Origin of the sequence: Haloterrigena salina JCM 13891 (genome assembly GCF_000337495.1) — an archaeon.
GTDB lineage: Archaea > Halobacteriota > Halobacteria > Halobacteriales > Natrialbaceae > Haloterrigena > Haloterrigena salina.
Map to the genome: position 1 here is coordinate 115344 of NZ_AOIS01000057.1, position 115343 is coordinate 230686.

At 62.3% G+C, this 115343-nt stretch carries 71 protein-coding genes and 12 pseudogenes; 38 read left to right on the top strand and 45 right to left on the bottom strand.

The features are described 5' to 3' along the window. Window positions 1–616 precede the first annotated feature (616 nt). The 7 genes from C477_RS16875 to C477_RS16905 all read right to left on the bottom strand — a co-directional run bounded on the left by C477_RS16875 (window position 617) and on the right by C477_RS16905 (window position 9056). On the bottom strand, window positions 617–1762 hold the full coding sequence (locus tag C477_RS16875) for an ABC transporter ATP-binding protein (RefSeq protein WP_008895741.1): 1146 nt from the start codon (window positions 1760–1762) through the stop codon (window positions 617–619). Window position 1763: 1 nt separating this feature from the next. Continuing rightward, complete coding sequence (locus tag C477_RS16880; RefSeq protein ID WP_008895742.1) at window positions 1764–2909, bottom strand: ABC transporter ATP-binding protein; 1146 nt, start codon at window positions 2907–2909, stop codon at window positions 1764–1766. A 3-nt stretch (window positions 2910–2912) separates the two neighbouring features. Then, window positions 2913–3845: a carbohydrate ABC transporter permease gene (locus C477_RS16885; RefSeq protein WP_008895743.1), complete on the bottom strand. Its 933-nt coding sequence runs from the start codon at window positions 3843–3845 to the stop codon at window positions 2913–2915. A 2-nt stretch (window positions 3846–3847) separates the two neighbouring features. Further along, window positions 3848–4810 (bottom strand): carbohydrate ABC transporter permease, encoded by a 963-nt coding sequence (locus tag C477_RS16890; RefSeq protein WP_049914626.1) that lies wholly within the window; start codon window positions 4808–4810, stop codon window positions 3848–3850. A gap of 68 nt (window positions 4811–4878) precedes the next feature. Next, the gene (locus C477_RS16895) at window positions 4879–6162 is read right to left on the bottom strand and encodes an ABC transporter substrate-binding protein (protein ID WP_008895745.1); all 1284 of its coding nucleotides are present in this window, start codon (window positions 6160–6162) and stop codon (window positions 4879–4881) included. 204 nt (window positions 6163–6366) lie between these two features. After that, window positions 6367–7239, bottom strand: a complete 873-nt coding sequence (locus C477_RS16900; protein WP_008895746.1) for a fumarylacetoacetate hydrolase family protein — start codon at window positions 7237–7239, stop codon at window positions 6367–6369. Between the two features lie 284 nt (window positions 7240–7523). Then, on the bottom strand, window positions 7524–9056 hold the full coding sequence (locus tag C477_RS16905) for a family 43 glycosylhydrolase (RefSeq protein WP_083870313.1): 1533 nt from the start codon (window positions 9054–9056) through the stop codon (window positions 7524–7526). A gap of 2374 nt (window positions 9057–11430) precedes the next feature. On the opposite strand from C477_RS16905, the gene aroE reads away from it, so the two are divergent. Continuing rightward, window positions 11431–12231: a shikimate dehydrogenase gene (aroE, locus tag C477_RS16915; RefSeq protein ID WP_008895748.1), complete on the top strand. Its 801-nt coding sequence runs from the start codon at window positions 11431–11433 to the stop codon at window positions 12229–12231. A 178-nt stretch (window positions 12232–12409) separates the two neighbouring features. Here the strand turns inward: aroE and C477_RS16920 are convergent, their stop codons facing one another. Next, window positions 12410–13459, bottom strand: coding sequence for a glycoside hydrolase family 88/105 protein (locus tag C477_RS16920; RefSeq protein WP_049914628.1), 1050 nt, complete (start codon window positions 13457–13459; stop codon window positions 12410–12412). Between the two features lie 1341 nt (window positions 13460–14800). On the opposite strand from C477_RS16920, the gene C477_RS16925 reads away from it, so the two are divergent. After that, entirely contained in the window at window positions 14801–15193 is a 393-nt protein-coding gene (locus C477_RS16925) for a terminal quinol oxidase (protein WP_008895750.1), read from the top strand. 87 nt (window positions 15194–15280) lie between these two features. On the opposite strand, the pseudogene C477_RS16930 reads toward C477_RS16925, so the two are convergent. From C477_RS16930 to C477_RS16940, 3 genes and pseudogenes are all read right to left on the bottom strand, one after another. Continuing rightward, a pseudogene (locus tag C477_RS16930) lies at window positions 15281–15578 on the bottom strand (hypothetical protein); the annotation flags it as partial. 62 nt (window positions 15579–15640) lie between these two features. Further along, window positions 15641–16873, bottom strand: a complete 1233-nt coding sequence (locus tag C477_RS16935) for a tyrosine-type recombinase/integrase (protein WP_008895752.1) — start codon at window positions 16871–16873, stop codon at window positions 15641–15643. Window positions 16874–17638: 765 nt separating this feature from the next. Beyond that, window positions 17639–18403 carry an IclR family transcriptional regulator gene (locus C477_RS16940; protein ID WP_008895753.1) on the bottom strand — a complete coding sequence of 255 codons (765 nt, stop codon included), beginning with the start codon at window positions 18401–18403 and terminating at the stop codon, window positions 17639–17641. Between the two features lie 127 nt (window positions 18404–18530). On the opposite strand from C477_RS16940, the gene C477_RS16945 reads away from it, so the two are divergent. Further along, window positions 18531–19337 carry an SDR family NAD(P)-dependent oxidoreductase gene (locus tag C477_RS16945; RefSeq protein WP_008895754.1) on the top strand — a complete coding sequence of 269 codons (807 nt, stop codon included), beginning with the start codon at window positions 18531–18533 and terminating at the stop codon, window positions 19335–19337. Window positions 19338–19500: 163 nt separating this feature from the next. Here the strand turns inward: C477_RS16945 and C477_RS16950 are convergent, their stop codons facing one another. The 3 genes from C477_RS16950 to C477_RS16960 are packed head-to-tail and all read right to left on the bottom strand — an operon-like array spanning window position 19501 to window position 22419. Continuing rightward, a complete protein-coding gene (locus tag C477_RS16950; RefSeq protein WP_008895755.1) occupies window positions 19501–20295 on the bottom strand; it encodes an ATP-binding cassette domain-containing protein in 795 nt (264 codons plus the stop codon). Further along, on the bottom strand, window positions 20292–21296 hold the full coding sequence (locus C477_RS16955; RefSeq protein WP_008895756.1) for an ABC transporter permease: 1005 nt from the start codon (window positions 21294–21296) through the stop codon (window positions 20292–20294). The genes C477_RS16950 and C477_RS16955 overlap by 4 nt, the downstream gene beginning before the upstream one ends. A gap of 13 nt (window positions 21297–21309) precedes the next feature. Then, window positions 21310–22419 (bottom strand): sugar ABC transporter substrate-binding protein, encoded by a 1110-nt coding sequence (locus C477_RS16960; RefSeq protein ID WP_083870315.1) that lies wholly within the window; start codon window positions 22417–22419, stop codon window positions 21310–21312. A 172-nt stretch (window positions 22420–22591) separates the two neighbouring features. Between C477_RS16960 and C477_RS16965 the strand changes: the two genes are divergently transcribed. Beyond that, on the top strand, window positions 22592–24427 hold the full coding sequence (locus tag C477_RS16965; RefSeq protein WP_008895758.1) for an alpha-L-fucosidase: 1836 nt from the start codon (window positions 22592–22594) through the stop codon (window positions 24425–24427). Window positions 24428–24439: 12 nt separating this feature from the next. Then, on the top strand, window positions 24440–25309 hold the full coding sequence (locus C477_RS16970) for an amidohydrolase family protein (protein WP_008895759.1): 870 nt from the start codon (window positions 24440–24442) through the stop codon (window positions 25307–25309). Window positions 25310–25316: 7 nt separating this feature from the next. Here the strand turns inward: C477_RS16970 and C477_RS16975 are convergent, their stop codons facing one another. From C477_RS16975 to C477_RS17010, 8 genes and pseudogenes are all read right to left on the bottom strand, one after another. Continuing rightward, the gene (locus tag C477_RS16975; protein ID WP_008895760.1) at window positions 25317–25655 is read right to left on the bottom strand and encodes an L-rhamnose mutarotase; all 339 of its coding nucleotides are present in this window, start codon (window positions 25653–25655) and stop codon (window positions 25317–25319) included. 116 nt (window positions 25656–25771) lie between these two features. Beyond that, complete coding sequence (locus C477_RS16980) at window positions 25772–26869, bottom strand: Gfo/Idh/MocA family protein (protein ID WP_008895761.1); 1098 nt, start codon at window positions 26867–26869, stop codon at window positions 25772–25774. 78 nt (window positions 26870–26947) lie between these two features. Then, window positions 26948–27304: pseudogene (locus C477_RS16985) on the bottom strand (mandelate racemase); the annotation flags it as partial. 667 nt (window positions 27305–27971) lie between these two features. Next, entirely contained in the window at window positions 27972–28940 is a 969-nt protein-coding gene (locus C477_RS16990; RefSeq protein ID WP_008895763.1) for a sugar phosphate isomerase/epimerase family protein, read from the bottom strand. Window positions 28941–29004: 64 nt separating this feature from the next. Beyond that, window positions 29005–29922 carry a carbohydrate ABC transporter permease gene (locus C477_RS16995; RefSeq protein WP_008895764.1) on the bottom strand — a complete coding sequence of 306 codons (918 nt, stop codon included), beginning with the start codon at window positions 29920–29922 and terminating at the stop codon, window positions 29005–29007. 1 nt (window position 29923) lies between these two features. After that, entirely contained in the window at window positions 29924–30910 is a 987-nt protein-coding gene (locus C477_RS17000) for a carbohydrate ABC transporter permease (protein ID WP_008895765.1), read from the bottom strand. Continuing rightward, window positions 30907–32346, bottom strand: coding sequence for an extracellular solute-binding protein (locus tag C477_RS17005; RefSeq protein WP_083870316.1), 1440 nt, complete (start codon window positions 32344–32346; stop codon window positions 30907–30909). Before C477_RS17005 ends, C477_RS17000 begins: the two co-directional genes overlap by 4 nt. A 232-nt stretch (window positions 32347–32578) precedes the next feature. Next, window positions 32579–33718 (bottom strand): ABC transporter ATP-binding protein, encoded by a 1140-nt coding sequence (locus C477_RS17010; RefSeq protein ID WP_008895767.1) that lies wholly within the window; start codon window positions 33716–33718, stop codon window positions 32579–32581. A 232-nt stretch (window positions 33719–33950) separates the two neighbouring features. Here C477_RS17010 and C477_RS17015 point away from each other — a divergent pair, with 232 nt between their 5' ends. Continuing rightward, complete coding sequence (locus C477_RS17015; RefSeq protein WP_049914629.1) at window positions 33951–36902, top strand: glycoside hydrolase family 3 protein; 2952 nt, start codon at window positions 33951–33953, stop codon at window positions 36900–36902. Between the two features lie 108 nt (window positions 36903–37010). Beyond that, window positions 37011–38123 (top strand): Gfo/Idh/MocA family protein, encoded by a 1113-nt coding sequence (locus C477_RS17020; protein ID WP_049914630.1) that lies wholly within the window; start codon window positions 37011–37013, stop codon window positions 38121–38123. Window positions 38124–38197: 74 nt separating this feature from the next. Here the strand turns inward: C477_RS17020 and C477_RS17025 are convergent, their stop codons facing one another. Together C477_RS17025 and C477_RS17030 are read right to left on the bottom strand one after the other, a co-directional pair. Then, window positions 38198–39838, bottom strand: coding sequence for a beta-galactosidase small subunit-related protein (locus C477_RS17025; protein WP_008895770.1), 1641 nt, complete (start codon window positions 39836–39838; stop codon window positions 38198–38200). 118 nt (window positions 39839–39956) lie between these two features. Further along, on the bottom strand, window positions 39957–43016 hold the full coding sequence (locus C477_RS17030) for a glycoside hydrolase family 2 TIM barrel-domain containing protein (protein ID WP_152423346.1): 3060 nt from the start codon (window positions 43014–43016) through the stop codon (window positions 39957–39959). Between the two features lie 226 nt (window positions 43017–43242). Between C477_RS17030 and C477_RS17035 the strand changes: the two genes are divergently transcribed. The 3 genes and pseudogenes from C477_RS17035 to C477_RS24600 form a co-directional block, all read left to right on the top strand. After that, a complete protein-coding gene (locus tag C477_RS17035; protein ID WP_008895772.1) occupies window positions 43243–45723 on the top strand; it encodes a glycoside hydrolase family 31 protein in 2481 nt (826 codons plus the stop codon). 440 nt (window positions 45724–46163) lie between these two features. Continuing rightward, window positions 46164–46732: pseudogene (locus C477_RS25050) on the top strand (IclR family transcriptional regulator). Window positions 46733–47082: 350 nt separating this feature from the next. After that, window positions 47083–47298 (top strand): annotated as a pseudogene (locus C477_RS24600) (aldehyde dehydrogenase family protein); the annotation flags it as partial. A gap of 829 nt (window positions 47299–48127) precedes the next feature. Here C477_RS24600 and C477_RS17050 read toward each other — a convergent pair. Then, entirely contained in the window at window positions 48128–48343 is a 216-nt protein-coding gene (locus C477_RS17050) for a hypothetical protein (RefSeq protein ID WP_008895775.1), read from the bottom strand. 730 nt (window positions 48344–49073) lie between these two features. Between C477_RS17050 and C477_RS17055 the strand changes: the two genes are divergently transcribed. Then, the gene (locus C477_RS17055) at window positions 49074–49793 is read left to right on the top strand and encodes a fumarylacetoacetate hydrolase family protein (RefSeq protein WP_008895776.1); all 720 of its coding nucleotides are present in this window, start codon (window positions 49074–49076) and stop codon (window positions 49791–49793) included. A 162-nt stretch (window positions 49794–49955) separates the two neighbouring features. On the opposite strand, the gene C477_RS17060 is transcribed toward C477_RS17055, so the two are convergent. After that, window positions 49956–51692 carry an L-lactate permease gene (locus C477_RS17060; RefSeq protein ID WP_008895777.1) on the bottom strand — a complete coding sequence of 579 codons (1737 nt, stop codon included), beginning with the start codon at window positions 51690–51692 and terminating at the stop codon, window positions 49956–49958. Between the two features lie 427 nt (window positions 51693–52119). On the opposite strand from C477_RS17060, the gene C477_RS17065 reads away from it, so the two are divergent. Further along, a complete protein-coding gene (locus tag C477_RS17065; RefSeq protein ID WP_008895778.1) occupies window positions 52120–52644 on the top strand; it encodes a LutC/YkgG family protein in 525 nt (174 codons plus the stop codon). Continuing rightward, on the top strand, window positions 52637–54862 hold the full coding sequence (locus C477_RS17070; RefSeq protein ID WP_008895779.1) for an LUD domain-containing protein: 2226 nt from the start codon (window positions 52637–52639) through the stop codon (window positions 54860–54862). The genes C477_RS17065 and C477_RS17070 overlap by 8 nt, the downstream gene beginning before the upstream one ends. Before the next feature lie 152 nt (window positions 54863–55014). On the opposite strand, the gene C477_RS17075 is transcribed toward C477_RS17070, so the two are convergent. Continuing rightward, complete coding sequence (locus C477_RS17075; RefSeq protein ID WP_008895780.1) at window positions 55015–58005, bottom strand: FAD-binding and (Fe-S)-binding domain-containing protein; 2991 nt, start codon at window positions 58003–58005, stop codon at window positions 55015–55017. A 157-nt stretch (window positions 58006–58162) separates the two neighbouring features. On the opposite strand from C477_RS17075, the gene C477_RS17080 reads away from it, so the two are divergent. The 3 genes from C477_RS17080 (at window position 58163) to aceB (ending at window position 61460) form a co-directional block, all read left to right on the top strand. Next, entirely contained in the window at window positions 58163–58531 is a 369-nt protein-coding gene (locus C477_RS17080) for a VOC family protein (RefSeq protein WP_008895781.1), read from the top strand. A gap of 645 nt (window positions 58532–59176) precedes the next feature. Next, window positions 59177–59944 carry an IclR family transcriptional regulator gene (locus C477_RS17085; protein ID WP_008895782.1) on the top strand — a complete coding sequence of 256 codons (768 nt, stop codon included), beginning with the start codon at window positions 59177–59179 and terminating at the stop codon, window positions 59942–59944. A gap of 205 nt (window positions 59945–60149) precedes the next feature. Next, on the top strand, window positions 60150–61460 hold the full coding sequence (gene aceB / locus C477_RS17090) for a malate synthase AceB (protein ID WP_008895783.1): 1311 nt from the start codon (window positions 60150–60152) through the stop codon (window positions 61458–61460). A 446-nt stretch (window positions 61461–61906) separates the two neighbouring features. Here aceB and C477_RS24955 read toward each other — a convergent pair. Next, window positions 61907–62313: pseudogene (locus tag C477_RS24955) on the bottom strand (type B DNA-directed DNA polymerase); the annotation flags it as partial. A 109-nt stretch (window positions 62314–62422) separates the two neighbouring features. Between C477_RS24955 and C477_RS23120 the strand changes: the two are divergent. Further along, a pseudogene (locus tag C477_RS23120) lies at window positions 62423–63025 on the top strand (IS6 family transposase). A gap of 426 nt (window positions 63026–63451) precedes the next feature. On the opposite strand, the gene C477_RS24960 reads toward C477_RS23120, so the two are convergent. After that, window positions 63452–63595: a hypothetical protein gene (locus tag C477_RS24960; protein ID WP_160168025.1), complete on the bottom strand. Its 144-nt coding sequence runs from the start codon at window positions 63593–63595 to the stop codon at window positions 63452–63454. A 50-nt stretch (window positions 63596–63645) separates the two neighbouring features. Between C477_RS24960 and C477_RS17095 the strand changes: the two genes are divergently transcribed. The 4 genes from C477_RS17095 to gdhB all read left to right on the top strand — a co-directional run bounded on the left by C477_RS17095 (window position 63646) and on the right by gdhB (window position 69066). Continuing rightward, window positions 63646–64410, top strand: coding sequence for an IclR family transcriptional regulator domain-containing protein (locus C477_RS17095; protein ID WP_049914632.1), 765 nt, complete (start codon window positions 63646–63648; stop codon window positions 64408–64410). A gap of 196 nt (window positions 64411–64606) precedes the next feature. Then, window positions 64607–66376: a Na+/H+ antiporter NhaC family protein gene (locus tag C477_RS17100; protein ID WP_008895785.1), complete on the top strand. Its 1770-nt coding sequence runs from the start codon at window positions 64607–64609 to the stop codon at window positions 66374–66376. A gap of 161 nt (window positions 66377–66537) precedes the next feature. After that, on the top strand, window positions 66538–67524 hold the full coding sequence (locus C477_RS17105) for an asparaginase (protein WP_008895786.1): 987 nt from the start codon (window positions 66538–66540) through the stop codon (window positions 67522–67524). 255 nt (window positions 67525–67779) lie between these two features. Further along, window positions 67780–69066: a glutamate dehydrogenase GdhB gene (gdhB, locus tag C477_RS17110; protein WP_008895787.1), complete on the top strand. Its 1287-nt coding sequence runs from the start codon at window positions 67780–67782 to the stop codon at window positions 69064–69066. 381 nt (window positions 69067–69447) lie between these two features. Here the strand turns inward: gdhB and C477_RS23125 are convergent, their stop codons facing one another. The 4 genes from C477_RS23125 to C477_RS17120 all read right to left on the bottom strand — a co-directional run bounded on the left by C477_RS23125 (window position 69448) and on the right by C477_RS17120 (window position 75289). Then, the gene (locus C477_RS23125) at window positions 69448–69666 is read right to left on the bottom strand and encodes a HalOD1 output domain-containing protein (RefSeq protein WP_083870318.1); all 219 of its coding nucleotides are present in this window, start codon (window positions 69664–69666) and stop codon (window positions 69448–69450) included. A gap of 195 nt (window positions 69667–69861) precedes the next feature. Further along, entirely contained in the window at window positions 69862–71097 is a 1236-nt protein-coding gene (locus C477_RS17115) for a methylaspartate ammonia-lyase (RefSeq protein ID WP_008895788.1), read from the bottom strand. 930 nt (window positions 71098–72027) lie between these two features. Beyond that, window positions 72028–73230 (bottom strand): FAD-dependent oxidoreductase, encoded by a 1203-nt coding sequence (locus C477_RS23130; RefSeq protein WP_083870319.1) that lies wholly within the window; start codon window positions 73228–73230, stop codon window positions 72028–72030. Window positions 73231–73966: 736 nt separating this feature from the next. Continuing rightward, a complete protein-coding gene (locus tag C477_RS17120; RefSeq protein WP_083870324.1) occupies window positions 73967–75289 on the bottom strand; it encodes a dicarboxylate/amino acid:cation symporter in 1323 nt (440 codons plus the stop codon). 347 nt (window positions 75290–75636) lie between these two features. On the opposite strand from C477_RS17120, the pseudogene C477_RS23135 reads away from it, so the two are divergent. Further along, window positions 75637–76315: pseudogene (locus C477_RS23135) on the top strand (IS6 family transposase). A gap of 30 nt (window positions 76316–76345) precedes the next feature. On the opposite strand, the pseudogene C477_RS23140 reads toward C477_RS23135, so the two are convergent. The 5 genes and pseudogenes from C477_RS23140 to C477_RS17140 all read right to left on the bottom strand — a co-directional run. Continuing rightward, window positions 76346–76540, bottom strand: a pseudogene (locus C477_RS23140) (DDE-type integrase/transposase/recombinase); the annotation flags it as partial. A 424-nt stretch (window positions 76541–76964) separates the two neighbouring features. Then, window positions 76965–77072 carry a hypothetical protein gene (locus tag C477_RS25055; RefSeq protein WP_008895790.1) on the bottom strand — a complete coding sequence of 36 codons (108 nt, stop codon included), beginning with the start codon at window positions 77070–77072 and terminating at the stop codon, window positions 76965–76967. Window positions 77073–77163: 91 nt separating this feature from the next. Beyond that, a pseudogene (locus C477_RS25060) lies at window positions 77164–77409 on the bottom strand (hypothetical protein); the annotation flags it as partial. 58 nt (window positions 77410–77467) lie between these two features. Beyond that, on the bottom strand, window positions 77468–78850 hold the full coding sequence (locus C477_RS17130; protein ID WP_049914633.1) for an aromatic ring-hydroxylating oxygenase subunit alpha: 1383 nt from the start codon (window positions 78848–78850) through the stop codon (window positions 77468–77470). 596 nt (window positions 78851–79446) lie between these two features. Continuing rightward, window positions 79447–80646, bottom strand: coding sequence for a hypothetical protein (locus tag C477_RS17140; RefSeq protein WP_008895793.1), 1200 nt, complete (start codon window positions 80644–80646; stop codon window positions 79447–79449). Between the two features lie 233 nt (window positions 80647–80879). On the opposite strand from C477_RS17140, the gene pabB reads away from it, so the two are divergent. Then, entirely contained in the window at window positions 80880–82397 is a 1518-nt protein-coding gene (pabB, locus tag C477_RS17145; RefSeq protein WP_008895794.1) for an aminodeoxychorismate synthase, component I, read from the top strand. Continuing rightward, window positions 82394–83014 carry an anthranilate synthase component II gene (locus C477_RS17150; protein ID WP_008895795.1) on the top strand — a complete coding sequence of 207 codons (621 nt, stop codon included), beginning with the start codon at window positions 82394–82396 and terminating at the stop codon, window positions 83012–83014. Before pabB ends, C477_RS17150 begins: the two co-directional genes overlap by 4 nt. Before the next feature lie 20 nt (window positions 83015–83034). Here C477_RS17150 and C477_RS17155 read toward each other — a convergent pair whose 3' ends face one another. Beyond that, a complete protein-coding gene (locus C477_RS17155) occupies window positions 83035–84057 on the bottom strand; it encodes a succinylglutamate desuccinylase/aspartoacylase family protein (protein WP_008895796.1) in 1023 nt (340 codons plus the stop codon). A 90-nt stretch (window positions 84058–84147) separates the two neighbouring features. Between C477_RS17155 and C477_RS17160 the strand changes: the two genes are divergently transcribed. The 5 genes from C477_RS17160 (at window position 84148) to C477_RS17180 (ending at window position 92714) form a co-directional block, all read left to right on the top strand. After that, complete coding sequence (locus C477_RS17160) at window positions 84148–84885, top strand: creatininase family protein (protein ID WP_008895797.1); 738 nt, start codon at window positions 84148–84150, stop codon at window positions 84883–84885. A 959-nt stretch (window positions 84886–85844) separates the two neighbouring features. Then, window positions 85845–86783 (top strand): bifunctional 5,10-methylene-tetrahydrofolate dehydrogenase/5,10-methylene-tetrahydrofolate cyclohydrolase, encoded by a 939-nt coding sequence (locus C477_RS17165; RefSeq protein WP_008895798.1) that lies wholly within the window; start codon window positions 85845–85847, stop codon window positions 86781–86783. 179 nt (window positions 86784–86962) lie between these two features. Beyond that, complete coding sequence (locus C477_RS17170) at window positions 86963–89521, top strand: GcvT family protein (protein WP_049914634.1); 2559 nt, start codon at window positions 86963–86965, stop codon at window positions 89519–89521. 31 nt (window positions 89522–89552) lie between these two features. Next, window positions 89553–90797 carry a threonine ammonia-lyase gene (gene ilvA / locus C477_RS17175; protein ID WP_008895800.1) on the top strand — a complete coding sequence of 415 codons (1245 nt, stop codon included), beginning with the start codon at window positions 89553–89555 and terminating at the stop codon, window positions 90795–90797. Window positions 90798–91073: 276 nt separating this feature from the next. After that, complete coding sequence (locus C477_RS17180; protein ID WP_008895801.1) at window positions 91074–92714, top strand: BCCT family transporter; 1641 nt, start codon at window positions 91074–91076, stop codon at window positions 92712–92714. A gap of 261 nt (window positions 92715–92975) precedes the next feature. On the opposite strand, the gene C477_RS17185 is transcribed toward C477_RS17180, so the two are convergent. Continuing rightward, the gene (locus C477_RS17185; RefSeq protein ID WP_008895802.1) at window positions 92976–94226 is read right to left on the bottom strand and encodes a serine hydroxymethyltransferase; all 1251 of its coding nucleotides are present in this window, start codon (window positions 94224–94226) and stop codon (window positions 92976–92978) included. A 125-nt stretch (window positions 94227–94351) separates the two neighbouring features. Here C477_RS17185 and C477_RS17190 point away from each other — a divergent pair, with 125 nt between their 5' ends. Continuing rightward, window positions 94352–94732, top strand: a complete 381-nt coding sequence (locus C477_RS17190; protein ID WP_049914635.1) for a Rid family detoxifying hydrolase — start codon at window positions 94352–94354, stop codon at window positions 94730–94732. Window positions 94733–95147: 415 nt separating this feature from the next. Here C477_RS17190 and C477_RS17195 read toward each other — a convergent pair whose 3' ends face one another. Together C477_RS17195 and C477_RS17200 are read right to left on the bottom strand one after the other, a co-directional pair. After that, window positions 95148–96125 carry a formyltetrahydrofolate deformylase gene (locus C477_RS17195; RefSeq protein ID WP_008895804.1) on the bottom strand — a complete coding sequence of 326 codons (978 nt, stop codon included), beginning with the start codon at window positions 96123–96125 and terminating at the stop codon, window positions 95148–95150. A 288-nt stretch (window positions 96126–96413) separates the two neighbouring features. Beyond that, window positions 96414–97625, bottom strand: a complete 1212-nt coding sequence (locus tag C477_RS17200) for a serine-tRNA(Ala) deacylase AlaX (RefSeq protein ID WP_049914636.1) — start codon at window positions 97623–97625, stop codon at window positions 96414–96416. An 89-nt stretch (window positions 97626–97714) separates the two neighbouring features. On the opposite strand from C477_RS17200, the gene folP reads away from it, so the two are divergent. Then, on the top strand, window positions 97715–100138 hold the full coding sequence (gene folP / locus C477_RS17205; RefSeq protein ID WP_008895806.1) for a dihydropteroate synthase: 2424 nt from the start codon (window positions 97715–97717) through the stop codon (window positions 100136–100138). A gap of 47 nt (window positions 100139–100185) precedes the next feature. Here folP and C477_RS17210 read toward each other — a convergent pair whose 3' ends face one another. Next, window positions 100186–102123 carry an archaea-specific SMC-related protein gene (locus C477_RS17210; protein ID WP_049914637.1) on the bottom strand — a complete coding sequence of 646 codons (1938 nt, stop codon included), beginning with the start codon at window positions 102121–102123 and terminating at the stop codon, window positions 100186–100188. A 201-nt stretch (window positions 102124–102324) separates the two neighbouring features. Beyond that, window positions 102325–102954, bottom strand: coding sequence for a rod-determining factor RdfA (gene rdfA, locus C477_RS17215; protein WP_008895808.1), 630 nt, complete (start codon window positions 102952–102954; stop codon window positions 102325–102327). A gap of 209 nt (window positions 102955–103163) precedes the next feature. On the opposite strand from rdfA, the gene C477_RS17220 reads away from it, so the two are divergent. The 5 genes and pseudogenes from C477_RS17220 to C477_RS17235 all read left to right on the top strand — a co-directional run bounded on the left by C477_RS17220 (window position 103164) and on the right by C477_RS17235 (window position 107577). After that, complete coding sequence (locus C477_RS17220) at window positions 103164–103820, top strand: helix-turn-helix domain-containing protein (protein WP_008895809.1); 657 nt, start codon at window positions 103164–103166, stop codon at window positions 103818–103820. 358 nt (window positions 103821–104178) lie between these two features. Next, window positions 104179–104469 carry a HalOD1 output domain-containing protein gene (locus C477_RS17225; protein ID WP_008895810.1) on the top strand — a complete coding sequence of 97 codons (291 nt, stop codon included), beginning with the start codon at window positions 104179–104181 and terminating at the stop codon, window positions 104467–104469. Window positions 104470–104489: 20 nt separating this feature from the next. Beyond that, window positions 104490–106433, top strand: coding sequence for an aldehyde ferredoxin oxidoreductase family protein (locus C477_RS17230; protein ID WP_008895811.1), 1944 nt, complete (start codon window positions 104490–104492; stop codon window positions 106431–106433). 93 nt (window positions 106434–106526) lie between these two features. Further along, window positions 106527–107029 (top strand): annotated as a pseudogene (locus C477_RS23145) (DDE-type integrase/transposase/recombinase); the annotation flags it as partial. 239 nt (window positions 107030–107268) lie between these two features. Continuing rightward, window positions 107269–107577, top strand: coding sequence for a hypothetical protein (locus C477_RS17235; RefSeq protein ID WP_008895812.1), 309 nt, complete (start codon window positions 107269–107271; stop codon window positions 107575–107577). Between the two features lie 312 nt (window positions 107578–107889). Here C477_RS17235 and ppsA read toward each other — a convergent pair. Further along, window positions 107890–110414 (bottom strand): annotated as a pseudogene (gene ppsA / locus C477_RS17240) (phosphoenolpyruvate synthase). Window positions 110415–111115: 701 nt separating this feature from the next. On the opposite strand from ppsA, the pseudogene ppc reads away from it, so the two are divergent. Beyond that, a pseudogene (gene ppc, locus C477_RS17245) lies at window positions 111116–113873 on the top strand (phosphoenolpyruvate carboxylase). Between the two features lie 135 nt (window positions 113874–114008). After that, entirely contained in the window at window positions 114009–115166 is a 1158-nt protein-coding gene (locus tag C477_RS17250) for a glutathione-independent formaldehyde dehydrogenase (RefSeq protein WP_008895814.1), read from the top strand. Window positions 115167–115343: the final 177 nt, after the last annotated feature.

The following is a 115343-nucleotide window of genomic DNA, read 5'->3' on the forward strand; positions in this document are numbered from 1 at the left end:
ACGCCGATCAGCGCCGGCGGTCCCCGCGCAGCGTCTGGAACCGAACGCACAATCGAAACGGCGTGTAGGACTCCAGTAGTTCTATCATATAGAACAGTGTTCTGCTAGCATGGGTGGTGGTTCTCTTTCGAAAATCGTGGGGGTAGTGGCGCTCTCAGGGCGGAACGATCGCAGTACGAAGACAACTGCCAGTATATACAGCAGTACTACTGTAAATAAATGCCCTCAGTAGACGGTTGGACCGACACTACCGGAACCGTCTACTAGATGGTACCAAGAGCCACAGACCAGTTATAGAGAACGGAATCTGAAAGTAGCTGACTACAGTTCTGTTACCCACTCATCGATCATTACAAATCGTTCCGTCTGGGTTTCTACAGAAGCCATGGCTGAACCGACAACGGTGATCTCTGAGATAACTGACCAATTGCTGTAGCCCCCGCTATCAGAACCCGGTGACGAAATTCCGCTCGACTGCCCCATTCCTCCTGGCAACTCGAGCGGTCGCGCCGCTCGAGTTCGGTCATCGAGGTGAACTGCGGAAGAATAGCTACCTATTGTGCGTGCACGCTAACCGGCGAGGGGCTCGCCAAACGAGCGTCTCGAGGATCCAGCGCTACGGCAGCACCGCGTCCGGGGTCCCGGTAAACGAGAGGTCCCGGTTCTTGATCGCGTCGCCGCCGGCGCCGTCGAAGAGGTGGATCGCCGGTTCGGGAAACTCGACGCCGACGCGGTCGCCGGCGCTCACGTTCGGAACGCCCTCGGTCGTCACGACGAACTCGTCGTCGACTGCCATGCCGTCGAACTGCAGGTGGATGATGTTCTCGTTCCCCATCGGTTCGACGACGAGGACCTCGGCCTCGAACCGCCGGTCGCTCTGCTGGGCGTCGCCGATTCGGGCGTCCTCCGGCCGGATGCCGAGGACGAGATCGCCTCCCGACTCGAGGTCGCGGCGCGACTCCTGGGATAACGGATACTCGAAGTAGTCGGTGACGAGCGCGTCGTTCTCGAGCGTTCCGTCGAAGAAGTTCATCGACGGCTCACCGATGAAGCTCGCGACGAACAGGTTGTTCGGCTCGTGGTAACACTCGAGCGGGGTACCGACCTGCTGGAGTTCGCCCTCGTCGAGGACGGCGATCCGGTCGCCCATCGTCATCGCCTCCGTCTGATCGTGGGTCACGTAGACCGTCGTCACGTCCAGCTGTTCCTGCAGGTGCTGGAGCTCCGTTCGCATCTCGGCGCGCAGCTTCGCGTCGAGATTGGAGAGGGGCTCGTCCATGAGGAAGACGTCCGGGTCCCGAACGATGGCCCGGCCGAGTGCGACCCGCTGTTGCTGGCCGCCCGAGAGCTCGCCCGGTTTGCGGTCGAGCAAGTCCTCGATCCCCATCATCGCTGCCGTCTCTTCGACCGTCTCGGCGATCGCGGAATCGGAGAGCTCCGTCGATTCCTCGAGCCCGAAGGACATGTTCGACCGGACGGTTTTGTGGGGGTACAGCGCGTATGACTGGAAGACCATCGCGATGTCCCGCTCCTGTGCCGAGACGTCGTTTATCGTTCGGCCGCCGAGTCTGATCTCCCCCTCGGTGATCTCCTCGAGGCCGGCGATCATCCGCAGCGTCGTCGACTTCCCGCAGCCGGAGGGGCCGACGAGGACGAGGAAGTCCCCGTCGGGAACCTCGACGGCGATGTCCTGAACGGCAACGACGCTCGACTCTCCGCTCCGGTACTCCTTGGTTACGTCGTCGATTTCTAAGCGTGCCATGTTAGATCGTGAGTTCGCGCGCGGTTTCGAGCCGCCGGTTGCAAAGCGCTTCGCCGGTTTCGCCGTCGAAGACGTGAACGGCGTCCGGTTCGACGGTGACGATGACCGACTCGCCGGCGTTGACGATGTGCATCCCGTCAGTGACGGCGCGGATGGTGTCGTGGCTGGCCTCGTCCTCGGCGTGCGTGAGGGTCACGACGTTCTGGTCGCCGTGGGTTTCGGTGACGGTGACGGTCATCCGGAACTCGTGCGGGCCGAGGCTCTGTGACGCCGATTCGCCGGCGTGGCGAACGTCGATCGCTTCGGGTCGAATCCCGAGGACGAGATCGGCGGCATCGCCGACGGCCCGCTCGAGTCGTTCGTCGAACGGATACTCGATGTATTCGCCGACGAACCCCTCCTCGGAACGATCCCCGTGGAGGAAGTTCATCATGGGCTCGCCGATGAAGCCGGCCACGAACTGGTTTTCGGGCGCGTGATAGAGCTCGAGCGGCTCGCCCACCTGCTGGAGCCGACCGTCGTTCAACACGGCGATCCGATCGCCCATCGTCATCGCTTCCGTCTGGTTGTGGGTCACGTAGACCGTCGTCACGTCCAGTTCCTCCTGCAGGCGCTGGAGTTCCGTCCGCATCTGGGTCCGGAGTTTGGCGTCGAGATTCGCGAGCGGCTCGTCCATCAGGAAAACCTCGGGATCGCGCACGATCGCTCGCCCGAGCGCGACCCGCTGTTGCTGGCCGCCCGAAAGCTCGCCCGGCTTGCGATCCAGCAGGTCGTCGATGCCAAGTGTCTCGGCGACGTCCTCGACTCGCTCGTCCCGCTCGGCCTCGGTGTACCCCGGTTCCTCTTCCAGACCGAACCGGATGTTCTCGCGGATAGTCATGTGCGGATAGAGGGCGTAATCCTGGAACACCATCGCGATATCGCGGTTCTGCGGAACGCGATAGTTCATGTGCTCGTCGGCGATGTAGAGGTCCCCGGACGTCGGCGTCTCGAGCCCTGCTAACATCCGCAGCGTCGTCGACTTCCCGCAGCCGGAGGGGCCGACCAACACGAGGAATTCGCTGTCTTCGATGTCGAACGTCAGGTCTTCGACGGCGACCGTCTCGCCGAACTGCTTCGTCAGGTGGTCGAATTGGATTCGTCCCATGGATTATGCACTCTCCGTTTCCAGTCCTTTCGCGAACTGCTCGGCGAACGCGACGTACAGGATGATCGTCGGCAGCGCCGCGAGGAACGCCGCCGCCATCCGAATCCCGAAGTCGATGCCGGACGTCGACGTCCCGATCGTCGGAATGATCAGCGTGATCGGCGCCTCCGACGAGTTCGCACTCGTGACCAGGGTAAACGAGAACAGGAACTCGTTGTAAATCTGCGTGAACTGGTAGATGAAGACGACGCCGAACATCGGTTTCGAGATCGGCAGGATAATGCGTCGGTAGATCTTCGTGATGCTCGCACCGTCGATTTTGGCCGCCTCGACCAGCGAGTTCGGGAGGCTCTGGTAATACGACCGGAACAGGAGCATACAGATCGGGATCCCGTAGGCGACGTGCGTGATGATCAGCGGCACGAGAGCCGAGTGGTAGCCCTGAATCAGCGGCACGACGGAAAACACCGGCTCCAGCATGTCCGCGATCGGGAAGATGTTGTTCCAGAACCGCGCCAGCGGCACCAGCACGGCCTGATACGGGACGAAGATCCCGATCAGGAACAGGACCAGAATTCCCATCTGGCCGCGCCATCGGACCATCGTGAGTCCGAACGCCGCCATGCTCGCGAGCAAGACGTTGATGATCGTCGCCGGGATCGCCATCAGCAGCGAGTTGACGAACGCATACGAGAGGCGGTTGAACGCGTACTCGAGGTTCGCCAGCGTGAAGCCATCGCCCAGCGGCGGCATGAACGGGAGCGTATTGGCGACGGCGGTGCTCGTTTTCAACGCCGTCATGATCCCCGTTATCAGCGGGAGGAGGAAGAACCCGAGGAAGAGGATGACTATCGTGTAGTGGCCGATCCGTCTGAGATTGACGTCTTCGACGACCGATGCGACGTCGATGTTCGTGTCGGATGTTGATTGTGACATTGTCAGAGCGACCCCTGTCGGTGCTGGAAGATGAGATACGGCGCGATGACGGCGAGCGACAGTAAGAGCAGCATCGTCGCGATAGCTGCCCCGTAGGCCCACTGTCCGTACTGGAACGCCTCGCGAACCATCAGCGTCGCCAGGATGTCAGTCCCGTTCGGCGGTCGGTAGTTGCCGGTGATCGCGTACAGGAAGTCGAACGCCTTGAGGGCGAACAGCATCAGGACGACGGCGGCGCCGACGGACGCCTGCTTGAGTTGGGGAACGATGATCCGAACGTACGTCTTGGTCGTGCTCGCGCCGTCGACTTTCGCCGCCTCGAACTGGTCGTCGGGAAGCGACTGGAGTCCGGCCAGGAAGACGACCATCGCGTACCCGCTGAACTGCCAGACCAGCGCGAAGATCACGGCTGCGAGCGCGATCCGCGGGTCTCCCAACCAGTCGATCGAGTCGAATCCGAGCGCCGTGACGAAGATGTTCAACACACCGTTCCCGGGGCTGTACATCCACAACCAGAGCTGTGCCGTCACGACGAACGAGAGCGCCATCGGGAGGAGATAGATCGTCTGGATCGTCTCCTTGTACCGAATCCCGTAATCGAGGAGGACCGCGAGGAACAGTCCAAGCCCCAGTGAAATCGACGTGAAACCGACGAGCAGGACGAAGTTTTGGAACGCTGCGGCCCGGAACGATTCGTCCGCAAGCGCTCTCCGGTACATCTCCAGATCGAGGCTGGAAAACGACGGTCGGGCGATTCCTGCGTAGTCCGTAAAGGAAATCGCGAGGTTGTAGCCGATCCCGCCGTACACGGCAATCCCCATGATAATAAACGGGATCCCCCAGTACGGCGACGACCGAACGAAGTCGCTGTTGAGGAAATACCGGAGTTTCGTCTGCCAGTCGATCCCCTCCTCAGACGGATCCACTGCCGATTCCGTCGTTTCAGTTGTATCGTGTGTTGTCATCTGTCGTTCTCCTTCGGTTTATTAATACGGTTGTTGTGGCGTGTCGGTCTCATAGCGGACGAATTCCGTTATTTGGAGACGGCATCAAGCAGGGCGTCCGCCGCTGCGTCGGCGTCGTACGGATCCATGAAGTGGTCGCCGATCGCCCCCTCGCAGTCGTTTTGCTGTTTAGGCTCGACAGCGAGACCGTGTGCGAGCGTCGGCGGATACTCCTCGGAGTCGAGAAGGTCCTCGTAGGTCATCGCCAGGAAGTCCGTCAACTCGTCCGGTTCGATGTCCGTCCGAAGCGGCACCGATCCCTTGAGGTTGTTGAACTCGACTTGCGCCTCCGCCGTGCCGATGAATTTCTGCCACTCGATCGTCTCCTCCGAGCTCGGATTGTCGTCGGGGACGACGAAGGAGTCGAGGTGGTAGAAGTACGTTCCCTCGGTTCCGGGGAAGGGGATCCAGTCCCAGTCCTCGCCGAACTCGAAGTCGTAGTCGTCGGACCGGTACATCCCGTACTGCCAGTTCCCGCCGTGAATACACGCGGCCTCGCCGGCGATCAGTTTCTGGGCGGCCTGCGTGTAGCCGATCGACGACGCGTCGTCGGAGATGTAGTTCTGCTGAATCTCCCGGAGCGTTTCCAGCGCGTCGATCACGGCGTCTCTGTCGCCGTCGCCCTCGATGAAGTCCGTGTAGGCGTCGACTCCAGACTGGCTCGAGAGGATCTGAACCCACGTCTGCAAGCCGAGGAACGCCGACCGCATCCCGTGAGCGAACGGGATGTAATCGGTGTCCTGATCGATCGTCTCGAGGGCGTCCATGAGGTCGGACATGCTCTCGAGGCTCTCCGCATCGATCCCCGCCTCGTCGAAGGCGGCCGTGTTGTAGAACAGGTTGTTCATCCGGTGGGAGCCGATCGGCACCGCCGGCATCTTGTCGTTGTACGTACAGAGTTCGACGGCGCGCTCCTGCATGTCCTCCTTCAGTCCCTCCGCCTCCCAGACGTCCTCCTCGAGATCCATGAGGACGCCCTCGTACCGCTTGAGGTTGTTGCCCGGCCAGTTGGCGAAGGAACTCATCGGGTTCTCGTTCGTCAACCGCTGCAGGACGGCCGTGTTCAGTTCGACGTTCCCGTCGCCGCCGACGGGTTCGAAGGTCCCGTCGATATCGGAGTGTTCCTCCTCGAAGGCCTCGATTAGCGTCTCGATTGCAGCCGCTCCGTCGCCGCCGGTCCAGCCGTGGAGCACCTCGAGTCCGTCGTCTTCGCTATCCGTACAGCCCGCTAATCCGGCCACAGCACCCGCCGCAATCCCACCGAGATACGTTCGTCTATCGAGTCCGTTAGTCAGTTTGTCATTCTCGACCATGCTAATCGACATGTTCTCACATACATTAATAAAATTATCGGGCCAAGAGTATTCTACTCAGTCAAAGTCGCAAATAAGAGCACCTCATCGGCGGCGTTTCGCGGATTTCAGATTGAAACGCGCAAGGGCACGACCGATCTCACGACGGTGCACTCCGCCGATTCGATCGGCTGGGCAACTCATTCGACGTTCGACGTCATTCGTTCAGACCTCGACGACGGTGTTCGAGAGCGTGCCGATCTCCTCGAGACCGATACTAACCTCGTCGCCTTCCTGGAGCGTGAACTCCTCGTCGGGAACCAGCGACGTCCCGGTGAGTAAGACCGAAACGTCGGGGACGGCGTCGTGTGCGACGTGACAGTCCACCAGTTCCTCGACGGAGCGCTCCATCTCGTTCGTCCGCGTCGACTCGTCGTACAGCACCTCGCCGTCGCGGCTGATCGTCATCCACATCTCGAGATCGTGCGGATCGTCGATCGATTCGGCCGAACGGACACAGGGCCCGATCGAACAGCACTTGTCGTACACCTTCGCCTGCGGGAGGTAGAGCGGGTTCTCGCCCTCGATCGATCGACTGCTCACGTCGTTGCCGACCGTGTAGCCGACGATCTCGCCCTCGAAGAGGACGACCCCCAGCTCCGGTTCGGGGACGTCCCACTCGGAGTCGCCGCGGATGCCGATCGACTCGTCGGGGCCGACGGTTCGACTCGGCGTCGCCTTGAAGAACACCTCCGGCCGGTCGCTCTCGTAGACGTCGAGATACATCTCCGGCATGCCGCTTTCGGCTTTGCGCGCCTCCTCGCTGATACGGTACGTGACGCCCGCCGCCCACACCTCGCCCGACGAAACGGGCGCTGACGGAGCGGTTTCGTCCAAGACGTCCGACGAGAGAACGGTTGCATCCCCGCGCAGTCGGTCGGCGATCGCGTCGATCGATTCCTTCGCGATCGCCGCTGCCCGAAGGAGATCCTCGAACGTCCGTAGCTGGTCCGTTGCGGCGGTGAGATCGTACAGCGACCCCTCCGTTTTCGCGACGAGACGAGGGGCGCTCCCCTCGCGGAGCTGGTAGTAACGCATGTCGCTACGTCCTTTCTACCCGACGGTATTAGCTCTGGTGCCGGGATCCTCGAGTTGAGACTATCCGCGTACGACACGGGTACGTGGAAAACGACCCTCTCCCGCCATCGTGCCTCAGCTTCCCCATTCGACGGCGTCCGCCTCGAGTCGCCGTGTGAGACGTACGGAGTGGTTCTGCGGGCCGCTGACCGTCCGAAGCCGCACTACTCTTCCAGATCACGGCGTTCCGGATCGCACGGAAGACCGATGGGGTGGGAACAGTTGAGCCGAGAGCCGCCGATCGGTCAGATCGGATCGAACATCCACCGCTGATTATCGCCGCCCAGCCGACTCCACTGAATGACGTCGGCGCCGTTCTCGGTCGATGCCTCCAGCACGTCCGCGACGTATCCGCTGGCGTCGTTCTCGAGTCGATACGAGCCGTCGCCCTCGATAAGACGCCAGCGCTGATCGGCGGCGTCCCCCCAGGCCCGCTGGACCAGATTGGCCCCCTCGCTCGTCGAACCGTCCGCGACCGACAGCACGTGTCCGGAGTGGACGTTCTCCAGTCGGTAGGTCCCGTCGCCGTGCTCGATGAGCTCCCACTCCTGGCACGGATGACCGGTATCCGACCACTGGTTGACGGTCGCTCCCTCGGAGGTGTCTGCGTCCCCCACCTCCAACAGTAGACCGCTATTGACGTTCGAGATCCGGTACGTTCCCGCGGGAAGCGTTCCGTCACCACCGTTATCGCCGCAGTGTGTGCCGCTACCCGGTACCGGAGAGACCTCGCTCGGCGTCCCGTCGCAGCCGATCACCGGCCAGCCATTCTCCCAGTCGATCCGATCCATCATGAGTACGCGCCGCGGGACGCCGTCGATAAACTCCGGGTCGTCCGCGTCGTACGCGTGATAGAGCAGCCATTCCGAGCCGTCGTCGTACGTCGTAATGTCCCCGTGGGCTGCGCCCGGGAACCGATCGGTACCGGTGAGGACCGGTGTCCCCTGGTTGTGCTCGTTGTACTCCATCAGGTCGACGCCGTTCTGGTCGACGTACGGACCGAAGAACGACTCGGAGCGACCGACTTCGTACTCGTACGTGCTGCTGTGGCCTTCACAGCAGGTCCCCGTCGAAACGAACAGGTAATGATAGCCGTTGCGCTCGTGGTGAATCGTCCCCTCGTAGGCCTCGCCGGCAACCTGCGTGACCGTCGTCATATCGACGTCCCGCAGGTCGGGCGTAAGCTCCGCGACGTAGATTCCCTGAAAGCTCCCCCAGAAGAGGTACGGTGTCCCCTGGTACTCGACGAAGTAGGCGTCGATGGTTCCGCCGCCCGTATCACTGTCCCCGATGACCTGTCCGTGATCGGTAAACGGCCCCCTCGGCGTCTCGGACGTCGCGAGGCCGATACCGAACTCGCCGCTCTCCCACGGCCGCGGCTCGAGCGAGTAGAACAGGATCCACTCGTCGTTGTAGTAGTGGATGTTTGGTGCCCAGATCGAGCCGTCCGTCCAACCGGGTCGCGCGTCGAATGCCTCGCCCACGTAGGTCCAGTTTACCAGATCCGTCGAGGAGAGGATCGGAACGAGCAACTCGTCGTCGGTGTTCTCTCGATTCATGTTCGTTCCGTACGCCCACCACGTCCCGTCGGCGGCGCGGTGGACTTCCGGATCCGGAAAGTGTGGCTCGTGCAGCGGGTTGTAGTAGTGGTCTCCGCCATGATCGGCACTCCCTAATCCACTCGATCCGAGGATGCCCGCGGTGCCGATCGCTCCGGCGCCGAGTGTTCGTAGCACACTGCGTCGATTCGGTTCACTGCAACCGTTATTCTCCACCATGCGAACAAACATCATATGCCTGGATACTTATAGATTTTATAATAATATAATAATTTATTTAGTGTAGATATCATCTGAAAAGCTAGAGTAGATATTTTAAGATATTCGACCTATTCGGAAAGATAGTCCTTTCGAACGAGAGCCAAGAGATTCTCTATCAGAGTGAAGTATTCTTCTACAAAGAACAGAAGCGAGTACTATGCCACGGTGAGTGTTACCTGTCGACAATCAATTTGAGTACACGGTCATCAACTACGCGGTCGGTCAAGCGCTTCACAGTCCGCTGGGGGTGGAGGCGGCCCGAACTCGGCGAAGTCCGATTGCGATATTCAGTGAAAGCCGGCGCTCATCGCGATACGTACTTCTTTACAACTGTATTGATGTAATGATCTGATACCGATTGGCCGTTGTCTCACTGTGAGAGGGGGGGTGTCCGTGTTAACATTTTTATGCGCCCATATGAGATGCGTTGTGGTATTCCGAACAATAGCTTCGGAATATAGAACGCTATTCACAATATAACCTGTATCGATACGATGAACGGAGAGGCAACCGGAAGAGGAGTATGAGCGAGAATACCCAGGATAGACGAACTAACCCAACGAAATCGTCGCGCATACTCGATCACGTCGCATCGATCGATCCCGACCGACTGTTCTCGGACGACTAGCTCGAGTCGGCCCATCGCCATCGAAACGAGATGCACCGAGAATCGTCATGTTCATAGGTATTCGCTGATCCCCTACAGTAGGGTCGTCGAAGATCGGTGCACATCTCATCGTACTCGCGAACAACACGCAGTCGTAGCTCATCGAACCGATGTTCTGACGACCCAATTCGCTGACCGGGCTCATCGATCGCTACCGAACGCGTCGAATCCAGTCCGGACAGATACCATCACGACGTCGCAACTCGCTCGCGGTGCACTACCGACGCGCACTATTTGTCGGTTCGGACACGGATATTCACGCTGCGCTCAGTCGCTACGCTGCGTCACTATCGGTTCGTTCCGAGAGGTGCTATCGACGGGCGGAAATCGGGTCCGAACACTGGTCAATCGACCTGAATACGACGATTGTCGTAGCAATACTTTAGTGATTGCCGATGTTTCTGCCGATATGGAGTACAAGTGCTCCCGATGTTCCCAACCGATCGTGCTCCGACAGCACCCCTTGAGTTGCCCGCACTGCGGACATCCGCCACGACGCGGTGCCGACTAGTGTTCGTCCATCTCGACATCGCGTATCTGACGACGAAGCGTCAAGAACAGTACGGCGAGATCACCGAAGACAGTAGTGTTCCCGTTGCGTTCGTTCCAGACCGGTCGAACTGATCGATAACGGCCGATTTTCGGATCCGCTGCGATGGCTACCGTTCGAGCCGCCATTTCGACAACGACCGAAGCGATATCCGTCTGATCCACGGATCGGAGAAAACGCTCGAGCGGGTCGAAGCAGCCGTATTCAAGCGCGGATAGCGACGAGGCTCCGCTGTCGCAGTCGTCTCGAGACATCCTGTCATGTGTCTTGTGAGTGGCGCCGTCCACTTTCGATTCGGTTAGAGTTTGTAGCGCATGGGTGACACCGTGCGAGTTGAGGCAATTGGGTATTCATGAAACTACCATATCCGAATACTAGATACATGTTCGACATGTCGGTGTCGAACGAGCACGGTCGATAGATCATAACTGCTGCGGAAAGCTAATTCGTAGCCGACGGGTGGTAGACGGCAGGCTCACGTAGCGCCCGATAAAACCGTGATTCGACACACCGATCGGTTCTACTGGCAGTATACCCTCTTGATCTAAACTAAATGATTTCCACTATATTTATCTCTAATCGATTCAATCGACAGTATATCCCGCAACAGTTCCCAGTGCTTCACGAGAAACACGACACCAGTGACGCAGCGTTCTCGTCAACTCAACTCCGCGGTTCAACGCTGTACTTCACGATCGCGACCGTCAATTTCGATACGAAAACGTGGGAATCAGAACGCTGTCGAATGTTGTTCGAGAGCGGTATAATAATACATATAACAGATTTGGAATAGTTTCCGGAATGTCGATCCATCAACTGCCGAGATGTGATCGCAAAGCTACGTGTACTGTTGGAATCGGTCGACCTAACTAATACAGCACAAGACTCACCGATGTCTCGAGGGATGATTTTAACTGAGTGCTTAGGATCTCATATGTGTGTTTTCCAATATATCTACAAAGATGTCCTTCTATGCTACCTCAGGTGTTGGATGATTATGGGAACTACCCATCAGAAAAGGATCAGCTTTGATGGTTCAAGGAATGGCCGTCGTCGTTTCGCTTTCTATCAAGGCAAATCGTCATGATTATTTTTCTCGCCATAGCAGGGGTCGTATGGACGTCTACGGTATCATCGGGAATCCCGTTGAGCACTCACTGTCGCCGCCGATGCACGAAGCCGCCTTTCGCGAGCGCGGAATCGACGCCACGTACGTCACCTTCGAGGCCGATCCGGATCGGATCAAAGAGGCGTTCCGCGGCGCGGAAGCGCTCGGTGTCGACGGTCTGACCGTCACGCTGCCGTTCAAACACGACGCCTTCGAATTCGCCGAACCGGACGAACAGATCCGCCGAGTCGGGGCGGTCAACACGATCGATTTCACCGAGAGCGGCCCCGTCGGGTACAACACCGACATGACCGGGACGCTCCGCGCCTTCGAGCATCACGACGTGGCCCTCGAGGGCACTCGTGCGGTCGTCGTCGGTGCCGGCGGCGCCGCCCGGGCGCTGGCCTTCGGATTCGAAGAAGCGGGCGCCGACGTACAGATCGCCAACCGGACGGCGTCGAAGGCTCGCGACCTCGCCGACGAGGTTCCGGGGGCGACCGGTCACGGACTCGAGGCCCTTCCCGACCTGATGGCCGACGCCGACGTCGTCGCCAACGCGACCAGCGTCGGGCTGGAGTCCGACGAGTCGGTCGCGCCGGCCGACGCCTGGCACGGGGATCTCGTGGCCTTCGACGCGGTGTACAAGCCACTCGAGACGCGGTTCCTGAAGGATGCGGCGGCCGCCGACGCTCGGACGATCGACGGCGCCTGGATGCTGCTGTTCCAGGGCGTCGACGCCTTCGAGACGTGGACGGGCGAGGACGCGCCGGTCGAGACGATGAACGAGGCGCTTCGCAGTCACCTGTAATTCGCGCTCGGCCGACGACTGCGAACTGCGAACTGACCGTTCGAGCCCCTAATTTCGCTTTTTGCGCTGGTCGCCGGAAAACGTGACTCGTCGACGGACGGCAACTCGAGACCGTTGTTCGGACGCGTCAGCGATCGTCGCGACGGTGATAGCGAGCAGACGCGAGCTTCTGACTTGCTCAGACGTCAGCGTTCGACTCGAGGATCCGCTTGCCGGCGATCAGGAACCAGCCCTGTCCGTAGAGGTTGATCGCCTGCGGGGCTTCCGGGCCGCCGGGCATCGCCGCGTTGCGCTGGACCGCGCCGTCGGGGGTTACGACCGTCTTGGCCGCGCCGATCGCCTTCTCGGCGACTTCGCGGTACTCCTCTTCGAGCAGGCCGCGATCGACGGCCTCGGTGAAGGCGTAGGCGTACTGGAGGGTCCCCGACGTCTCCAGATACATCGTGTCGTCGTCGATGAGGTGGTGCCAGAAGCCGCTGGCGTCCTGGTACTCGGTCATGCTCAGGAGGTGGTCTCGGACGAGTTCCTCGAGGCGGTCGCGCTCGGGATGGTCTTCGGGCACGTAGTCGAGCGTGTCGAGGACGCCCGTAGCGAACCAGCCGTTGCCCCGTAGCCAGAGCGAGCCGTCGGGGTAACTGTTCGGCGTCTCGCGCCAGATGTGCCGGTAGAGGTCGGTCTGCGGATCGCGGAGGTGCTTCGCGTGGACCAGGATCTGGTCGACGGCCTCGTCGATCGCTTCGGGCGTGTCCGTGAGCTGACCGTAGCGAGCCATGAACGGACACATCATGTAGATGGCGTCGATCCACAGTTCGATGTCGTCCATGTGGTGGGTGATCCCGCCGTCCTCGCTTCGGGGCGCATCCTCGTGGAGGTACTCGAACTGTCGCCGGCAGGCCTCGAGGTAGGAATCGGGGCCGCCGTTCTCGTAGGCCTCGAGGGCGAGGACGGCGACCGCTCCGGCGTCCGGAATGGGACGGAAGATGCGGTGTTCGTCCCACTCCGGGACGACGTCGATCGATCCGTAGGCCATCAGCCCGTCGCTCGACTGTGATCGGACGGCCCAGTCGATATACCGCTCGGCGATCTCGGTGTGTTCGCCGTCGTCCGTCGCCAGCAGGCCGCGGAGCACCATCGGTCGTTCACCCTGGATGAAATCCTCGAAATCGAGATCGAGCGTGTACTCGGCGACGGTCGGGAGCAGTTCCGCTAACGGTCGTTCCATGGACATACGGGGATATGTGACGGATTATCACTTAAGGTTATAGATGTCGATCAGTCAACGATCATCGAATCGATCCCTTATGTCGTTCGGACGTGAATCGACACACTCCACGCTGACGAGGGGAGCTATTGCAGCTATTGCAGCTATTGTACTTATTGAAGCTATTCTCCCTACTGTGCCGATTCTATCGATGGTACAGATCGTTTCCGAAAAAGTTTCAGCGGGAATTCTCGAGCGCTCCGCCATGTAATCGATCGAAGAGTCGATCATCCCTACGACAGCGACGACTACGTGGCCGGCCGAGAGACCTCGAACGTGCTGATCCCCGGTGGCGAACGCGGGAGCCGGGAATATCGAACAACAACGGATCTCGCTACCGAAAGAACGGCTATTGGCGCCGTAAATCGATAGAACTGCTCGGAGATATCCGGTTAGAGGATCCGCGTCTCGGCACACGCCATGCTGTTTATTACATGCGTATGTCTGTAATGGTTCGTGAGCAGGGAACCACTCGTACTCGACGGTCTCGACGTGATGAAAGGGCTACCAGCGGCGTCACCTCACGCGAGCTGGTGCGAGCGGCGGGCGAGAACTCCGCACGTTCGGCCGTGGCGACCGCAACTCGAGGTTCCCTCTTTTGTCAGTCGGAAGTGACGGACGCCTGCACTGCTGAGGGAGTCACCGATCGCCTGCTCTCGTTCGACGGATTGCAGTCGGGACCGGTGGATGTTCCCCTTCTGAGGGTAGAGTGCAAATCACATTGTAGACGGAACGGCGATCTGAACGATATTTCGGTAGCGTTCCTTTCGGTTGAATAGCGCCGCTACCTTCGCTACCAGCGTGACGCTCTAAATTGGACTTACGGTCGTACTCGTTCAAGTGGGGAACGTAGCGAGTTCGGACGATTGCTTGAGAGTCGATCGAAAGGAGCTCGCTCGCCAGAGATCACGTACCATAGCCCTGCTACCCTACTGTCGGCTCAACTTCCAGGTGTCCATATTCCGTATAGCACTATGTGGTTTATTTAGATAGGTCTTCTACCGATAGCGTCTGGAACGCCCGATATCCCAGGTATCGTCGAAATTAGAGCAAACATACGATCCTTCGGGAACGGACGATTGCTCCGCCGTCGATCACCAAGGAAGCCGACCGGCAAATCCTGAGACAATTCACGAACGAGGCCGGTATCGAGGTCGACGGCGAGACGACGCGACTGATCTTCGACGTCGCGTTGTTTGGTCGGAATGGCACAGTGACACCACAAGCTCACTATGTGCCACTCCCGGATAGCGGCAGGAGCGTTGGAGATAGTAGCAGTTAACCCGCTACCGCCCTCTATTTTAGTTGATGTCTGATTCCGACTCTCTCGACGAGAGCCCACCGTCGTTGCTCGGTCGACTCCTCTTCGGGAGTGGACTTGCAGCACTCGCACTCCGCAACTTGACGAATCTCGACGGAAGAATTGCCTATGCAGAGGCCAAAGGCGTCCCCCTCGCAGACAAACTCGTTCCAGCCTCGAGTGGTCTCCTCCTCGGTGGCAGCCTTGGCGTCGGCCTCTGGAAACTCCCCAAACTGTCTACAGCCAGTATCGCCACGTTCTTCATTGGTGTAACTCCGGTCATGCACGATTTCTGGGCCGTCGACGAGGAGTCATACGACCAAGAACTCACCTCGTTCCTTCAGAATCTCGTGCTCCTCGGCGCTGCAATCGCTTTCTTCAAGCGAGCACGGCAAAACTAACAGCAAACGGTTTTACCTGGAGTAACCCGTCTCGGGCACCACTCTATCATTTTACGGAAGACACTGAGATACACAAGCTGTCAGCGGTCATCGCCGTACCTCCGTCCCTGCCCGGAAGCCCGTGACGTCGTCAATACGCTCTCTGAGTGCTTCGATTTCATGTCGCAGCCCCCGCTTCTGCCTCCTCGCTGGGGGCAAGTCGATCCTTCAAGCCCTGGAGGCGTGACTCCTTGACATCGTCGTCGACTTCCGCCTTGCGAACGTATTCGCTCTTCTCGATCTCAGAAACATCGGACTCGGTGAACGCCGTCACCTCAAGTGTTCCGTCGACCTTCTGGCGGTCAACGCTCATGACGCGTTCACAGTCGATCCTTTCCGCCTCGAGTGCGAGCACGGCAGTCATCGCGAGCGTCGCGACGGCAAGCCAGAGGGCCGTTCGAGCGGCCGTCACTCGGTATTCTCGAAGGCCTCCTCGAGCCGGTCTCGCATGAACTCGCGTCGATACTTCCGTCGTTCGGCTTCCGAGAGGTAGTTTTTTAGGATCACGCTTGCGTCAGAACTCCCTTGGTCGCCCGCAATCACGTCGAGATTGCTTAGGAGGTCGTTCATCGCCTGATTGTACGTCGTATACCAGAACCGCCGCCCCATTTTCGACGTCGGCCAGTCCCCACGAACGCGGACCTCCGCTCGTTCGGCCAGCCGTTTGAATCGGGCCTGTACCGTCTCACCGGTGATGTGGCCGCTCGAGGACTTTCGCGACGGGAAGAGGTAACCGTTCCAGTCACGATCGTCGCTTCCGAGTGCGTCGACGCGGTCGGCGAGTTCAGGAACGCCGTAGATCAACGCGACCGTGCCCGGTCCGTTCTTCCGTTCGTCGAACGCGATGTGTGGGTCGTCGCCCTCGAGTACGAGCTGGGAGACGTGCAACGATGCGACCTCGCTCCGGCGTAGCCCCCATGCGCACAGAGCAAGCACGAGGAGTTCCTCGTCCGGGCTCTCGACAGCGTTGTACAGTTTTCCGACTTGGTCGCTCGAGAGTGCAGGGTTATCCTTCTCGTCGTCGAGTTCTCCCCGCCAGATATCGTCGTGGTCGACGTTCTCGGCCGGGTTGAACGGCGCCCCGTGGCGTGTCTCGAGGTGCTCATACCACTGCCGAATGTCGCTCAGATACCGGAGTTTCGATTCGGGGCTCTCGAGTTCGTCGTCGAGTTCGTACAGGACGGCTTCGACACGCCGGAGTTCGTCGTACTCGTTCTCCTCGTCCATCACGCGGTCGGCGATCGCCGCCGTCCCGTGGACTGTCTCGTACAGCCGCACGTACGTCGCGAGTCGGTAGCGTTTCGAGTCTGCGGTCGTCTCGGCGCGCTTGCGCTCGACCCGTCGCAGGAATGCCTCGAGCGCGTCGACCGTCGTTTCGTCGTCGATACCCCACTGGTAGGTATCGTCATCGTCAGGGTCTACGTAGCCGACGGTCGCGAGGAACTCGGTCAACGTCAGATCGTGGTGTTCGCGCAGCGCATACGCGATCCCACCGTAGCCAGCGTCGGCGACCTCCTGGTAGGTCGGCCGGTCGTCGAGTTCGATGCCCTCGCGTTGGAGGTTGGGTTCGACCTCGATGTTCCACGTCGTCTGGAGTTCCTCGAGGGACATCCGAGACCAGTTGATTTGCTCGCTACTCATCGTTTGATCCGCTCGAGAAGGGCGTTTCCTCTGGGTTGCTGGTATTCTAAGACGCTCATTTTCGTAGGTTCTGCTACAATTGACAGTCACATAAAAATATTGTTTGGTCGTGTGTCGCCTGCAGGACACACGAGATAAACAATATTCCATCCATCTGGCACCGGGAGTTCATATATCGCATATCGCTATACCATTTGACAGTGAGAACTCAGACTCGACCCGCGAAGTGAGTCGTCCGAAAACGACGGTCTCGAGAACGAACGAGACGGTTCGCGCTACAGCGAATCCCCGTTGGGACAGCGCATCCACGAACGAGAGACCGTGACTCACGGCAATTTCCCGATCGAGCACCCACGCTCGAGTCGCGCGTTCGGGTCGTTCATCCTGTCGACGCCAACGGTAGTCGGCTAGCGCTTCAACGAGTAGCAGATCCTCCGTGGTTTTTGGCATAGGCACCACAAGATCGTGCCGCCTCACTTTTCACGCTTAACGAAACAGCACCTTGGTAACACCAATCAAATTCTACTTGGTCTCGAGTTCGAGAAGTCCGAAGGTGGCGTCACGCTGTGACTACCGTTTGTCACCGGTACCCGGCAAGATCCGTTCACACGCGATGAGAAGGCGGCACAGACACGAGGTTCCGTTCGCCGAACACAGCTCGGTTAAAGCAGTTCAAGTGGGGAGAGGGTAGCTGTAAACAACGAAACGCAATGAAAACGACTTCGAGTTCGTCTCGAGCGATGCGAACACAGGGAGACGTTCGAGTTAGGAATACGTGATGTTCAGTTCGATCACGTTCGTCGCCCGTTCGAGCAACGAGGGAATCTCCTCCTCGAGTCGCTCGTCCTGAATCCGCGTCGTCGGTCCCGATATTGAGAGCGCCCCGAGGACGCGGCCCGTGTTGCTGCAGATCGGCGCCGCCGCACAGCGGAGCCCCTCGACGCGTTCCTCCCTGTCGAAGGCGATGCCCCGCTCCCGGACGTCGGCGAGCGTCTCGCGTAATTCGTCGCGATCCGTGATCGTGTCGTCGGTGACCGCCGGCAGGCCGTGCCGGGTGATGATTTCGTCGACGCGCTCTTCCGGGAGGTGAGCGAGGATTGCTTTGCCGAGGGCCGTACAGTGGAGGTGAACGCGCGTTCCCACGTGGGCGTCGACCTGGACGGCGTCGTCGCCGGCGACCCGGTAGATGTAGGTCCCGCGGCCGTGTTCCTCGACGAGGAGGTTCACCAGTTCGCCCTCTTCGTCGGCGATCTTGTCCATCTCGGGGCGGGCGATGTCGTACAGATCGCGCCGATTCCGGGCGTGGGCGCCGAGTTCCAGAAACCGGATGCCGACGTGGAACGTCGTCCCTCGTTTCACCACGTACTCCGCTTCCTCGAGCGTACTGAGGTAGTTGTGAACGTTGCTCTTCGGGAGATCGAGGTGGTCGGCGACCGCCGTCACGCCCGCGCCGTCGAGTTCCACGAGCGCCTCGAGGATGCGAAACGTCGTCCGCGTCGATTTGATGGGGTTCCTCGCTGTGGGAGACATTGGCTTGCTAGTATTGTTCATCACACAAAAACTTTGGTTCAAAATTGTGAAACGAAGGCTGAAACGAGTCGCCGTCGCGTCGCGACCCGAGCGTAATTATATACGTTCTCGGCTGGCAGTGGGCGGTATGGTTGGACGCGCGACGTACGACTACAGCGGAGAGTCCGCCGTCGTAACCGGATCGACGAGCGGCATCGGGCGCGGAATCGCGACGGCGCTCGCCGAGGCGGACGCCGACGTCGTCGTCAACTCTCGAACGGCGTCGGACGTCGACGAGACGGCGGCCGAACTGGACGAGCTCGGCGACGGCTCCGTCGTCGGCGTGGCGGCGGATCTCTCGCGAACGGACGAGATCGACCGGTTGATCGACGAGGCGATCGACGCGTTCGGCGAGATCGGTATCCTCGTCAACAACGCCGCCGTCTGGCCGGAAGAAGCGTCGATGGTCGATGCGCCCCTCGAGGACTGGGACGCGGCGATGCACGTGAACGTGCGTGCCCAGTACTACGCGTCGAAACTGGTCGCTCGACACATGATCGAGCGGGGTCTCGAGGGATCGATCGTCAACGTCACGAGCCAGACGGGCGACCGGCGGACCGGGGGACGCGGGCTGTACGGGACGTCCAAAACGGCGGTCAACGGACTCACGTGGCGGATGGCACACGAATTGGCCAACGAGGACATCCGGATGAACGCCGTCTCGACCGACGCGACTGACTCGAGGCAACTTCGCCGCGAGGCCGGTCGAATCGCCGCCGATCGGTCCGGACAGACGACCGAGGACGTGCTCGAGGAGTGGGCGGCCGAGCGCCCGCTGGGCCGCCTCGGCCGGCCGGCGGACGTCGCCGACGCGGTGTTGTTCCTCTGCAGCGACGCCGCCACGTACGTCGTCGGCACGATCCTGCGGGTGAGCGGCGGCGGGAACCTGCAGTAACGGATCCGGAACCGTCGGGTCGCGATATCGGCAGCGGTCCGCGAGAGCGGACGTCGCCGGCTCGGGTTCGGACGTGGAGAGCGGGACTCGAATCCGAGATGAGCGATCGGAACTCCAGTTGATCGCCGCGTTCGGAAGCCGGCAGTCAGGGGAAGGGATCGATCTACGATCGCTCTCCGGAGACCATCAGCGAACGGAGTTCGTCCGTCGAGACGTCGGCGGTGTTCGTCACCGCCGCCATCGATCCCCGATAGAGTACGCCGATACGATCGGCGAGCCCGAAGATCTCGTCGAGGCTGTGGCTGACGATGATGATCGTCTTGCCGTTTCGCCGCAGGGTGCGAACCGTCTCTTGGACGAGTTCGGTGGCGTCGACCGAGAGCGCGCTCGTCGGCTCGTCGAGGATCACGACGTCCGGATCGAACGCGAGCGCGCGGGCGATGGCGATCAGTTGGCGTTCGCCGCCGGAGTGGTAGGCGACCTCCGCCCGCGGATCGATGTCCCGCTCGAGGTGCGTATCGACGATCGTCGCCGCCCGCTCGTAGGTCTCCTCCCAGTCGACCACGGAGAACGGACCGACGCCTTTTCGGGGAAAGTTACCCATGAAGATGTTCGTCGCCACGTCGAGGTCGTCCATCAGCGCCAGGTCCTGGTAGACGGTTTCGATGCCCGCTGCCCGGGCTTCGTCGGGACCGTCGAAGGCCACCGGGCGACCGTCGAGGAAGAGCGAACCCTGCGTCGGCCGGTGGACGCCACAGAGGAGGTTCATCAGCGTCGACTTGCCGGCGCCGTTGTCGCCGACGACGGCGAAGATCTCGTTCTCGCGAACGGACAGGCTAACGTCGTCGAGCGCGACGATTCGACCGAACACCTTCCGGACGTTCTCTGCGGCGATCTTCGGACCGGCGTCGCCGGCGGTCGGCGCGTCGTCGGAGACGGTCGGCGCGTCGCTGCTCATGAGCTGACCCCCGCCGACAGGACTCGTTCGCGGATGCTCTCTTTCGTGTTGTACAGCAGGATCGCGAACAGGAGGACGACTCCGTTGACGACTTCGATGAGCGTCGGATCGAACCCGCTGACGTTGAGCGCGGTCTCGACGAGGCTCAACAGCAACACGCCGCCGAGCGCGCCGAGCAGTTTGCCGCGACCGCCGAAGAGGCTGATCCCGCCGATGATGGCGGCGGCGAACGCGGAGAACACCATGTCGTCGGCGATGTCGGGCGAGACGATCCCCGTGTAGCCGGTCAACAGCCAGCCCGCGAGCGCACAGAAGAACCCGCTCAGCGTATAGACCGCGATGATCGTTCGATCGGTGCGGATTCCGACGGCGCGTGCGGCCTCCTCGTCGCTGCCGACCGCGTAGACGGCCTGTCCGAACGCCGTGTACCGGAAGACCACCGCCATGCACGCGAAGGACGCGAGAAGGATTCCGATGGCGACGTACTCGTTACCCCCGGGCGCGACGTACCCCTCCGGAAGGTCCGAGATCGGTCGGGTCGTCAGGGCCAACTTCCCGCCGCCGAAGATGATGAGGAACGCCAGCGTCTGCAGGAAGGGGTTCATTCCGAGCTTCGCGATCATGATCCCGTTCGTGGCGCCGATCGCGGAGCCGACCGCGAGGACGATCGCGACGCCAAGGACGGGGTTCGAGACGAGATTCCACTCGGCGAGCACCATCGCGGTGAACACGGCGGAGAAGCCGGCGATGGCGCCGACCGAGAGATCGAAGTGGCCCGACAGCAGGCAGATGCTCTCGGCCAGCACGACGAGTCCGAGCGGCGCCGCCGCGAAGAGCATCAGTCTGAGCGCCATCGTGTTCGTAAAGACCCGCGGGACGGTCGCGAGTATCAGCAGCGAGATGACGGCCAGAATCGGCCAGATCATGTTCTCGAGCAACACCAGTACCGTTCGTTCGGGAATCCGTTCGAACTGCCGTGTGACGATGTTCGACGTACTCATAACACAGCGCTCGTTAGCCCCAGATATTCCCCCAGAGACCAGGGTTATCGACGTTTTCGGCGGTGACGACGACGCCGGCGGTCAGGACGTGCGTGTGCCCGTCCTGTTCGGTGACCTCGGCAGGCGCCCAGATCGGATCCGACCAGAGTTCGGCGCCATTGTGCTCGACAGGGTCGAACGAGTAGTCGTCCTCGGTGACGGTCTCGCCCGGTTGCGGGAGCGCCTCGTCGCCGTCCTCGAGGTAGTCGAGCAACTGTTTGATCGCCAGCGGAATGTAGAAGTGTACCGGCTGATCGACGGTCGCGTCGATGTAGCCGTCTTCGATCAACGGGTTCACGTCCGGACCGGCATCCGGTTGCGTGTGGACGATATGGTCGTCGTCGCCGGCGGGAGCGGCGAGATCCAACTGCTCGAGCGCGTTCTGGACACCGATCCCACAGGTCATGTTCGTCGCGTAGATCCCGTCCGGCGGATCGTTCGCGCTCAGGTAGTCCGTCGTCGTCGACTGCGAATCGTCGATGCTCCAGTCGGTCTGGATCGTATCGACGACCTCGACGTGGTCCTGCTCGCCGATGTACTCGTCGAAGCCGTCGGTCCGCGCGTTCGACTGCTGGTTGAACGCGCCGCGGACGTGCAACACGGAGTACTCCTCCCGGTCCGGGTACTGCTCCTCGAGCGCGTCGACCATCAGTTCGGCGCACGTCTCGCCCGCTTCGGCGTTTCCGAACGCGGTGAACGTCTTGATCGAGTCGGTCGTTCCCGGGTCGTTGACCGTGAAGACGGGGATGTCTTCCGCCGCGGCCTCGTCGATCGCGTCGTCGACCGCCTCGTCGAACGGCGCGGCGATGATCGCGTCGTAACCCTCGGCGACGAACTGCCGAATGTCGGTCACCTGCTGGGCCGAATCCTGATCGTGGCTGACGACGTCGTACTCGATCCCCTCCTCCTGAGCGTACAGTTTGCCCGCCTCGTAGAACGCGGTCACCCAGTCACCCCCCACGAGATGCTGTGAAACCCCGACCCGGAGCGAGCCGTCACCGTCGCCGCCCGTACACCCGGCGACCCCGAGCGCACCGACGGTACCTGCGGTGATCAGGCACTGGCGTCTGCTAGTGATGGGCATGCTACTCGATACAGTCACACCGACCCAGATAAATCTTGGTATTACATACCCCGGTTGTTGTTACATCGGACTAAACGGGATGAGAGTGACATTCGTACCGTCTTATTCATTCCTTCAGTCGTGAGAAAGTTTATTAATTGAGATGTTGATGCTGCGTGTATCGGGAGAGATAATGACACACGAGGACCAGTCTGCGGACCGGGACGACGGCAGGGACGCGAGTAGCGAGTACGAGGACGGAACGCCGCGGCGTCGGTTTCTCGCGACCGGCGGAACGCTCGCGATAGCGGCGGCGCTCGGAACCGGGTCGACGACCGCCCGGACGACATCGGAAACGACGGCCTCCCGAGCGCCGAAAACGATGGACCAGTTCGAGGACGCCGTCGAGAAGACGGTCGCGCGCGCTCGAGCGGTGATCGACGACGGCCCGTTCGATCCGGAGTGGGGCTCTCTCGCCGACGTGACGCAGGTCCCCGAGTGGTTCCGCGACGGCAAGTTCGGCATCTTCTGTCACTGGGGGCCGTACTCGGTGCCCGCGTACGCACACGAGTGGTACCCTCGCCAGATGTACAACACCGACAACGAGATCAACGACTACCACCGCGAGACGTACGGCGAACCGGACGAACACCCCTACCAGGAGTTCGTCCCCGAGTTCACCGCCGAGGCGTTCGACGCCGACGAGTGGGCGGCGCTCTTCGAACGGGCGGGGGCCAGATACGCCGGACCGGTCGTCGAACACCACGACGGCTGGTCGCTGTGGGACTCCGACGTCACCCCGTGGAACGCCGCCGATACCGGGCCCGAACGGGATCTGGCCGGCGAACTCGAGTCGGCGATCCGGACGCAGGGCATGCGGTTCGTGACGACGTTCCACCACTCGTACAACCTGATCGGCGAGGACGGCTACTTCTCGTTCGCCTACGAGAACTACCCGTCGGTCACCGAGGGCTACCCCGACCGCGTGCTGTACGGCAACCTGCCCGAGACGCTGCAGTTCGATACGTGGCTGGCGAAACTCGTCGAAGTGGTCGAGGGGTACGACCCCGACTTCGTCTGGTTCGACTGGGGGCTCCCCGAGATCCCCGAGGAGTACCAGCGACAGTTCCTGGCGTACTACCACAACGTGGCCGCGAGGCGTGGGAAGGAGGTCGTCACGACGAACAAGGAGGACGCGTTGCCCCTCGAGTCGAGCGTCGCCGACTTCGAACTCGGACGGCCGCGTCACACCCAGGAACAGGCCTGGAACGCCGAGTTCAAGGTCGCCGACGAGGGCGGGTGGGGGTACGTCGAGGACCGCACGTTCCACTCCCCGACGCGCCTGATTCACGTCCTGATCGACGTCGTCAGCAAGAACGGCCAGCTGCTGTTGAGCGTCGGACCGCGCGTCGACGGCACCGTCGAACGCGAGGAGCGCGAGCGACTGCTCGCGATCGGCGACTGGCTCGACATCCACGGCGAAGCGATCTACGAGACCCGTCCGTGGGACGCGTTCGGCGAGGGACCGACCCGCCTCGAGGAGGGCGGCGAGTTCATCGAGGACGTCGAGTACGGCCCGTCGGACGTGCGATACACCCGGTCGAAAGACGGGAGTACGGTGTACGCCATCGTCATGGGCTGGCCCGGCGCCGGCGAATTCGTCCTCGAGGGGATGACCGTCGATCACCCTTCGGCGGCCCCCGGAACGCCGCCGGGCCACGGCGGCTCACTGCCGGGGTGTACTGAGCCATCGGGCCGCGATCAGGGACCGCCGGGCCACGGCGGCTCACTGCCGGGGTGTACTGAGCCATCGGGCCGCGATCAGGGACCGCCGGGAAAGCGGCGGGGAACGGCGATCGGTTCGATTCGGCTGCTCGGGCACGGACCGGTCCCGTTCGCCGTCTCGGCGGACAGCCGCCCGGTGATCGACGTGCCAGACCTCGCCGAGTCGGCGCGCCCGAGCAACGTGGCCGTCGCGTTCGCGCTCGAGGGGTTCGACCTCGAGCCCTCAGAGAACGCCCACCGATAAGCCCCGCAGAGCATGAAAACCGTCGATACGCACACCCACGTGTGGGGCGAGCCGACCGACGAACTCCCCTGGGTCGCGAACGTGTTGCCGCCCGGGTGGACGGGGGCGTACACGCACCGCGACCTCGTCGCGGACATGGACGCCGCGGGGGTCGACGAGGCCGTCGTCGTCACGACGCCGCTGTACGGCCGCGGCGTGCGGGCTAACGAGTACACGATGCGATCGATCGAGGCCCACCCCGACCGCCTCTACGGCGTCGGCCTGCTCGAGTTCTTCCGGTCGGACCCGGAAGCGATCGTCTCCGCCCTGAAACGCGTCACGGGCCACCCGCGGATGCTCGGCGTTCGCATGCACGCCGCCCACGAGTACGAGGCGATTCCGACGACCGTCGATCGCTGCGGTGACTGGATCCTCGACGAGCGCCTCGAACCGGTCTGGCGGGCGGCCGGCGACCTCGAGACCTGCGTCTTCGTCTTCCCGAAGGCCCAGCAACTCGGGCACCTCGCGACGCTCGCCGACCGCTATCCGGAGACGACCGTCGTCGTCGATCACATGGCCTGGCCCGACGAGACCACGGATCCCGACGAGGAGCCATGGACCGAGTTCGAAACACTCGCCGAGTACGAGAACGTTGCCGTCAAGTTGAGTTCGCTGCCCCGATCGGCGACCGAGCCCTGGCCGTACGAGGACCTGCACGGTTACGTGACGAACCTCGTCGAGTGGTTCGGTCCCGAACGACTGCTACTCGGCTCGGACTACCCCTGGATGGACGACTGGGCCGCCTACGACGACTGCCTCTCGTGGCTCGAGACGGTCGAGACCCTCTCGCGGCGCGATCGGGCGTTCATCTCGCACCGGACGTTCGAGCGCCTCCGCGGCTGATTAGGGGCTACGGTTCGAACGACCAGATCTCCTCCATGTAGGGGATCTGGTCGCCGGCAGCGGCGTCGGCGTCAACGCCGTCGCGTTTGAACCGCGCCACGCGGCGCTCCCACGCCTCGACGGCCGGATCGTTCGCCATCACCTCGTCGTAGGCGTCCACGTCCGGACACTCGAGGAGACAGACTGCGATATCGTCGCGAACGAACAGCTGAAACGTCTCGACGCCGGCGCGCTCCATCGCGTCGGTGACGCCGTCAGGCACGTCGTCGTGGGCCTCGACGTACTCCGCCGTTCGCTCCGGATCGATTCGCTGGACGTAGACCGCTCGCTCCAGTTCGTCGGCCATACGAAACGTCTCGACGGCTACCGACACAAAGCTTTGCCAGCGTCGTGAGAGCGACCGTCGGTCCCGCGGTCGGCACATCCGTTCTCCCGTCGCGGACGCGCGGTCGTCGGTCGGGCTTACCACGAAGTGACGCGGACGTCGCGGAGCGGCCGGGCCAGGGGAATCTCGACCTGCCCGCCAGTGTGGTGTGAGAGGTAGAGACCGATGATGATCTCGAGGCTACGCGTCGCCTCCTCGCCCGCCGACCGGTTCGCCGCGCGTCCCTCAAGGACGTCGACGACGTGTGCGGCCGCGTTGCTGAACGCCCGTTCGTAGTCGTCCTCCCAGGTCCACGCGCCGTCGATGCCGGGCAGCGGTTCCTCGACGTGCTCGCCGTCGTCGAGTCGCCAGTAGCGCCACTCGCCGTCGTCGTTGTTCAGGTACAGTTTCCCCTCGCTGCCGATGAACTGGAGCGTCATCGACGAACTGTCGCGGGGAATCGTACAGTCGACGGTGACGAACGTGCCGTCGTCCATGACGACGAAGCCGCCGCCGCCGGCGTCGTCGACCCGCGTGCCGGCCTCGAGGCTCTCGACCGCCTCGTTCTCGCCGGTGATGTGCCCCGAAACGGTCTCGGCGCGAGCGTCGAGGAGGTAGACGAGCGTATCGAGCAGGTGCGTGGCGTTTCGAAGCAACTCCATGCGGAACTGCATCGCCACCGACTGGGGGTCGCCGAGGAGCCGCTCCTCCTGGACGAGCGTTCGAAGCTGCCGGAGCTTGTCGGTAAACCGAAACGAGTGGTTGACGACCAGTTCCGTCCCCGTCTCCGCGCAAACGTCGACCATCTCGCGGGCGGCGGTGACGTCGGTCGCGATCGGTTTCTCACACCAGATCAGCTCGGGGTCCGCGGCCGATCGAGCGGCGTCGACGACGTGTCGGTGATGGAGGGACGACGGCGTACAGACCGAGACGACGTCGAGCGACTCCGACTCAAGCATCGCCTCGTGGCCGACGTACCGCCGGTCCGGATCGATCCCCCACGCCTCGCCGAACCGCTCGAGTTTCGCCGCCTCGACGTCGGCGCCGGCGACGAGATCGATCTCGGCTTGCGCGTCGAAGCCACCGGCGTGACTGGCCGTGATCTTCTCGCGGCCGATCCGCTCCTCGTCGTGCATCCCGAGGATCCCCATGCCGGCGATGCCGCCGGTTCCGATGATGCCTGCAGTGTACGTCATCGGAGATCACTCGTAGACGTGCAGGTCGCCGGTCCGATGCTCCTCGACGTACACCCAGTCGTAGTCGACGCCGAGGCCCGGCCCGTCGTAGTGTTTCCCCGCGAAGTCCCACAGCGCGATGTCGATCGGTCCGATGCCCATCCGGTCGTCCTTCCGGAGCGCCCGCTTGATCTCGCTCCAGTGTTTCTCGCGCTCGAGCAGGTTCTCGCCGACGAGGTAGTCGGCGAACATGTTGATCTGGGCCGCGCCGGGCGAGTTCCCCCCGACGTACTCGCCGGTGAGTCCGGCGTCGGTGTGGATTTTGATCCCGAACAGCTTCCGCCGCGTCGTCTCCCCGGGTTCGGAGACGAGATTGAAACCCTTCCGATCGGTCCCGACATCCTCGAGCGGGTACTGAAACTCGCAGCTCTCGATTCGCGTTATCGTCGGCGCCATACGAGCCGTCCAACGACCAGCACCATAAGTTTCCCTGAGACGGAACGCTCACGGAAAGAATGGCGCACTGCGGGGTAGTGAACGCTCGCGTTACGTAGTGATGAACGTCCCCACCCGCGGATTCGCGCGACCGAGAGGGGACGAACCGGTCAACGTACGCGCTCGGCCTGCAGAAACGCCGCTCGGCAATCCGTTCGTCCCTCGGGATCGTAAATCGATTCCCAGTACGAGAGCCGTTAGCGCGGCCGATGAGAGAGATCCGTGAACCAGAGCCATTCAACGATGATGAACGCATCGTACAACCCAGTGCTAGGATCGAACGCGTCGCTCCGTCCGTGCGCTTTGCGACGCCTGCCGAGTATCGGCGCATCTGTTACAACAGTATGGTTGTAATAGTGTGCGAAAAGGTACCGAGACTTCGGGCGAGGAACCGACGTGATCCCGTCGTCGCACCGACGATCGACGAACCGGCGAGACGACCGCGTTTATCGATGATGAACGCCGGGGCTCGCAGTTCGTTGACCGGTACTCGACGCGGCCGTATTCGGTCTCGTCGCCGGAAACGGGCCGAGAACCGGATAGGGCGGGAGACAAGACGAGATCAGATAAGACGAGTCGGGACGAAACGAGACCTCGTCCCGTCGGCCGCGACGAGATCGGTTCGACGCTACTCCGCCCAGAAGGCGTCGTCCGGCGTCGACTCGAAGATCGCGCGGTCGAGAACGTCGATCCCCTTCCCGAGTCCCTCTCTGGCCGACGTGAGCGAGTCCTCGTGTTCGATCGAGAGCGCGCCGTCGTAGTCGACCAGTCGAAGGGCGGAGACGACGTCCTTCCAGAAGTTCTCGCCGTGGCCGTAGCCGATCGACCGGAAAAGCCACGAGCGCTCGGCTTCCTCGGTGTACGGTGCCGTATCGAGGACGCCCTTCTCGCGGGCGTTGTGATCGTAGACTTTCGTGTCCTTCGCGTGGACGTGGTGGATCGCGTCGCGGTTCCCGAGCAGTCGGATCGCCTCGGTGACGGAGATCCCCTGCCAGAGCAGATGCGACGGGTCGAAGTTCGCGCCGATCCGGTCGTCGGTCAGTTCGCGCAGTCGGAGCAGCCCGCGGGGTTCGTACACGAGCATGTTTGGATGCATCTCGATCGCGACGTTCACGTCGTGATCGTCGGCGAAACCAGCCATCTCGGTCCAGTACGCCTCGGCGACGTCCCATTGATACTCGTGAGCGTCCCGGTGTTCGCCCGGCCACGGCGCGGTGATCCAGTTCGGAACCTCGTCGTTCGGTCCGCCGGCCGGAAGCCCCGAGAACGTCGTCACGGTGTCGACGCCGAGTTGCGACGCGAGGCGGATCGCGCCGCGGAGTTCCCGGTCGGCCCCCCGTGAGCGGTCGTCGACGGGGTGAAGCGGGTTGTTGTGGGTGGCGAGCGCCGAGATGTACAACCCGTGTTCCTCGAGGCGGTCCTGCAGTTCCGCTTGCGCGTCGGGATCGTCGAGGTACTCGTCCTGCGGGAGGTGATCGTCGCCGACGAAGCCGCCGCAGGCCAGTTCGACCGCGTCGACGCCCCGCTCCGAGAGGTACGCGAACGCGTCCGCGAGCGATTCGTCCGAAATCGACGTCGTGAGGACTCCGGTGTCCATGCGAGACGGTCACCGGAGACGACCAAAGTTCTTGGGGAGGAGATAGAACGGTGAGCGCGCGGGCTTATTCCTTGAGCGCCCCCTGGGTGAGTCCGCTGACGATCCGTTCCTGAGCGATCATGACGAGTATCGCCATCGGAATCACGCCGATGATGCTCGCGGCGGCCATCAGGTTGTACGCGACCTGCTGTGACCCCTGGAAGGCGAAGATCCCGTGGAGGACCGGCGACCAGCCCTCGACCGTCCCGTTCACCATGAGATACGAGAAGAAGAACTCGTTGTAGACGATGATGAACGTGAGGATGCCCGCCGTCGCCACGCCGGGCGCGGACAGCGGAACGATGACGCGGCGGAGGGCGCCGATCCGCGTCGATCCCTCGATGCGTGCGGCGTCCTCGAGACCGTCGGGAATCTGTCGGTAAAACGTCGTCAGCAGGAAGATAATCAGCGGCATGGTGATCGCGCTCAACGGCATGACGATCCCCCACGGCGTGTTGTAGAGCTCCGGCGACTCGAGCCCGATGAGCGTCACCTGGCCCGTGAACAGGCGAAAGAGGGGGATCAGGAAGGCGACCGGCGGGAAGTAGGAGATGACGAGGATCCCGAGCAGGAGCGGCGTCCGACCGGGGAAGTCGTAGCGACCGAAGACGTAGCCGGCGATGCTGCCCACCGTCAGGACGATGATCGTCGACAGCGAGGCGATGATCACGCTGTTGAGCATGTAGAGGTGGAACGGCACGACCTCGAAGACCTCGAGGAACGCGCCGGGGTTGAACCCCTTCGGGACCACGCCCATATCGGCGATCGCCCGGTTCGGCGTAAGCGCGAGGACGACCAGCCAGTAGAACGGGAACAGCGAGATGGTGAGGAAGAACCCGATCCCGGCGTAGGTCAACCACTGGTAGACGGTGTCGGGATCGCGGATCGCTCGGTGGGCTGTGCGGTCGATCACGGACTCGGTATCGCTGGTTGCGTCGCTCACGTCACATCTCACCCCGTTCGTGGCGCCGTAGCTGGGCCAAGTATCCCAACAACAGGACACCGATGACGGCGGCGATGATGAACGCGACCGCCGCCGCGGAGCCGTACCTGTTCCCGTTCCAGAGCCCGATGACGAGACAGCTGAGCGTCGGCACCGTGTTACACCCCGACGTCGCCTCGACAAGTCCGTACACCTTGAGCGCCCCGATCGTCCGGAACAGCAGCGCCACGAGGAGCGCCGGGAGCACGAGCGGGAACGTGATCGTCCGGAACTGCTGGAGTTTCGACGCGCCCGCGACGTCGGCGACGTCGTAGAGGCTCCGATCGATACTCTGCAGGCCCGCGAGGATGAGCAGCGCCATGAACGCCGACTGCTTCCAGACGTCAGCCAGGATGGCGATCAACAGCCCGTCTCGGCTGGTCGCGAGCGGCGTCGTCGAGATCAGCCCGAGTTCGTTGAGCGGGCCGACGGCGAACCCGATCGACGGCTGGAACATGAGATAGAAGATCATCCCCTGAATGACGATCGGGACGGCCCACGGGAGGATCATCGCGACGCGCGCCCACCGTCGGCCGCGGAACTCTTTATTCAGGATCAGCGCCATCGCGAGCCCGAACACCGTTTCGACGGCGACCGCGCCGACCGTAAACAGCAGCGTCACCGGAACGGCGCTCGTGAAGGGGGTCTCGAGGCTGAAAAACGGCCGCTGGAGGTTCGCCTGGCCGGTGAGGATGTCGACGTAGTTCCCCAGGCCGACGAACTCGCCGACCGGGTTCGTGGCAACGATATTGTCCGCGTGCAGCGAGATGTTGGCCGTGTAGAGCAACGGCCAGATGGCCATCGTTCCGAGCAGCGCGAAGACGGGGAGCAACATCACGTAGACGAACTGCGTGTCGCTCAGTCGCTCGATCCAGTCGAGCACCGCGAGGTCGAGACGATACCGGGATCGATCACCGGTGATCGTCGCCGAGCGGTCGTCCGTGCTCATGATTCGAACGATTCCTCGAGGTCGGTCAGCCGCGAGGCGAGCTCCGACATCGCGTCCTCGACGCCGGCGTCGCCCATCAGCGCGGCGTTGGCCTCCTGGGCGACGGGGTCCGACTGCTGGCTCCACACCGCCGTCGCCGGGCGGGCCATCGTGTGATCGCCGGCGAACGAGAGGGGCTCGAGGTACCGACCCATGATCGACACGTCGGTCGCGTCCTCGAGGATGTCCGGGTTCGGCGGGATGTGGCCGACGAGTTCGAAGTTCGCCCGCTGGAACTCCGGCGACGTCAGCGTCTCCAGGAACGCGAGGGCGTCGTCGAGCCGGTCCGTGTTCGGGTTCACGCAGTAGTTCCAGCCGCCGAGGGCGCCGATCGAGCCGCCGGTGCCGGGATACTCGCCTTCGCCCTCAGGGACGCCGTACGGCATCGGCATCACGCCCATGTCCTCGCCGAGCGCGTCGTCGGCGCCGTTGATGTTGATCGAGTACGGCCAGTTGCGCAACGCGACGGCGTCCCCGTCGGTAAACGGCTGCATCGAGGGCGACAGTCCCCACTGAAACGCCTCCTCGGAGGTGATGCCGCCGGCAAATTCGTCGAGCGTGTCCGGCGCGTCCGTCCCGTGGATGAACGTCCGCGCCATCCGAAGCGACTGGAGGACCGGCTCCTCGTCGATCGTCACGGGTCGATCGCCGATCGGCCCGTAGAGGTACTCCTCGGGGTTGCCGAAGTACGCCCCGCCCCACGAGGTGACGAACTCGTTGAACACGCAGCAGGCCAGCTGGATCTCGGAGGCGGCCTGCCAGTTGTAGCCGTACGCGACGTCCGCCTGCTCGTAGACGTCCTGTAGTTCGTGGGAGAACTGTTCCCACGACAGCGGATCGGTCCGGTGCTGTTCCCAGTCGTAGCCCGCGTCTTCGACCAGATCCTTCCGGTACTGGATCGTCGGAAAGTCGGGGTACAGCGGAACGCCGTAGAGCTCCGCGTTCGAGTCGGTGGCGGTGTTGACGCTCTGCTCGAAGTAGTCCTCGTGGACGGTGTCGAGGACGTCCGACGGCAGCTCCCCCTCGAGGTTCTGGAGCTGCCCCCGGACGATAAACGGCAGCGTCCACCCGCTGTCGAACGCCAGCAGGTCCGGCTTCTCCTGTCTGGACGAGAGCCACTGGGAGTACTGGTTTTGCATCTCGTCGGTCGACTGTCCGCCGCTGATCAGTTCCAGCTCGATGTCTTCGGAGAGGCCCGCGTCGTACAGCGCCTGCGTTATCTCGTCGCTGTTGTTCCGCCACTCGTTCGTGGCCGTGAGTTGGAGCGCGTCGTCACTCCCCCCGCCGTAACAGCCGGCGAGGCCGGCGGTGGCGGTCGCACTCGCTGTGATTACGAACCGTCGTCGACGGAGCACACTGCCAGCGCTAGCAGCGTCCGTGCTGCGGCTGTCATGCATAAACACAACAACCGTAAACAAGTATAAATACGTTTTCCTCAGGTGAACGTTAGCGTCAATTATCGTCGCCGGTGCGGTTGCTCGCGACCGATCAGCTGTCCAGGTGTGGACTGTTCCGCTTCTTTGGGGCCATAATGTCGCCAGTCTCGCGTGCTCCGTTGGAGTGCGCCAGTCTCTCCCAGTTCAGTGGCCGTCTAGGTCTCGTTCAGGCCATCGACATCTCTGGTCTCGCTCAGGTTGTCGGGGTCGGCTCCCGTTCCAGACCGTGGACGAGGGCGTTTCCGGACGCCGCGTCGAACAGGTGGATGCTGGACTGATCGAAGGCGACCTCGATCGCCTCGTCCTCCGCGAGTTCCGTCTCCGGACTGACGCTCATGAGCAGGGAGTCGCGTTCCGCGCGGCCCCGTTCCTCGACCGGCGAATCGGCCGCCTCCGGACGGAGGTAGACGAACATCTTCTCCCCGATCGGTTCGATCACGTCGACTTCAGCGCGCACGGTGCCGACCGTCGTCGGGGCGCGGTGATCGTCGACGGGATAGATGTCTTCCGGCCGGATCCCGAGCGTGACGTCGGTCGACGCATCTACGCCGGGCGCGTCGAGGGAGACGATCTCCGACTCGAAGCGGCCGTCCGCGACCGTCCCCTCGAGGAAGTTCATCGACGGCGAGCCGATGAAGCCGGCGACGAAGACGTTCGTCGGCTCCTCGTAGCACGTCAGGGGCGGCGCGATCTGCTGGAGTTCGCCGTCGTTGATGATCGCCACCCGATCGGACATCGTCATCGCCTCCTCCTGATCGTGGGTGACGTAGATCGCCGTTACCCCCAGTTTGCGCTGAATCCGCTGGAGCTCCGTTCGCATGTGCACCCGCAGCTTCGCGTCCAGGTTCGCCAGGGGCTCGTCCATGAGGAACACCTCGGGATCGCGAACGATGGCGCGACCGATGGCGACGCGCTGGCGCTGCCCGCCGGACAGCTCGCTCGGCATGCGGTCTAACATTCCCTCGAGTTTGAGCGTCTCGACGGCCTCGTCGACCCGCCGTTCGATGGCCTCGTCCTCGGCGCCCCGTATCCGGAGCCCGTAGCTCATGTTGTCGAAGACGTCCATGTGGGGGAACAGCGCGATGTTCTGGAAGACCATCGCGAGGTTCCGATCCTTCGGCGGGAGGTCGGTGACGTCGGTCCCGTCGATGTAGACGCTCCCCTCGGACTGCGTGGTCAGGCCACCGATCATCTCCAGCGTCGTGGACTTGCCACAGCCGGAGGGGCCGACGAACGAGACGAACTCGCCGTCCTCGATGGTGATGTTCATGTCGTCGACCGCCGTGACGTCGCTGTACCGCTTGGTAACGTTTTCCAGACGAACCGAACCCATACCACGAGTTCGTTCATCGAGTGCCCCCATAAAGATTAGTGCGCATCGACATGAACCGCGGATCGACTGCTGATCTGAATACCAGTCTATCGGCCCGAAGCGAACAGCTGTGGTCGACACGCTATTCGGCGTTCCGTCGTTCGATTTCATTTTATTTCACTATAATGAACTAAATATAATCGAGTATCTTTTTCAATATCATTACGGTACACTGGGGACGGAGTTGACCGAAATGGTTAGCCAGCAACGCAGAGACATACTCGTGGGTATCGGTGCGGGAACGGGGCTGTCCCTCGTCGGGGGCATTGCAACTGCCGAGATCGACGGAACCGACGACCGGGACGACGGAACGTCCGAGGAGCCGTTCGACGACCGAATCGCCGACCTCCTCGAGCGACTCACGATCGACGAGAAGGCGTCGTTGCTCCACCAGTATCAGCCGCCGATTCCGAGCGCCGGACTGGACGCGTTCCGGACCGGGACGGAAGCGCTCCACGGCGTCGCGTGGCTGGGCGAGGCGACCGTCTTTCCGCAGGCGATCGGCCTCGGGAGCACGTGGGATCCGGACCTGGTCGAGCGCGTCGGCGACGCCGTCGGCGACGAAGTGCGCGGGAAACACAACGCGACGGACGGCGGCGTCGGCCTCAACGTCTGGTCGCCGACGGTCGACCCCCTCCGAGACCCCCGCTGGGGCCGCAACGAGGAGGGGTACGCCGAGGATCCGCTGGTGAGCGGCGAGATCGCGACGGCCTATGCGGACGGGTTGACCGGCGACCATCCGACGTACCTCAAGACGGCGCCGATACTCAAACACTACATCGGATACAACAACGAGACCGAGCGCACGACGACCAACGCCGAGTTGCCGCCGCGGCTCCTCCGCGAGTACTACCTTCCCTTCTTCCGCGACCCGATCGAATCCGGGAACGCGGTCGGCGTCATGGCCTCGTACAACCTCGTCAACGGTCGACCGATGACGGTCTCGCCGCTGCTGGACGGGGTTCGGGAGTGGGCGCCCGACGGCAACGCGATCATGAACGTCAGCGACGCCTGGGCGCCGGTGAACCTGACCGGCGCCCAGGAGTACTTCGACTCGGACGCAAAAGCGCGCGCCGCCGCGGTACTCGCTGGACTCGACAGCTTCACCGAGTTCGACGCCGATAACTCGACGACGACCGACGCGCTACTGGGTGCGATCGAGGACGGGCACCTCGACGAGGCGGATCTCGACCGGGCCGCCGACCACGTGCTGACGGTGCGCTCGTTGCTCGGAGAGTTCCTCGAGCCCTCGGACGACCCCTACGCCGATCTCACCGAGGACGTCATCGGCCGCGAGGACCACCGCGAACTCGCCCGCGAGGCGGCGCGAAAGGGGACCGTCCTGCTCGAGAACGGCGGTGACGGTGACGCCGACGGCGCGCTCCCGCTCTCGACGGACGATACCGTCGCTGTCGTGGGACCGCTCTCCGATCGGGTGTTCGAGGACTGGTACAGCGGCGCAATGCCGTACCGGATCCCCCTTCGCGAGGGACTGCGGGATCGATTCGGTCCCGACCGGCTCCGCACCGACGTCGGCGCCGATCGGATCGCGCTCAGGGAGCGCTCGTCCGGCGACTACGTGTCGGCCGGCGTCGGTAAGGGCGGCGGCGTCCTTGGGCTACAGAGCACCGACGCGCCAAGCGTGCAGCTGTTCGAACGGATCCAGTGGACGGTCGACGCTTGGACGCTCCGGGCGACGGCCAACGAGCGGTACGTGACCGTCGACGGGGACGAGCTGATCAACTCCTCAGACGGACCGGGCGGCTGGGAGGTGGTCGACGAGGCCTTCGAGTTCGTCGACGTCGGCGACTCGATGGTCCTGCACCATCCCGGCAGCGACAGCTACGTGACCGTCGAGGAGGGGACGCTACAGGCCAGCGCCGACGCGCAGGCGGACGCCGCCAGATTCGACGTCGAAGTGCGGACCGACGGGATCGAAGCGGCGGTCGAGGCCGCCGCCGACGCCGACGCCGCGGTCGTCGCGGTCGGCACGCACCCGCTGATGGGCGGCCGCGAGACGCAGGATCGGGAGACGCTCGCCCTCCCGCACTCCCAGCGCGAGCTCGTCGAGCGCGTCGGCGACGCCCAGTCGGACACCGCGGTCGTCCTGCAGAGCAGCTACCCGGTCCACCTCGAGGGCGTCGAGGACCGCGTGCCGTCGATTCTCTGGACCAGCCACGCCGGTCAGGAGACCGGGCGCGCGCTGACGGACGTGCTGGTCGGCGACGTCTCGCCCGGCGGCCGGCTGACCCAGACCTGGCCGCGCTCGGCCGATCGCCTCCCCGAGATCACCGAGTACAACATCGTCGAGACGGGGATGACCTACCGCTACGGACAGGCGGACCCCCTGTACGCGTTCGGACACGGGCGCTCCTACAGTAGCTTCGAGTACGACGACCTCCGCATCTCGCCGAACGGGCCGCTCGAGGCGGGCGAGACGGCGACCGTCAACGTCCGCGTCACCAACGTCGGCTCGACGGCCGCCGACGAGGTCGTTCAGGGCTACACCGCACAGCGCCAGTCCCGAACCGACCAGCCCGAGCAGGTGCTGCGCGGGTTCGAGCGGATCCACCTCGAGCCCGGCGAGAGCGCGACCGTCGAGTTCTCGATCGAGTACGACGAGTTCTCGTTCTGGGACGTCACGCGCCGGCAGCGGGTCGTCGAACGGGCGACGCACTCGGTGCTCGTCGGCTCGGCGTCCGACGATATCCGGGAGCGCGGATCGATCCGCGTCGACGGCGAGACGATCCCGCCGCGGGACCTCTCCGCGACGACGCGAGCCGTCGACGCCGACGACTGGTCGTGGTCCGAGATCGAACTCCTCGATCGCTCGCGCTCGGCGGGGACGGTCGTCGGCATGACCGACGGCTCGTGGCTCTCGTTCGCGGACGTCGACCTGCGGGACAAGCCGGCCGAAGCGACCGTCTCGGTCGCCAGAGCGGACGAGGGGACGGCGACGGTGGAACTACGCCGGGGCTCGCCGTCCGGACCGCTGCTCGGTCGGGCGGCGGTCCCCTCGACGGGTGACGTCTACGAGTACGCTGAGCGGACGTTGTCGCTGGAGAACGCCAACGGGAACAACAGGGACCTCTACGTCGTAGTCCGCGGCGGCGACGTCCGCGTGCACACGATCGAACTCGAGTGATCGGAGCGCGGAGCGTTCGCCTCGAGCGGTCGCGTAGCGGAGCGTTCGGCCTCGAGTCGCCCTCGCGCGCCGGTACATTCAAGGAGACCGTCGTCGGACGTCTCTGACGTGACCTGTCGAGTGATACAGATCGGGACGGGAAACCAGGGCGAGGCCTGGTGTCGGGAGTTCCTCCCGCCGAACGTCGAAGACGGGACCGTCGAGGTCGTCGCGGCCGTCGACGTGAACGAGGCGGCGCTGACGAACGCGGTCGAGGCGCTGCCGATCTCGGAGGCCGAGTGCTATACGGACGCCGAGACGGCGATGGCGGAACACGGGCGCGACGCGGACGCCGTGGCGCTCGTCGTCCCGCCCGGCGCTCGCACGGAGCTCGTCTCGCTCGCGATCGATCACGATCTTGAGATACTCACGGAGAAGCCGATCGCCGCGTCGATGGACGACGCCGTCGAGATCGTCGAACTGGTCGAAGAGAGCGACACGAAGCTGGGCGTCACGATGAGCCACCGGTTTCGGCGGGACGTCACCTCGCTCCGCCGGCGGCTTCGATCGGGCGAGGACGGCCCCGTCGATTACCTGTACTGTCGGTACGCGGTCAACGCGCGGTCCCGCGGGAGCTGGGCCGGCGAACGGCTGTACGACGTCGAGGAACAGCCGCTGCTCGTCGACGGCGCGATCCACCACCTCGATCTGTTGGCGGATATGGCCGGCGGGCGCGCCGAAACGGTGTTCTGTCGCTCGTGGAACCCGGAGTACTCCGACTTCGCGGGCGATCCGAACGCGATCGTGCAACTGGGCATGGACAACGAGACGACGATCGTCTACGAGGGGCTGAACACGGCCGCGACCAGTTTCAACGGCTGGTGGGCGGAACGCATCCGAGCGAACTGTCGAGACGCCTCGCTGGTCCTCGACGACGGCGAACTCCGTCGGTTCCCCTACGAGCGGTCCGCGGAGAACTGTCTCGGCCACACCTCGCTCGAGGCGGGCGAGCCGATCGCCCTCGAGAACCGGGAGAAGTGGGGGAACGCCCTGCTCGTCGAGCGGTTCGCCGAGTGGTGTGCCGGCGGCGAGCCGATGGAGACGAACGCCCGCGCGAACCTCCGCTCGATGGCAATCGTTTTCGCCGCTATCGAGAGCGCCGAGACCGGCGAGGCGGTCGACGTGCGAGAGTTCCTGACCGGCCACATCGATCCGGACTCGCCGCTCGCGGCGCTACGGTAGCCGCGACGAACCGAGGTCGGTCGGCATCGAGAACCGAAACCGATCTCGAGCGCGAAAAACAGACGAGCGGCGTCTCAGTCGCCGGTCGGCACCACCGTGATCGGGCCGAGCGGCCCCTCGTGCAGTCCGCCGCCGCCACCGCCGTCGTACACCCGGATCGCGATCGCGTTCTCGCCGCCGAACGCGACGGTCGACGGGTCGACGGTGTACCGTCGCGGTTCGCTCCACGCGGTCTCGAACCCGTCTTCGGGGAACGTTCCGGTCTGTCCGATCTTCTCGCCGTTGAGGAACGTCTCGTCGACGTCGTCGATCGCGCCGAGCGGGAGCTCGAGAGCGTAGCCGGCCCAGCTCTCGGGAACGTCGAACGTCGTCCGGTACCAGCCGAAGACGTCGTTTTCGGTGTACTCGGAGTGGGCCTCCCAGGTCGCCGGGACCTCGACGAGTTCCCAGTCGCTGTCGTCGTACTCCGGCTCTGCCCGCGCGGGGTCGTCCCCCTTGCGGAACCGCCACTCGCCCTCGAGCGAGAGCCGGGGAGCGGTAAACAGGCGCGGCGGTTCGTCGCCGACGCGCACCTCGAACACGCCGGTTTCGGGCACGTCGTACTCGAATGAGACGGTCGTCTTCTCGCCGGCAGCGAGGTCGACCGTTCGACTCGCGACCACCTCGTCGTTGACGGTCAGCGGGACGTCGATCCGCTCCGGTTTCGCGCCCGCGTTCCTGACGACCGCGGACGCGGTGATCGTCCCGTCGTCCGCGTCGTGCTCGGCCTCGAACCCGCCGACGGGGCTCGTCGAGGCGAACGCGTACGGGAGGCGCCGGCGCGAGAGCTCCATCGGCGACAGATCGTCCGCCGTCCGGGGGCGGAAGCCGACGACGAACTCGAAGGGGCCGTCGGGGACGACGCGGTGCTCCGGGCTCGGCTGGACGGGGGTGCCGCCGACGCCGGTCACGGCGTGATCGACGTTGAACAGCACGCCGTCGCGCTCCTCGAGCTGGTAGTCGAACAGCGCCCGATCGAGGTTCGCCACGTCGTGGGCGCTGACGTTGACCGTCGGCCGACCGAACGCGGCGAGTCCGGCGCCGTCCGCCGCCGAGAGCGTCGCCCACCTGACGTCCGTCTTGTTGCCGTACTCCTGGGGCCGAACGTAGGGGACGTACTGCTCGGAGACGGCGCCGGCGTAGGTGCCGATCGCCGCGCCGTTATTGCGGTCCGGGTAGGTCTCCACCGGTCCGTTCCCGTGCCACGAGAGCTCCGAGAACGCGTCGGGCACCTCGAGTTGGACGCCGACGCGCGGGAGCCAGTTCGTGATCCCCTCGCGAAGGGCGTCGTTCGGTTCCGCGCGCACGCCGAGTAGCACGTCGCCCGTCCCGAAGACGTGATACAGATACGTCGTCTCGAAGCCGGCGTCGGCGTCGGGCGCGGAAACCAGCGTCGTAATCTCGACGCGGGTGACGCCGTCGGCGATATCGGAGATCTCGAACGATTCGACCGCGTGTTCGAGCCGATCGAGGCCGAGTTCGTACCACTCCTCGACCTCCGCCGTCCCCCAGTCGACCATCTCGTTCGAGATGGGCGCCCGCCAGACGTTCAACAGCGGCCCGCGGGCGAGGAACTCGCGGCCGTCCGCCTCGAGGGAGCGAAGCGTCCCGCGATCCGCGTCGAAGGTATACTCGAAATTCGGTCCGTCGATCGTCGTCTGAACGTTGTCTGTCATGTGGTCGTCCGTGGTCGTCGGTGTGAATTCGTTCGAAACCGCTGTCCGTCGGTCCGCGCCGCATCGATCCGACGTCGGCTGGATCGCGGGCGGTCGGTCGCGTCGACAGCGCTCCCGGTCATCGGCTCACCGAGGTGCTCGGCATCGAGTCGATTCGCTTGAGCGGCGGTTCCGGGACGTCGAAGGGGACCGCGAACTGCTCGAAAGCCACCTCGTGGCCGGCGTCGGCCCACTTGGTATCCTCCGCGAGCGTGACCCTGATCGTCAGCCAGTACTCCGCACCCGGCTCGAGGTCGGGCTCGTCGAACGGGACGGTCGCGTCCCGCGTCGTCCCCGGTTCGACCTCGAGCGACAGGACGCCGTCCTGTAGCACCGTCTCGCCGTCGGTCAGCTCCCAGGTCGCCTCGAGAGCTGAGAGGGGCGTGAAGTGGAACCGGTTGTGGATCTCGACGACGCCCGCGACCGGATCGATCGGATCGATCCCGACGGGCTGGTGGGCCTTCTTCAGTTCCCACAGCTCCGGCTGCGGCGTGCGGTCGGCGAAGATCGTTCCGTTGATGCAGAAGGGGCTCACGCCGTACGAACGGAACGTTCCCTCGTCGCGGAACTCCTCGAACGCGAGGTCGAGGATCGCGTCGTCGGCAGCGCGGTCGGACGCGAGTTCCGCGGGCGAGAGCGCGCGGTCGTAGATGCGGACCGAGTCGAAGACGGCGTTGGACAGCCAGTCCCCGTAGCCGTCGGTGTGTAGCGTCGCGTTTCGCCCGACGTTGACCGGCTGGCGGGCGTGTCCGATCTCGCCGTCGTGCTCGGTCGTCTCGAGCAGTTCGCCGTCGACGTACAGTTGCAGTTCGGCGCCGGTGTGGACGCCCGCGACGTGATGCCAGGAGCCCGTCCAGTCGTCCGGCACCGGCGCGCTGACGGTGACCCACTCCTCGTCGGGGTCGTAGACGAACCACTCCAGCGTGTCCTCGTCGGCCATCTGGAGTGCGTATTGGGTGTCTCCCTTCGTGACGTACGGATCCGCGCCGGTCCAGGGCTCCCGCGGCTTGACGACGGTCTCCACGGTGAGCCCCGGCTCGGTGACGTCGAGACTCGGGTCCCTGTAGAGCTCCACCCAGTCGTCGAGTCCGGAGAGGGCGAGCGCGCTCCCGCGGTCGGTCTCGACGATCGAAGGGTTGCCGTGGAGCGCCCCGTCGTTCCCGGTGCCGCTCTCGTCGGGCGTGATCGTCAGGTCCTCGTACAGCGTCTGGTCGACCCAGTCCCAGACGAAGCCGCCCTGAAGCTGGTCGTACTCGTGAATCCTCTCCCAGAACGGCTCCATGAGCCCTAAGCTGTTGCCCATCGCGTGGCTGTACTCACCCATGATCACCGGTCGGTCTTCGTCCTCGTCGAGCGCGAAACCCTCGAGTTCGTCGGGGCTGACGTACCGCGGGCCGATGATCGGCGCGAACGGTGCGACGCCGCCGTTGTTGGCCTGGTGGTAGAGGAAGCGCGTGTCGTCGACCTCAGTCGCGTAGTCGGCCATCTCGACGTGTGCGGGGCCGAGTCCGGCCTCGTTACCGGTGCTCCACGTGAAGATCGACGGGTGGTTCTTGTCGCGCTGGACCATGCGGCGGAACCGATCCATGAACGACGGATCGAACTCGGGGTGTTCGTTGACGAGTTCCTCGTTCTGGTGGGTCTCGGCGTTGACCTCGTCTTGCACGTAGAAGCCGTACTCGTCGGCCAGCGCGGCGAACTCGGGATCGTTCGGGTAGTGGGAGGTGCGGATCGCGTTGACGTTGGACCGCTTCAGCAACTCGAGGTCCTCGCGGATCCGCTCGGTCGTCATCGTCCGGCCGCGCACGGGGTCGTGCTCGTGGCGATTGACGCCCCTGAACTCGACGGGCGTGCCGTTGACGCGGACCTGTCCGTCGACGATCTCGTACTCGCGAAACCCCACGCGCTCGAGTTGGGCCTCGAGCGGCCGGTTCGAACCGGACGGAACGAGTTCGAGCCCGAGTCGGTAGAGATGGGGGTGTTCCGCGGACCACTTGTGCGGGTCCGAGACGTCTGTCTCGAGCGTGACGCCGACGCTGTCGCCGGCTGGGACGTCGACGTCCTCCTCGAACGTCGTCACGTGATCGCCACCCGGATCGAACAGCTGCGCGCGGAGAGCGTACGAGTCGGGCGTACCGTTTCCGTTCGCTCTTCCGTGGTTCTTCCCGTTTTCGCCTCCGCGTTTCTTTCCTCCGCGTCCGTCCCCGTCTGCGTCCGCCGTCGAGAGGTCGGCGACTTCGGCGTCTATCGTAAGCGTCGCGTCCTCGTAGCTCTCGTCTACGTCGGTGCGAACGGCGTAGTCGCGGAGGTGGACCTGCGGCGTCGAGTACAGGTACGCGTCCCGGTAGATGCCCGCGAAGTGCCACATGTCCTGGTTCTCGAGGTAGGTGCCGTCCGACCACCGGTACACCTGCACGGCGACCGTGTTTTTGCCGGGCTCGAGGGCGTCGGTGACGTCGAACTCGGCCGGCGTCATCGAACCCTGATCGTAGCCGACGTACCGGCCGTTCACCCAGACGAAGGCGGCGGACTTGATCCCCTCGAACCGGAGGAACGTCCGTCGGTCGTTCGTCCAGTTCCCCGGCACCGTCACCGTCCGGTGGTAGGTCCCGACCGGGTTGATGGTGTCGGGTACTTCGGGCGGCTCGTAGGGAGTCATCGGTACCGGAACGTTCCGATACATGGCGTGGCCGTAACCCTCGGTCTGCCAGACAGACGGGACATTGATTTGGTCCCAGTCGTTGACCGCGTCGAAGTCGTCCGGCGAGCCGTCGGGCGTGAGCGACCAGACGAACTCCCACTCGCCCTCGAGCGATCGGACGAACGGAGACCGATCCCGTCGCTCGCTCGGCGACGCACACCGTCGGTCCCCAGCGAGGGCCGCCTCGACGGACGGATACGGGATCGTCGGGACGTGCGGTTCGGTCTGGTTCTCCGCGACCATCGCCGGATTCTCGAGGTACGCCTCGAGATCGAGATCGCCCGGCGACCGATCGGGTATCGGGTCGTCCGTTCGACCGCCGGCCGCGAGGCCGGGGAGGAGGGCGACTCCCCCCGAGGCCAGCAACACGTTCCGCCGGGAGATCGGTACTGTACTATCGGCTGTGCTCCGCCGTGAATCGGGTCGTTCGCTTCCCATGCAGAATGGTAGACAACGGCAAAGTAAATAATAAAAGTTAGTATTACAGTGATATTTTATATGATACGGGGAACGATCGTTCCGTCCGTTCCGGACGCTTCACCGATAGAATCGTCCGGATGCGACGGGATCGAACATCACACGGACGCGATCGCTCAGGGGTACCAGTCAACCGAAACCTGTTACGAGGGGAACAGTAAAGGGTTCGGGCCGACCTCGTATGCGTATGCAGTTTGAGGCACTCCGATCGGAACTGGACGGTCCGCGGGTTCGAACCGACGAGGGGCTGTTGAAACTTCAGGTCATCGACGATGCCGTCGTCAGGGTCGTCGCGACGGAACGCGATTCGATCACCGAGCCGTCGGCCGACAGCCCGATGATCGTCGAGCAACCCCCTGCCGACGTCGACTGGTCGGTGACCGACGGCGAGACGACGGTCACGCTCGAGACCGACGCGCTCCGGGTCGACCTCGCGAAGGACACCTGCGCGCTCACGTGGCGCAACGCCGACGGCGAGCTGTTGGTCCGGGAGCCCCGCGACGGCGGGAAGGAACTCCGCCCCGTCGACGTCGCCGAACTGGCCGGCGAGAACGCCGCGACGCCGGCGGAGACGCTCGAGCGAGGGGCGTACTCGACGAAGCTGTCCCTCGAGTTCGCCGCGGACGAGGCGATCTACGGGCTCGGACAGCACGACGACGGCATCGCGAACTATCGCGGGCACGATCAGCACCTCTACCAGCACAACACGAAGGTAGCGATGCCTGCGTTCGTCTCCACGCGCGGGTACGGGTTCCTGTTCGATAGCTACTCGCTGTCGACGTTTCGCGACGACCGCCACGGCACGTACTTCTGGTCGGAGTGCGTCGACGAACTCGATTTCTATTTCGTCTCCGGACCGGAACTCGACGACGTCGTCTCCGGCATTCGCCGGCTGACGGGTGACGCGACGATGCTCCCGAAGTGGTCCTACGGCTACGTACAGTCGAAAGAGCGCTATACGAATCAGGACGAACTCCTCGCGGTCGTCGACGAGTACCGCGACCGGGAGATTCCGCTCGACTGCATCGTCCAGGACTGGCAGTACTGGCCCGATTCGACGGCGGACGACCCCGATTTCGAGTCGTGGGGCGGCCCGGAGGGCGACTGGGGGCGCTGGGGCCAGAAGTCGTTCGAACCGTCGCGATTCCCCGATCCCGACGCGCTGACCGACGAACTGCACGAACGTAACGTGCGCCTGATGCTCTCCATCTGGCCGAACATGATCACCGGCGAGGACCACGAGGAGATGGCCGCGGCGGGCCACCTGCTCGGCGACGGCGACCTCTCGGCGCCCGACAACGAGGTTAACTACTACGACGTCTTCTCCGAGGACGCGCGGGAACTGTACTGGAACCAGGCCGAGGAGGGGCTGTTCTCCCACGGTATCGACGCCTGGTGGGCCGACTCGACGGAGCCGTACAACCCCGATTGGGGGCTCGAGGACCCCCTCGAGCCCGAACAGCGCCTCGAACTGATCGCGAGCGACTACAAGCGGGTCTTCGATCCGGCCTACACCAACGCCTACTCGCTCTACCAGGCGAAGGGGCTCTACGAGGGCCAGCGGTCGACGACCGAGGAAAAACGGGTGCTCAACCTCACGCGGAGCGGGTATCCGGGCCAGCAGCGCTACGGCGCGGTCACCTGGTCGGGCGATATCGAGGCGACGTGGGACCGCTTCGAGAAACAGATCGCCGACGGACTGCAGTTCACCGCCACCGGAAACCCGAAGTGGACCCTCGACATCGGCGCCTTTTTCGTCGAAGACAACACCGACGACGAGTTCTACGCGAACGGCGACTTCGACGCGGGCCACGAGGACCTCGGCTATCGGGAACTTTACACGCGTTGGTTCCAGTTCGGCGTTTTCCTGCCGCTGTTTCGCTCGCACGGGACGAACACACCCCGCGAGATATGGCGCTTCGGCGAGCCCGGCGATCGAATCTACGACACGCTCGTGAAATTCGACGAACTGCGCTACCGATTGCTCCCGTACATCTACTCGCTGGCGGGGTGGGAAACCCGCGACGAGTACACGATGTTCCGCCACCTCGCGTTCGAGTTCCGCGAGGACGACCGCGTCCACGAGATCGTCGACCAGTTCATGTTCGGCCCGGCGTTGCTGGTCTGTCCGGTCACCGAACCGATGTACTACGGTCCCGGCTCGACGCCCCTCGAGGGACGGGCAAAAGCCCGCGAGGTCTATCTCCCCGACGACGCGACCTGGTACGACTTCTGGACGGGCGAACGCTACGAGGGCGGCCAGACGATCCTCGCCGACGCACCCCTCGAGAAGCTGCCGCTGTTCGTCCGCGCGGGAAGCGTCGTCCCGATGGGACCGGTCGTCCAACACACCGATGAACGGCCCGACGCCCCGTGGACCCTGCGCGTCTATCCCGGCCGCGACGGCTCGTTCGAGGTCTACGAAGACGCCGGCGACGGATACGCGTACGAGGACGGGGAGTACGCGGTGACGCCGATCGCGTGGGACGAACCCGCCGGGAAACTCTCGATCGGCGACCGCGAGGGCTGGTTCCCCGAACTGACCGAGACGCGGGAGTTCCGGATCGTCCCCGTCGAGCGGGGCGTCGGCACCGGCGTCAACGAGGCCGAGTCGCGGACGACGGTCACCTACGACGGGAGCGAAACGACGGTCGACGTCGGCCGTTAGTAGGCCCGCGTCCGCTAGTCGACGATTCTCGGCGCGTTCCGCGACTGCGAAGCGCCGGCCCTCGAGCGACGCCGACGGCGCGTGACGGATCGCGCGGCGAGCGGGAGCGCCGACCGCGACGTGAATCGCAGCGCCCTCACTCGACGCTACTTTCGCTCGGTACCGACGAGGACGAAGTCCCGAACCTCCGACCCGCGTATCGAAGCGAAGAGACAGTCGCCGGTAGTAATGGGTAAACACATCATAATTAGAGTTGCGTATACCGGGATGGTGGTCGTTAGAAGCTGTTAGAGACCCTCTACCAACAATATTCGAATAAACCGTTCATTACCAGACTGCGGTCGGCATCGTCACGGTCGAAATACAGCACAGTACTGCGGCCCCCTCGGATAGCGACCAACGCGACACTGAGACAGAGGACTGATCGATAGCGGCGAATCGTGTCGGCGCTGAGCCGGCGCCGAATCGCGCTCGGCTCATTCGCGGTTTTCGAAGGGGTCGATGCTCGGTCGCGCGTTGACGACGCCGCCGATGTAGCCCAGGAGAAGGACACGAACAGCACCAGTTCCAGCGGGTACGTCAGGTACGACGGGTGCGTCATCATCTACGAGGCGGAGGGCGAACGGGCCGTCTCCCTGGATACGTTCGTCGGTCGCCGGGCGCCGATGCACTGTACGGCCCTCGGGCAAGCGATGCTCGCCAACATGTCCCGGGAGCGCGTCGCGGAGATCATCGCCGAGAAAGGCTCCCCGCGGTCACCGAGGAGACGATCACCGACGGAGAACGGTTCTTCCGACACCTCGAGACGGTGCGGGAGGACGGCTACGCGACCATTCGCGGCGAGCGGGTGCCCGAACTCGGTTCGATTGCGGTTCCCGTCAAGAAGAACGGTACCGTGTTCGGTGCCGTGGGCGTCTGCTGTCCGATGTCCCGAGCGAGCGACGAGCGGTTCGAAGAGGAACTTCCCAAGCGCGTTCTCGAGGCCGCAAACGGATCACGCTCGATTTGAAGTGCAGCGGAGCGACAGATACGATATTGTCGTACGGTCGGTTCCGGCTCCCGCGTTCGGCGGTTTCAGATCTCCTTCCGGTGATTCGTTGCCGACGACGGTCCGATTCCACGGGCGACGGAAGACGCGCGGTCGACTCGAACGTGGGCCGCGGGTACTGACGTCGACGCGATCGGGTGCAGAAAACGAGGCGGATCGACGTCTGGCTTCAACTTCGATTACACGGGTACTTCTGTAAACAATTCGCTGAGAAGACCGGTGCTCCTACGGAGTTTCTTCCAGTGGTGCTCCTGCAATTCCCTCTCGAGTCCTGCGTGTGGTTTTACGCGCCAAACGATCGTCCGGCTACCTCGCTCAACGCCGCCGTCTTCACGACCGATTACGAGCGTGCGCTCGCGCTCGCGCTCGCCGACCGGATCGATGCGGGTGCGGTCCGCATCAACGGCGCGCTATCCCCGGGACTTGGTGATATCCCCTTCGGCGGGAACAAGGATTCGGATATCGGCCGCGAACGGCTCGACGCTTCGATACACGTCATGATGCGGACGAAGAGCATCGTGCTGTAGTCGAATCGGTACCGACTCTCGCTCTCTGACGGCGATCCGAACGCGCGGTCGGCGACGCGATTTGACGCCGCGCTCGAGTCGGCGATACGATTAGCGGTTCGGTTCAGGCACGTGAATCCGGCGGCATCAGGTATGCCGCGTACTGGCACTCCTCGCAGTTCAACACGTTCGAGAGCAGGAACTCATGCCACGAGATTCCTTTCCGAAGACTCCCGCCACAGCGCGGACACTGAGTGGGGTTTTCGGGCACCATTCTTCATCTACGGAGGTAGACTACGTGCCCGTACATAAGAATTGGTATTTGATATCATACCACAAAGAAGGCAAGAGATCGGTCGGAGCGGAACCGAGTTTGAGTATCGGCCGTGCAGTTTCGGGAGAAAGGGTCAATTCGTTTTCGAAAGAAGCCGCGTCAGACGCGTACAACGAAAACTCCCGGCGGAATCCGGGACAGCCGCGAGTACTAACGGGGATGACCGGACCGGTCAGCAGTAGCGGTCAGCTAGCCGGCACTCCCGTACATATAGAGATTATATAACGTTATGAATTCTTTCCTGATTGTATCGAGTATTAGAAGATGGTCGAATCTATCATCAATTCAAAACCTCCGAAGGGCCCGTTCCGACGGCAGTGAATACGGTATCGGAGCGGCTACCGTCGCGAGGACAAGAAATCGGATTTTCGGTCCCAGCAGCTATCCGGGTCCACCACCGATTTTCTATCCACAGGTATAGCTGCGGGCACCCGCCGTACTCAGAGAGGGGACTGTTCGAACGGACGCCGGTTCGAATATCGGCTGGAGTCCTCGGAAGGGGTAACGAAGAGACCGTTACGCGGAGCGTTTCCGTTGGAGCGACCGATACTCCGCGCCGAACTGGATCCGATCGTTCCTCGAGAGTTCGATATCGTTTGCCGCAAGCAACTCGAGCATTCGCTCGATATCGCATCCGTACCACATCGCGAGGACGCGGACGTTCTTCTGTGCGTAATCGTAGTTGCGCGCGAGGACCCGCGGATTCAACGGATCGACCGTGATCGACGTCATTGTCTCTCTAATTGGTATAGAGTGACATAAATCTAGGGAGGCGGAGACGCCGGTTCGTCGGCGACAATCAATTGCCTGGTCGCGATGAGCGGCAAATCCTGAGAGGAGGATGCGATTTGCGACGGTTCTCACCGGAGAAGTTCAGTTCATCGCTACGGTATTCCGCGTTTCCTGAGAGAGACCAATCCGGAAGTAACACATTGCTGTGAAAATAGCGTTCAACGAGTTTTATCTGTATTCTGGAAAGTAATATTCTGAGAGTGGTTCAAAATAGTATTCAGTAGTAGTGGTAACAGTCGAATAGCAAGGATTTTAATGTCAACTCAATTAGATATTATGGATCCGCTTCCCCAGCACGCTCGTGTAGCGGCGGTATCGCTCTTCCGCTGATCGATCGAGGCAAAGTGAGCAGTTATCCCGAGACTATCGCCCGGTAATACGATCGTATGAACCAGCACTCAATAATTCCCAGTTCGGTTCTAGTGCATCACAAATACCTAACTTGTATATAATGTTGAATTATCGTCTCTAGAATGTTGTTTCGGTCGACGCGTTTCGTCCGAATAGATGACGAACGTGATAGATACGATCGACGTCGTATCGATACGGCGCCGACACGCGACACGACGAAATAGCCACTTCGAGATCCGGTGTGACTTCCGTGGCAGAAAAGTACTCGAGATCGTGACGAATCGGTAAACCTACCGTCCTGGACGGAAGAGAGTCGATAATGCGACTCGCACGGATCGAAACGTCCGACGGACCGGTTGCCGGAGAGTACGAAGACGGCTACGTGCACGCCGACGAAACGTACGAAGTCGGCGTCGACGGGGAACTGCTGCCGCCCTGTGACCCTTCGGCGCTGTACTGCGTCGGCCGCAACTACGCGGAGACGCTCGACCAGATGGACTACGAACGACCGGAGGAGCCCGACTTCTTCATCAAACCGCCCGCCTCTCTGCTCGGCCACGAGGAGCCGATCGCCTACCCCGAGTTCACGAACGAACTGACCTACGCCGGCGAGCTCGCGGCGGTCATCGACGAACCCTGCCACGACCTCTCGGAAGACGACGTTCCGGAGGTCGTCCGCGGATACACGATCATGAACGACGTGGACGCGCTTGATCAGCAGGGCCGGACCGCGCGAAAGGCGTTCGACGGCTCCGGCCCCCTCGGCCCGTGGATCGAAACCGACGTCGATCCGACCGATATCGACACGTGGACAGACGTAAACGACGAGCGACGACAGGACGCGAACACGGAGCTCATGCTGTTCGATCCGTACGAAGTCGTCTCGTTCCTCTCGAAGCGGTTCACGTTCCGGCCAGGCGACGTCGTCGCCTTCGGCAGTCCCGCGAACCCCGGACTCATCGAGCCCGGCGACACCGTCGAAATCACCTACGAGAACGTCGGAACGCTGCGCAATTCGGTCGTCGGCGCCGAGGAATAGTCACAGCGTAGCGGCCCGATTGCTTCGATATCGGACCGACTCGAGACACCGCGGTGACTCGCGACGCTCGAGGACGGACCCAGTCACGCGTCGCTTTCGTGATCGATAGCTCGTCGAGTGTTCTCCCTCGAGTCGGGCCCGCGAAAGAACGGCGCGGGACGGCTAGAAGAGTCCCGGGAAGATAACGTAGCTAAACAGAGTGGCGACGATTCCGACCCCGACCGCGTAGTAGATGAGCGGGATCAGGTTCAACCGCATGACTCGGCCCTCGCTGCCGACGAGGCCGACGGTCGCCAGCGCGGCCACGACGTTGTGGATCGCCACGAGGTTCCCGATGGCGCCGCCGACGGCCTGCGCGCCGACGATGATCTGGGTCGGCAGTCCGAGCTGTGACGCGGCCTCGAACTGGAACCCACCGAAGGTGATGTTCGAAACCGTGTTCGAACCGGCCATCGCGGCGCCCAGCGCGCCGATGAGCGCGGCGATGAACGGGTAAGCGGGACCGACGGCGTTGGCGGTTGCCTCCGCGAGGACGAAGATCATGCTCTCGGTTCCGTCGGTGTGCGCGCCGGACTGGAGCATCACCTGCACCATCGCGATGACGAACACGAGTGCGATCAGCGGGGCGATGAGTTTCTGAACCGCTTCGCGCCAGGCGTTTTTGACCTCCCTGCCGGACATCCCGTAGAGGGGAATCGCGACCAGCGCGCAGACGAACAGCCAGAAACCGGGCACGTACACCCAGTCGACGCCGCCGCTGAGGCCGGTTCCGAGGATGTCATTCCACTGCGTGCCGAACTGTTGGAGGACGGACGGGAGCGGTTCGACCACCCGCGTGACGACGAGCAGGACGACCAGCAGAATGTACGGCGCCCAGGCGCGGAGCAGCGACATGTCGGTCCTGGCGACGCCGCCGTCGGCGGCGGTCACGTCGCCGGCGCCGCCGCCCACGCCGGGCGCGTCGGCCTGCCCGGGCTCGATCGTTCCGACCCAGTGGGCCGGCCACTCCTCGCGGTCCGGGAAGTCCCACTCCTCGTCGGGCACGAAGTAGCCCGCCTTCAGGGTGCCGACGACGATCGCGCCGCCGACCATCGCACCCATCAGGCTCGGGAACTCGGCGCTGACCTGCGCCGACAGCCAGTAGGGAACGACGAACGCGATCCCCGAGAACAGACACAGCGGCGCGACCTCCCAGGCCGGCTGGAGGCTGCGTTCGTCCGTGTCGCCGAAGAAGTAGACGACCATCCCGACCGCGAACAGCGGCATGACGAACCCGACCAGGGAGTGGTAGGTCGCGGCCCAGACGGCGACCTGAAGCGAGAACTCCTGGACGGTGAATCCGCCCTCCGTGATCGCCGTGCTCGTGGCCTGGGTAGAGCCGAGCGGATCCTGAATGCCGATGACGATCGGCGTGCCGACCGCGCCGTACGTGACGGCGACGATGTGGCCGACCAGTCCGGCGACCACGGCGGCCAGCGCCGGGAAGCCGAGCGCCAACAGGAGCGGCGCGACGACCGCCGCGGGCGTCCCGAAGCCGGCCGCGCCTTCGATGAACGCCGCCAGGAAGAAGCCGATCAGGACGATCTGCACCCGGCGGTCGTCACTGATCGTCGCGAATCCGCGGTTGATCCGATCGAAGGCTCCGGCCTGCATCAGCGTATAGAGGAGCAACAGCGCGCCGAAGACAATCCAGAGGATCTGTATCGCCGTCATCACGCCGACCGCCGAGGCGGCGAAGAGATACTCCCCCGGCATGTCCCAGACGAAGAACCCGACGAGCAGCGCGGCGACGTACGCGATCGGCATCGCACGCGTCGCCGGCCACAACAGCCCCACGAGCAACACCCCTGCGAGCAAGAGCGGCGTCGCCGCCAGCGCGAGTTCGACCGCACTAGCCATCCGAATCACCTCCGGCGGAGCGCCCGAGCAGCGGTGCTTCGAAGACTACCCTACTGCCATCATTGGTGGAGCATGGCATGGGTGGTAAACTGTTCAGATAGTATTTATAATTGTCGACTGTTATCATGTGGTGTACCGTCGTTGACGGCAGAAACCGGCGACAGACGTTGAAATACCGAATTATCTAGTTCACCAACCAAAAAGTATAATGAACGTCTCTGATGGTTGGATTCGAAGCGATACCAGTCGAATCGGATCTCGAGCGGGCGAAAAATGCCTTTATGACAACAATTCGACCCTCGGAACGGCAGTCTCGAGCGGCAAGCGTACTCCGATCGAAACGCGCCCGATCGACTTCCCCATCGAAGCGGTACCTGCGCCGAAAACGAGGGGAACAATGAAATAGCCTGACTCGGTCATTTCGGGTATGACAGTCGACGTACAGACGACGCGGGAGCGGTTCGAGGAGTCGCTCGCCGATCTCGAGGTGCCGGTGACGCGCACCGAACCGACGGCCCTCGAGTCCGCGCTCGAGGAGATCGTCCGAGAGCCGGCGATCGGAACGCCCCTCGAGTTCGAGGCGGTATCGCTGCCCGACTGGATCGACGACGCGCCGACGCCGGCGACGCTCGAGGCGGCGACGACGAGCGTCACGTCGGCCTCGTTCGGCATCGCCGACTACGGGAGCGTCGTCCTGCCCGCGCGGCCGGACGGGAGCGAACAGGTCAGTCTCTTCCCGGAACTGCACGTGCCGGTCCTCCGGGAGTCGGACCTCGTTCCGGACATGCCGACGGCGATCGATCGCCTCGGACCCGTGCTGCGAGACGGCGGCAGCGCGATCCTCGCGACGGGCCCCAGCGCGACGGCCGACATGGGGGCGCTCGTCCGCGGCGCGCACGGTCCGAAGGCGGTCCACGTCGTCCTGCTCGGGGACGGTGAGACCGATGAGTGACGCGGGTGGCCGCCGTTCGAAGGCGGCCCACATCCGCCGCCTGCTCGAGACGGAGGGCGACGCGGTCGAGGAGAACACCATCGGGTTCAATCGGGGGCGGTACGAGTCGGTGGCCGACCTCGAGGACTACGAGGAACTCAAGTCCGAGGCGCGGGCGATCAAGGAGGACGCCATCGAGCGCCTGCCGGCGCTGATCGACGAACTGACCGCGACCGTCGAGGAAAACGGCGGCACCGTCTACCTCGCCGACGACGCCGCCGACGCTAACCGCTACATCAGGGAGGTCGCGAGCGAGCAGGACGCCGACCGGCTCGTCAAATCGAAGTCGATGACCACCGAGGAGCTCGAGGTCAACGAGGCCCTCGAGGCCGACGGCGTCGATGTCGTCGAGACCGACCTCGGCGAGTGGGTGTTGCAGGTGGCCGACGAGGCGCCGTCGCACATCGTCGCGCCCGCGATCCACCGATCTGAGGTGGACATCGCCCGGCTGTTCAACGAGCGGTTCGACCCGGAGGAGCCCCTCGAGACCGCCGAGGAGCTGACCGCGTTCGCCCGCGAGCGGCTGGGCGGGCTCATCCGCGAGGCGGACGTCGGGATGACCGGCGCGAACTTCATCACCGCCGACTCGGGGACGATCGCGCTCGTCACGAGCGAGGGCAACGCCCGCAAGTCGGCCGTCGTCCCGGACACGCATGTCGCCGTCGCGGGCGTCGAGAAGATCGTTCCCAGCGTCGAGGATCTGTCCCCGTTCATCGAGTTGATCGGGCGCTCGGGCACGGGCCAGGACATCACCTCCTACATCTCCTTGCTGACGCCGCCGGTCGAGTCGCCCGTCGTCGACGTCAACGAGCCCGACGTCGCGTTCGCGGACCGCGACGACGACCGCGAGTTCCACCTCGTGTTGATCGACAACGGTCGCATGGCCATGCGCGAGGACGACCAGCTGCGGGAGACGCTCTACTGCATCCGATGTTCGGCCTGCGCCAACTCCTGTGCGAACTTCCAGTCGGTCGGCGGCCACGCCTTCGGCGGCGAGACCTACTCCGGGGGCATCGCGACCGGCTGGGAGGCCGGCGTTCACGGCTACGACAGCGCCGCCGAGTTCAACGACCTCTGTACGGGCTGTTCGCGGTGTGTCAACCAGTGTCCGGTGGAGATCGACATCCCGTGGATCAACACCGTCGTCCGCGACCGGCTCAACCGCGGGGGCGACGAGGGACAGTTCGAGTTCCTGGTCGAGGGGCTCACGCCTGACGAGGAACCGGGCGGGATCGACCTGCAGAAGCGGCTGTTCGGCAACTACGAGACGCTCGCAAAGCTCGGGAGCGCGACCGCGCCCGTCTCGAACTGGCTCGCCGACGCCGGACCGGCGCGGACGGTCCTCGAGCGAGTCGCCGGAGTCGACAGCCGGCGCGAACTCCCGGCGTTCAAACGCGAGACGCTTCGGGACTGGTACGAGAGTCGCGGGCCGCGGATCGACGCGGCCGACGCGGAACGGGAGGTCGTCCTCTATCCCGACACCTACACGAACCACGTCGACGTCGACCGCGGCAAGGCGGCGGTCCGGGTCCTCGAGGCGCTGGACGTTCGCGTTCGGATCCCCGCGGTTCCCGAGAGCGGCCGCGCGCCGCTCTCGCAGGGGATGATCGACACCGCGGACGAACGCGCCAGCCGGGTCTACGCCGCCCTCGCCGAACACATCGACGCGGGCCGAGACGTGGTGGTCATCGAGCCATCGGACCTCGCGATGTTCCGCCGGGAGTACGAGAAGCTGCTGCCCGAGGCGTCGTTCGATCGCCTGCGCGAGGGCAGCTACGAGGTGCTCGAGTACGTCTACGGGCTGCTGGAGAACGGCACCGACGCCGACGCGCTCGGCGGCACCGACGCCGAAGTCGCCTACCACTCCCACTGCCAGCAGCGGACCCTCGGCCTCGAGCCGTACACGACGACGGTCCTCGAAACGGCGGGCTACGACGTCCTCGAGAGCGACGTCGAGTGCTGCGGGATGGCCGGCTCGTTCGGCTACAAGACGGAGTACTACGAGCTGAGCGTGGACGTCGGCGACCGCCTCCGCGAGCAGTTCACGACGCCGGCGGCGCGAGACCGGATCGTCGCTGCCAGCGGCACCTCCTGTGAGGACCAGCTCGGGTCGCTGCTCGAGCGCGACGCCGTCCACCCGGTAGAATTGCTCGATCCGCGGCGGCGGAGCGGTCGCTGACGATAGCTGCTGCCGATTCCCGTTTCGACGCGTCTCGAGAGGGCATCTACTAGTTCGCGAACCCAGAATCGGGTCGAATGGGCACCAGCGTGTGAATCCGAGTTACCGCGCGAGTCCGAGTTCGCGAAACCGCCCCTGAATCGGGGAGGCGACTACGATCCCGTGAGCAGGTCGTTGACCTTCTCGATCGGGTGCGGCGGTCTCTCGTCTCGAGTTTCTCGATCACCGATCTGGCTCCGGCAGGACGCACCGGGCGCGACCGGCGTCCCATCGCTCTCGTCTAACTTCTCGTAGAGCCGTTCGCCGATTGCCTTCGAGAGGTCGTAGTGTTCGGCCTCGTAGCCGAACGAGCCGGCCATCCCGCAGCACGTGGAGTCGATCGGATCGACCGCGTAGCCGGCCCGTCGGAGGACGCCGACCGCGTGGTGGTCCTTGCCGGTGGCCTTCTGGTGGCAGTGGCCGTGGTACGCGAGCGTCTCCTCGGTCTCGTCGAGGGGCAATCGCTCGAGGAGCCGGTATTTGTCGATGTACTCGCTGATGCCGTAGGCGTGGGCGGCGACGGTCTCGGCCCGCGGCGTGCTCACCAGATCGCGGTACTCGTCCTGGAAGACCACCGCGTCGGACGGCTCGACCGTGACGACGTCGTACCCGTTCTCGATGTACTCGGCGAACAGGTCGATATTCGTTCGGGCGCGCTCCTCGGCGGCGTCGAGCATGCCGACCGAGAACGCCGCGCGGCCGCTCGGCGCGACGTCCTCGGGGATCTCGACGTGGACGCCGGCCGACTCGAGCACGCGCACGGCGGCTTTCCCGGGTCGGGTGTAGTTGTAGTTCGTGTAGGTATCGGGGAACAGCACCACCTTTCGCTCGGCGGTTTCCGGGCTCACCCGCGGGCCGCGCTCGGCGAACCACTCCTGAAGGGACTGGCGCTCGAAGGAAGGCAGCGTTCGCTCGGGCGCGATGCCGGCGACCTTCTCCATCACGAGACGGCTTCCCGGCAGTTGCTTCCCGAAGTTGGCCAGCGGCGCGAGCGCGCTTCCGAGCTTCGAGACCGTATCGATGTTGCCGAACAGCCGCTCGCGCAGTCCAATTCCTTCCCGCTCGTGGTACTGGTGTTTGGTCTCGGCCTTGAGCTTCGCCAGGTCGACTCCGGTCGGACAGTCGCTCTTACAACCCTTACAGCCGACACAGAGGTCGAGCACCTCCTCCTGGAAGCGCTCGGAGTACAGCTCTTCCTCGTCGATCTCGCCGGATATCGCCGCCCGGAGCATGTTCGCGCGACCGCGGGTCGTCGAGATCTCGTCTTTCATCCCCCGGTAGGTCGGACACATCACGTCGTCGGTCTGCCGGCAGGTGCCACAGCCGTTGCAGAGCTCGACGAGCTGCGAGAACCCGCCCTCGTCGGTGAAGTCCAGTTTCGTCTGGGGCTCGATCGACGTGTAATCCGCACCGTACCGGAGGTTCTCGCGCATGTCGGTCGGGTTCTCGTCGGTGTAGACGACCTTGCCGGGGTTCATCCGCCAGTCGGGGTCGAAGACCGACTTGACCGCCTGGAACGCGGCCCAGAGGTCCTCGCCGTACATCTTCGGATTGAACGCGGTACGGGCGAGCCCGTCGCCGTGCTCGCCGGAGAACGAGCCGTGGTGTTCGACGACGAGGTCCGTCACGTCCTCGGCGATCGACTGCATCGCCTGGACGCCCTCGTCCTCCTTCAGGTTGAGGATGGGGCGGATGTGGAGCGTCCCGCTGCCCGCGTGGGCGAAGTACGCCGCCGAGGTGTCGTGGTCGTCGAGGATCGCCATGAACTTCTGGACGTACTCGGCGAGTTCCTCGGGCGGCACCGTTGCGTCCTCGATGAACGGGTACGGCTTCGGATCGCCCTCGAGGCTCATCAGCAGCGGGATGGCCGCCTTCCGGAGCTTCCAGAGGTCCGCCTGCTCGTCCTCGGTGTAGGCCTCGAGGGCCTCGAAGGCGTCGCCCTCGTCGACGAAGTGGGCGTTCGTCCGCCCGATTGCCGCTTCGAAGTCGTCGTGGAGTTCCGAGTCGTACTCCAACATCAGCGCCGCTTCCGTCCCGTCGGGGATCGGCGCCTCGTAGCGGGAGAACTGCTCGGACTCCCGGGCGAGCCTGAACACCTCGCTGTCCATCAGTTCGACCGCGCTGGGGTCGAACTCGAGGGCCTCGGGGACCGCCTCGAGCGCGTCGATCAGATCGTCGAAACAGTAGAGCACGAGCGCCGTCTCCTCGGGCAGAGTCACGAGGCTGAGCTCCGCTTCGACGATCACGCCGAGGGTGGACTCCGCGCCGACGAAGAGCTTCGAGAGGTTGATCACCGCCTCGCCGTCCTCGTTCTCGTAGATTACTCTGTCGAGGTTGTAGCCTGAGACGGTGCGCTTGAGGTCCGGATAGCGGGCCTCGATCTCGTCGGCGTTCTCCTCGACGAGCGCGCGAACGGTCCGGTAGATTTCCGCCTCGCGGTCGTCCTTCGAGACGATCTCCTCGTACTCTTCGGAGTCGAGGACGACCTCGCGGGTGTGGATCAGCGAGCCGTCGGCGAGGACGACCGTCAACTCCTCGGTGTAGGCGTCGGTGATCCCGTAGCGAACGGAGTGGGCGCCGGTCGAGTTGTTCCCGATTCCGCCGCCGATCGTCGCGCGGTTCGACGAGGCTGGGTCCGGTGCGAACTTGAGCCCGTACCGTGCGAGGTGGTCGTCGAGGTGATCCTGGACGACGCCAGGTTGGACGCGCGCCCGCTTGACCTCGGGGTCGACCTCGAGGATGTCGTCCATGTAGGTCGACAGATCGAGCACGAGGCAGCCCGGGCCCACGGTCTGGCCCCCGAGAGAGGAACCGGCGCCGCGGGCCATGATCGGGACGTCGTGCTCGGCCGCGACGCGGACGGCGTTTCGCACGTCCTCCGTGTCCCGAGGGAGGACGGCGCCGGCCGGGCGGGCCTGGTAGATGCTTCCGTCGGTCGAGTACAGCACCTGTGCGTACTCGTCGAACCGAACCTCCCCCTCGAGAACCGATCGCAGATCGTCCGCGAGTTCGGCGTACTCGCCGACGTCGCCGTAGTCGTGGTCGAGCGTATTTCGAAACTCCTCGTAGTTGCTGAGATCGCCCTGTGGCTTTTCAACAGCCATCGTACTCTTCTTCGTACATCAATTATTATAAACCCTGCCATTAGTTGCATCCGTTACCGGCGGAAGATACACTCATTGGGGACCGACCCGTGTCTCGAGCCGGTCGCCTCGAGCACTGATCAACGACTTTAAGAGAATGGTCGTCGGGAACTGAGATATGGAGTTCATCCATCTCAATATCAACGTCGCCGACGCCGACGAGACGATCGAGTTCTACGAACAGTTCGGGTTCGAGGAAAGCTGGGAGTTCGAAACGCCGGACGGCGAAACGCAAAACCGGTACATCGCGGACGAAAACGGGATCGAACTGCAACTCTCCGATACCGACGGCGAGGCGGAGTTCGAGGAGGGGACGGCCTGGGACCACCTCGCGATCGGCGTCGACGACGTCGACGAGGTGTTCGCGGAGATCGATCACTACGGCGTCGTCAAAGAGCCGGGCGACCAGCCCGAAGCCGGCGCTCGAACGGCGTTCGTCTACGACCCGGACGGGCGGAAAGTCGAACTCGTCGAATCGTTAGACTGAGGCTAGCGTACCGCCGATTCCGACTAACTCGCCACTATCTGACCGCTTCCACCAGTTCCGCACCGCTTTCGCCATCGTCATCTTCCTTCGTCTGCGCTTCACCAACGTTCTCAACGGCGAATTCTGTATCGTCGAGAGAATCGGAGAGCGGCACGTGCTGGGGCCGTCTCGCCGACACGAACCGTCGGTGGGAGAGCCGTCCGTTCGGTCGTTCTCTATTCCAGAATCATTGGTGTCCGTGAACACACCTCCCGGATGAATTACGCTTGTACATCTGTAAATGATCGAGATAGTGTCGACGAGGGACGAAGCGCAACAAAACGACCCCGAGCGGCCGTTTTCTATGCCAGAACGATCGAACGGGGGAAGGAACGGCTCGCTCGAGAAAGAGGGGAGACAGCGAGGACCCAATTACTACCGAGAGCGGATGGAGAGGCTATTTTCGTGCTGAACACGGTTCGATCGCCGTTCGCTCTGCTATTCGAAACGACGTCGCTCGGAGGCGAGCACGAATCAGTTCGGACTGGGAGGTCCGCAGCGCATCGCTGCCGGGAAACGGTGAGATCGACCCGGTCTCGAATCCGACAGTCCCCCGTTTGCTATTCGAGAACAACACTTATGCACCCCGTCATAATACAGTCGACTATGACGAAACGGGCGAAACACCCGGTCCGGACGACCGAGAAGTCGCTGCGACTCATCGCGGAGCTCAACCAGTTGGGGGAGGCTCGAGTGACGACGCTTGCGAGCGAACTCGGGATGGGGAAGAGCGCGGTCCACAACCACCTCAGCACGCTCGAGAAACACGGCTACGTCGTGAAGGATTCGGAGACCAAAACCTACCGGCTCAGTCTCAAGTTCCTCGATATCGGCGGACAGATCCGGAGCCAGAGAGACGTCTACAAGGTCGCGGAGCCGAAGGTCGAGGAGTTGGCCGAAGAGTCGGGCGAACTGGTCCACCTCGTCGTCGAAGAGGACGGCAAGGGCGTCTACCTGTGCCGTTCGAAGGGCGAGCGCGCGGTCGAACTGGACACCTACATCGGCTGTCGACACCACATGCACAGTACGGCGTTCGGGAAGGCGATCCTCTCCCGACTCCCGACGGATCGCGTCGACGCGATCATCGATCAACACGGGCTCCCGAAGGTGACGCCCCGGACGATAACGTCGCGCGAGGCACTCTTCGAGGAGCTCGAGCGGACGAGAGAGCGCGGCTTCGCGGTCGACGACGAGGAGCGACTCGAGGGACTCCGCTGTATCGCCGCGCCGATCAAGTTCGATTCGGACGTCATCGGCGCGATCAGCGTGTCGGGTCCGACCGCCCGGATCGACGACGACTGGGAGTCGAACGAGTTCGTCAGCGAACTCCAGCGAACGGTGAACGTGATCGAACTCAACAAGTACAACGTCTGACGACGCGGTCGCCGTCGGCGACCCGTTTCGGGCGTCTTCCCTCGTTGTGGCCACTCGCGAGGAGTCACGTAGCTCCGCCCCACCTGCGTGGAAAGCCGATAGACGGTGGAGGTGACTGTGTACTGGATGCCAACTGTGGCATCGGCTACCGAGAGATCGCACCACACAATATTAATAGTAGGAAAGAATATCGGTAATTGGATTCATGAGTACGCACACTGATCGCCTTCACGATCGGAAGTTCGTTCGAACGTTCTTTACGACTCCGACGGCCGTGAAAGGGGAAGACGATTCCGCCAAGATGCTGCGCCGTGCCGCCCAACTCAGCGGCATCGAAGCGCCGGACGTCTGGGTGCCGGACAACGAGGACGCGACGGCCCCCTCGATGCGCGACGAAGGGATCGAGAACATCATCGACGTGCTGTCCGAACACGGCGCCGACGTCCCCGGCGAGATCCACCCCCGCGTCGTCTGGCACCGCGAGAGCCCCGAGACCCGATACCAGGGCTTCCAGCAGATCCTCGAGCTCGCCGACCCCGAGAACGGCGCCGTCGAACACCTCGATGGCGTCGTGATCCCGGAGGTCGGCGACATCGACGACTGGAAGAAAGCCGACGAGTTCATCACCATCGTGGAAAACGAGCACGGACTGGAGGAGGGCAGTCTGGCCATGTCGGTCATCGTCGAGAGCGGCGAGGCCGAGCTGGCGCTCGGCGACCTCCGCGAGGAGATGGGCAAGCCCTCGAACAACTTAGAGCGGCTGTTCCTCCTCGTCGACGGCGAAGTCGACTACACCAAAGACATGCGCGCGATCACGCCCACGGGCGAACTGCCGCCGTGGCCGGAGCTGCGACACAACACCTCCCGCGGCGCGAGCGCGGCCGGACTGATCGCGATCGACGGTCCCTACGACGACATCCGTGACGTCGAAGGCTACCACGAGCGGATGACCGACAACCAGGCCAAGGGGATGCTCGGCATCTGGTCGCTGACCCCCGGTCAGGTCGTCGAGGCGAACAAGTCCCCGCTCCCGCCGAAGAACGGAAGCTGGCTCCTCGAGGTCGACGACCGCGAGATCGAACTCGAAGCGGAGGACGGTCGCTACGTCTACGAGGGCGACGCGATCGAACTCGAAGAGGCGGCGGACGACCGGTACAGACTCAGCGTCGGCGGCGACGAGCAAGAACTCGACGGCGACGAACTCTCTCAGGAGCTGCTGGATCTGGCCTCCTACATCCCGAGTCTGAACGACATCGTCGACTCGATGGAGGAGTTCGAAGCAGCCAAGGAAGCCGGTAAGGGGGCGATCGCGATGGAGCGATCGGCGACCATCGCCATCGACGGCGTCGAGGTCGAGATCAGCAACGATCGAATGTGGGACGAGGCCACCTATCAGGCGGCCCAGACCCCGATCACGCTGTTCCAGGACGTCTACGAGAACCGGCCGGACCAACACGAGGACTTAGAGGAGATGTACGGCGAGGACCTCGTGGAGCGCGCGATGGTCGTCGGCTGATCAGGGCACAATATCCTCAAATGCATAGTTATTTTGTAATATATTCTACATTGAAGAGGTTTGTGAGAGCGATTCGAGGATCCGAGGGTCGGTAGTGATCCGGACAAGCAACAGTCTCGGTACTGGAAATCGAATTTGGATGTCTCATGGATCAAGAAGTAAGAATAGGTTCAATAGATGAAAAAGGTACAATAAGTAGAATAGGTACAGTAGGGCCGTATATAGTGGACAGTTAAGAGATGATTAGGTGCAGAGTACGTCTGAATCAACGCTCGAAGACTCGCTCAGGGGAGACACATGGCCGGATTTGGTGAATTCTGAGAGCGTGAGCGAACGGCGACATCCTCACGAGCACACCTTCAACGGTCGATATCGACGAACAGCTACCGTCATGAAACCAGTCCGCCGGCGGGACGGCTGGAAATCGAACATAGAGATATTCTATCTGGAATGAATAGCAAGGTCCTCTCGCGAGTCCGTTCGAGCGTCGCCGCGTTCTGCGTATTCTGACCGTAGCCTTCGAGCAACTTGGAGACGCGATTTCGTTCGCCGAGTTGCCCCACAGAAACATTACTGCGTGGAGTGCTTCGATCGCTCTCCCGAGGCGACCGAGAACCGCTTCTGGGGACTGCGTTCATCGAGACGCTCAAGGCATCTCGCTAGACGTCTTCGATGAACAGCGGGGTCGACCGTTGGCGAGCCTCGATACCCTGATCTCAAACTCGTCGTTGCCAGCCACGTTACTGAAATACCTCGTCAGTGCGCCGGCGTCACTCCCGCGCTGCGGAACGAACGGCACCCAGTCGTAATGGGCCTCGTGTTCGAGTCGGATCTCGACGTCTTCGGAGATTTCGTGACATATCCCGGTGGCAGGAGAAAGACAGTGCTCAGATTAGGATTAAAGTAGGAGACGTAGCGGTTTCTGAGTTTCCACTCTCGAAAACGCTAGCCGCAACGGGTGTATCGACCGGATTGAGTTAGGCTTTGTGGAGCGAGAGGGAAACTCTTTGACTGTTCATGAAACTCCCTATTCAGCTCTATCTGGCATACCCCTCATTTTTAAATTAGTCTCTAATCTTGATATATCGGTGTCGTGCTGGCACGTTCAACCCTTCACAACGGGGTATCCAAAGTCGATCTCCAACCAGAGGTCGGACGAAGTCCGGATCACGTTTCGCTCGACGAGACCGTGATCTAACCCGATGATGAGCAATATTGGTTGTGCGCCGCGGTCGATCATGAGACAAACGGTTCACTCTATACAGAGCTTGAATCTGTGAGAAAAGCGTTTTCGCTCACAGTTCCTCGCTGAGCTACGCGAGAAACATGACGTCGATAATACTGTGTTTCTCGTCAATGGAACAATGCCACCCCGAGACGCTTGCTCTCGACACGGGCTCGATTTCAGATACGAACGCAATGGTAATCAGAATACCGTAGAACAGGTTCTCTGAAATATAAAACGACGAACTATATCTTTCTCGATATATTTTGGAAACGTCATAGAAGAAACTACTGAGGAGTGGTTAAGCTCATTCGCCTTCGCATGGAACCAGCTTATCTGAACACTACCGTTCCGGGGCCCAGAACTCGCAGTAACTGTGGGTAGTTATTGATCAATAGCTATCATATCGTCCCCGATAGTTATCTTATAACAGCACTGTCTAGTTGTACCGGTTTAAGAAAGGATTGTGTCATTGATGGATTGGTTAGGATGCTCGCAGACCTGCTCAGCAAGAGTGATAAGCCGAATTTAGAAGGACTCCGGAGACTCGACGAGGTGGACGAGACAACCGTATTGGTGTTCGATCAGCAATATTGCGCACATCATCCAAGAGCTAGTATGTAGACAGACGTCTAGCTAGAAGCCGAACTGACGGCGCCTTCCGGATAGATATAATTCTATGTATTGTAGAATAAGTGGCTATTATGATTGACTACGGAAGAACGATCCCGGATTACATCCGTATGCTTGTAACCTATTTGAGGAACTAGCACTGGGAAATCCCATCAAGAGAGATGTGGGTTGGAGACACTCTGAGGCAAATGGTGGTTGCGAGATATAGAATGGAGAAGAATAGGGCAGAGACGGATCGCCGATCAGTTTCGGTACACGGTAGGGCGCTGAACAGCACGCTATTCCATAATACATGGATTTATGTGTCCCGGAGGGAAAGAACAAACAATGACCGAAAGTCAACTCCTGACGACAACCGAAACATCATTGGCGGTAATCGAAACGATTCAGGAATTAGACGGGGCAACGCCGTCAGAACTGGCAACAGCGCTCGAACTAACGAAGAGTACGGTATACAAACACCTATACACGCTCGGAAAACACGGCTACGTCATCGCCGACGGTAACGAATATCGACTCGGGGGGCGGTTCTACCATATCGGTATGTATGTCCGGAACCGCAGCAAGATATACGAGGTAGCAGGGAAATACGTTACCGAACTCGCGGAGCGGTCGAACGAGGAGTCCGACTTCGGAGTCGAAGAGAACGGTCGCATCGTGACGCTGTTCGATTCGGTCGGTAGTTCCGCCAAACCGAGTTCGCGGCTCAACAACTACGAGTATATGCACACCACGGCGATCGGAAAAGCGATCCTCGCTCGACTGCCCGACTCCCGCGTCGATCGAATCGTCGATCAATGGGGGCTGCCACGGCTGACCGACCAAACGATCACGTCTCGAGCGGAACTCGGCGATGAACTCGATCGAATCCGAGAGCGCGGTTACGCGATCAACGACGAGGAGTCGATTTCGGGTAAACGCGTTGCCGGTATCGTCGCCGAAGATCCATCGGGGGGCATTATCGGTGGCTTCACCATCTCCGGACCAGCCTACAGAATCAGCGACACTGAACTCTATCAGGAATTCCCCGATATCCTCTTCCGAGTCGTTCCCGACTTCGAGGCGGAACTCGACTCACAAGGCCTAGTGTAACCTCGTTTCAACTTGGCCGATAAACTACGGAATTATAGTCTTATCCTCGATAATTCGATAATGTATTGTTCACAGAGCACTCCAGAGATTTCGTTGAACATTCGGTAATTGATATGGCTGATCTATCGCAGGTAGTGGCCTTTCCCACCTGTATTCAAAAGCTTGAAATAGGATAACCAGACAGTATAGAGAATGTATGCCATACGAATCACTACCGTTCGCAGCGCTCTCGCTGGCTCCGCCGCTGCTCGCGATCGCACTCGCGATGTACACGCGGCAGGTGCTGGTGTCGCTATTCGCCGGCGTCTGGATCGGTGCATTGATGATCGCTGGCGGGAATCCGATTGCTGCGACGGCGCTGTCACTGGACTGGATCGTCGAAGTCGTGAGATCACCGTTCGATACCAAATTCCTCATCCTGATCATGTTCATGGGCGCCGGTGCCGCATTCATTTACAAATCGGGCGGGATCATCGCGCTTCAGAACTGGATCGGCAATCGAGTGAACACCGCCCGTGACTCGCAAATACTAACCTGGCTCATTGGGATTTTCATCTTCTTCGATTCGTATACGAGTACTATCGTGACCGGGAACGCGACGCGGGAGCTCTCCCAGGAGAATAACACCTCCAGAGAGATGCATGCCTATGTGCTTGACTCGACAACCTCGCCGGTCACGACCTTCGGTCCCGTGTCGAACTGGATCGGGTATCAAGTGTCGATGATCATCGTCGGATTCGAAGCCGCACAGTTTACCGCCGAAGAAGTCGGTATCACCGCGTTCGGGCTCTTCCTACAGAGCATTCCGTGGAACATCTACTGTTTCCTGGCGTTCTTCATGGTCGGATTCATTTCGATCACGCAGCGGTTCTACGGCCCGATGCTGAACGCCGAGTGGCGCTCGCGCAAGGAGAAAAAGACCCGCCGCGACGACGCGACGCCGCTCTCGGATATCACGACCGACGTCGGTGAGCCGAGCGAGAAGAATCCGACGCTGATCAATTTCTTCGCGCCGATTCTGTCGCTGCTGGTCGTCGGACTCGTCTCGATGTGGTGGCTCGGCGGTGGCCACCAATCCGGCGTCGACATCGCGACCGCGTTCCAAGAGACCGACGTCGCACTCGGCCTCCTGTACGGTTCGTTCGCGTTCATGGCCGTCGGGATGCTCGGGGCCGTCGGATTCGGAACCATGGACCTCGAAGAAGCGAGCGATACCGTGATCAGCGGATTCAAAACGATGATGATCGCGGCCGCGATCATCGTCCTCGCGTGGAGTATCGGGCACGCCGCGGAGCAGGTCGGGACCGCCCAATATATCGTCGATGTCATGGTCGACAGCGGCGTCCCCGGCTCGTTCCTGCCGCTTCTCATCTTCCTCGCGGCGATGTTCATCGCGTTCACGACCGGGACGTCGTGGGGAACCATGGCGATCCTGACCCCGCTCGCGATTCCACTCGGTTATGAACTGTCGGGTCTATCGATCCTACCGGTCCTCATGGGCGTCCTGTTCGGTGGCGCAATCTGGGGCGACCACGTCTCACCGATCAGCGACACGACCGTCATGTCCTCGATCTTCGCTGGGTCGGACCACATCGATCATGTGACGACGCAGGTTCCGTTCGCGATGACCGCAGCCGGTGTGACAGTGCTGATGTTGCTCCTGTACGCGGTCGGTATGACGTCGCCACTGGTGTTGCTCCCGCTGTCGGTCGTCCTCACTGCGGGTGTCGTCATCGCGCTGAACAAATTCGACGCTCGCCGCAAGAATCTCCCCGAAGTTATGCCGACTGCCGAGGCTATCGACAACGGCGACATCGACGTCGATGCGATCGAAAACGGAACATCAACCGACACGACGCGGATCAACGGTCGATACGAGTTCATCGAATCGATCCCGCTGACCGCAGTCGGGATTGTTATCGCCTATCTCTGTCTCGTCTTTGGGTTCATGACCCTCGGCTTCTAACAAACGTCTCGTTTCTGTCCTAGAATTTTGACATAGTTTGAGATAACAGCTCCGGAGAGTCAAACGACTTCCGTCTCCCCGATACCGACACGTACAGTCTCTCATTTCTACGGTTAGGGTTAATCGCAATCGGTATACGTTTCGTTCGAATAGTACGACATATGCCGACGATCTCTGTCATAGCGACCGGTGGTACGATCGCAAGTACCTCAAGCGAAACTGGAACGGTCCCAACCAAGTCAGTTCGGGACCTCGTCGATTCCTATCCGGAAAGTTTCAATGATTTCGATGTTAGGACGGAACAGCTCACACAGACCCCGAGCTCGGAACTGACGATTAATGACCTTGTGGCCCTGAGTGATCGCATTCGAGCCGTCGCCGACGGTGTCGACGGAGTCGTTGTCCTCCATGGGACTGATACGATCGAAGAGACCGCGTATTATCTCGATCTCGTGCTCAACATTGACGTGCCGATCGTCCTCACTGGGGCACAACGGCCGTACGATAGCCAGAGTCCCGACGGGCCGGCAAACCTTCGCGGAGCCCTCGCCGCAGCGAATCACGATTACGTTCAGACGGGAACTTATATCTTCTTCAACGACCGGCTTCATGCAGCACGACCAGTGACAAAAGACCACAGTAGCAATCTCGACGCATACGATTCGGGTAACTACGGACCGGTCGCAGAACGGACACCCGACGGCCTCTGGTTCTACCGTCGGCCCGAGAGCCTGTCGATGACGATCCCCGCACGAGACGTCACAGCGACTGTCGAGATTGTGTCGACGTCGACGAACACCGATGGGAGACAGATCACTCATGCCGTCGACCGTGGTGTTGATGGAATCGTCGTTGATGCGCTCGGACTCGGAAACGTTCCTCCGGACGTCGCAGATTCTATCGGTGATGCCATTGCCGACGATATCGTCGTTGTGATCACGACGCGGTGTCGAGACGGAATCGTTTCCCCGGTATACGGTTCCGAAGGAGGCGCTGCAGTTCTCGAGGAAAAGGACGCACTGTTTGCGTCGAACCTTTCCGCTCACAAGGCGCGGATCAAACTGATAGTAGCACTGTCACAGAAACCCGACTACGATTATCAGGAAGTGTTTGACGCTAGCCGATTGAATGGCCACGGATATCAATGAGCTTGACGCGACACGACGCGGAATACAAACTCGAGAAGAAAAATTGGATAGACTACTCGATGCGAGAAGCTATCCACTGGATTGGGACAAATACATCGCAAGCATCTGCTCTGCCGACAAGAGAGGCCTAGAGGAAGAGATGGTGTTCCGGATGTAACTAACATCTGGGTCGACGAGATCAGCGAGAGCTTCCACATCGCAAGCGACGGAACCGAAACATTTGCAAGCTAGCACGAAAATTCGTTATTGCATTCGATGAGTTCATCATCATCCCAGCAGGAGGTCGAACCGGACGAGGAGCTCGATTCCGCGCTCGTCACCGCCCGCCGCCAGCTCGAGCGCGCTGCAACCCACGTCGATGTCGACGACGGGGTCATCGAACGACTCAAGCATCCGACACGGGTCGAGCAGGTGTCGGTCCCGCTCGAGCGTGAGGACGGCTCCGTCGAGGTCTTCACTGGCTATCGCGCCCAGCACGACGACGTGCGCGGTCCCTACAAGGGCGGGCTCAGGTACCATCCCGAGGTGAACGCCGACGAGTGCATCGGTCTCTCGATGTGGATGACCTGGAAGTGCGCCGTGATGGACCTCCCCTTCGGCGGCGGCAAGGGCGGCATCGCCGTCGATCCGAAGTCTCTGTCCGACGAGGAGACGGAACGGCTCACTCGTCGGTTCGCAGAGGAATTGCGCTACGTCATCGGTCCGACGAGAGACGTCCCGGCGCCAGACATGGGGACGGACGCGCAGACGATGGCGTGGTTCATGGACGCTTACTCGATGCAGCAGGGCGAAACGATCCCCGGTGTCGTCACCGGCAAGCCGCCGGTAATCGGCGGCAGTTACGGGCGCGAAGAGGCGCCCGGCCGCTCGACCGCCATCGCCGCGCGCGAGGCCGTCGACTACTACGGACACGACCTCGAGGACACCACGGTCGCCGTCCAGGGGTTCGGTAGCGTCGGCGCCAACGCCGCCCGTCTGCTCGAGGACTGGGGTGCGACCGTCGTCGCCGTCTCGGACGTCAACGGTGCGATATACGATCCGAACGGACTCGACGTCAGCTCGATACCAACCCACGATGAGGAGCCCGAGGCCGTCCTCGAACAGAATGCCCCGGAGACACTCTCTAACGAGGAAATCCTTGAACTCGACGTCGACGTTCTGATCCCGGCCGCGGTCGGGAACGTCATCACCGCGGACAATGCCGAACACGTCACGGCCGAGATCGTTGTCGAAGGCGCCAACGGACCGACGACGTTCGCCGCCGACACCATCCTCGAAGAGCGCGATGTGCCCGTGATTCCGGACATTCTCGCTAACGCCGGTGGCGTCACAGTGAGCTACTTCGAGTGGCTCCAAGATATCAACCGGCGACAGTGGTCCCTCGAGCGCGTCAACGAGGAACTCGAGGAGCACATGCTCGACGCCTGGGATGACGTCCGCCAAGAAGTCGACGAAAAGGAGCTGACCTGGCGGGACGCGGCTTACGTCGTCGCACTCTCACGGATCGCAGAGGCAAAAGCGACGCGCGGCCTCTGGCCGTAACTCGAAGTGTTTCCATCGTAGAGGAACCCGTTTCTCGTATTGGGCCGGAACATCCGTCCCGTACCGTCCGTATCGACCACATTCGGTCCTGGTTCTGATAGAGCTATCTGGCAAACTCACCCTCTTCGACCCGGAATCGACGTACGGAACTAGGCCGTTGAGAGTTGTTCTGACTAGTCCTATTTGTCGACTAGATAGCTCCTCTGGTGCCGTTAGCTCGTCTCCTAGGGTCTCCGTTTCCCCGCATATCGCTTAATATTATTTCACGGGTGGTAGTATCTGAGACCAGTACAGAACGGTAAATATAGTACTCAGTAGCTCTGTTGAAATCCCATTCTTCAGATGCATTCTCGTCTGAAACAGCTGGTCGCTGAAGAGCGTTTACTGATTGATCGTGATTGTGCCGCTATCTATAGTTATATTGTATCCAATGTATTCGAACTGAACTTTACTTGATTCAGCAAGACGGTCCAGTGAATCAGGGTCAACGGTATCATATAGAGGTGGCAAGTCCAGCGGATCCTGCTCCTCCATTTCTGCAACCCCATCTATAATTTCAATGGCTATACTGGAATCTCCACTCATCGTTTGATTCCCCATTAGGGACTCAATTTGACGGCCTCGCCTATAAGTGAATCGTGAATTGAAGTAGATGATTATAAATCAGGATGGTTGGGGACTCTCGACAAACGAATCTCCTGTACTTATCGCTGGGGGTGCTAACCTGTCACCAGTTGAGGGTTTCAACAGAGCCTACTCAGTCGGAATCTGAATCCGTGAAATATGAATTCAGCTTTAGCTGCTTATTTGCTGGGAAATACGGGCCATTTCGTTAGCCATAATCTGGTATCCTTCATCGACTCCCATTCCCGGTTTCGCCAGTAACTGTGCCGGCTGTGTCGCAAGCGCTATCTGCGCACAAACTCGGGCAGAGATATCCGTTTCTGCACAGCTCCCTCCCAAGTAGGCACGAGTGTCAGTTTCCTCACAGTACCGGACAGCGTCGATGCTGTTAGTTACTTCTCCGAGGTCCGGCGTCTTAATCTGGACAACGTCGACGGAACCGGCGTCGACAAAGGTGGTGACATCGTCGTAGGTATTACAGAATTCATCAGCGATAATGTCCACGGGTATCGACCGCTCGGCCAACGCATCCCGCAGCGTGCCGAGTACATGAACCTGTTCGTCGCGTGATCCGCTCTCTATCGGACTCTCCACTTGAAGCGAATACGGTGATGCGGCGTTCTCGAGAGCCGCAAAATAGTCGAGCACTTCAGTACGGTCATACGGTGGGTCGAAAATTTCACCGACTGTCCCGTAGATATCCACATGGAACGTCGGGTTGTATTCAGGTGAACCGATTTCAGTCACCCGATCGCTAAGCCACTCGAGGTACTCGAGGAGTCGTTCCCCCTCGGGGCCGATCTGTTCTACCGAATTGAACAGCCCGTGTGGAAGAATCGGAACCTCCTTGAGGATCATTTTCTCAGCGTTTTGACGGCGGTCGTTGCCGCTTTGGCAGTAGAGCGGAACCGGTCGGGGCGTACAGTCGATACGATATTCGTCATCGATGACCTCCGTCATCGTCTTCATGGAGGCAGTCCCCGCTGCATTGAGTAGGGCCTGAGAAACCCCGTATCGGACCGCAGTGTGTATTTCCGCACTGTCCGCGACATCGCTTAGGACCTCCACATTTGCGAGAAATTCACTAGCATCACGACCAACGAGCGCTTCTGAAATGATTTCCTCAATATCACCGATGTGCTCTTCCGCAGCAAAGAACCCATCACGACCTCCAAAGCCTGAATATTGAACCGCCGTACAATCACCGGAAGCAGTCCGGCCACCCTCGAGTTCGATAACGACACTTACTGCCTCGGCCGGTTGACGAACCTTCTCGAATCCAGGTGTAATTGATTCGCCATTGTATAGGAAGCCGTCTCTCTCTGCGTTCGTCACAATGGCTTCCTTATCGTCGAAGTAGAATCCGCCTGCTGTTGGAACTGCGGTTACGTCGGCTATCTTTGTCATTTTGTCGACCGAGTTGACTTTTATTAGTCATACATATATAAATTTCCATTATAGGCAGAGGATAGCGGTAATTCGGGCTGAGATAGCCGGGGATGCTTATTCCACGATATATAGAATCTTTCGCTGGCCGATCTCTTTTAAAGGTAGCAAAGGGCAGAGGATTACATACATACAATTGTAATTGCCCTGTTGTAGAGAGGGAGAATAGGGGGGTGTGATTACTGTACGTACCGTACTCAAACGACCATCACAGCCAGACTATCAGTTCTACTATAAGAATATCGCAAAATCGAATATGGCCTTTCCAAGGGAACAGTATTGATGAGACTCAGAGCGATTGTATCAACGATATTTCCGATAAATCTACTTATAGGGGTTAGAATTCTATGATGCATAGATTCGCTCTCCCGGAGAGAACCTCTGATTCACTCTTTCGAAACGAATTGTCGGCCGGATACGTCGATACGGGACCGTAGAAGGGCGATGCGTGCCGTTTCCTGCCTCTGTGTCCTTCCGAAATTTCGCTCGGAGGCGAACACCACGAACCTGCCCGAGTGGGTTCGCTGGCACGACAGCCTTCAACGTCTGTGTTGCTGGTCTAAGTCAGAGAACTATGGTTGCTTTTTGTTACTTTTGGCCTTGGTAGCTACGGGCCAATTATCGACTGGATACCGGATACTTCTATAGAGCCACTGAAACGATTTACAGACAGATCACGGCACCACATACGATCAGATGTACGATGACTTTCAGTGGCTACTATAGTGTTACTGACGACCCATGAGTCTCTCAGCGAGAGTCGCAGTACCGTCACACCAGCTAGGCTGCTATAGTCGGGCGATATCAGTTTTAATCAGTTCGATGGACATGGGTATCAGTAGCTGCTACTCAGATTGAACGACCCGTGATCGGGACTCTACCGATCGTACGTTATCGACCGAAGTCGTAGTCGGAACGAATCCGCGTCGCCAATCTCCTTGCGAAAGTGAATTCTCGCGACACGGAAAGAGGAGTTGGTGCCGGATCTGCGACTTCGGTTACAAGTTCACACGCTTTTACCGCCGAGCCCCAAGAGAGGGTTACACCTGCTCCGCCATGACCACAGTTGTGAATAACTGGCCGACCGTCGAGTGATTCCCGTTCAATTCGGACACCGTCGCCATCGGGATCACGAACTGGCCGAAATCCATAGCGCCCTGCCAGGTTACCCGTCTCAATGGAAATACCCGTGTACGAGTCAAGCAGTTCGTCGTTGATCGTGACGATACGTGCAGGAACCTCCACATCCCCAACTGATCGGGAGACGCCGGGTATGTGTCCGTCCCAATCGTCCTCCAGAGCAACGGGAAGTCGGCTACCACCGAGAACTAGTGTGTCCATTCGAGGATAGGCGTATACCTCACCAGCGAATCCATCCGCGACCGCATCGGGATGTGGTGTATAGTTATAGGAAAACAGGTCGCCGGAATCAGTTCGAATGAGCGGAAGTCCGTCAACAAGAACTTGATGGCCGACATGAATCATCCACGGCCGTTGATCGTCGAATATCTCTTGAGAACCGATCCCAGCACAGTTCACCAGTACGTCACTTGGTAAGTTGCGGCACGTCTCACGAGTGAGAGAACGCTCGTGAACAACGCCGCCAAGGGACTCGTAGAGCGCATAGCAGCGAGCAATATAGACCGGGAGCTCAGCAAAATAGGCATTAAATCGCCAGCCGAACACGGCATTAGCATTCGGACGGTGAGGATACTGTTCAATTTCAGAAATGCGACAAAATCCACTCACGGTATCTGCGTATTCCGGGTCCGAGTGATCCTCCTCGTGTAACACGAAATGTGGCTGCTGGCGAACGCCCATCGATCCCGTGTTAGCGAGAAACCCGAATATCTCCTGGGAAATCGCAAGAGCACGTTGCTGTCTGGACATCGTTACCGACGCTGGTTTGATCGACGCGGCCGCATACGGCGTTGCAAATTCCGGAGACGGCTCATCACGGAACGGGATCTTCGCCGTATAAATCGCGGTACTGTATCCCCGGAGCTCGAGGCAGATAGCAGTTGTTATGCCAATCACACCCCCACCAATTACGGCTACGTCGACTCGTCGTTCGGTTTGCTTCGCCCGCTGCATATCGATCCAACGACGGCGTCTACGATATTCGTTTTGATTCGGCTCGGTTTGCAGTCCCGCCCACAATCAGGACAAGCGAGACGATATCTCCCGAAATCGTGCTCCGGTTGGGATTCGACGATCAAGTGAATTATACTGGCTAAAATCTCATTGAAAACTCGCTCTTCCGCGAGTTCCTCGAGAAATACGACGTCTCCAACGCCGCGTTTCTCGTCGATGGCGATCAATCACTGAACGACGCCTATCAGGGCGAGGGCCTGATTTCAGATGCAAAACATGCGGAATCCGACTAGTAGTGAACGTATCTTTGGAGAGGTAAAACGAAGAACCTCTTCGTTTCTAAACCGCTTCAACAACGCACACACGGAACGGCTAATAAGCTGTTAATCTTGTTCGTATCTTCGGAATAAGCTTTCCAACCACGATGGTGGAATGCACTCGAGTTCGTTTCTTGATGCCTATCGTGAAAGTTGAGTATTATAATAAAACTAACATAGTGTTTATAGTGCCGGATTTGTGTTAGCAACCGTCATGATACGACGACGAACCGACACCGTTCGTTGTCGTGGAGGTACCTAGTGGGATAGATACGAGTATGCATTCGAGCGTGGTCGCGCTTTCGGGGGTAGTTCTCGCTGTTCTTATCCGAACCAGTAGCAGTAGTAGTACGGCAGCCACTGGTAGTATGAACTGCTCGAGTTCGTCGGAATCGGAGTCGACTCGAGCTGGTTTCCGGTCAATCGTTGTCTGACACGCTTACGGACTCTTCACTGAACTCAACTGGTGTCTCGGTCCAGACGCCGGACGAGAGATCGATCGCATCGTTCCACTTTGCGACTACCGTGGTCACTGCTAGGTCGCCAGCAATGTTGTTCATGGTCCGAAGGCGGTCGAGCAGTGGATCGATACCCGCGATCATCCCAATGACCTCGAGTGGTAGTCCTACCTGCGTCAACACCGCAGTCATCATGACGAGGCTAGCACTGGGAACGCCCGCGGTGCCGATACTTGCAAGGAGGGCAGTAAGCAGGATGGTAAACTGTTCGACCAGTGTAAGGGAGACACCGACCATATTCGCGGCGAAGACCGCGACAATGCCGAGGTACATCGATGTCCCATCCATATTGATCGTCGCACCTAGCGGGAGTGAAAAGCCATACACGCGCTCTTCGACACGGAGGTTCTCGTCGGCATCCGACATCGAGACGGGAAGCGTTGCGGTGGACGACCGAATACTGAGCGCTGTAATAAGCGCCTCCTTGATCCCACGCAGGAAGGCCACTGGTGAAGCGCCGACTGCTCCTCGGATAATCAGGAGCAGATAGACGAGGGAAATCTGGAGGCCAATAGCAAGCGCGAGAGTCAGTGATAGAGTGAAGTACGCACTAATCGCTTGTACGCCAACTTCCCCAAACAACGCTGCCATGAGTGCGAACACACCGAGGACGCCGAACTCCATAATTCCCCAGACGATTTTGAACACGACCTCTGCTCCGGCGTCAACTACGTCGAAGATGGTGTCAATGCCGTTTCGGACCGCTGAGTCCGATTCAACTTCCGCTCGTACCATCGTCATCCCGAGACCGAAGATGAGCGTGAAAAATATGATAGCCAGAATGTTCCCCTCGGCTATCGCAGCGAACGGGTTCTCAGGGACAATATTGAATACTTGATCCACGAGCGACGGTGTTTGTTCGGTCTGGACATCAGTCTGCTCTACGGTCATCCCTGCGCCGGGGTTGATGAGATTGCTCATACCGAGTCCCATCGCGATAGCAACAGTCGTTGTGGCGATATACAGGAGTATGACCTGCCCGCCGACCTTCCCCAAATTCTTCGGGGAGAGTTCTCGCGTCGCCATCAATAATGTGAATATAATGATAGGAACGATGATCATCTCGAGTAATCGGACGAAGAGATCACCAACCGGTTGCAGTGACGTTGCCGGCTGACCAACTCCCAGTCCAACGAGAGCACCGAGAACGAACGCTGCTCCGATTCGATAAACGATTGGAACTGATCGGTATTGTTTCCATGCCGACCGGAATAATCTAATCATAGTATCCAATGTGAAATTCATGGACTGATTGATAGTCTTTCCGAATTAAACTGTCTAGTTCTGGATCTCCTCGGCTGGCGTGTTTCCATCAAGCGATTAATGCGCTCTCTGTCAGTTATAGTAATGCACAAATTATTCAATCCGTACGCGCGCTTGACCGTCTGCCGATCCAGTCATTATGCAAACGGTCGATTCGAATTTGGGGTTGAAACAATTTTTCAATAGGGTTTCAGTCAGTATAGTTCACTCGACTGTTCGATCCTAATCGAGCGGGGACAGTCCGATAGCCGGCACTGTCTAGTTGAGCCAGTTTGAGAAGTGAGCAGGTCGTACTGTTGAGTTGGTTGATGCTCGCAGACCTGCTCAGCGAGAGCTACGAGGCGGATTTAGAAGAATCTTGGGAGAATGAGCGGACGGCGACGGCCGTCAGGGCGTTCGCCATCCGCCCCCATCAGACCGACTGTTCGCTTCGAGAGACAACAACAATTCTCGCTGAATTAGGCGTTGAACGCTCTCACGAATCGGTTTGAGACTGGGTACAGCGGCTGGCTGACAGCGAACGCGACCCGCCGACGGCGATGCCGTCGGCGGGTCGCTGTTGATAAGACTGCTATCAAGATCAACGGCGAGTGGTCTTGGATGTACGCTGCAATAGACACCGAGACAAAGTTGGTTCTCGATGTCGCGTTATTCGGTCGGCACGGTACCGATCCGGCAGCTGCGTTTCTACATGGACTCCACGAGAAATACGATCTCTCAAATGCAGAGTCTCTCATCGATCAATTCGGCTATCGGACTGCACTCTCTCGATTAGGATGAAGCGGTCGGATCAACTATACTGAGCGAAACCTGGTCGAAGAGTGGTTTCACACCCTCAAAGTGCGGATCGATCGCTTCCAGAATTCATGGGTGAGCAATCGGACGAGCGTCCGAGGATGTCTTGAACAATTCGTGCATTACTACAACCACCAGAGACCGCATCAATCTCTCGGTGGAAACACGCCGGTTGAGAAGGTGCAGAACTAGACAGTGACCGATAGCCGAATTGATCGGCGAGAACTCGGTATCTGAGAGATCGTGTTTCTCGCGGAGTCTATGCAGAAATGCAGCTACCGGATCAGTGCCGTGACGACCGAACAACGCGACACCGAGAATCAACGTGGACCCGGTGTCTATTGTAGCGTACAATCAAGACCACTCTCCATTAATCTTGACAGCAGTTTCGTCAACAGCGACCCGCGACGGCGACGCTGTCCGCAGAACGCGAAGCATTCTGCTGTCGAGGCGAATCTTCGATTCGCCGACCATTGGAGCGCAAAGCGCTCCAAGAGGCCGCACGAGGGTAAAACTCTCGTGAACGTCGGCGGGTCGCGTTCGCTGTCAGCCAGTCGGATATCAAGAAACAGCAACTGCGAGAGTCGGTCATGAACCGTGCGATCGGTCAAGGATCGATAGCGGTCCGATTCGCTGCGACCCGATACCGTTCGTAAATCGCCGAGCGCTTCGCAGGGAGAGGCTGTTCGGTCTCGACGACCAACGTACGTACGAGGGGAAGCGATTCGGTCGCGACGGCGCCTTCTTCAGGACACACGGTGCCGAGTCGGTCCAGAGAGGAACCCGAACTCAGCCGTCAGCAACGACTTCGAAGCACGCGACTCGAGGATTGGGACGAACGTCAGAACGCACCGAGGTGGTCGTCCTGCGGTTCGTACAGACCGCCGGTCATCCGTACGTCGTGGATCTCGTCGACCGTCTCGCCGATCGATAGTCCGCGGTCGGACATCACCGCCGCGACGACGCCGATCGGGACGCCGTTCTCGTACTGCTCTTGGAGCTGCCNCGCCGATCGATAGTCCGCGGTCGGACATCACCGCCGCGACGACGCCGATCGGGACGCCGTTCTCGTACTGCTCTTGGAGCTGCCAGACGGCGTCCTTGAGATCGTCGCTCGTGACATCTTCGTCTAACTCCAACTGCGCGCGTTCGAACTCCACGTCGTGTCCCGTCACGCGATAGTGACGGCGGTGGAAGTCGACGATCTCGTTCGGAGCGTCGGTTTGCAGATCGACGTCGCACTCCGGACAGGACGCGACGTACGGTGCCTGATCTTGAGTACTCATGGATTCTGGTTCTGAGTGTCGTGTTTCAGTGTCGATCGGTTATGCAGAGGCGATACCATCACGAGTCGTAGGCTTCCTGGGCGAGTTGGTGGAAGCGGTGGACGGTGTGTTCGTTGGGTCCCAGCTGGGCCTGAGCGAGCGCGCCCGTTCTGAGNTGGTGGAAGCGGTGGACGGTGTGTTCGTTGGGTCCCAGCTGGGCCTGAGCGAGCGCGCCCGTTCTGAGGCCTTCCCACTGGCGTTCGACCAATTCGAAGTCCTCTTCCTGAAGCTGGCGGCTCGTGCGAACGAACTCCCGCTCTTCCTCGGAGAGGTCGCTGTCGCGGAAGTAGTAGTCCGCGATGAGCTGGAAGCGGTCGGTGTCGATCGGGTCGATGATGTAGGTACCGTAGCCGTCGGCGGTACCGTACATGTTGACCGTGAAGTTCGGCCAGAAGTAGTGGAACTGGGCCTCGTGCTCGTCGTGGATCCGCATTTCGTCCTCGACGTCCTGGGCGTGCGTGTAGTGGAGCACCCAGTGGTAGTCGTTGACCTCGAGTTCGGAGTCGTTGAGCGAGATGCCCTTGATCCAGTCCTGGTGGTTGGCCTGGCAGTGGTCGCACTCCGAGTAGTTGCTCGCGAACACCTTCCAGTTGCACTCGACCTCCGAGACGATTCGGGTGGCGTGTTCGTACTCCTCGAGGGGCAGCGCCTCGAGGCGGTCTTTCATCACGCCGGCCTGCTCGGCCAGCGGCATCGGATCCTCGCGCAGGTTGACGAAGATCAGCGGGCCGATGGTATCGACGTGGACGTCGTTCAGGGCGTTCTCTTCGGCGTCGAACTCCTGAACCTCGTCGTCCTCGAGGTCGGGGTTCAGACCGGCTTCGTCGAAGCTCTTGGGCGTGCTTTTGAGCTCGCCCTCGAGGTCGTACGTCCAGAGGTGNTCGTCCTCGAGGTCGGGGTTCAGACCGGCTTCGTCGAAGCTCTTGGGCGTGCTTTTGAGCTCGCCCTCGAGGTCGTACGTCCAGAGGTGGTACGGGCACTTGATTCGCTTCGCATCGCCGGGGTCGGTCATCGGCGTGTCCTCGACCATCTTCGAGCCGCGGTGGGCACAGACGTTGTCGAACGCTTTGACCTCGCCGTCGTGACCGCGGACGACGATCAGTTGGCGATCGCCGATCGTCCGCGTGAAGTACTGGCCAGATTCCTCGATACAGTTGGCGTGGCCGGCGTACACCCAGTACTGGCCGAACACCTTCTCTTTCTCCATCTCNCGCGTGAAGTACTGGCCAGATTCCTCGATACAGTTGGCGTGGCCGGCGTACACCCAGTACTGGCCGAACACCTTCTCTTTCTCCATCTCGAAGACGTCATCGTCAGTGAAGTAGCGAGCCGGCAGCGCGTTCGACTTCTCCGTGATGTCCTCGCTCACCGATTTCGTCTGTGAATCGTCCCACTGTGTCATACGGTACCAATAACACAATGAGGGCTAAAAACTGTTGACCAGTGATATTGAACATGAATATAAGTGAGCAACCGATCGGGGGGGAGTGCTCGGCCCGAGAGCGATTCGGTCACCGGGACCGTTCGCTCGCCGAGGCGATGTCGGACCGCGTCGACGACCGATGCCGGTCGTCGCGAGAACTACGAACGAGGGGACTCGGGGAGGAACGTTCGGAGACGGTTCTCCGTTCGTTTTCCAGTAACGCGACCCGTCCCGCTTCGGAGACGTAGCGGACGATACACGCGTCCTCGAGCATCAGCAGGTGGACGTGCCGAAACGAGAGTACCACCCGTTCGATCGCGTCGTCCGCGGGTTCGGTCGCCCCGAACGTTGCAACGTTGCGCGTACGGTCGTCGAGACCGATCGCGCCGAGATCGAGGATGGCGATTGCGGCCCGTCGAGACGAGTCGGCCGGTATCCCGTGTCGTATGCCTCGGTCGCGGGCAGCTAGTCTGTCCCGACGACGCATGGATGTAGCGAGTGCCAGAGGGAGAACAGCGGGAGAGGGGGCGGTGCGCACTGCCGGCGCTTCGGGAGTCGTTCCACGGCGGCTCGCGTTACTGACCGTGGGTGACGCTCTCGCGAATTCGATCGGCGATCTCGTTTCGCGAGGGGGGTCGCTCGGGATCGGCCGAGCCGTAGACGCGTTTCACGACGAGATCGAGCAGGTTCAGCTGCTCGAGCAGTTCGCGGGTCCGACTTCGCTCGAGGCCAAGCTCCCGGGTGACGTCGTGTAACGTCATAGATGACTCGATCGCGTCCATCAGTTCGTTGATTTCGACGTCTTCGGGGAGACCGATCCCGTCGGCGACGAGCTGTTTCTCCGGGACGGCCGCGACCGAATCGTCGGTCATCGGCTCACGATCTTCAGCGGCGGAACGATCCCGCTGGCCGGTCGTCGTTTCCGAACCGTCGGTCGTCGCGTCGTCCTCGTCCGGCGCGGTCGTTTCGTAGGACGTCGGCTCGTGGATGTCGGCGTCGATCATATATCGCCGAACGGTCTCGGACGCGACGTCCATCTCGAGTACCTCCGCCATCGCGGTGAACGTATCGAAGGAGTCGTACAGACACTTCAGGTACTCGACGTCGTCGTACGGCGGCAGGTCTTCGTTCCGTGCGGCCGCGAGTGCGCGCTCGGTCTCGTCGTCGATCGCGACGTCGCTCGTCACCGCGTTCGGAGCCGAATCCGAGGCGGATCGGTCGCGGGGCTCGGACGCGCGTTCGTCCTCGCTTTCGGTCGTCGGTTCCGACTTCGACTCGCCGGTCGTTACCGTCCCTTCGAGCGAATCGGCCGCTGCCTCGCGATCCGAGCGGTCGCGCTCGATTGCGTCGGTCGATTCGCTTCCGCTCCCGTCGGACTCGGTGTTCCCGGTTCCCGTTTCACTGCTCGGCTCCGCGTTCGCTTCGAGACCGAGGGCGAACGTGACGACGACAGTTCCCTCCGCGGTGACCGTCGCTTCCTCCGTGACGAGCGACGCGTCCGCGGGCGCGAACTCGTCGATCTTCGGCACGACTGACGGCGGAAACTCGAGGGAGAGGCCGCCGTTCTCCTCGACCGTCGCCGCTCGCGGTGTCGCCTCGTCCTCGCTGGACGCCACCCCCGCGGCCGAACACAGCGGAACGACGGCGTCGATCGCGATGCTCGGTTCATCACCGTCCCCTCGAACCGTCGCGTCGACGCGATGGATCTCGCCCCCGGCCGCTTCGTATCGTTCGATCGTTTGAGAGAGCTTCTCAATCGAGCCACTGACTCCCATGATATCAATAATCATCCGTTCATTTGGGATAAGGGTACATGAGGAATAGCCCACCCCTTTATATGTCTCCCGGAAAACCAGTCCGAGAGCGGTAATACTCTCCGATCGCCGGGACACCCGTTATATCGTGGTCTGCCTACTCGCGGCACAACATTTTTATACTCTCCGCTTGCGCTCCTGATACGAACGCTTCCGGGACGGGGGACGGCCGGTCCCGGTAGCGGGTATCCGCCATGAGCACGATCACGGTCGTAACAGACAGCGAATCGTTTGTAGAGACTGCCGAGAGCGCGCCGGACGGCGCTCGCGTCCCGGTCGAAGTACGCGTTTCCGTCGCCGATCCGTTCGACGCTTATTGCAGGGCCCGGACCGACGAGGCCGACGGGTTCTACCTCGAGACGACCGGCGGGCAGTCCGGTTGGGGCTACTTCGGTATCGATCCCGTCGAACGGGTTCGAGTAACTGCGAACGCGGTCGATCGGGACGGCGGGAGTCCAACGATCCGAACGGTCGACGCGCTCCTCGAGCGCGAGCGGTTGGTACGCGGAGACTGCTCGGTTCCGTATCCCTGCGGTGCGTTCGGCTGGCTCTCCTACGACGTCGCCAGGGAGCTCGAGTCGTTACCGTCGACGACGACCGACGAACGCGGGTTGCCGCGGCTTCAACTGGGCGTCTTCGATCAGGTCGCCGCGTGGCGCGAACCGCGCGACGGCGACGGCGAAACGGAGCTACGAGTGACCGCCTGTCCCGTGGTCGACGACGATCCCGCCGACGCCTACGAGACCGGTCTAGCGGGGGCTCGATCCCTGGCGCAGGCGGCGATCGACGGCAGCGAAGCGGACCGCAGTCCGCCGGTCGACGCGACCCGGGCCGCGTTCGAGAGCGAGTGCGGTCGAGCGGCGTTCGCCGACCGCGTTCGGCGAGTCAAGCGATACGTTCGCGACGGCGACACGTTTCAGGCGAACGTCTCCCATCGACTCGTCGCCCCGGCGGCCGTCCATCCGGTCGACGTCTTCGACGCGGTGCGACGCGTGAATCCGGCCCCCTACTCGGGACTGCTCGAGTTCCCGGGCATCGACCTCGTCAGCGCGAGTCCGGAACTGCTGCTCGAGGTCCGCGACGGCTCGCTCGTCACCGAACCGATCGCCGGAACCAGGCCCCGCGGGCGGACGCCGGCCGAAGACGAGCGATTGGCGGCAGATCTCCGCGACGACGAGAAGGAACGCGCCGAACACGCGATGCTCGTCGACTTAGAGCGCAACGACCTCGGGAAGGTCAGCGAGTACGGTTCCGTGTCGGTCACGGACTATCGCCGTGTGGACCGGTACTCGGAAGTCATGCACCTCGTCTCCCTCGTCGAGGGAACCCTGCGAGACGATGCGAGCATCGCCGACGCCGTCGCGGCGGTGTTTCCGGGCGGCACGATCACGGGCGCACCGAAGCCGCGGACGATGGAGATCATCGACGAAGTCGAAACGACCCGACGCGGCCCCTACACCGGGAGCATCGGGATCTTCGGCTTCGACGACCGGGCGACGCTGAACATCGTCATCCGGACGCTGGTACGCCACGCCGAGGAGTACCACCTCCGCGTCGGCGCCGGCGTCGTCCACGATTCCGTTCCCGATCGGGAGTACGACGAGACGCTCGATAAGGCGCGGGCGCTCGTGACGGCGGTCGACGAGGCCTTGGGCGAACGGGCGTCGTTCGCCCTCGAGACCGCGACGGACGCGGTCGGTGATGCGGGATGATTCTGGTCGTCGACAACTACGATTCGTTCGCGTACAACCTGGTTCAGTACGTCGCCGAAGCGATCGCTCCGACAGGCCCCGCAGCGACGCCGCGAGACGCCGGCGAGTTCGACGACGTGATCGTCCGACGCAACGACGAGATCGACATCGAAGGCGTCCGCGACCTCGATCCCGACGGGATCGTCGTCTCCCCGGGCCCCGGGACGCCTGCCGAGGCCGGCGTCTCCGTCGATATCTTCGCCGAGACCGAGTACCCGACGTTCGGCGTCTGTCTCGGGCATCAGGCCCTCTGTGCCGCTCACGGGGTGTCCGTCGGACGCGCGCCCGACGTCGTCCACGGAAAGACGTCCGCGGTGAACCACGACGGAACGGGGCTGTACGACGGCGTGCCGAATCCCTTCGAGGTCGGTCGGTATCACTCGCTGGCGGTCGAACGCGACGACCTGCCGGCGGAACTGATCGAGACCGCCCACACCGACGACGATCGGGGGATCGTCATGGGCGTTCGCCACGCCGAGTTACCCCACGTCGGCGTCCAGTTCCACCCGGAGAGCATTCTCACCGAGTCGGGGAAACGCATCGTCGAGAACTTCTGTACCTCGATCGCCCGCGGCTGAGTCGGACGATCGACGGCCGGTCACGCTCGCTCCGCGATACAGGCGACCTTCTCGCCGGCGGTCACGACGGACTCGCGGGTGAGCGAGTAGATCACGCCGGCGTCGGTCGTCGTCACGCGCTGGCGTTCCTCGAACGACGAGGGACAGTACACTGTCCCCAGTTCGGTTCCCGCGGGCACGCGATCACCGACGGTGACCTCCGGATTCGGTTCGAAGAGCCCCGAAGCGTCGGTGCCGATCCGCCCCTCGTCGTTTCGGAGGATCGTCTGCGACGGCGTCGGCGCCGGTTCCTCGCGGAGCATTCCCAGTTCGCCGAGGACGTTCCGGAGCCCGCGGACTCCGCGGTGTGCCGCGTCGTGATCGATCTGGCGGCTGTTCGAAAGTTCCGGGACGATCGCCGGAATGCCGGCCCGCGCGGCGGCCGTTCGGAGCTTGCCCTGATACGGCTCGTCGTCGGCCGTGCCGTCGTCCGCCGCGTCGTCGTCCGCCGCGTCGCCGTCCCCTGTGCCGTCGTCCGGTTCATCGTCGGACGTCGCGTCGGTCAGGAGATAGTCGGCCCCGAACGTCGCCGCGAGAGTCCGTGACTTCCGGTTTCCGGGCTGGAATCTGACGTGCTCGAGCATGTCCGGGGTCCCAGTGTGCAGATCGATCACGACGTCGGTCGACTCAATCAGCTCCCACAGTTGGGCGACGATCCGTTCCTGCAGGGTTCCCGCGTCGTCGCCGGGCCAGACGCGATTACAGTTGGAGTTGACCGCGTCGACCGCCTGCGGCGTGACGTACAATCCGTGATCGAACGCGAGCGAATTGACGACCGGCACGGCGATCACCGTCCCGGCGAGATCAGCGGTCAGCAGGTGGCGGTGCAATCGACGCAGCGCGGCCGTTCCGTTGAGTTCGATGCCGTGCTGTGCGGCCTGCACGTAGACGGTCGGTCCGGCTCCGCCGTCGTACCGATGGACGGTCACCGCGACGTCCGTCCCGGACGGCAAGCGAGCGAGACGGCGTTCGGCGGTCGTATGGGTAACGGTCTCGTGCTCCATACTCGTTCAACCCCTCGTTCGAACTTGTAAGTTTGCACGTCTCTCGAGGAGGTGATGTTTTATGCGACTACGCGTTCAGCGATCGGCCGTATGCATCTCGAGCGAGCGACGTGGACGGAGATAGACGCGGCCGAAACGGATCTCGCGCTGCTCCCGGTCGGGAGCACGGAGCAACACGGTCCGCACGCGCCGCTGGGAACAGACACGCTCAACGCCGAGGCGGTCGCGGACGCGGCCGCGGAGCGGTACGAGGGGACGGTCACGGTCGCGCCCGCGATCCCCGTCGGTATCGCCGAGGAACACCGGCAGTTCACCGGCACTCTCTGGACCTCGGAGTCGACGTTCAAGGCGTACGTCCGGGATATCGTCGACAGCCTCGCCCACCACGGGTTCGATCGAATCGTTCTCGTCAACGGCCATGGCGGCAATACGAGCGCTCTCCGGGAGGTCGCCGGCCGGATCACTCGCTGCGACGAGGCCTACGCCGTGCCGTTCACGTGGTTCGACGAGGTCGGCGAACACAGCTCTCGCATGGGCCACGGCGGGCCGCTCGAGACGGCATTGGTGCAGCACGCGAATCCCGGCGCCGTCCGCGAGGACCGCCTCGAGGAGGCCGCCGAGAACGGGAGCGATCGCTGGGGAGATTGGCAGGGAAGAGTCAATCTCGCGTTCGACTCGGCCGAGTTCACCGAGAACGGCGTCGTCGGCGATCCGCGCGAGGCGAGCGCGGAGCTGGGCGAGGAGCTGCTCGACGCGGCGGCCGATGCGCTAATCGCGTTGCTGAAGACCATCGCTGACCGGGATCTCGACCGCCCCGCACACCGGTGACCGAACCCCGCGCCCGCGACGGCGCAGCCGCTTCCCAACGCTCGACGAGACTGTCGTCCGTTGCCGGTGTCGTCTCGATACTGTCACCTCGAGCGCCCCTTGCTTCACACGGATATCACTGTTATTTCTTCGGCCAATCACGGCTCACCGGCGTCAGTCGCGAAGAACATTCCGGTCACCGCGCTCCGGCTCTCGTACGCGGGTGAACGTCGAACGCGAGCGCGTGCTGTCGTAACGTCGGCGGTCGTTCGACGGCTCCGCCGAGCCACACTGCGGGGCGCATTCCTCTGTCCCGTCGTCGCATCTCACTCGTTCCCGCTCGCGTAGCCGAGCGGGTCCCGATTCCCGTTCTCCGGAGCCACCGAACCACGGGGCCACGCCGTCGGTTCTCCGATGGTCCGCTGTCGCGTCTCTCGATAGCGATCGGATCCGCTCGGCGTCGCTCGTCATACACTATCACTGACAATTCGAGGCGACGCCATCGCCGTTCGACGGCTGAAGCACGAAACTGGAGAGAGTTAGGATCTGGTTGAGGATGAGGACCCGGGGCCGGGGCGAAGCCCGGGAGTTGGGACGGTATCTGGTCACGGTTGCGGACTCTCCCGTCCCGGTTTCGGCACCACTGTTCGGTGCCGTTCGGAGAGAGCGCATTGGGACGGATAGGTTTCCACCGCAAATACTACAGGTGTATAAACCGGCCCGCCGAATCCGACCGTGATATCGATCGTAGCGTGCGATTCGGGGGACGGACGTCTACCGAGGCGGGCCCGACTGCGGAGCGTAGTAGCGATCGACACGTGGATTAATTACCCTCCTCGGAAACCCTTTAGTCGACATCGCTGCAGGCCGATGCGGTCCGTCTCGACGAACGACGGCGCCGGTACCCGATCGAGGTGCCGGCCGTAGCGCCCCGTCTCCTCGAGCGGACGCGACCCGCAGCGATCGGAACGAGATCAGCTATGACACGGATCATCGACGGGAACGAGATCGCGGATCGTATCACGGCGGACCTGGAACCATGCCTCGAGACGCTCGCGGACGCCGGCACGACGCCAGGGCTGGCGACGGTCCTGATGAGCGACGACGGCGCGAGCGAGACGTACGTCTCGATGAAACGGCAGGCCTGCAACGACCTCGGGATCGAGAGCATCCACCACGAACTCGATCCGGACGCACCGGCCGACGCGCTGTTCGATCGGATCGACGAACTGAACGACGACCCGGCGGTCCACGGTATCCTCGTGCAGTTACCGCTCCCGGATCACGTCGACCGGCAAGCCGTCCTCGAGCGGATCGATCCGCGGAAGGACGTCGACGGGTTTCACCCGGAGAACGTCGGTCGATTGGTCACCGGTACGCCTCGGTTCAAGCCGTGTACGCCCCACGGCATCCAGAAACTACTCGAGGCGGAGGGCGTCGAGACCGAGGGTGCGGACGTCGTCGTCGTCGGCCGGTCGAACATCGTCGGGAAACCGATGGCGAATCTCCTCGTCCAGAAGTCCGACACCGGGAACGCGACGGTGACGGTCTGTCACTCGCGTACGGACGACCTCGCGGCGAAGACGCGGGACGCGGACGTCGTCGTCGCGGCCGCCGGCGTTCCGGAACTGATCGACGGATCGATGCTCTCGCCGGGAACGACCGTGATCGACGTCGGCGTCAACCGCGTGGATGTCTCCGAACGGCGTTCGGAGGACAGTCAGACTTCGTCTGACCAGTCGGACACCGAGAAGGGGTACGAACTCGTCGGCGACGTCGAGTTCGAGAGCGCAAAGGAGAAGGCCGACGCGATCACGCCGGTCCCCGGCGGCGTCGGGCCGCTCACGATCACGATGCTCCTCTACAATACGATCAAGGCGGCGAGTCTGCGAGCCGACGTCGACGTATCGCTCCCGTGACCGGCGACGGAGATGCCGTCGCCCGGTCGAGCCGATGACGATGCCGCGTTCGCAAAAACCATCAACTTTCTTTCCTGTTGTGGGATTCGCGATTCGCCCCGTGAAGCGGCCTCGATCGCCCGTTTCACTTAAAGCAGCGGTATATTTATGAGCGGGACTGTAGCATGTGTGGGTATCACATGAGCACCGAAAGCTTGCCTTCGGGAGCCGAGACAGTGATCATCGGCGCCGGGGCCGTCGGCTGTAGTATCGCCTACCACCTGACGGAACTCGGCGCAGAGGACGTGGTCGTCGTCGATCAGGGACCGCTTCCGGTAACCGGCGGTTCGTCGACGCACGCACCGGGAATCATGTTCCAGACGTCACCGTCGAAGATCCAGACCAAGACGGCCCACTACACGAGCCGACTGCTGAAGGACGCGGGCGTTTACACCGAAGTCGGCGGCATCGAACTCGCCCGCTCCGAGGAACGGATGGACTTCCTCCAGCGGCGCGTCGAGTGGGCCACCTCGTACGGGCTGCCGGAGCCGGAGCTCCTCGAGCCCGAGGAAGTCACGGAACATCTCCCGCTCGTCGACGAGGACGAGATCCTCGGTGGCTACTACTCGCCGACCGACGGGCAGGTCGCCGGGACCGACGCGTTGCAGTGGTACATCGAGACGTCATCGGCCCGGTTCTTCGGCGACACCGAGGTGACGGACATCGAGACCAACGGCGGCGAGATTCAGGCGGTCGCCACCGACAACGGCCGCATCGAGTGCGATCGGTGCGTCCTCGCGACGAACAACTGGGCGTACCAGACCGGTCAGATGGCGGGCCTCGAGCTGCCCATCACGCCCGTCGAACACCAGTACGTCGTCACGGATCCGCTCGCGGAACTCGACGACGACGGTTCCGGCGACGTGATCGGTGACGCCACCGCCGGCCTCGAGGTCCCCGGCGATAGCCAGATCACGGAGTTCATGGCCCAGCCGCCGGACCGGCCGGTCGGCCGGGACCAGGACAACTCGCTGTACTTCCGAACGCACGGCGACGGCTACGGACTCGGCTCGTACAACCACGAGCCGCTGGTCGTCGACCCGGACGAGATGGGAAAAAACGACGAGGACAGCCAGGCGTCGGTCCACAGCTTCACCGAGAAGCACTGGACGAAGGCGACGCATCCGAACCGCGAGAAGTCACCCCAGCAGGCGTTCGACGAACTGCTGCCCGCGACCGAGGGCAAAGACTTCCGCGTCACCGAGAACGGCATCTTCGTCTACACGCCCGACGGGATGCCGGTGCTCGGCGAAACAGCGGCGATCGACGGGCTCTGGACCGGACTGGCGATCTGGTGGACTCACTCCGGCGGCTACGGGAAGATCCTCGCCGAGTGGATGGAGAACGGCGTCCCGCGGCTCCCGTCCGGACCCGTCGACACGAGCGGAATCCACGTCAACCGGTTCGAACCCCACGCCGGGAGCAAGGACTACTTCACGGACCGCGGCGGCAAACGGTACGAGCAGGTCTACAGCATCGTCGAACCGCGGTGGCAGCCCGACGACCACCGCGGGCTGCGCGTGAGTCCGTTCTACGGGCAACAGCAGGAACTCGGTGCCGAGTTCTACCAGAGCGGCGGCTGGGAGACGCCCCAGTGGTACGAGTCCAACTCGGACCTCGTCGAGAAGTACGAGGACCGGATCCCCGAACGGGACGGCTGGCAGGGGATCAACCGCTCCCCGATCGAGGGCGCCGAGCACCTCCACACCCGCGAGAACGTGTCCATGTTCGACATGACGACGTTCAGTTCGATCATGGTCGAGGGCGAGGACGCCGGCGAGTTCCTCCAGCAGATCTGCAGCAACGACATGGACATCGACGTCGGGAAGGTCCGGTACACGACGATGCTGAACGAGGGCGGCACGATCATCGCCGACCTCACCGTCGCCCGCCTCGACGAGGACGAGTACATGGTGACGACCGGCGGCGGCAACTCGCCGGGGATCCACGGCTCCTGGATCCAGGACCACGCGCACGACACCGTCTCCGTGACGGTCGAGGAATCCGCGAAGTGCACCGTCGGACTGTGGGGACCGAAGTCTCGATTGCTGCTCCAGCGAGTCACCGATGCCGACGTCTCTAACGACGAGTTCCCGTACTTCAGTTGCAAGCGGCTCTACGTCGGCGACGTCCCCGTGATCGCGCTGCGGGTCTCGTACGTCGGCGAACTCGGCTGGGAGCTGTGGGCACCCTCCGAGTACGGCCGGAAGCTTTGGGACACGCTCTGGGAAGCCGGTCGAGATCTCGACGTCAGGCCCATGGGCGGCGGCGCACTCGAGTCGATGCGCCTCGAGAAGGGGTTCCGCCTGTGGGGAACGGACGTCGACACCGACGTCGATCCGTTCGCCGCCGGCCTTCCCTTCGCCGTCGACCTCGACACCGAGTTCATCGGGAAGGAGGCGCTCGTCGAGGCCAAAGAGGCGGGCATCGATACCGAGGTCGCCTGCCTGACGCTGGACGATTCGACCGACGCGATGCTCGGCGGACGGCCGGTGCTCGCTGACGGCGAGGCCGTCGGCTACGTTCAGGCCGGCGACTACGGCTACAGCGTCGGCGAATCGATCGCCTACACCTACCTGCCCAGCGAGTACGCCGACGCCGGGACGTCGGTGCAGATCCAGTGCGAAGGGGAGACCTACGACGCGACGGTCCGCGACGAGCCGCTGTTCGATCCCGGCCGCGACAAGATCATCCGGTAGCGTTCGACGACCAACACCCACAGATTCAATTATGAGTGAATTTCAGGAACAAGGACCGTTAGTTCAGTATGCGGACATCGAACGAGCACGCGACCGCTTCGACGACGAGACGGTCGTCAAGCGGACGCCGGTCGAGCGGAGCACGTCGCTCGGCGAAACGGTCGACGCGGAGGTGTACCTGAAGATGGAGCACCTCCAGTGGACCGGCTCGTTCAAGACCCGCGGGGCGTACAACAAGATCAGACAGGCAGTCGACGACGGGGCCGACGAGTTCGTCGCCGCGAGCGCGGGCAATCACGCACAGGGCGTCGCCCTCGCGGCGACGAAGTGCGGCGCGGACTCGACGATCGTGATGCCGACCCACGCCCCGCAGGCGAAGATCGACGCGACGCGGAGCTACGGCGCGACGGTCGAACTGGTCGGGCAGGACTTCCAGGAGGCGATGACGTACGCCCAGGAGTACGCCGCCGAGAACGACGTCGAGTTCGTCCACGCGTACGACGATCCGCACATCGTCGCCGGACAGGGGACGCTCGGTATCGAGATCCACGAGGACTGTCCCGACGTCGACACCGTCGTCGTCCCGATCGGGGGCGGGGGACTCATCAGCGGCGTCGCCACCGCGCTCGACCACCTCTCCCCCGAGACGCGCGTCGTCGGCGTCCAGGCCGAGGGAGCCGCGACCGTCCACGAGAGTCTCGACAAGGGAATCCCGGTCACGCTCGACGAAGTCGATACCATCGCCGACGGGATCGCGACCGGCGGGATCTCTGACCTGACGCTCAACCTCATCGAGGACCACGTCGACGAAGTCGTCACCGTCTCCGACGCGGAGATCGCCAACGCGATCCTGCTGCTGCTCGAGCGCGCGAAACAGGTCGTCGAGGGCGCGGCCGCCGCGTCGGTCGCGGCCGTCTTGAGCGATCAGTTGGACGTCAGCGGTGAGACCGTCATGCCCGTCCTCGGCGGCGGGAACCTGGACATGACGATGCTGCAGACCGTCCTCATCCACGCGCTCACGGAGCGAGGACAGATCCTGCGGCTGCGCGTCCGGATCGACGACATGCCCGGAGAGATGGACGACATCTCGGGCGTCATCGCCGATCACGGCGCGAATATCCAGACGGTCCGGCACGACCGCGCGGTCGAGGATCTCACCGTCGGCGAGGCGTACCTGGTGTTTCAAATAGAGACCAGCGGCGCCGAACACGCCGCGACGATCATCGACGCGATCGAAGCTGAAGGGTACATCGTCGAGGACGTCAACCGAAAGTGAAAATATAATGATATATTGTGGGAAGAAGCCCTGATTCGGTCGGTTTGAGTATTAATTCCCTGACGAACGTGTTAGATACTAGATTGAAGGGTAGGCTTATACCGAAGAACGAAGAGAACCAATGAGAGGTAGTCACTAACAATGATCGGCGAGAACGAGCGTACGAGAACCCGATGGACCGAGCGGGGGCGCGGCGCCCCGTCGAACGAGACGATCGAGTGGCGGACGTCCGCCACCGATCGCGGCGATCGAACAGCGGTGAAACGGTGATCCACGATGGCGGGAGCTGAATCAAACGGACCGGTCGGACGGTTCCTCGAGGAACTCGACACGCCGGTGTTCGCGGTCGGCTTCTTCATCGCCGCCGCGGCGGTAATCGCGTTCGTCCTCTGGCCGGAGACCGCGTCGGGGTACATGACCAGCGTGAACGATTTCCTGTGGACTGCCGCGGGCTGGTGGTACCTGGTCGCGATGTTCGCCCTGGTCGCGTTCGCCGGCTTCCTGATATTCGGACCGTGGGGCAACATCAAGCTCGGCGGAGAGAACGAAGAGCCGGAGTTCACGTTCCTCGCGTACTTCGCGATGCTGTACTCGGCGGGGATCGCCGCCGGGATCGTGTTCTGGGGCCCTGCCGAGGCGATCTTCCACTACGACACCGTCTCGCCGTTCATCGGCGCTGAGGCGCAATCGGCGGGGGCCGCCGTCGGGGCGATCCAGTACACGTTCTTCCACTGGGGCCTCTCCGCGTGGACCGCGTACGTGATCATGGCGCTCCCGATCGCGTACTTCGCCTACCGATACGACGCGCCGCTGCGCATCTCGACGGTGATCGCACCGTGGGTGGGCATCGAGAACCTCGACCGCCCGATCGCGAAGGTCATCGATATCCTCGCCGTGTTCGCGACGATCGGCGGCGTCGCGACGACGCTGGGACTGGTCGGGAGCCAATTTCTCGTCGGCGTCGAGTGGATCACCGGTGCGAGCGTCGGTGACCTCGGGACGGTCGTCGTGATTACCGGACTGACCGTCGCGTTCACGATCTCGGTCGCGCTCGGCGTGGAGAAGGGGATCCGCCGCCTCTCGTACTTCAACATGGCCCTGTTCGCCGTGGTGACCGTCGCGACGTTCGTCCTCGGGCCGACGACGTACATCATGACCGTCGGCACGGAGGCGCTCGGCGCGTACATCAACGACTTCGTCACGATGAGCTTCTACACCGGCGCCGCCGAGAGCGTCGGCGGCGGCGTCAGCGGCTGGGTCGGCGGCTGGACGGTCTTCTACTGGGCGTGGTGGTTCTCCTGGACGCCGTTCGTCGGGCTGTTCATCGCGCGCATCTCGCGCGGTCGGACGGTGAGACAGGTCGTCGTCACGGGCGTCATCGCCTCGACGGGAATCACGATTCCGTGGTTCGCCACGATGGGCGGCACCGCGATCTTCCTGCAGGAGAACGGTCGCGCCGACATTCTCACCGTCATCAGCGAACTCGGTGAGGCCGGCTCCGGATACCCGCTGTTCGAGGCGTTGCCACTCGGCGGCGTGTTGACGGGTCTGTTCCTCGTGCTCGTGACGACGTTCCTCGTCACGTCGGCCGACTCCTCGACGCTGGCGCTGGGAATGCTCACGACTGGCGGGAACGAAAATCCCTCGACGATCAACCGCGTCATCTGGGGATTCCTCATCGGCGCGCTCGCGTCGCTGCTGATGGTCACCGGCGGCGTCGACGCCCTGCAGCAGGCCGCGATCATCACCGGTGGGCCGTTCGCGATCATCGCGTTACTGGCCGTCGCGGCGATGATCGTCACGTTCAGCAGCCATCGGCCGCTGTTCCTCCGCGAGGAGGACGACGTCTCGCTCCCGTCTCTCGAGGTCGAGACGTCCGACCGCGAGGCCGCCGACGCCGATCCGTCCGACGACTGACCGACCGGCTTCGGCCGCTCGATTCCTCGCGGTCGATTTCGATTCCGGTGCCGGACGCCGTCTCGACGTTCGTCCGGCGGGGTGACCGTCGGCCGGGAGCGGCGATAGTACCGTCGACGACCGGCTCGCTTCGTCTCTTCCGGTTCCGGTAGCTATCCGTTTGGGCGACTGGACGGCTACACGAAGTAGCGACGGCGAGCCCGCGACGCAGCCGGTCGGCGGTGAAAATCAGTCGTCGGCGTTACGCCGGTACCGTGAGACTCACTCGTAGATCGGGAACTCCTCGCAGAGGTCGTCGACCCGCGACGAAACGCGATCGACGACCGCGTCGTCGTCCGGCGCGTCGAGCACGTCGACGATGAGATCGGCGACGGTCTCCATCTCGGCTTCCTCGAGGCCGCGGGTCGCGAGCGCGGGGGTGCCGACGCGGATCCCGCTGGTCACCATCGGCGACCGCGTCTCGCCGGGGACGGTGTTCTTGTTGACGATGATGCCGACGTCGCTCAGCGCTTCCTCGGCTTCTTTCCCCGTCAGATCGGGGTGGGAATCGCGCAGATCGACAAGCAGGAGGTGTTTGTCGGTCCCGCCGCTGACCAGCGAGAGTCCCCGTTCGTCGAACACCTCGCCGAGGCGCTTCGCATCGGCGACGATCCGTTCGGCGTACGCTTCGAACTCGTCGGTCCGGGCCTCTGCGAAGCCGACCGCCTTGCCGGCGACATTGTGCATCAGCGGCCCGCCCTGCGCGCCGGGGAACACCGCGGAGTCGACGTCGTCGGCGTGCTCCTCGTCGCACATGATGAGCCCACCGCGTCCGGCGCGGATCGTCTTGTGGGTACTCCCGGTGACGAAGTCAGCGTGCTCGGCCGGCGACGAGTGAACGCCGGCCGCGATGAGGCCGGTCACGTGAGCGATGTCCGCGAGGTGGTAGGCGTCGACCTCGTCGGCGATCTCGCCGATACGGTCGTACTCGAACTCGCGCGGATAGGCCGAGGAGCCGCTGACGATCATGTCCGGCTCGATCTCGCGGGCCTGTTCCGCGACGTCGTCGTAGTCGATGTACCCCGTCTCGGGGTCGACTTCGTACTGCTCGACGTCGTAGAGCTGACCCGAGAAGTTCACGTTGTGACCGTGCGAGAGGTGGCCGCCGTGTGACAGCGACAGCGAGAGGATCGTGTCTCCCGGCTCGAGGACCGCGAAGTAGACCCCCATGTTCGCCTGCGTCCCGCTGTGCGGCTGGACGTTGGCGTGGTCCATCTCGAAGAGCGCTTTCGCGTGCTCGATAGCGAGTTCCTCCACCGTATCGACGTGCTGGCACCCGCCGTAGTACCGGCTGCCGGGATATCCCTCCGCGTACTTGTTCGTCAACACGCTTCCTTGGGCCTCGAGGACGGCTTTCGAGACGTGGTTCTCCGAGGCGATCATCCCGAGCGTCGATTCCTGCCGCTCGCGTTCGAGCGAGACGGACTCGGACACGCTCGGCGCTATCCGGTCGAGTGGCTGTTCGAACGCCATACGTCAAGTGAAACGGATGCGAGTAAGTATCTTGCGTGTGTGTACCACACCACCACGAAACGTAACTCCGCTAACCGGACGTGGAACGGAGCCGAGATTTAAGAGACCCGAACTGGTACCACGGCGTGATGCGAACCGTTAGCACCGACGACGCACCGGCAGCCGTTGGCGCGTACAGTCAGGCGACCAGAACCGACGACGTCCTCGTCACCGCGGGCCAGCTCCCGCTGACGGCGGACGGCGACCTGTTAGACGACGAGTCAGTCGGCGACCAGACGCGGCAGTGTCTGGAAAACGTCGCGGCGATCCTCGAGGCGGAAGGTCTGTCGATGGACGACGTGCTCAAGACGACCGTCTTCCTCGACGACATCGACGATTTCGAGGAGTTCAACGAGGTCTACAGCGAGTTCTTCGACGAGGAGCCGCCCGCCAGGAGCGCGGTCGAGGTCGGTCGCGTTCCCAAGGGCGCGGCGATCGAGATCGAAGCGATCGCGGCCGCCGAATAGGCGACCGCGGCGAGTACCGGTCCGAAATCGATCCGTCTGTCCCATCTTTTCGTTCCGTCGATCACGGTCGGCTCAGCGAGACCGGGGACTGCGACCGCTCGAGCGTCCGTATTTGCGATCGAACAGCGGCGAGTGATGCGAACAGTTCGATCGCTGCGCTCCGATCTCACGTCTCTTGAATTCGTAGAACGGATGCGAGCGATCCGAACTGATACGCGAATTCCACGTCGAATCGGTCCCGCGTGCTTCACAACGATATCAGTGTTATCTACCGATCGATCGGATCTCGAGGCTCGAAACTCGTTACCGTCGAAGCGGTATCCGACGGCGATTCGTCTCGGGGACACCGGAACCGGTCCCATGGCTCGCGGAAGTTCGACGGAACCGAAGAGAAGCTATCGCGGAACGGAACCCGTCAGTCGTCCGCAACGGCCGTCGTGTCATCGCCTTCGGCGGTGAGTTCCTCGCGGCTGTCGACCGGCTCGCTGGGATTCGCTTGGTCCAGTTCCGTCGCGGCTCCGAGTTGAGCGTCGGTCGCGTTCGGATCGACGACTCTCGTCTGTCCGCCCTCGGTCACGATCTCGTCCTCGAGATGCAACCGGATCGCTTCCGCGAGGGCGTCCGCCTCGAGCGGCTGGCCGCGCTCCTTGAGGTCCGCTTCGGTCGCGTCGGCGGGGACGTTGAACGCCCGTTGCGTGATGATCGGCCCCTGATCGAGGTCCGTCGTCACGTAGTGGGCAGTGACGCCGGCGATCCGGACGCCCTCCTCGAGGGCCTGCCGGTAGGCGGCCGCGCCGGGGAACGCCGGCAGCAGCGAGGGGTGGACGTTGATGATGCGGTCCTCGTAGCGGAAGACGACCTCCGGCGAGAGGATCCGAATGTAGCGGGCCAGCGCGATGAGGTCGATCTCGTACTCCGCGAGGAGGTCGAGCAGCTCGTCCTCGTCTGGCGTGCCGTTCTCGTCGCCGATGTCGTGGAACGGAACGTCGTATTCGGCCGCGAGCGGGCGGAGCGTGTCGTGGTTGCCGATGACGACTCCGATGTCCGCACCGAGTTCGTCGTTCTCCCAGCGCTCGAGCAGGGCCTCCAGGCAGTGGCTCTCCTTGGTGACGAGGACGGCGATGGACCGGTCCTCGCAGTCGGACGGGAATCGAACCGTGACGTCGACGCCGAACTCGTCGCCGAGCGCGTCGAGGTCCTCGCGGAGTTGGTCCCGCGAGACCGACATCTCGGACGCGTCGACCTGCATACCCATCCGAAACGTTCCCTCCCGCACGGCCTGATCCAGGTCGACGATGTCGACGCCGCGTTCGAACAGCAGCGACGTCACGTCGGCGATGATCTCCGAATTGTCGTCGCCGACGATCGTGATCTCGGTCCGCTCGCGGGTCATCGTTCCCACCTCGGAGACCCGTCCTCGGTCGCGGTCGTCGACTGCGCTCGGTCGATCCCGGTGGCGCGTACTGATCGGTCTACCCGGTCCGTCGCCGCGGCGGACGACGCATACTGTGCTAGTGACATCCACTCACCTGTTCCCGATCACCGGTAATGAACCTTGGTTCTCCTGATATCGGGAGAATACGTCGTGTTTGCCGACCGGCTCTTCTAATCAGGAATCAGACACTCTGAAAAGCAGCGTTCGGATCGATCGGCGACCGTCTCCGATCGAGGCCGAGGGAGATCAGGCCTCCGTTCGGAGGTAGTCGACGACGGCGCCCGGCTCGTCGTCGAGACCGCCACCCTGTGCGAACGTCGGTCCGCCGCCGCCACCGCCGCCGAACGACGCCGTGACATCGTCGACGAGTTCGCTCGCGTCCGTCTCGCCGGTCGTGCCGACGACCACGAACGCGCTTCCGTTCACGCCGGTCAGCGCGACCACGTCACCGATATCGCCCGCGAGCTCCCGCACGCGTTCTGACACGTCGTTGGGACCGATGCCGTCGATATCGAGTTCGCCGACGACCCACTCCTCGCCGTCCTTCGAGACGGTGTCGTCGCCCAACGACTCGAGGCGTTCCTCGAGCAGCCGATCGCGCAGGGCGTCGACCTCCGCCTCGAGGGTCGCGTTCTCTTCGACGACGGCGGTCGCCCGCTCCGGAAGCTCCTCGACGCTCGTCTCCAGCGTCCGGGCGGCGCGGGTCGCGGCTCGCGTCTCGTCGAGTTGCGCGCGAACGGCGGTCGGGCCGACCGCGTACTCGACGCGTACGAGCCCCGATCCGGGGTTTGACACCTCGAGGACCTTGACGGGTCCGATCTCGACGGTGTTTTCGACGTGCGTCCCGCCGCAGGCGGCGACGTCCCAGTCGTCGATCTCGACGATGCGGACGGTGTCGGTCGTCTCGGCCGCGCCGGTTTCGTTGAAGACGATCTCGTCGCGGTCCCGCGCCTGCGCCGCGTCCATCTCCCGCCAGGAGACGTCTCTCGACTCCCAGACGACCTCGTTGACCATCCGCTGGAGGGTGAGCGCGTTCACCTCGTCCGGGTCGCGATCGGTCTCGAAGTCGATGCGGCCCTTCTCCGCGTCGATGTCGAACCCGCCGTAGCCGTGGTCGTCGAACAGTTCGCGACCGGCGCCGTACAGCACGTGACTGGCGGTGTGCGCTCGCATACAGTAGGTCCGGAACTCGTCGTCGATCGAGCCGGTCACGTCGTCGCCTGCCTCGAAGTCGGGCGCCGTCGCCAGCGTGTGGACGGTCTCGCCGTCGCGCATCTGCACGTCGACGACATCGATCCCGTTCAGCGTCCCGCGATCGGCCGGTTGGCCGCCGCCTTCGGCGTAGAAGTACGTCTCCTCGAGCCGAAGGTCGGTCTCGTCGACGGACCGCACCGCCGCTTCGAACTCCGTCACGTATGGCTCGTCCGGTGCGCGATTGTCTCTCGATTCGGAAGCCATTGTGCCGACTGTCGGCACACACCGTTATAAACCGTACGGAGGCGCCGGTGCGGCGACACATTAATGAAGCCGCCGGTGGCACGTGTGGTATGGAGTATCACGAGTCGGTCGACTACCTCGAGTCGCTACAGCGGCGTCGACCCAAGCTCGGAACGGAAACGACCGCCGCGTTGCTTGCGCATCTCGATCGTCCGCACGACGACCTCGACTGCGTCCAGATCGCCGGGTCGAACGGGAAGGGAAGCACCGCGTGTATGCTCGAACGAATTCTTCGCGACGCCGGACTCGATGTCGGCCTCTATACGTCGCCTGATCTAAACGATCTGCGCGAACGGATTCAGATCAACGGCCGGAAAATTCCGAAACAGCGGGTCCGGGAATTCGTCGGCGAAATCGACGACTGCGTCGAACGGCTCCGCGAGGCGGACGACACGCCGACCTACTTCGAGGTTCTCACGGCACTCGCGCTCCACCACTTCGCCGCCGAGGACGTCGACGTCGCCGTCCTCGAGGTCGGCATCGGCGGCCGATACGACGCGACGAGCGCCGTCGATCCCGTCGCGAGCGCCGTGACCAGCGTCTCGCTGGAACACACCGACATCCTCGGCGACACGATCGAGGAGATCGCCCGCGACAAGGCACAGGTCGCGCCGGCCGATGCGCCGCTGGTGACCGGCGCGTCGGGGGCGGCCCTCGAGGCGATCCGTTCGGAGACGGACGTGATTACCGTCGGAAGCGACGACGCGGACGTGGTCGCCCGCGAGCACGGGCTGGCGTCGCCGATCGAGAGCGAGATTTCGATCGCGGGACCGAAGTGGTCGCTCGAGACGCGGCTGCCGCTCGTGGGCCCCCATCAGGCGACCAACGCCGGCGTCGCGGCGACGCTGGCCGATCAGGTCGCCGGCGTCGATCCGGAATCGATCGCGCGCGGTCTCCGCGACGCCTACTGGCCGGGCCGGTTCGAAGTCATGTCGACGGCACCGCTCGCGATCCTCGACGGCGCGCACAATCCGGGCGCCTGCGAGACGCTCGCCTCGCTCGTCGACCGATACTCGTTCGACGACCTCCATCTCGTCTTCGGCGCGATGCGGGAGAAGGACCACCGGGGCATGGCGACGGCGTTGCCGTCCCCCGATGCGCTCTACCTCTGTGAACCGGACGTGCCTCGTGCCGAGAATACGGCCGTCCTCGCATCCGCGTTCGACGATCGGGCGGCGACGATCGACTGCGCTGGGTCCGTTCTCGAGGCGACCGAGCGGGCGCTGTCGGCGGCCGACGAAGACGACTGTGTCCTCATCACCGGCTCGCTGTACGCAGTCGCCGAAGCGCGCGACCGGTGGACGCGGCTTCAGATCCCGAAGCGAACGGCCGCGACGGAGCAGGCGCGGAACGTCCTCACGAGCGCGGCCGTCGACGCGGAGACCGCCGAGTCCGTCGCGGACGAGACCGTCCATCGAACGATCAAGACCTATCTGCGCGGTCCGCAGGCCGAGCGCGTCGAACGGGCGTTCGAGGCGATCGGCGGGACGTGCGTCCGTTCGGACGCCGAGACGGCCGGTCGCCGCGTCGCGACGGTCCTCTCCGGGACGTCGTCGCAGTTCCGGGACCTGCTTGCGGAACTGACCGACGCCGACCGCGGCCTCGCCCACGTCGCCGCCCAGCTCCGGCGAACGATCGACGATCGCGTCGACGACCGAGCCGATCGCGATCGGTATCCGTGGGATCGAACCCCCGCAGTCATGGGCATTCTGAACGTCACGCCGGACAGTTTCTACGACGGAGGAGAGTACGACCGCGTGCCGGATGCGGTCCGGCGAGCCCGCGAGATGGTCGCCGCCGGCGCGGATATCGTCGATATCGGCGGTGAGAGCACCCGTCCCGGCGCCGAGCCGGTCTCGGTCGCCGAGGAGATCGACCGCGTTGTCCCGGTCATCGAACGCATCGAGGACCTGGACGTCCCGATCTCGATCGACACGCGGAAAGCCGCGGTCGCCGACGCCGCCCTCGAGGCGGGCGCAGACATCGTCAATGACGTCTCCGGACTCGAGGATCCGGAGATGCGCTTCGTCGCGGCCGACCACGACGCGTCGCTCGTCGTCATGCACAGCCTCGAGACGCCCGTCGATCCCGACCGAACCGCCACCTACGACGACGTCGTCGAAGACGTCCTGCACGAACTCTCGGAGACGGTGTTACTCGCGGAACGCGCGGGACTCGACCGAGATCAGATCGTCGTCGACCCCGGACTCGGCTTCGGGAAGGACCCCGCAGAGAGCTTCGAGTTGGCCGCCAGGACCGACGAGTTGCGCGCGCTGGGCTGTCCGGTCATGGTAGGCCACTCCCGGAAATCGATGTTCGACCGCGTCGGCTGCCCGTCCGGCGAGCGATTACCGCCGACGCTCGCGGTGACGACCATGGCAGCCGAACGCGGCGCTGACATCGTCAGGGTTCACGACGTCCCCGAAAACGTCGCCGCGGTTCGGACGGTCCGCACGGCGGACGCTCGATACTAGCCCTCGCAGTTGAAGCCGGAAGCAGAAGTGGGCTTAAGTGAACACGATCACGAACGGGCAGCGAAGGTAGCGGTCGATACCGTCGGATACGTCTCCTCGAGTTCCCTCGCCTCCTCGGGAAGGACGGCGGCGACGACGTACTCGGTGTGATCCTCGAAGTAGTCCAGTAGACCGCGGATCCGGTCCGCGTCGAGCATTTCGACGGCGTCGATGACAATAAAGGGCAGTTCGCTCGCGACGTCGTGAACGAGATAGCCCGCGAAGGCGACGACGAGCCCGATCACCTCGCGCTCGCTCTTGCTCAGGCTGTCGACCGTGTCCTCGTACGCGGCGCCGCTCTCGTTCGAGCGAACGATATGCAGCTCGAAGTCGGTCGCCGACGGCGCGTCACCGTCTCCCGCGAGCCGTTCGATCCAGACGCGCTCGACGTTCTCGTAGTCCAGCACGTCGAGGACCTGCTGCATCGATTCGTTGAACGTCGTGACGAGGTCGCGCTCGAGCGTCTCGATCCGCTCTCGCTGCTCTCGCAGCCGCGTCGCGACCGACTCGCGTTCCGCCTCGAGGTCGTCGCGGTTCTCGAGTTCCGCCTCGAGCTCCTCGATCTCCCGTTCGAGTTCGGTCAACTCGTTCTCGAGTTGCCCGCGTTCGTACTCGAGGTCGCTCACCTCGCCGTGGAGCTCGAGCAGTTCGTCGTCCCGTTCGTCGAGCGTTTCGGCGTCCGCTTGAAGCGATTCGATCTCGTCGTCGAGCGCCGCTTTCTCGTCCCGGAGCTCGCTCAGCGTTTCCTCTCGCCGGTCGATCTCGGCTTCGATCGACTGCTCTTTCTCGGCGAGTCGCTCGCGGTCGTCGCGCTGTCGTTCGAGCTGGCGTTTCTCCTCCTCGAGCGATCGTATCCGCTCGGTGATCGTTTCGCGCTGCTGGCGCTTTTCTTGAATGATCTCCTGGACCACCCGCACTTGCTCGGCGATCTCTTCCCGTTCGACGGTGGAGCCACACGTCCAACAGGTGATCGTCCGCGACGCGGGATCGAGTTCGGCGACGATCTCGTCCGACTTCATCTCCTCGGGGATCTCTCGCTCGTCGTCCAGCAGCTGGTCGTTCATCTCGACGATCGGGCTCAACGCGTTGATCGTACTCGTCAACTGCTGTTTCTGATGGTGAAGGCCCTCGATTTCGCTCTCGATCGCGTCGACGTCCCGTGACGACTCCGCCGTTCCAGGTTCGTCGCGCTGCTCGCGGACGGCCTCGAGCTCGTCCTCCAGCGAGCGGATCGCCTCTCGTTGCGTTTCGATCCGATCGCGAACGGACTCGCGCTCCGATCGCTTCTCCTTGAGGTCGTCGAGGACGTCGTCGCCGTCGGTCTCCGCGTCCCGCTCGTCGATCGCCTCGCGCTTCTCGCGGAGGGCCGTCTCGATCTCCTCGCGGTCCTCGCGGAGGGTCGTCGCTCGCGTCCGCAGCGTCGGGAGTCGGTCCTCGGATCGATCTAACTCCACGAGTCGCTCGTCGAGCCGATCCTTTCGCTCTTTCAGCCGCTCGATCTCGGCCTCGATTTCCGCGGTATCGACGGGCCGCATCAGGAGTTCGTACAGGTCTCCGTCCGTGAGGAGCCGCTGCCTGATCGGATTCGTTTCTCCGAGTGCGACGAACAGTTCACAGAGGTCGGTCCGATCGGAGAACCGCTCCGCGTCGGTGACGATCGGATCGCCGTTTTCGTTCGACAACTCCAGGAAGTACTCGTTCTCGTCCGTTCGAAGTGTCACACGTCCGCGATCTGCGTCGCTCTTTATCGGCGGCGTGGGTCCGCCGAGTACGGCGGCCAGTCCGCGAAGGAACGACGACTTGTTCGATGCATTCTCCCCCGAGAGCAGCGTCACTCCAGGTGAGAGCGTCAGTTCGCCGTCGGTGATTCCACCAACGTTTTGGGCAGTGATGTGTAATTCCTCGAACTCGCTTTCCGGTTCCGATTCAGGGCTGTTTACAAACATGGATGGGCGAACGACCGATGCATCGGTAGGGCACAGCGGATTGATTAGGCCGCGCGACGGTAGATGATGACCGTATCCTATATAATCGTTTGGCCGAATAATACTTTCACGATAGCGGAGGGCCGTACGTACAACGATCCGCTATCGTCGGCCGACCGCCGACGTCGAAACCCGCTCCGTACTCGTGATGCCACACGGCGATCACGCTTCGGTCTCATCGTCCCGAACAGCGGTTCGACCGTCCTCTCGGCACGAACAGCGTCCCCGATCCACCAGGCGGGCAAACGTGTACTCCTCACCGCATTCCGTACATGCGACGCGCAGACTCAGCGTGACTTCCGGGTCGCCGATCGTCAGGAGACCGCTCGAGCGGAGTCGATCGATCGTTCGCACGGTGATCGACTCGGTTCGGGACAGTAATTTGAAGACGACGTTCTTCGCGTCGGTCCGATCGATTCGCGTGGTTCGCTCGGTGTCGACGTCGAGACAGTCGTTGAGATGCGTCCGAACGGTCTGGTAACTGACGAAGTCGTCCGTGACCGCGTCCGGGTCGATACCGTTCCGTTCGAGTCGAGACCGCGCTTCGACTCGCGTTCCGGCGCTCACGTCATCGTCGGTAAGCAGGCGGTAGAGATTCTCGACTTCGCCCTCCAGCATCTCCATGTTCGATTCGTTCACCGCCGCTCGGAGCACCTGCCGATTGTGATACGTTTCGAGGTCGCGGAGACTGGCACCCGCGTCCCGGCGCTCGAGGAGTCGCTGATCGAGGTCGTCGAGTTTCCGCTCTCGGGCGACTCGATCGATCTTACAGCCCCCGGTGTCGTTCGCCATCGTATATATTGCGTGTGTGGGACACCATTTATTTTCTTCCCGGTGTGTCGCCGCCGCGAACCGTTACCCGACTGACTCGAGGATACTCTTATAATGCTGCCCAAAGCAACGAGAGAGTACCGTGCAGACGGACGATACACGATCGGCGAGTCGATATCGAACCAACGATCGAGACCGCTCGGTAACTAAGACGGACCACTACTGAAGAGATGCCTATCACCGTAAAAGCCTACGCCGAACACGACGAACTCGCTCTGGTCCCGACGTTACGGAGTGTAGATGGTATCGAGATCGAAGTAATAACGCAGGCGAACACCGACCCGGATTCGGACGTTTTTCCGTTTCTCATCAGGTACGACGACCGCGACGAACTGGAGCGTCACCTCGATTCTGATCCGACCGTCGACAGTTACGAACTCATCGATGCGAACGACGACACGTTCATCTACTATATCGAACATTCGGACGGAACTATATTACTGAGTCCGATCCTCACGGAAGTGAACGGATTCATGTTACGTACGGAAACCAGACGTCGCGGATGGTTCGTCCAGTTACAGCTCCCGGACCGAGAAGCGCTCAATACGATCTGGGAGTACGCCGAAGGGTGCGGGATGAAGTTCGAAATCATCGAGATACACGGGAGCACGGGGGCCAAAGAGGACGTTTTGTTCGGACTGACGGACGAACAGATCGAAGCACTGCAAACGGCGTACAAGTGCGGGTATTTCAACGAGCCGCGAGACACGGCCCTCAGCGGCGTTGCCGACGAAGTCGGCGTCTCCTCGACCGCGATGAGCGGTCGGCTTCGACGCGGGATGCGGAACCTGATCTCCGCGACGTTGATGGACGAAGATATTGACTGACAGCCTTACTAGTATTTCACGTCGTTATATCTCCACAGACACGCATCTATTCTAGAATAAATGTAAAGGTGTTTATAATAGGGGTAGGCGTGAAATCTCCCTCTAAATCTCCAAATAGCCTAAATTTCGGTGTTTATAAAATACATGTGTTGTTCTACCTTGAATTCCAACTAACATGAATGACCATCAGATAAGTGTATAATCTTGCCATCATATGATCAATTCGATAGAATCAGAACGGCCTACGAATCACCACCATACGACGGTAGCCAGAACGGACTCCATCATATAGAGGGTATTTAAAGAGGAGGAATATTACTCATTAAAGATCATTTTGGTGATTGTCAATCATTAACCTATGAGTAGTGCCGTAGACTCGGCGGCCGACCGACCGACGCATCACTTACACCACGACTGGTCCGGGGAGGAGTGGGCGAGTGATCGTATCGTGCAGGCGATTGCGGAGTACGAAAACGAGCATTTAGAGGATCTCCCGCCGCTGAGCAACAGTATTAATCCAGAGGCGATCGATTCGGCATTTGAATCCACCGACGGGAGCGCCGGTAAGGCCGGGTGTATCACCTTCTCCTACTACGGCTACACCGTTCTCGTGCAGAGCACTGGACAGATTCTTATCAAGAAGAACTGACTCCCCTTACATAGACAACAATGGCAGATATCGGCGGCTTTCAGGACCACGTTGCACGGATCGATCTCGGAAACGACGACGTCGCGTACGAAGGGATCGACGAGGAGGACGCGAAGAAGTACATCGGAGCGCGCGGCCTCGGTGTGAAATACGTCTTCGAACAGGGACCGGACGTCGATCCGCTCGGTCCCGACAACCTACTGGCGTTCATGAACGGCCCGCTGTCGGGGACGCAGGTGACGATGAGCGGCCGAATCGCCGTCTGTACGAAGTCGCCCCTGACCGGGACCGTTACCGACAGTCACCACGGCGGCTGGTCGGGCGCTCGCCTGAAGTGGGCCGGCTTCGACGGGCTCCTGTTCGAAGGGCAGGCCGACGACCCCGTCTACGCCTACGTCGAAGACGGCGCGGTCGAGCTCCGAGACGCCTCCCACCTCTGGGGGAAAGGCGTCCACGAGACCTGCGAGACGATCGAGGACGAGGTCGAGGGCGCCTATGGCAAGAACCTCTCGATCATGGCGATCGGCCCCGGTGGTGAGAACGAAGTCCGATACGCCTGTATCATGAACGAAGACGACCGGGCCTCCGGTCGCGGTGGTACCGGTTGCGTGATGGGCAACAAACGGCTGAAGGCGATCGTCATCAAGTCGAGTACCGAGATGCCACAGCCCGCGGATTCGGAAACGTTCCGCGAGGGCCACCAGCAGGCGATGAAGGCGATCACCGAGTCGGACGTCACTGCGCCCAACGAGGGCGGTCTCTCGATGTACGGGACCAACGTCCTCATGAACCTCACTGAAGAGATGGACGGCCATCCGACCAAGAACGGCCGATACACCTCCGCGATCTCGTACAACGAACACGAGACGGACCGACCGAAGGATCTCGACGCCGAGCGTATCAGCGGCGAGAACGTCCGGGAGAACATCCTCGTCGACGAACCCACGTGTCACTCCTGTCCGGTCGCCTGCAAGAAGGAGGTCGAAGTCGACGTGATGCACAAGGGCGAGGAACTGAACGTCCGGATGGAGTCCTTCGAGTACGAGTCCGCCTGGGCGCTCGGGACGAACTCCGCCAACGACGATCGAGACAGGATCGCCGTGATGATCGACCGCTGTAACGACATGGGCCTCGACACCATCGAGATCGGCAACATCATGGCGATGGCCATGGACGCGACCGAAAAGGGCTATCTCGACGACGTAGACGACGGACTCGACTGGGGCGACGCGGAGACGATGATCGACATGATCGAACGGGTCGCTCGTCGCGAGGACGACCTCGCCGACCTCCTCGCGCGAGGCCAAGCGCGGATGGCCGACGAAATCGACGCCCATGACTGCCGACTCGACGTGAAAGGCCAGTCCATCGCCGCGTACGACCCTCGTTGTATGAAGGGAATGGGTATCGGCTACGCGACCTCGAACCGCGGGGCTTGTCATCTGCGAGGCTACACGCCCGCCGCGGAGATCCTGGGCATCCCCGAGAAAGTCGATCCCTACGAGTACGAAGGGAAGGGCGAACTCACCGCCCAGTTCCAGGACCTCCACGCGATCAGCGACTCGTTCGACATCTGCAAGTTCAACGCCTTCGCCGAAGGCATCGAAGAGTACGTCACCCAGTTCAACGGAATGACCGGGCTGGAGTACACCGAGGAGGACCTGCTCGAGTGCGGCGAACGAATCTATAACCTCGAGCGCTACTACAACAACCTCGTCGGCTTCGACGGCGACGACGACTCGCTGCCCGAGGTGTTCCTCGAAGAAGGCGAGACGCCGGGTCAGGGCGCTTCGGAGGGCGAGTACTGCGAACTCGAGAAGATGAAAGCGGAGTACTACGACCACCGCGGCTGGGTCGACGGCGTCGTCCCCGACGAGAAACTCGACGACCTCGAAATCGAGATCGGTCCCGGAACCGGTGTCAGCGATGGCGGAAGCGGGGCAGCGGTTCCGTCCGACGACTGACGAACCGACCGACAGGTTCCTCGCGGTCTCGAACGGCATTCACGAAGTCCTCACGAGCGCGACCTCGAACGCCTTCTACCGAACTCGTCGACGCTCCGCTTGATCGGCGTTGTACATTCTCGTCACACAATCTGGACCAGGGTACATCAGCTAGCTGTCAACGCCCAGATCCGCCGACGACTGCGCCGTCGCGGGTCGTCATTGATGAAACCGCTGCCAAGATTAACGGCGACTGGTCTTGATCCTACGCTGCAATAGACAGAGACTCACAGCTCATTCTCGATATCGCAGTATTCGGACGGCGAGGCGCCGATTCAGCCGCAGCGTTCCTGCATCGACTGACCGAGAAACACGGTCTCGACGACACGGTGTTTCTCGTCGATGACTACGGGTATCGTACTGACCTCTCTCGATTAGGACTAAGCGGTCTGCTTGACTACGTCGAGAGAAGCCCGATCGGGAAGTGGTTTCATCCCCTCGGGATTCGGTTGATTGCTTCCAGAACTCGTGGGGAGGCAGTCGGACGAGCGTCAGAGAGTCTTGATCGGTTTGTGCATAATTACAATACACAACGACCACACCAGCCACTCGGCTGACAAACGCCAGCGGAGGTGCTAAACTAGAGAGTGCCGCTGTAAACATACCATCGATACATAACGAGGCGCTGCTCCGTGAGCGGCGAAAGTCGACCGACTCAGCATACCCTCACGAACGGTGACTGTTTCTGTTCTCTCCTGTAGTCTCGTAACAGGCGTTAAAACGATGCTCCGTGCCAGAAGCGCTTAACCAGACGGTGCCCGAAGAACTATTATATCGCGTCTCGACGTAGATCGTAATGAGTACGGCTGCCGACGTCTCGCAGCAGAGTACGTTCTCGACGACGATCGACGTCGCTGCAGTCTTGGACCGACTCGGAATCCAGTTCCTCGACGTCCACGACCATCGTGCGATCGTTATCTTCGACGGCGCGATCCTCAACCTCGAGTGCCGCGAGGGTGATCTAACCGCCCTCGAGCGTGCGGAGATCACCGTCTACGATCTTCCAATGCACAGTAACAGAGAGACCGAAAACGAGACCGCGGCCACGATCGGGGTCATCGACGATTTCGTCGAGCAACTGGACGCGACGGCCCAGCCTCCGTGACCCGTCATCAGAAATTGGGTCGCGACGACGAAGGCGGTTCGGTGAGCCGACCGATTCGATCGGTCTCCCGTACCGACTTCGACGAGTCGCCGCTACGTATCGAACCCGACGTTTGACTCCTCCAACTATCGACGTGAAAGGAGAATCGATTCAAACTGGAAGAAAACGACGGATCGTAGTCACTGTCTGAGATCGACGTCCGGCGAACCGGACGACGCCCTCGAATAGGGCCGATGCCTGATCAGTCGGTCAGCGCTTATGTCGATCCTCGTCCGATCCGCTGACGGACTCGAGTCACGTTCGCCCTCGAGTTCACTCCGTTCGCCGCGACTCGAGGAGCAGTTTCTGCTCGACGCGCTTGACCTCGTGCTGGACGTCGCGGACGGCGTCGATGTTCGCGGAGATCGACGTGATCCCTTCCGTGGCGAGGAACTGGACCATCTCCGGCTTGGAGCCGGCTTGGCCGCAGATGCTCGTGTCGACGTCGTGTTCGCGGCAGGTCTCGATGGCGTCGCCGAGCAGCCGCAGGACGGCGGGATGGAGTTCGTCGAAGCGGTCAGCGACGTGCTCGTTGTTCCGGTCGACCGCGAGCGTGTACTGGGTGAGGTCGTTCGTGCCGAAGGAGGCGAAGTCGATGCCCGCTTCGGCCAGTTCCTCAACCGACAGCGCCGCGGCCGGCGTCTCGATCATCGCGCCCCAGCGGCGCTTCTGGGGATCGATACCGGCCTCTTTCAGTAGTTCCTTCGCCCGATAGACGTCCTCGGCGTCGTTGACCAGCGGGAACATGATTTCGACGTTGTCGTAGCCCAGCTCGAAGAGCCGCCGGAACGCCTCGAGTTCGTGGGCGAAGACGTCGGGGCGGTCGAGCGAGCGTCGAATTCCGCGGTAGCCCAGCATCGGGTTGTGCTCCTCGGGTTCGTCCTCGCCGCCCTCGAGCTGGCGGAACTCGTCGGTCGGCGCGTCGAGCGTACGCACGCGGACGGGACGGGGGTAGAACTCGTCGGCGACGGTCCGGATCCCCTCGACGAGTTCGGTGATGTAGACGTCCTCCCCGTTCTCCGCGATGAACTTCGCGGGCGTCTGGTTCAGCGAGAGGATCATGTGCTCCATGCGGAGCAGGCCGACGCCATCGGCGCCCGTCGCCGCCGCCCGTTCGTCCGCTTCAGGAATGGAGACGTTGACCTTCACCTCCGTCGCCGTCATGGGCTTGACCGGCGACTGCGGGCGGACCTCCTCGACGGGTTCGGTCTCTTCGTCGGGTTCGATCTCTTCGCCTTCCAAGACCGCGCCCTTGTCGCCGTCGAGTGTGACGATCTGGCCGTCCTCGAGAACGGTCGTGGCGTTGGTCGTTCCGACGATGGCTGGAACGCCGAGTTCGCGCGAGACGATGGCGGCGTGGCTGGTCATGCCGCCCTCGTCGGTGACGATCCCTGACGTGCGTTTCATCGCGGGCACCATGTCCGGCATCGTCATCTCCGTGACGATGACGTCGCCCTCGCCGACCTTAGCCAGATCGTCGAGCTTTTCGACGATCTTTGCGGGACCGCTAACGGTGCCCGGACTCGAGCCCAGACCATCGACGATGACCTCGCCGGCGTCGCCGTCCGCTCCGGGAGCGCTACTCGCCTCTGCGGCCTGGACAGCGCCGCTGCCGTCAGCGAGTCCCTGCGCAGCGTCGCCGGTCTCGTCGACGGGGTCCGTCGCTTCGGTCGCGTCGCCGGAACCGTCGTCGATAGTCGTGATCGGTCGGGACTGGAGCATGTAGACCTCGCCATCGCCGGACTGCGTCCGGCTGCCAGATGAGCTCCGCTCATCGCTGTCGACGATGGCCCACTCGACGTCCTGGGGTTCGCCGTAGTGGTCCTCGACGCGCTCACCGAGGTCGACGAGCTGATCGATCGCATCCTCGTCTAGCACGCGCGCTTTACGTCTGTTCTCGGGGACCTCTCGCTCGACGGTCTCACCGGTCTCCTCGTCTTTCTCGTGTTTGACTTTCTTCTCGGCGACGGTAACGTCGATCGACCGATCCTCGCGCTCGACGACGTAGTTGTCCGGCGAGACGGCGCCGGAGACGACGGCCTCACCGAGTCCCCAGGCGGCCTCGATGATCATCGTCTGGTCGCCCGTCGAGGGGTGGCTCGTGAACATCACGCCCGACTTCTCGGCGTCGATCATCTGCTGGACGACGACCGCGATGTTGACCGCCGAGTGGTCGAAGCCCTGCTCCTGGCGGTAGTAGATCGCCCGCTGGGTGAACAGCGAGGCCCAACACTCCCGGACCCGGTCCAGTAGGTCCTCCTCGGTGACGTTGAGGAACGTCTCCTGTTGGCCCGCGAAGGAGGCGTCCGGTAGATCTTCGGCCGTCGCCGACGACCGCACCGCGACGAACGCCTCGCCTGCGCGGGACGACGTCCCGCGATCGGACGGGCTCGCCCCATCTGTGCCGATCTGTCGGTAGGACTCGAAGATTTCCTCGCGCAACTCGTCGGGGAACGGCGTCTCGAGGATGAGTTCCTGGGCGCGGTCGGCCGCCTCGGCCAGCGCCGACGAGTCGTCGGCATCGACGTCGACAGCCTCAAACAGTTCCTCGTCGATTTCGGCTTCTTCGATGAACGATCGATAGGTCCCGGCGGTTACGACGAATCCTGGGGGCACGGGCAGCCCAGCACCCGTGAGTTCGCCCAGGGAGGCTCCTTTGCCNGATAGGTCCCGGCGGTTACGACGAATCCTGGGGGCACGGGCAGCCCAGCACCCGTGAGTTCGCCCAGGGAGGCTCCTTTGCCGCCGACCGTCTCGAGGTCGCCGGCGCTGATCTCGTCTAACCAGAGTACAGCCATTGATGTCGACAGAATAGCTGCTGTATCAAGGGATTTTCGCCTTTTCTACGGAACGTGACTTCGGTCCGAGCTGGCGACGGGAAACAACGGTGATGTGAACGGCCGTGATCGGCCGAATGAGCCGCGTGCGGGAGTTTCGTTTGAGCTATCAAACACCAAATATTAGTTATCATACATTATGGGTTCACAGAATCGGGAATCACGAGTGGGAGGTGAGTATTTACAAGTGTATTTTTGTAGTGTGTCTCTGGTCACGGAACGATTCGGAGGTTCTCGCATTCGGATCGGCACCGAGTGACGGACGGATCGATCCGCTGTACGGCGGCATTCGTGACGATGCCCTCGACGCTGCGTCGAATGGTTCTGCGTCTTGATCCCGCAAGTACCGGTGCTGTTGACGAGAGGTTGACCCGTTCAGCGCTATCTAGATACGCAAAATCACACGGGTGAGAGATGTTTGGGTCCTGGTTTCGACAGAGACGGCGAATCCGTCCGCGTGATCGGTCAACTGACCATCGACGTCAGGACGAGAAACAAGGTTCGGCACACCTCTGTCGACGAATTTCGCGATCCAGATTCCAGCATTCGAGAGCCCGAGAGCAGGACTGAGACGGATACAGGCTCACGTCCGTATAAATGAGATTATTGTCAATAATCGGCGACTTTATGAGGGTATTCTATGTAGCCAGCATAGGTGGATTATGCCAACTCATAATAGAGAGATCCAGCGAGACGTCAGAGAACTCGGCGAACTGCTGGGCGAGGTGCTGAAAGACCAGACGTCGCGACAGGCGTTCGAGACGGTCGAGTCGTGTCGCCAGACCGCGATCGAATACCGCTCCGGAAAGCGCGAGTCCCGCGATCCGCTGATCTCGCGACTCGAGGGGCTGTCGCCTCACAATCAGCGAATCGTCGCGCGGGCGTTTACGACCTACTTCGAACTGATCAACCTCGCGGAGGAGCGCGAGCGGGTTCGGACGATCCGCACCGAATCCAACGAGGGAACGCTCGAGGACGGTCTCGACGCTGCGGCCGCAGAACTCGGCGAAGAAGACGTCGATACCGTCAACCAGGTGTTGGACGACGTGCTGATCGAGCCGACGTTCACCGCACATCCGACCGAAGCGCGACGGAAAACGGTCAAATCCAAACTCAGAGCGATCTCGACGCATCTCGAGACGCTGGACGAACAGTTGCTGACCGACACGGAGCAAGCGCAGGCGTGGCGGGATATCGATGCCGAGGTGACGAGCCTCTGGCAGACCCCGCAGGTTCGAAACCGCCAGCCCGAACCCGAAGACGAGGCGCGCAACGTCCAGTGGTACCTCGAGAACACGCTGTTCGACGTCGTCGGCGAGGTCTACGACGAACTCGCCGACGCCATCGACGCGGAGACGGCNCACGCTGTTCGACGTCGTCGGCGAGGTCTACGACGAACTCGCCGACGCCATCGACGCGGAGACGGCGGGCGACCTCGAGATTCCGAAGTTGTTCGAGTTCCGCTCGTGGGCGGGCAGCGACCGCGACGGGAACCCCTACGTGACCCCCGAGGTGACCGCGAACACCCTCGAGCGCCAGCGCGAGGTCGTCCTCGAGAAGTACCGCGAGCAACTCAAGCGCCTCTCGGGCGTGCTGAGCCAAGACGGCAGCCGAATCGATACCGGCGGCGAGTTCGAGGCCTCCCTCGAGGACGACCGTGAACGGCTTCCCGGCAGCGCCCGCATGGCCGAAGAACGCTACCCCGACGAACCGTACCGCCAGAAGCTCAAACTCATGCGCGAGCGCCTCGCGCGCGTCGGTGACGTCCGGCCGGGCGGCTACGACGACGTCGACGAACTCCTCGACGACCTCGCGGTCATCGCACAGAGCCTCCGTAACAACGTGGCCGAAAACGTCGTCGAGGCCCACGTCGACCCGATCCGGCGACAGGTCGCCACCTTCGGCTTCTCGCTGGCCAGCCTCGACCTGCGCGAACATCAGCAGAGGCATACCGACGCTATCGCCGAGGCCCTCGAAAGCGAGGGGATCAACTACTACGATCTCTCGGAGGAGGAACGCGTCGAGTTCCTGACCGACGCCGTCCTGCAGGACGAATCCGTGCTCGACCTCGGAGAGACCGACGGGCTGACCGACGACTCGGCCCGCGTCCTCGAACTCTTCGACAGCCTCGCCGACTGGCAGACCGAGTACGGCGTCGAGGCCATCGATACCTACTGCATCTCGATGACCGAAGAGCCAAGCCACGTCCTCGAGGTGCTCTTTTTGGCGGATCAGGCCGGCGTCGTCTCGCTCCCCGAACACGCGGGGATCGACATCGTCCCGCTTCTGGAAACCGAGTACGCCCTCTCGGGAGCCCGCCGGATCATGGGCACGCTCTTCAAGAACGAAGCCTACGGTCAGGCCCTCGAGGCCCGCGGGCGGACCCAGGAGATCATGCTGGGTTACTCGGACTCGAACAAGGAGAACGGGTTCCTGGCCGCGAACTGGTCGTTATATAAGAACCAGCGCCGACTGGGCGGGATCTGCGACGATTACGACGTCCAGATGCGGCTGTTCCACGGCCGCGGCGGCTCGATTTCCCGCGGCGGCGGCCCGATGAACGAGGCGTTGCTGGCCCTGCCGAACAACACGATCACCGGCCAGGTCAAATTCACCGAACAGGGCGAGGCGATCGCCGAGAAGTACGGCAATCCTCGCATCGCCGAGCGCAACATCGAGCAGATGCTCAACGCCCAGCTCCGGGCGCGCAAGCAGACGATCAACCAACCCGAAGAGGAGATTCCCGCGGAGTGGATCGACGCCATGGAGACCATGGCCGACGCCGCCCGCCGGGAGTACCGGAACCTCCTCGAGAGCGACGGCTTCGTCCGATACTTCGAGCAAGCGACGCCGATTACGGTGATCGAGGACCTCAACCTCGGCTCGCGGCCGGCTTCGCGGTCGGGCGAGCGCAGCGTCGAGGATCTCCGGGCGATCCCGTGGGTGTTCTCCTGGACCCAGTCGCGATGCATCCTCCCGGGTTGGTACGCCGTCGCGACTGGTATCGACGCGTACTTAGACGACGGTGGCTCGATGGATATCCTTCGGGAGATGTACGACGAGTGGCCGTTCTTCCGCACGACGCTGGACAATGCCGCCCTCTCGCTGTCCCGGACCGATCTCGAGATCGCTGCGCAATACGCGGACATCGCGGATCCCGACCTTCGCGAGCGGTTCTTCTCGCGCGTAACTGCTGAGTACGAACGTGCGCTCGAACTGATCACCGAGATCGGCCGGCGCGACGAACTCCATCCCCGCGACTGGCTCGGTGAGAACCTCGAACGCCGGAATCCGTACGTCGATCCGCTAAACGTACTGCAGGTCTATTTACTCGATCAGACCCATCGCACGGATCTCGAGGAGCGAACGCTTCGGTTGACGGTCAAAGGAATCGCTGCCGGGATGAAAAACACCGGGTGAAACGGCAAACATGTAGAACGGATCTTCGCCACTAAAGGTTGTTGATTTTACAGGTTGAGTTTTAACCGTATGAATAAACACCGAATATAAATATGATCCGCTCGTGGATGATAGTGGAGATATCGATCAATGTCCATGAATGCCGTCGTTTACAAAGGCGAACGCGAGGTTGCGGTCGAAGAAGTAGAACAACCCCAGATCGAGCACCCGAACGACGTCGTGATCGACATCACGACGACGTGCATCTGCGGGTCCGACCTCCACATGTACGAAGGGCGGACGGCCGCAGAGTCGGGGATCGTGTTCGGGCACGAGAACATGGGGATCGTGACCGAGATCGGCGACGCGGTGAGTTCCCTTGAGGTAGGCGACCGCGTCGTCGCGCCGTTCAACGTCGCCTGTGGCTTCTGTGAGAACTGCGAGAACGGCTACACGGGCTTCTGTACGAGCGTCAATCCCGGATTCGCCGGCGGCGCGTACGGCTACGTCGCGATGGGGCCGTACCAGGGCGGTCAGGCCGAGCAACTCCGCATTCCGTACGCGGACTTCAACGCGCTCAAACTGCCCGACGGAGATGAACACGAGGACTCGTTTGCACTGCTCGCGGACATCTTCCCGACCGGCTGGCACGGCACGGAACTCGCCAACCTCGAGTCCGGTGACTCCGTCGCTATCTACGGTGCCGGGCCGGTGGGCCTGATGGCGGCCTACAGCGCCAAGCTCAAGGGTGCCGCGGAGATTTACGTCGTCGACCGCGTTCCCAGCCGCCTCGAACTGGCCGAGGAACACTGCGACGCGACGCCGATCAACTTCGAGGAAGGCGACCCGGTCGAACAGATCAAGGACATCCACGGCGGGGGCGTGGACAAGGGCGTCGACGCCGTCGGATACCAGGCGATCGACCCGGATAAGGAAGGCGACGACGCGTACGACCCCGCTCGCGAGAATCCGGCGGTCGTCATCAACAATCTCATCCGGACGGTCCGCCCGACCGGTGAGCTCGGGATTCCGGGGCTGTACGTCCCCGATGACCCCGGAGCACCGGACGACATGGCCGCACAGGGTCGTCTCGGTATCGACTTTGGCCTCCTCTTCGAGAAAGGGCAGGCGCTCGGTACCGGCCAGTGCAACGTCAAGGAGTACAACCGCGAACTCCGCGACATGATCATCGAAGGGCGCGCCGATCCAAGCTGGGTCGTCTCACACCGCGTCGACCTAGAGGACGCACCGGAGATGTACGAGAAATTCGACAACCGCGAGGAAGGCGTCACGAAGGTCCTGCTGGAACCGTAACCCTCGCGCGATCAAACGCCTCCGTTTTTAGCGTGACGATGTCGCTCTACGTCATATGGGAACACGCTACCCACAGGATTCTTCGTCCCTAGACGGCCGGACGCGAGGGACCGAGTACGAGACGCGACGAGTATCGGCGTACGATGCGAACCGGACAGTCACCGGGATGGGTCAACG

Coding starts and splice junctions, on each gene's coding strand:
- C477_RS17005 (WP_083870316.1), bottom strand. CDS start 32,346: ATGCATGACAGCCGCAGCACGGACGCTGCTAGCGCTGGCAGTGTGCTC.
- C477_RS17140 (WP_008895793.1), bottom strand. CDS start 80,646: ATGGGAGTCAGTGGCTCGATTGAGAAGCTCTCTCAAACGATCGAACGA.
- C477_RS17220 (WP_008895809.1), top strand. CDS start 103,164: ATGCCTATCACCGTAAAAGCCTACGCCGAACACGACGAACTCGCTCTG.
- C477_RS17080 (WP_008895781.1), top strand. CDS start 58,163: ATGGAGTTCATCCATCTCAATATCAACGTCGCCGACGCCGACGAGACG.
- C477_RS16950 (WP_008895755.1), bottom strand. CDS start 20,295: ATGAGCAGCGACGCGCCGACCGTCTCCGACGACGCGCCGACCGCCGGC.
- C477_RS17195 (WP_008895804.1), bottom strand. CDS start 96,125: ATGACCCGCGAGCGGACCGAGATCACGATCGTCGGCGACGACAATTCG.
- C477_RS16890 (WP_049914626.1), bottom strand. CDS start 4,810: ATGACAACACACGATACAACTGAAACGACGGAATCGGCAGTGGATCCG.
- C477_RS17230 (WP_008895811.1), top strand. CDS start 104,490: ATGGCAGATATCGGCGGCTTTCAGGACCACGTTGCACGGATCGATCTC.
- C477_RS17235 (WP_008895812.1), top strand. CDS start 107,269: ATGAGTACGGCTGCCGACGTCTCGCAGCAGAGTACGTTCTCGACGACG.
- C477_RS17160 (WP_008895797.1), top strand. CDS start 84,148: ATGCATCTCGAGCGAGCGACGTGGACGGAGATAGACGCGGCCGAAACG.
- C477_RS16935 (WP_008895752.1), bottom strand. CDS start 16,873: ATGAGTAGCGAGCAAATCAACTGGTCTCGGATGTCCCTCGAGGAACTC.
- C477_RS17065 (WP_008895778.1), top strand. CDS start 52,120: ATGACAGTCGACGTACAGACGACGCGGGAGCGGTTCGAGGAGTCGCTC.
- aroE (WP_008895748.1), top strand. CDS start 11,431: ATGGACGTCTACGGTATCATCGGGAATCCCGTTGAGCACTCACTGTCG.
- C477_RS17170 (WP_049914634.1), top strand. CDS start 86,963: ATGAGCACCGAAAGCTTGCCTTCGGGAGCCGAGACAGTGATCATCGGC.
- C477_RS17000 (WP_008895765.1), bottom strand. CDS start 30,910: ATGAGCACGGACGACCGCTCGGCGACGATCACCGGTGATCGATCCCGG.
- C477_RS25055 (WP_008895790.1), bottom strand. CDS start 77,072: ATGTCCGACCGCGGACTATCGATCGGCGAGACGGTCGACGAGATCCAC.
- C477_RS17055 (WP_008895776.1), top strand. CDS start 49,074: ATGCGACTCGCACGGATCGAAACGTCCGACGGACCGGTTGCCGGAGAG.
- C477_RS17095 (WP_049914632.1), top strand. CDS start 63,646: ATGACCGAAAGTCAACTCCTGACGACAACCGAAACATCATTGGCGGTA.
- C477_RS17050 (WP_008895775.1), bottom strand. CDS start 48,343: ATGACGTCGATCACGGTCGATCCGTTGAATCCGCGGGTCCTCGCGCGC.
- C477_RS17180 (WP_008895801.1), top strand. CDS start 91,074: ATGGCGGGAGCTGAATCAAACGGACCGGTCGGACGGTTCCTCGAGGAA.
- C477_RS17060 (WP_008895777.1), bottom strand. CDS start 51,692: ATGGCTAGTGCGGTCGAACTCGCGCTGGCGGCGACGCCGCTCTTGCTC.
- C477_RS16920 (WP_049914628.1), bottom strand. CDS start 13,459: ATGTCCATGGAACGACCGTTAGCGGAACTGCTCCCGACCGTCGCCGAG.
- C477_RS17120 (WP_083870324.1), bottom strand. CDS start 75,289: ATGATTAGATTATTCCGGTCGGCATGGAAACAATACCGATCAGTTCCA.
- C477_RS17200 (WP_049914636.1), bottom strand. CDS start 97,625: ATGGCTTCCGAATCGAGAGACAATCGCGCACCGGACGAGCCATACGTG.
- C477_RS17030 (WP_152423346.1), bottom strand. CDS start 43,016: ATGGGAAGCGAACGACCCGATTCACGGCGGAGCACAGCCGATAGTACA.
- C477_RS16905 (WP_083870313.1), bottom strand. CDS start 9,056: ATGGTGGAGAATAACGGTTGCAGTGAACCGAATCGACGCAGTGTGCTA.
- C477_RS17105 (WP_008895786.1), top strand. CDS start 66,538: ATGCCGACGATCTCTGTCATAGCGACCGGTGGTACGATCGCAAGTACC.
- rdfA (WP_008895808.1), bottom strand. CDS start 102,954: ATGGCGAACGACACCGGGGGCTGTAAGATCGATCGAGTCGCCCGAGAG.
- C477_RS17075 (WP_008895780.1), bottom strand. CDS start 58,005: ATGGCTGTTGAAAAGCCACAGGGCGATCTCAGCAACTACGAGGAGTTT.
- gdhB (WP_008895787.1), top strand. CDS start 67,780: ATGAGTTCATCATCATCCCAGCAGGAGGTCGAACCGGACGAGGAGCTC.
- C477_RS16875 (WP_008895741.1), bottom strand. CDS start 1,762: ATGGCACGCTTAGAAATCGACGACGTAACCAAGGAGTACCGGAGCGGA.
- C477_RS16970 (WP_008895759.1), top strand. CDS start 24,440: ATGAAAACCGTCGATACGCACACCCACGTGTGGGGCGAGCCGACCGAC.
- C477_RS17015 (WP_049914629.1), top strand. CDS start 33,951: ATGGTTAGCCAGCAACGCAGAGACATACTCGTGGGTATCGGTGCGGGA.
- C477_RS17035 (WP_008895772.1), top strand. CDS start 43,243: ATGCAGTTTGAGGCACTCCGATCGGAACTGGACGGTCCGCGGGTTCGA.
- C477_RS16940 (WP_008895753.1), bottom strand. CDS start 18,403: ATGTCTCCCACAGCGAGGAACCCCATCAAATCGACGCGGACGACGTTT.
- C477_RS16900 (WP_008895746.1), bottom strand. CDS start 7,239: ATGCGTTACTACCAGCTCCGCGAGGGGAGCGCCCCTCGTCTCGTCGCG.
- C477_RS17185 (WP_008895802.1), bottom strand. CDS start 94,226: ATGGCGTTCGAACAGCCACTCGACCGGATAGCGCCGAGCGTGTCCGAG.
- C477_RS17010 (WP_008895767.1), bottom strand. CDS start 33,718: ATGGGTTCGGTTCGTCTGGAAAACGTTACCAAGCGGTACAGCGACGTC.
- aceB (WP_008895783.1), top strand. CDS start 60,150: ATGAGTACGCACACTGATCGCCTTCACGATCGGAAGTTCGTTCGAACG.
- C477_RS16895 (WP_008895745.1), bottom strand. CDS start 6,162: ATGGTCGAGAATGACAAACTGACTAACGGACTCGATAGACGAACGTAT.
- C477_RS16990 (WP_008895763.1), bottom strand. CDS start 28,940: ATGGACACCGGAGTCCTCACGACGTCGATTTCGGACGAATCGCTCGCG.
- C477_RS23130 (WP_083870319.1), bottom strand. CDS start 73,230: ATGCAGCGGGCGAAGCAAACCGAACGACGAGTCGACGTAGCCGTAATT.
- C477_RS17025 (WP_008895770.1), bottom strand. CDS start 39,838: ATGACAGACAACGTTCAGACGACGATCGACGGACCGAATTTCGAGTAT.
- C477_RS16925 (WP_008895750.1), top strand. CDS start 14,801: ATGTCTGATTCCGACTCTCTCGACGAGAGCCCACCGTCGTTGCTCGGT.
- C477_RS16955 (WP_008895756.1), bottom strand. CDS start 21,296: ATGAGTACGTCGAACATCGTCACACGGCAGTTCGAACGGATTCCCGAA.
- C477_RS16965 (WP_008895758.1), top strand. CDS start 22,592: ATGACACACGAGGACCAGTCTGCGGACCGGGACGACGGCAGGGACGCG.
- C477_RS17115 (WP_008895788.1), bottom strand. CDS start 71,097: ATGACAAAGATAGCCGACGTAACCGCAGTTCCAACAGCAGGCGGATTC.
- C477_RS17150 (WP_008895795.1), top strand. CDS start 82,394: ATGATTCTGGTCGTCGACAACTACGATTCGTTCGCGTACAACCTGGTT.
- C477_RS17155 (WP_008895796.1), bottom strand. CDS start 84,057: ATGGAGCACGAGACCGTTACCCATACGACCGCCGAACGCCGTCTCGCT.
- ilvA (WP_008895800.1), top strand. CDS start 89,553: ATGAGTGAATTTCAGGAACAAGGACCGTTAGTTCAGTATGCGGACATC.
- C477_RS16880 (WP_008895742.1), bottom strand. CDS start 2,909: ATGGGACGAATCCAATTCGACCACCTGACGAAGCAGTTCGGCGAGACG.
- C477_RS17225 (WP_008895810.1), top strand. CDS start 104,179: ATGAGTAGTGCCGTAGACTCGGCGGCCGACCGACCGACGCATCACTTA.
- C477_RS17250 (WP_008895814.1), top strand. CDS start 114,009: ATGAATGCCGTCGTTTACAAAGGCGAACGCGAGGTTGCGGTCGAAGAA.
- C477_RS17100 (WP_008895785.1), top strand. CDS start 64,607: ATGCCATACGAATCACTACCGTTCGCAGCGCTCTCGCTGGCTCCGCCG.
- C477_RS17165 (WP_008895798.1), top strand. CDS start 85,845: ATGACACGGATCATCGACGGGAACGAGATCGCGGATCGTATCACGGCG.
- C477_RS17070 (WP_008895779.1), top strand. CDS start 52,637: ATGAGTGACGCGGGTGGCCGCCGTTCGAAGGCGGCCCACATCCGCCGC.
- C477_RS16960 (WP_083870315.1), bottom strand. CDS start 22,419: ATGCCCATCACTAGCAGACGCCAGTGCCTGATCACCGCAGGTACCGTC.
- C477_RS16945 (WP_008895754.1), top strand. CDS start 18,531: ATGGTTGGACGCGCGACGTACGACTACAGCGGAGAGTCCGCCGTCGTA.
- folP (WP_008895806.1), top strand. CDS start 97,715: ATGGAGTATCACGAGTCGGTCGACTACCTCGAGTCGCTACAGCGGCGT.
- C477_RS17210 (WP_049914637.1), bottom strand. CDS start 102,123: ATGTTTGTAAACAGCCCTGAATCGGAACCGGAAAGCGAGTTCGAGGAA.
- C477_RS16885 (WP_008895743.1), bottom strand. CDS start 3,845: ATGTCACAATCAACATCCGACACGAACATCGACGTCGCATCGGTCGTC.
- C477_RS16975 (WP_008895760.1), bottom strand. CDS start 25,655: ATGGCCGACGAACTGGAGCGAGCGGTCTACGTCCAGCGAATCGATCCG.
- C477_RS23125 (WP_083870318.1), bottom strand. CDS start 69,666: ATGGGGAATCAAACGATGAGTGGAGATTCCAGTATAGCCATTGAAATT.
- C477_RS17085 (WP_008895782.1), top strand. CDS start 59,177: ATGACGAAACGGGCGAAACACCCGGTCCGGACGACCGAGAAGTCGCTG.
- pabB (WP_008895794.1), top strand. CDS start 80,880: ATGAGCACGATCACGGTCGTAACAGACAGCGAATCGTTTGTAGAGACT.
- C477_RS16980 (WP_008895761.1), bottom strand. CDS start 26,869: ATGACGTACACTGCAGGCATCATCGGAACCGGCGGCATCGCCGGCATG.